This window comes from Corallococcus sp. AS-1-6, from assembly GCF_020037015.1.
Classification (GTDB): Bacteria; Myxococcota; Myxococcia; order Myxococcales; family Myxococcaceae; genus Corallococcus.
This window is the reverse complement of record NZ_JAIQDE010000030.1, coordinates 1-113,299: the sequence shown is the minus strand read 5'-3', so window position 1 is coordinate 113,299 and position 113,299 is coordinate 1. Positions and strand designations below refer to the sequence as shown.

The following is a 113,299-nucleotide window of genomic DNA, read 5'->3' as shown; positions in this document are numbered from 1 at the left end:
GACGCGCTCGCGCACCTCTTCGCGAAGCGCTACCGCCGCGACAAGAACCGCGGCTATGGCGGGACCGCGCACGACATCCTGTGGAAGCTGGGGCTCGGACTGCCCTGGCGGGAGGTGTCCTCGGAGGTCTTCGAGGGCCAGGGCTCCATGGGCAACGGCGCGGCCATGCGCGTGGCGCCCCTGGGGGCGTACTTCGCGGGGGACCTGCCCCGGGTGGTGGCGGAAGCGCGCGCGTCGGCGGAGGTGACGCACATGCACCCGGAGGGACAGGCGGGCGCCATCGCCATCGCGGTCGCCGCCGCGTGGGCCTGCCAGTGGCAACAGACGCGCGGCCCCACGCTGGAGCTCTTCGACACGGTGCTGGACTGCACGCCCGCCGGTGCCACGCGCCAGGGGCTGGAGAAGGCGCGGGCGTGGCCGAGCGACACCAGCCCCTCCGCGGCGGCGCGCACGCTGGGCAGCGGGCAGAAGGTCCTCGCCGAGGACACCGTGCCCTTCGCCGTGTGGTGCGCGGCAAGGCACCTCGACTCGTTCGAAGAAGCCCTCTGGTGCACCGTGGCCGGCTTCGGAGACCGGGACACCACCTGCGCCATGGTGGGAGGAATCGTCGCGCTGAGCGCGGGGCGCGCGTCCATTCCCGCGCCGTGGCTCTCCGCCCGGGAGCCGCTTCGCCGCCGGGCGTGACGAGCGCCCAGCGACTAGAGTCCGGGCCGTGAGCGCCTTCCCCACCGCCCTCCCCCACGTCGAAGCCATCCCCTTGCGCGGAGGGCCCGTGCTGCGCTGGGGCGTGCTCGCTCCGGGGCGGATCGCCGGGGGCTTCGTCTGGGCCCTGCACCGGCACACCGACCAGCGCGTCCACGCGGTGGCGTCGCGTGACCCCGAGCGCGCCCGGAGCTTCGCCGCGCGGTATGGCGTCCCGCGCGTCCATGAGTCCTACGAGCAGCTCGTCGCCGACCCCGACGTCGACATCGTCTACGTCGCGTCTCCCCACAGCGAACACAGGCGGCAGGCCCTGCTCGCCATCTCCGCCGGCAAGCACGTCCTCGTGGAGAAGCCGCTCGCGCTGGACGCCGCCGAGGCCCTCGACATCGCCCGGGCCGCTCGCGCCGCGGGCGTCTTCGCCATGGAGGCCCTGTGGTCGCGCTTCCTCCCGCAGACCCTGCTCCTGGAGCGGCTGCTGCACGACGGCGTGCTCGGCGACGTCCGGCTCGTCATGGCGGACTTCGGGGGCTGCTTCGACTTCGACCCTGAAGGCCGCGTCTTCAACCCCGCGCTCGGCGGTGGCGCGCTGCTGGACATCGGCATCTATCCCATCTGGCTCGCGCACCTCGTGCTCGGCCCGCCGCCGCACGTGCACGCCACGGGCACCCTCACCCAGACAGGCGTGGACGGACAGGCGGCCCTCGTCCTCACCTACCCCACGGGCGCCCAGGCCCTGCTGCACACCACCCTCTTCGCGGAGACACCCCAGGAGGCCGTCATCGCGGGGACGCACGCGCGCCTCCAGGTCGACTCGCGGTTCTTCACCCCCAGCGGCTTCACGCTGAAGGCCGCCAGGTCGGACCAGCGGCTGCGCTGGACCGACCCGTCCGGCATCCACGGCAGCGAAGGACTCGCCTGGCAGGCGGCCGCGGTCGCACAGCACATCGCGGAAGGACGCACCGAGTCGCCCCTGCATCCGCTCAAATGCAGCATCGCCTTGCTCGAAACCATCGACGCGGCGCGAAACCAACTGGGCGTGGCCAGGACCCACGCGACCGCGCCTCGTGACGGGCTGCGGCAGAAATAACAGCAAAGGCTACAAAACCAGGATTCCTGTAGCCTGAACCGTCACAGGCCTGAAAGGCAATCATTGCCATCCCACGGCGCCCATGGGCGTGCGCCATGGTCTGGCCATTGCAGACATCGGCCTCCCGCTGTCCACCCCGAGGAGGCACGGATGTCGATGATGCGAGCAGGAGTGTTCATGGGCCGGCTGCTGACGGCCGCGATGGTGGGAGTCTTCGTGGGCTGCGAGGGAGAGCTCTCGAAGGAGGAGGCCAGGGCCGCCTCCGCGTCGCAGGAGGTCACGGCGGCCACGCGGAACTGTGTGGAGCGCTTCGAGGGCATCACCCACTGTGGCACGGGCAACGCGGAGCTGAAGGCCACCGACAAGGGGCTGGTGGCCACCGGCCTGACCCGCCTGGAACAGGACGGCGTCGTCGGGGTGATGGGCCGCGCCGAGAGCTGGCGTCAGCGGTCCATCGTGGACTTCGGCGCGAGCGACGAGGGCGTGCGGTTCTACGGCCGCAACGAGGACCAGGTCATCAGCACGCTGTCGCTGGCCCCGGACCCGAGCAACCCCGACGGCGGCATGCGGCTGCTCCCCACGTTCACCGGGAGCCCGGGCGGCTCCGCCTACGCCATCAACGTCCGCAACCAGGGCGAGATGGTGGCCATGATGCTCCCGCACCGCTGGTGGGAGTGGTCCTCCGTGCAGATCTGGGCGTACATGGACCGCATGCGCCACCCGGACCTGTACTTCGGCGTGGAGGGGTTCGGCGTGACCACCGGCGCGGGCCGCGTGGGGGCCTGCATCTGGCGCGTGCGCTTCCAGGAGGGCGCGTTCCAGGTGACCCTGGAGGATGGCCGCCAGGTGACGGGCGACGAAATCGAGTTCGTGGAGCAGCTCGATGACGGCGCCTATCCCTACAGCGCCTTCACGCACATCGGGATGACGGGCGCGGTGGACACGTTCACCATCGTCGACGAGAGCGTGGTCCAGAGCAGCAGGTGAGTTCCCCGGGCCCGCGCCCGGCATGGGCGCGGGCCCGCTGTTATGGTCCACGGCCTGGCGCCGGGACCTCCCCATCTCCCCCGGCGCACGCTCGGAGGATGTCATGGGATTCCTGCGGCCCCACGCTGACCGCATCTACGCGCTGCTCCGCATCGCCGCGGGGCTGATGTTCATGCAGCACGGCATGCAGAAGCTCTTCGGCATGTTCGGCGGGGTGCCCGCCGGGGCGCCGCCGTTCGTCGTCTACGGGGCGGGCCTCATCGAGTTCGCGGGCGGCCTGCTGGTGGCGCTCGGGCTGTTCGCGGGCCCGGCGGCGTTCATCTGCAGCGGCACGATGGCGTTCGCCTTCTTCATGGGGCACGTGGTCCCCAACGGGGGCAACCTCATCCCCATCCAGAACCAGGGCGAGCTCGCGGCGCTCTACTGCTTCGTCTTCTTCTACATCGCCGCGCACGGCTCCGGCATCTGGAGCGTCGACGCCGCGCGCCGGGGCACACCCCGCGTGTGAGCGCCAGGCCGTGCCCTGGAGCCCCCGGTGTGCTAATCCGCGCGGGATAGCAGGGTGACGTCCCCACCCCCCAGCCCGGAAGACATCCATGGCAGGCAGCAGCCTGATTGCGCTCATCGACGACATCGCCACCATCCTGGATGACGTCTCCATCCTGACGAAGGTGGCGGCGAAGAAGACGGCGGGGGTGCTGGGAGACGACCTGGCGCTCAACGCGCAGCAGGTGACGGGCGTGAACGCGGACCGCGAGCTGCCCGTGGTGTGGGCGGTGGCGAAGGGCTCGCTGGTCAACAAGGCCATCCTGGTGCCGGCCGCGCTGGCCATCAGCGCGCTGGCGCCCTGGCTGGTGACCCCGCTCCTGATGGTGGGCGGCGCCTTCCTCTGCTTCGAGGGCTTCGAGAAGCTGGCGCACAAGTTCCTGCACGGCAAGGAAGAGGACGAGGCGCACCACGCCGAGCTGCGCAAGACGCTGGAGGACCCGAGCGTGGACCGGGTCGCCCTGGAGAAGGACAAGATCAAGGGCGCGGTGCGCACGGACTTCATCCTCTCCGCGGAGATCATCGCCATCACGCTGGGCACCGTGGCGACGGCGGACTTCGCCACCCGCGTCACGGTGATGGTGGGCATCGCGCTCATCATGACGGTGGGCGTGTACGGGCTGGTGGCGGGCATCGTGAAGCTGGACGACGCGGGCCTGTACCTCAGCCGCAAGGGCGGCGGCTTCGCGCAGGGCCTGGGCCGGGGCATCCTCCGCGCGGCGCCGTGGCTGATGAAGTTCCTCTCCGTGGCGGGCACGGCGGCCATGTTCCTGGTGGGCGGCGGCATCCTGGTGCACGGCGTCTCCGGCCTGCACCACGCGGAGGAGTCCATCACCGCGTGGGCCGGGCGCGTCCCGGGCGTGGGCAGCGTCCTGGGCGGCCTCACCCCCATGCTGCTCAACGCCGCGGTGGGGCTGGGCGCGGGCGCCGTGCTGGTGCTGCTCTTCACCCTGGGCCAGAAGCTGTTCAAGGGCCGCGGCGCCAAGAAGTAGCGTCAGGCGGCGGGCCCGTTCGCCGCGGGCACCTTCTGACGGGGGCTCAACACCCAGCGGTGCATCCCAAGAGAGTCCCCTTGAGGTCTTCACGGAATTCCTTGAACTAGCAGGAATTCCAAAGGAGCGCCTCAATGCACCTGCGTCCCCCACCCGCCTTCGTCCGCCGTACGGGACTGGCTCTCTGCTTCACCGTGGCCGTCGCCTGTGGAGAAAAGCCGGAGAGCGGCCCCGACCTCCAGACCCAGACCGCGGCGGTGATCGCCGGTTCGCGAATCATTGGCGTGCAGTCCGGCCGCTGCCTCGACGTGGCGCGGAACAGCCAGACGCCGGGGCAGGAGCTCCACATCTACGACTGCAACGGCCAGGACAACCAGCGGTTCCTCTTCACGCCGGAAGGCGAGCTTCGCGCGTTCGGCGGCTCCTGGTGCGTCCAGCCGGAGACCGCCAGCTCCGGGGCCCGGGCCGTCATCGCCGCCTGCAACGGGACGGCGAACCAGCGGTGGGTCCGCGACGCCAGCGGCGCGGTCATCCACACGGCGACCTCGCTGTGCCTCGACGTGTCCGGTCAGGCCACCGCCAACAGCTCGAAGGTCATCGTCTGGACCTGCAACGCGCAGACGAACCAGCGGTGGTCGTTCCCGGCCGACACCCAGGCGCCCACCGTGCCCACGGGGCTCGCGCTGTCCCACGTGACGTGCAACTCGGCCACGCTGTCCTGGTCGCCGTCCACGGACAACGAGGGCGTCGCGTTCTACGACGTCTACCATGACGGCCAGTGGATGAAGTCCGTCTCCGGCGCCACGGTGTCCACCGGGCTGACCCTGGTCCCCGGCGTGACCTGGGGCCTGTATGTGAATGCGCGGGACGCGGTGGGCAATGTCTCCCAGGGCAGCGCCACGCTCTCCATCACCGTGCCGCAGTGCCAGGCGGACACCCAGGCGCCCAGCATTCCCACGGGCGTTACCGCCACCGCGTCCGGCACCAGCGTGACGGTGAACTGGACCGCGTCCACCGACAACGTGGGCGTGAGCGCGTACGACGTGTTCCGGGGCGGCGTGAAGATTGGCACGGTGGCCGGCGCTCCGCCCGCGACGACCTTCGTGGACAGCGGCCTGTCCGCGAACACGGCCTACACCTACGCCGTGCTCGCGCGCGACGCCCAGGGCAACGCGTCCGCCCAGAGCGCGTCCGTGACGGTCACCACCGGCCAGGCCTGCGCGAACGCCGTCTGCTCCGTCACCCAGGTCGCCACCGACACGGACATCCCGTGGGGCCTGGTGAGCCTGCCGGACGGGGCGGTGCTCTACGGGCGCCGCGACGCGCAGGACATCATTCGCCTGGACCCGGCGACGGGCCAGAAGACGTCCGTGGGCACCGTCCCCAACGTGCAGAGCACCGACGGCGAGGGCGGCCTGATGGGGCTGGCGCTCTCCCCCACCTTCGCCACCGACCGCTGGCTGTACGTGATGCACACCTCCCCCACCGACAACCGCATCGTGCGGCTGCGGTATGAGAACGGCGCGCTCAACACCGCGTCGCTCCAGGTGCTGCTCCAGGGCATTGGCCGCAACAAGTTCCACAACGGCGGGCGCCTGCGCTTCGGCCCGGACGGGAAGCTCTACGCGTCCACGGGGGATGCCCAGAACGGCGCCTACGCGCAGGACCTCAACAACCTGGCCGGCAAGGTGCTGCGCCTCAACGCCGACGGCACCGTCCCGTCCGACAACCCCTTCGGCAACTACGTGTGGAGCTACGGCCACCGCAACCCGCAGGGGCTGGCCTTCGACTCGCAGGGCCGCCTGTGGGAGCAGGAGTTCGGCAACTCCGTGATGGACGAGACCAACCTCATCCAGAAGGGCGGCAACTACGGCTGGCCCAACTGCGAGGGCACGGTGTCCCAGGGCGGCTCGGGCTGCGCGACGCCCGGCTACATCGCGCCGAAGCAGACCTACGCCACGGCGGACGGCTCGTGCTCCGGCATCGCGGTGGTGCGCGACGTGCTCTACGTGGCCTGCGCCCGCGGCACGCGCCTCTACCGCGAGGTCATCAGCGGCTCCAACCTGACCAACGTGCAGCAGTTCTTCGTCGGCACCTACGGCCGGCTGCGCACCGTGGAGCCGACCCTGGACGGCAACCTCTGGCTGACCACCACCAACCAGGGTGACAAGGACAGCATCCCCAACAACAGCAACGAGCGCATCTTCCGCGTCGTGCTGGGGCAGTAGCCAGGCGAAGCCCCCGTCGTCGGCGGCGGCCCCGAGCGCTCCCGGGGCCGCCGTTGGAACAGGTCCAGGCGGGTCCCCATGAGTCCGAGATTCAAGAATGAAACAATTCACTGAATCGACACGAGGTTGAATCCAGTTTCGAGCCCCCCGCGTAAGGCACTGGGAACACCGCTTCAGCGAACCCACCGGGGAGACCATGCCGCTCATCCGAAATCCGAACCGAATCATCGCCGCGCTCGCCACCGCGCTCATGCTCACGGCCTGCGGAGATGATGACGACGATGTCCCGCCCACGCCCCGGCCGGACGCAGGCGCGGACGCGGGCACCGGCACGGATGCCGGCACGGACATGGATGCCGGCGCCGACGCGGGCACGGAGATGGACGCCGGGACGGATGGCGGCTCCAACCCGGTCATGGTGGGTGACGTCGTCGCCCTGACGGCCTCGAACAAGCTCGTGTCCTTCAATCGGGCGACCCCTGGCACGCTGATGAGCTCCGTGGACGTGACGGGCCTGAACGCGGGCGAGTCGCTCCTGGGCATCGATTACCGCCCGGCGGACTCGCGGCTCCATGGCCTCACCAGCGCGGGGCGCATCGTCACCCTGGCGCCGGACACCGGCGTCGCCACCGTGAAGGCCACGCTGGCGGCCATGGCGGGAGACGACAACCCGTTCACCGCGCTGACGGGCACCGACTTCGCCGTGGACTTCAACCCGGTGGCGGACCGCCTGCGCGTGGTGAGCGACACGGGACAGAACCTGCGCATCAACGTGGACACCGGCGCCACCATCACGGACGGAGACATCAACGGCGGCACGGGCGCGCAGGTGACGGGCGCGGCCTACACCAACTCCTTCCCGGAGACGGTCAGCACCCGCCTCTTCGTGCTGGATACGGCGACGGACACCGTCTACCTCCAGGACCCGCCGAACAACGGCACGCTCACCGCCCCCGTGCCCCTGGGCGTGGACGCCTCCGGGGTGAATGGCTACGACATCGACGCCTGCACCAACGTGGGCTACGCCGCGCTGACGGTGGGCGGCACGCAGCGTCTGTTCCGCATCTCCCCGGAGAAGGCGGCGGGGGCGGCCACGGAGCTCGCGGTCATTGGAACGACGGAGCCCCTCAAGGGACTGGCCCTGAAGCAGGACACGGCCCCCGCGCTCTACGGCCTCACCACGGACGGCCGGCTCGTACGGGCCGCGCTCTCCGCGCCCAATACCCTGACGGCGACGGTGGCCCTGACGGGCGTGCCCGCGGGCGAGACGCTGCTCGGCATCGACGCGCGCCCGGCGGACCGGAAGCTGTATGCCCTTTCCTCCGCCGGGAAGCTCTACACGGTGGAGCCCCAGACGGGTGCGGTCACCGCGAAGGCCACGCTGGCGGCGGATCCCGCTGACACGACGGCGCCTTTCACCGGCCTGGTGGGGACGCAGTTCGTCATCGACTTCAACCCGGTGGCGGACCGCCTGCGCGTGGTGAGCGACACGGGGCAGAACCTGCGCATCAACGTGGACACCGGCGCCACCACCACGGACGGAGACATCAACCGCGCGCCGGCCGCGACCGTCTTCGGCGCCGCGTACACGAACAGCGTGGCGGGGGCCACCGCGACGACGCTGTATGACCTGGAGCGCAACAGCCACGTGCTGGCCCGGCAAGACCCGCCGAACAACGGCACGCTGGTCAACGTGGGCGCCCTGGGGGTGACGTTCGTCGGCGCGGCGGGCTTCGACATCGCGGGGGGTGACAATGGCTTGCCGCTGGTGGCGGGACGCACGGCGGCCAGCGGTCCCCATGTCCTGTACCAGGTGAACCTGCTGACCGGCGCGGCCACGTTCTTCCCGCGCACCGCGACCACCGCGGACATGGCCTCCGTGGGTGGCGCCTCCGGCCCCGAGCTGAGGGACATCGCCCTCGTCTATTGAAGACGCGGGGCCTGGCATCGCGAGGAGGCTCCATTCTCCCCGCGATGCCCTTCTTCCCGCGCGTCCCGGACACCGCCGCGCCGTGACGCAGGGTTCACCGCGTCACGGCGCTCAGTACCGCTCGGGGATGAAGTTCCGTCCCTTGAGCGAAGCGGCGTCGTCGTACTCGCCATGCCTGGAGCGGGGAGGCAGCTTCACCTTGGCGCGCTTCACCTTCTCGTAGGGAAGCTGCTCCAGCAGGAAGCGGATGCAGTTGAGCCGCGCCTTCTTCTTGTTGTCGGACCGCAGGATGTGCCAGGGCGCGAAGGGCGTGTCCGTCGCGGCCAGCATCTGGTCCCTCGCCCTGGAGTAGTCGTACCAGCGCTTCCAGGACTTGATGTCCATGGGGCTCAGCTTCCACTGCCGCAAGGGGTCGTCGATGCGCGCCGCGAACCGCCGCGCCTGCTCCTCCTTGCCAACCTCCAGCCAGATCTTCAGCAGGAGGATTCCGCTGTCGACCATGTACTGCTCGAAGACGGGGCAGCCCAGCAGGAAGCGCTCGTGCTCCTCGGGAGTGCAGAAGCCCATCACGGGCTCGACGCCGGCCCGGTTGTACCAACTGCGGTCGAAGATCACGATCTCTCCCCCCGCGGGGAAGTGCGGCACGTACCGCTGCAGGTACATCTGGGACTTCTCCCGGCTCGACGGCGCCGGCAGCGCCACCACGCGAAACACCCGGGGGCTCACCCGCTCGGTGATGGCGCGAATCGTCCCGCCCTTCCCCGCGGCGTCCCGGCCCTCGAACACCACGATGACGCGCATCTGCGTGTGCTTGACCCAGTCCTGAAGCTGGCAGAGCTGGGCCTGGAGCTTGCGGAGCTCCTTCGTATACGCCTTGCGCTTCAGGGGCTCTGCGTGGGTGTCCTGTGCCATGGCCATAGGGTTGTGCGGCCCCCGGGTGCACGCAATGCGTGCCATTGGGCAGCGTGTCCACCCGACAGCCACGCCGTCCCCGGGTTCGTGTCTGTCTTGAGCCAGCGGACACCGGGGGTTGCCCCGTGGGGCAGAGCCGGGCACCTCGTACTTCCGCGCGCCGGCGCTCGTGCGGATCCTCGCCGCCCATCGAGATGTCGCGGATGCGGGGGACGGCCAACGCCATGCATGGGATGAAGCCGGGGTTCGCGTCCTTCGTCGGCGCCGTGCCGCTGCTCGGCGTCCTCGCCGCGCTCTCCGGATGCGCGGTCGGTCCCGACTTCAAGAGGCCGGAGGCCGCGGTCGCCAGGGAGTGGCGCACCCAGGGCGACCCACGCCTGTCGACGCAGGACGCGGTCGACACCCAATGGTGGAAGTCCTTTGGCGACCCCTCGCTCGACCGGCTCGTCGAGCTCGCCGCCCGGCAGAACCTGTCGCTCCAGATTGCAGGCCTGCGCATCGTCGAGGCGCGCGCCCAGTTGGCCATCCTCACCGGCCGGCAGTATCCGCAGGTCCAGGCCTTCAGCGGCAGCGCCTCCGCCGTGGGCCGCAGTGAGAACTCCGCCGCGGCCAACCCCTTCGACGTGGAGGGCCTGGGCTCCATCGACCGCCACTTCCTGGAGTACCAACTGGGCTTCGACGCGCTGTGGGAGTTGGACTTCTGGGGCAAGTACCGGCGGGGCGTGGAGTCGGGCACCGCGGGCCTGCTCGCGTCCGTGGCGGACTACCAGTCCTCGCTCGTGTCGCTCACCGCGGAGGTCGCGCGAACCTACGTCCTGGTCCGCACGTACGAGGTGCTCATCGAGCAGGCGCAGGAGAACGCGCGGATCCAGGAGGAGGGCTTCCGGATCGCCGAGGCGCGCTTCAGCAACGGCGCCACCTCGGAGCTGGACATGACGCAGGCCTCCACCCTGCTGGAGAGCACCCGGGCCACCATCCCCCAACTGCAGGCAGGGCTGGAGCAGGCCCGCAACGCGCTGAGCACGCTCCTGGGCCAGCCCACGGGCGAGGTGGAGGCGCTGCTGGCGGGCCCCAAGCGGATCCCGGTGGCGCCCGCGACGGTGGCCATTGGCATGCCGGCGGAGATCCTGCGGCGGCGCCCGGATGTCCGCGGCGCGGAGCTGTACGCCGCCGCGCAGTGCGCGCGGATTGGCATCGCGGAGGCGGAGCTCTACCCGAGCTTCTCCCTCTTCGGGACCATCGGGCTGCAGGCGAGCACCAGCGCCGCGGCCTCCAGCAACCTCTTCTCCCTGGGCAGCCTCTTCTATTCCGTGGGTCCCCGCATCGTCTTTCCCTTCCTCAACTACGGCCGCCTGAAGAACGGGGTGCGTGTCGAGGACGCGCGGTTCCAGCAACTGCTGGTCAACTACCGCAACACGGTGCTCAAGGCGGCCCAGGAGGTGGCGGACGCCCTGACGGGGTTCATCCACGCCCAGCAGGCCATGACCTTCCAGCAGGCCGCGGTGAAGTCCGCGCAGCGGTCGGTGGAGCTCGCGGTGGTGCAGTACCGCGAGGGCGCCGTGGACTACCAGCGCGTGCTGGACGCGCAGCGGTCGCTCCTGGAGCAGCAGAACAACCTGGTCCAGACGAGCTCCTCCATCGCCACGAACCTGGTCGCCCTCTACAAGGCGCTGGGCGGAGGCTGGGAGGTCCGCCGCGACCAGCCCATCGTGCCCGAGCCGATGCAGGCCGAGATGGAGCAGCGGACCCACTGGGGCGACATGCTGTCCAAGCCGCGGACGCAAGAAACCAAGGCGGGCTCGCAGCCCGTCAAGCCATAGAGGGTCCGCCATGCCCTGGAAGCCGAAAGGGAAATCCAAGTGGGTCATCGGGCTGGTCGCCCTCGCGCTGCTCGCGTTCATCGGCTTCCGGTACTGGAAGGGGAAGAAGGCCGCGCTGCCGGAGGGAATCGTCTCGGGCAACGGCCGCATCGAGGCGAAGCTGGCGGATGTCGCCGCGAAGGAGCCCCTGCGGGTGAAGGAGGTCCTCGTCAACGAAGGCGACCTCGTCAAGCCCGGGCAGGTGCTGGTGCGGCTGGACACCACCACGCTGGAGTCCAGCCTGGCGGAGGCCAACGCGAACGTCGCGGCCACGCAGGAGAAGCTGGCGGTGGCCGAGGCGGGCATCGTCAGGCAGAAGAGTGAAATCGAGCTCGCCACCATCGAGGCGGAGCGCGCCCGGAGGCTGGTGGCGAAAGGCGCCGGCTCGCAGCGGGACCTGGACGTCCGGACGAGCCAGTTGGAGACCACCCGCGCCAGCCTGGCGGAGGCGGAGGCCACGCTGAAGACCTCGCGCGAGGAGATCGCGGTCGCGAAGGCCAACGCCGCGACGATTCAAACGCGCATCGCCGACGCGACGCTCCGGTCCCCGGTGACGGGCCGGGTCCTCTACCGCCTCGCCGAGCCCGGCGAGGTGCTGTCACCCGGCGGGCCGGCGCTCACGCTCGTGAACCTGGAGGACGTCTACATGGAGATCTTCCTGCCCGCGAGCGAGGCCGCCCGCGTGAGGATTGGCTCCGAGGCGCGCCTCACCGTCGACTTCGAGCCCGACCGCTCCATCCCCGGCTACGTGTCCTTCGTGTCGCCGGAGGCGCAGTTCACGCCCAAGCAGGTGGAGACGAAGAGCGAGCGGGAGAAGCTGGTGTTCCGCCTGAAGCTCCAGGTCCCCCGGGAGCTGGCCAGCCGCTACGTCGAGCGCATCAAGACCGGCATCCGCGGCGTCGGCTACGTGAAGGTGGACCCCTCCGCGAAGTGGCCCTCCCGGCTGCGCGACGTCGTCACGGCGGAATCCGAACCCCACTAGCCCACAGACCCGGGAGGGCCGCGCCATGGTCTCATCCACGTCTCCAGGGCCGCCGGCCCACCTCTCCAGCCGGCTCGTGGTCTCCATCCAGGGCGTGACCCACCGCTACGGCAAGGCCGTCGCGCTCGACGGCCTGTCGCTCGACGTCCCCAGCGGCATCCGGGTGGGCATCGTGGGGCCGGACGGCGTGGGCAAGTCCACGCTGATGGCCCTGGTCGCGGGCGCCAAGAAGATGCAGCAGGGGCGCGTCCTGGTGCTGGACGGGGACATCGCGGACGCGAGGCACCGGCGCCAGGTGGGCCCGCGCATCGCTTACATGCCCCAGGGCCTGGGCAAGAACCTCTACCTGGAGCTCAGCGTCTACGACAACGTGGACTTCATGGCCCGGCTCTTCGGGCTGTCCCCCGAGGAGCGCAAGGTGCGCGTCCCGGAGCTGCTCGCGGCCACCGGCCTGGGGAGGTTCGCGGAGCGCCCCGCCGGCAAGCTCTCCGGCGGCATGAAGCAGAAGGTGGGGCTGTGCGGCGCGCTGGTGCACGACCCGGACCTGCTCATCCTCGACGAGCCCACCACCGGCGTGGATCCGCTCTCCCGGCGGCAGTTCTGGACCCTCATCGACGAGATCCGCGCCGGGCGCCCCGGCATGAGCGTCATCATCTCCACGGCCTACATGGACGAGGCGCAGCAGTGGGACTGGATCGTCGCCATGGACGCGGGGCGCGTGCTGGCCACGGGGTCCCCCGCGGAGCTGATGGAGCGCACGGGCACCCAGGACCTGGAGAAGTGCTTCATCGCGCTCCTGCCCGAGGAGAAGCGCCGGGGCCACAAGGAGATCATCATCCCGCCCCGCGCGCAGGGCAACGCGGAGCTGGCCATCGAGGCGCACGGGCTGACCCGCCGCTTCGGGACCTTCACCGCCGTGGACCACGTCACCCTGTCCATCGAGCGGGGGGAGATCTTCGGCTTCCTGGGCTCCAACGGCTGCGGCAAGTCCACGACCATGAAGATGCTGACCGGCCTGCTGCCTCCCACGGAGGGCACGGCGAAGCTCTTCGGCAGCTCCGTGGACGCGGGCAGCATGGAGGTGCGCAAGAACCTGGGCTACATGACGCAGGCGTTCTCGCTCTACGGCGAGCTGAGCGTGCAGCAGAACCTGGTGCTGCACGCCCGGCTCTACCACCTGCCCCCGGACAAGGCGAAGGCGCGCATCGAGGAGCTGGTCGAGCGGTTCGGGCTGGGCGCGCACCTGGAGGCGCTGGCCGGGGACCTGCCCATGGGCCTGCGCCAGCGGCTCTCCCTGGCCGTCGCCGTGCTGCACGGGCCGCAGATCCTCATCCTGGACGAGCCCACGTCAGGAGTCGACCCGGTGGCCCGGGACAGCTTCTGGGAGCTGTTGATCGACCTGTCGCGCAAGCAGGGCGTCACCATCTTCGTGACGACGCACTTCATGAACGAGGGCATGCGCTGCGACCGCATCTCCCTCATGAACGCGGGCAAGGTGCTGGCGGCGGACAGCCCCCAGAAGCTCATCGAGGCGCGGCACGCGGACAGCCTGGAGACCGCCTTCATCGGCTACATGGAGGACGCCATCGCCGAGAAGGCGCGCGCCGAGGGCAAGGACACGCCCGCCGCCCCCGCGCCCGGAGCCGCGACGCCCCAGGCCCAGGCCGGGCCCCGGACGGACCGGGCCGGCCTCCGGCTGGGGCTGGGCCGGCTGCTCGCGTATGCCTCCAACGAGACCAGCCAAATCCTCCGCGACAAGGTCCGGCTGGCGTTCGCCTTCATCGGCTCGGCGGTGCTGATGCTCGTCTTCGGCTTCGGCATCACGACCGACGTCGAGAACATCCGCTATGCCGCGCTGGACCTGGACCAGTCCCCGGAGAGCCGCGCGTACCTGGAGCAGTTCAGCGCGGCGAAGCCCTACTTCGCCCCGACTCCGCCCGCCACGTCCTCGGACGAGGCGCTCCGCCGGCTCCAGTCAGACGACGTCTCGGTGGTGCTGGAGATTCCGCCGCGCTTCGGCCTGGACCTCCGCCGGGGTTCCGGCCCCGAGGTGCTGGCGCAGGTGGACGGCGCCATGACCTTCCGTGGCGACACCGTCGCGCAATACGTCCAGGGGGTCCACAGCCGGATGCTCCAGGATCCCGCGAGCGGCTTCCACTCCGCCAGCGCGCGGAAGTCCACGGCCAACATCGAGGAGCGCTACGTCTACAACCCCACCTTCGAAAGCATCTACTCCATCGTGCCGAGCGTCCCCGCGCTGCTGCTGCTGCTCATCCCGGCCATCCTCATGACGGTGAGCATCGTGCGGGAGAAGGAGCTGGGGTCCATCATCAACTTCTACGTCACGCCCACGGGGCGGCTGGAGTACCTGCTCGGGAAGCAGTTGCCCTACGTCGCCATCGGCATGGCCAACTTCTTCATCCTGACCGCGCTGTCGCTGGTCGTCTTCAGCGTCCCCATCAAGGGCAGCTTCCTGACGCTGGTGGTCTGCGCGCTGTTCTACGTCACGGCGACGACAGGCATTGGGATGGTGACGTCCACCTTCACCGGCAGCCAGGTGGCGGCCGTCTTCGTCACGGCCATCCTGACCATCGTGCCGACCATCCAGTTCTCCGGCCTGTTGCAGCCGGTGTCCACGCTCCAGGGAGGAGCCAGGCTCGTCGGCTCCATCTGGCCGGCCACCTACTACATGCACGCCAGCCTGGGCGCCTTCACCAAGGGGCTGGGCGCGGGCCTCATCCTGAGGGACGTCGCCTTCCTGGCCGTGTGCGTCCCCCTCCTCCTGGCCGTCAGCGTCCTCGGCCTGAGAAAGCAGGAGAAATAGCGGTGAACTCACTGCTGAACATCCTGTGGCTCGGGCTCAAGGAGATCCGCAGCCTGCTCAGCGACGCGGTGCTGGTCGTGTTCGTCGTGTATGCGTTCACCCTGGCCATCTACGTCCAGGCCACGGGGACCTCCAGCGAGGTGAACAACGCCTCCATCGCCTTCGTGGACGAGGACGGGTCCGCGTTGTCCAAGGAGCTGCTCAACGCGTTCTATCCGCCCCGCTTCAAGTCGCCGGAGGTCATCACCGCGGATGACATCCAGCCGGACATGGACCGGGGCCGGTTCATGTTCGTCGTGGTGATTCCGCCCCGCTTCGAGCACGACCTGCGCGCGGGGCGCAACCCGGACGTCCAGGTGAACATCGACGCGACCGCCATGCAGCAGGCGGGCATCGGCACCGGCTACATCAAGAACATCCTCAACGACCGCATCTCCTCCTTCCTCAAGCGCACGGAGGAGACGGGGCCGAAGCCCGTCAACCTGGTCATCCGCAAGCTCTTCAACCCCAACGGGGTGTCGTCCTGGTTCAAGAGCGTGGTGGCCATCATCAATCAAATCACCCTGCTGACGGTCGTCCTCACCGGCGCGGCCGTCATCCGGGAGCGCGAGCACGGGACGCTGGAGCACCTGCTCGTGATGCCGCTGACCTCGTTCGAGATCGCCATGGCGAAGGTCTGGGCCAACGGCCTGGTCATCCTCGTCGCGACCGGGGCTTCGCTGTTCTTCGTCGTGAACCTGGTGCTGGAGGTGCCGTTCGCCGGCTCGGTGGCGCTGTGGTTCGTGGGCGTGGTGCTCTACCTGTTCTTCGCCACGGCGCTCGGCATCTTCCTGGGGACCATCTCCCGCTCGATGGCGCAGTTCGCGCTGCTCATCATCCTGGTGGTCCTGGTGCTGATGCTGCTCTCAGGCGGGAGCACGCCCGTGGAGAGCCAGCCGAAGTGGCTTCAGGCCCTCACGTACCTGCTGCCGGCCCGGCACTTCGTCAGCTTCTCGCAGGTCATCATCTACCGCGGCGGAGGGCTGTGGGCCGTCTGGCGGCAGTTCCTGATGGTGAGCGCGGTGGGCCTGGGGTTCTTCGTCTACAGCCTGGCGCTCTTCCGCAAGTCCATCGCGGTGAGCAAATAAGGTCCGCGGAGGCGCTATCCTCCGGGCGATGAGACTGCTCCCCCGGCTCCACCTCTTCGAGTTCCTCGACCAGTCGTGGCTGCCCGCGCCGCTGCGCCGCGGCGAGGTCGACTACCTGCACGTCGTGCTCGACAAGACGCGCCCCTACGACAGCGTGGTCCCCCAGTTGGCGGAGCTGCTGCGCATGTCCGGCACGAACCGCGTCATCGACCTGTGCTCGGGAACGGGAGGCCCCTGGCGCACCCTGCTGCCGGCGCTGCGCCGCGTGCACGGCGAGGCGGAGGTGGTGCTCACCGACCTCCACCCCACCCCGGCGCTGGAGCTGCCCGAGGGCGCGCGGTACCACGACGCGCCGGTCGACGTGATGCGCGTTCCGGAGGAGCTCACGGGGCTGCGCACCCTCTTCGAGGGACTGCACCACTTCCGCCCGAAGCAGGCGAAGGCCCTCCTCGCGGACGCCGCCACGCGCGGCGTGCCCATCGCCGCCTTCGAGCTCACGCAGCGCTCGCTGCTGTACGTCCTCTTCCAACTCCTGCTCATCATCCCCCTGGTCTGGGGCTTCACCCCGCTCATCCGCCCGCGCTCCGGGTGGCGGCTGGTCTTCACCTACCTCATTCCCATCATCCCCCTGCTCATCCTCTGGGATGGCGTGGTGTCGTCGCTGCGGACCTACACGCCGGAGGACCTGGAGGAGCTGACCGAGGGGCTCGACACCCACGGCTACCGCTGGCACAGCGGCGTCCACCGCGCCAACGGAATGACCATCACCTATCTCCTCGGACTGCCTCGCCGGCAGCCCTGAGGACGAACGGGCGCTCCCGCCCCCGTCCCACGACACTCTCACCCCCCTCGGGGTGCCTCTTGGAGGACACCTCCTCGCGTCCCACCCTCCGAGCGTCGTGGACCGGGAGGTGTGGACATGCATGCAAGGAATGGGTGTGCCCTGCTGTGGTTGGGACTGGCAGGGGTGTTGGGCTGTGGGGGATTGCCGGAGGCGGTGGAGGACGGCGCCCGCGAGGTGACGGCCCAGGCGTGCCCTCCAGGGGTGGCGGCCCGGGTGGCGACCATCATGCCCCTGGGCTCCGCGGGCTTCATGGGGGAGCTCACCCACGTCCAGGGGACGCTCTACTTCGTCACCTCCGCTTTCGACACCGGTTCGCTCCTGTGGCGCAGCGACGGCACGGAGGCGGGGACCTTCCCGCTGAAGACGTTTCCGGGGCCGCCCGGCGTCTATCAGCCCCAGAACCTGGTCGCGGTGGGCAACCGGCTCTTCTTCCAGGCCCGCACCGACGCCACCGGCATGGAGCTGTGGAGCAGCGACGGGACGACGGGGGGGACCCGGCTGGTCAAGGACATCACCCCCGGCGCGGAAGGCTCCGTGATGACCAACGCCACGGAGCTCAACGGGCGCCTGGTGTTCTTCCGCTGGGTGCCGGTGCCGGGAGACGGGGCCCGGCCGGAGCTGTGGCGGTCCGACGGGACGGCGGCCGGCACGCTGCGGGTGAGGGACTTCGGCGGGCTCACGGGGCTGGGCAACGACACGTTGAAGGTCGGCAACGCGCTGCTCTTCTTCTTCTCCGAGGACACGGGCACCACGATGTGGCGCACCGACGGCACGCACGCCGGGACCACCTCCGTCAAACGGCTGGACGCGGGGAACGCCTACCTGTCGGGGGTGAGCCGCCCGGGTGAGCAGCCGTTGTTCATCCTGGAGGACGGTCCCGACTCCGAGGTGTGGAAGACGAACGGCACCGCCGCGGGCACCGTCCGCCTGGACGCCTTCGGCAGGCGGGTGCACCTGCTCGGGACGCTGGGCCCGTATGTCTACGTGACGTCCGTGGACAACCCGGTGACGAAGCGGCTGCGCATCGACCGGCTCTCCCTGGCTGGCGATGGCAAGACGGGAATCACCACCCTGCCCAACCCCTACGGCTCCGACGAGTACGCGTACCCCGCGGTGCGGTCGGCCGTGGTCTCCGGCGGCGCCATCTACTTCTTCATGAGCATTGGCAGCGACGCGCCCGTGTCCAGGGACATCTCGCTGTGGGTGACGAACGGGACGGCCGCGGGGACCCGCCAGCTCTTCGACAACCCCAGTGTGGAGTACGGGTACCGCTACCCGCTGTTCGCCACCGGCACGGGGCAGGTCCTGTTCGGCGGCGCGCCGGATCCGCTCGGGCCCGTCTTCCCCTACTTCACCCGGGGCTCCGTGGCGACGCAGGGCCGGCTGGCGGACATCCAGTTTCCGGGCGCGTTCACCCGCGTGGGCAGCCGCGTCTTCTTCACCGCCCTCACCGACGCCGACGTAGGCCAACTGTGGTCCGTGCCGGCCTCCTTCAGTTGCCCGCCAGGGCTCACCGAGGCGCGGGAGTAGGCAGGGCCGGCGCCGGGGTGGGGAGCCGCCCCGGCGTCGAGCGGTGGGTCCGGTGAGACCGTGAAACACAAATCCACGCGTCTTTCCTGACACTTCCAGGCCCCCACCCTCCCCTGGCTTGCCGGCTCCTCCGTCCCTTCCTAGGATTCAGGGCTCCGCTGATCTCCCCCTCATCCCCTGGAGTCCCCACCATGCGGTACACCCGCAAGAACATCTCCGAGCTGCTTGGCACCGTGCAGGGCAACCCCGACGTGATGGGCTTCTGGACGTCCACCATCGGCGGCTACACGTACAACATCACCCCGTCCGCGGGCGGCAACATCCTCCAGGACATCTACAACCCGAATCACCGGATCTGCGAGGACGGCGGCCAGGTGACGTTCGAGGACGCGGCGCAGATCGGCTGCTACTAGCGCCCCGCTTCGCGGTCTTCCCACGCCACCCCTGGAGCACTCCCATGCGTTACACGCGCAAGAACGTCAGTGACCTGCTGAACGCGGTGCAGGGCAGCCCGGATGTCCAGGGCTTCGGCACCTCCACCTTCGCCGGGGCCACCTGGACGATGGTGCCCTCCTTCGGCGGCGGCGCCGTCTGGCAGAACTCCTGGACGTACCAGTGGACCTGCGAGGACGGCGGCACCGTCACCGCCGAGGACCGCTCCACGTTCGGCTGCTAGCGGCCCGCGTCTCCCCCGCCTCCCCCCGTCTCGCGGTCCCCTCATGAACACGCGCCTCACCCTGATCCTCAACACCCACATGCCGCAGGTGTTGGGCGAGGGGCCCCTCTTCGATGAGCCGGAGAACTGGCTCTTCGAAGCGCTGACGGAGACGTACATCCCGCTGTTCCGGATGCTGGAGCGCTGGGACTCCCAGCGCTTCGCCGGCACGCTGGTGATGTCCTTCACCCCGTGCCTCTTCGAGCAGCTCGTCGCCAGCGAGGAGCGCTACACCGGCTATCTCCAGTTGCTGAAGCGCATCGCCACGCGCGAGCTGGAGCGCACGTCGCGGCTGGAGCTCTACAACCGCTACGAGAAGTACCCCCAGGCCCTGTCGGACGAGGCGCTCGCGCGGGTGCACCGCACCGCGGGCATGTACCTGCGGCGCGTGGAGGACAGCCTCGCGTTCCTCCAGCAGCACAGCCTGCGGGACGTGTTCGCCGCGCTGGGGCGCCATCGGCCGTCCAACGTGCAGCTCTGGACCTCCACGCCGCAGCACAACTTCCTGCCCTTCTTCCAGCCCGCCGTCGCGGACCGGCTGGTGGCGCGGGGCGTGGAGTCCTTCCAGGACGTCTTCGGCGGCGAGCCGGACGGCCTCTGGTTGCCCGAGTGCGCCTTCCAGCCGGGGCTGGAGCGCGTGCTCACGCGCCATGGCATCCGCCGCACCGCGCTCAGCCTGACGGGCATTGGCGCGTCCCAGCCCCAGGACCCCAGCGGCGTGTTCCGCCACGAGGGCCTGGAGGTGCTGGTCCACGACTACCGCATCGGGCTGCACCTGTGGAAGTCGCCCGAGTCCACGTTCCCCGCGCACCCGGTGTACCGCGAGTTCTTCCGGGACGTGGGCTTCGACCTGCGGCCCGAGTACTTCGAGGAGCTGGGCGTGCCCGTGCCCGCGAACAAGCGGGGGCACGTGTGGACGGGCCTGAAGTACCAGGCGGTGACGGGCCAGAAGGTCGACCTGGGCCAGAAGGCGCTCTACGACGTGGAGGCCGCCCGCGCCCAGGTGAAGCAGCACGTGCGCGAGTTCTGGGAGCTGCTGGACTCGCGCCGCGCGCTCGTGCAGGACGGGCGGACGTTCGTGCTCGCGTTCGACACGGAGCTGTTCGGCCACTGGTGGCACGAGGGCATCGAGTGGCTGGAGGGCGTCATGCAGCCCGCCGCGCCCGTCGAAGTCCAGGCCGCCCCGCCGCCGCCCGAGCCGCCGTCGCTGCCCCGGCTCTACTATTCGACGTGGGGGCGCGACTTCTACAGCGAGCACTGGCTGACGCCGGGCAACGCGTGGATGTACGCGCTCATCAAGCTGGTGGAGGCGCAGCTCCCGGAGCCGGTGGACGCGGAGACGCGCGAGACGTGGCGCCGCTTCGAGGTCTTCAGCGGCAGCGACCTGCTGTTCATGATTCCGGATCCGACGCAGCGGGACCGGGCGCGCTCCCTGTTCCTCGCGCGTTACGAGCAGGTCGTGTCGCGGCTGAAGGACTTCTCGCCGGAGCTGCTCACGTCCTTCCCGGTGGACCCCTTCAAGTGCGTGCTCATCCACGTGAGCAAGTCTGGCGGGCAGGAGCAGCCGCCGTTCCTCCTGCGCCGGCTGTCGCTGGAGGGCGTGAACACCGGGGCGCGCCGGGAGCTGACGCTCGACGCGGAGTTGCTGGAGGTCGCGGGACTGCGCGTCGCGTTCCAGTACTTCCTCCTGCACCCGCAGGGCCGCTACGCGCTGCGCGTGGAGGGGGGAGAGGCCGAGCACGTCTTCCAGATGCCGGACTACGGCGTGCCGCTGCTCATCGCGCCGGACACCCGCACCTATCCCAAGTACGACCCGGAGGTGCTCTACCAGAAGCTGGGTGAAATCTGGGAGGGCGACCAGCGGCTGCCCCTCAAGCTGAACCCCACGCTGCGCAGCCGCCACCTGTACACGCGCGCGCAGGTGATGGAGGTGCTCGCGGGCAAGCGGACCGCCGTCTTCAAGTACAACAAGGAAGGCTACGCGCTCCTGCGCTTCCGCGACCGGAGCCCGGCCCCGGCGTGCGTCGTCTTCGACGACACGGTGACGCTCAGCGACGCGGGCGAGTACATCCAGGCCGGGGAGCTGTCCGTGCCCGTGGTGAACGACCCGGCGGCCATCGCGCGCCATGACTTCGACGCGGTCGTCTTCACCTGCTCGCTCAACTTCGAGACGGAGGTGCCGCACGTCCGCGCGCTGCTGGAGGTGGCCACGCGCAGGCGGCTGCCGGTGGTGTCGCTGTACGACGACATCCTCTATTACGACCTCTTCGACGGGCTGGAGCCGGACCCGCGGCTCTTCTTCCGCGTGGCGGTGCCGGAGCAGGACGCGCTCGCGAAGCCGGCCCTGGCGGACTACGGGCCGCGCAACCTGCTGGGCGTCTTCGGCACGGACACGGTGCAGGGCAAGTTCACCACGCAGGTCTACCTGCGCGAGGCGCTGGCGAAGCACGTGCGCGTGCGCCACCACGCCACGGAGCCCACGGGCATCCTGCTGGGCTCGGACACGGGCTACTCGCGCGTGCTGCGCGTGGAGGGCCCGCAGCGGCTGGCGTTCGAGCGGCGGCTCATGGCGGACCTGGCGAAGGACTGCGACCTGGTCATCACCGGCGGGCAGAACGGCCTGCTCTACGTGCCGCAGGGCCAGGACCGCCGGGCCAACGCCTCCACGCACATCTACGAGACGTTCCTGCCGCGCCTGGTGGTGCTGACCGTGGCGGTGGACACGAAGCCCGAGGACGTCATCGCGACGCGCGAGTACGTGGAGTCGCTGGCCCGCGAGCACCAGGTGCCCTGCACGGTGGTGGGGCTGGCGATGATGGGCGGGCGCAAGCTCCTGGGCAGCCGCTGGACGGAGACGTGGTTCCTGGGCGTCCGGGACGAGGTCCTGGAGGAGGCGCGGCGGAAGATGGAGCAGCACACCGGCCTGCGCGTCCACGCCATCCCGGAGGAAGTGGACGCGCTGGCGCGGAGCGTGCTCACGCACCTGTGATGGAAGCGGGCGGCGCGATGCGGACAGAAGGGGCCCCCGGGCTGCGGCAGTCGGCGCGGTATCTCGCCGCGATGCTGCGGCTCCTGCGTCCCGCGTGGGGCTCGCTCGCGAGGAGCGCGCTGCTGGGCCCGGTCATCACCGGGCTCCTGCTCATCCCGCCCTTCCTCACGCGGCTGTTGTTCGACCACGTGTCGTCCCCGCGGGACCTGGGGCTGTTGCACGTGCTGGTGCTGAGCATCCTCGCCGCGTCGGTGGCGGCGGCGCTCGCGGAGTCGCTGTTCGGCTACTACTCCTCGTACCTCACGGTGAAGCTGGAGGGCTCCGCCGCGCTCTACCTCTTCAACCACCTGCAGCACCTGCCGGACCGCTTCTTCTCCCGGCGGCAGGTGGGGGAGCTCACCAGCCGCTTCGACGACGCGAAGGCGGGCATGGCGCTGGTGCTGGGGTTGATCCGGCTGGTCTTCTCCCAGCTCACCTTCCTGGTCGTCATCCCCTTCACCCTGGCTTCGCTCCATTGGCAACTGGCGCTGGCGGCCGTGGCCACGCTGCCCATCGTGGTGGCGGTGCCGCTCGTCATCGGCCGCGCCATGGGGCTCGCGTGGCAGGAGGTGATGGGCGTGCACGGCGCCCTCCAGGCGCTCCAGGTGGAGACGCTGCGGCAGAGCCGCACGACGAAGGTGCTGGCGCTGGAGCCGTTCGTGTACCAGCGCGCGGCGGGGCTCATGCGCTCCGTGCTGCGGGCGCACCTCAAGGCCCACGGGGTGGAGGGGCTGCTGCGGCTGTTCGAGCGCACGGTGGAGGCCGCGCAGACGGCGCTCTTCACCTGGCTGGGCTGGCGGCTCATCCTCCAGGGCAAGCTGACGCTGGGCGGCTTCGTGGCCTTCGTGGCGTATGCCGCGTACCTGCGCGGGCCGGTCATCGAGACCATCGCCTTCGTCACCGGCCTGCAGCAGCGCGGGGTCCACCTGCGCCGCTTCTTCGAGTACCTGCACGAGACGCCGGAGCAGGACCCGGCCCGCTCGCTGACCCTGCCGGCTCCGCCGGCGCGGCGGCTCTCCGGCGGCGTGGAGCTGGAGGACGTGTCCTTCGGCTACCTGCCCGGGCAGGACGTGCTGCGCGAGGTGAGCGCGCGCATCCGCCCCGGCGCGGTGGTGACCATCGTCGGCTCCAGCGGCTCCGGGAAGACGACGCTCGCGCGGATGCTGACGCGGCTGGAGGAGCCGGGCCGGGGGCGCGTGCTGTTCGACGGACAGGACGCGCGGACGCTGGAGCTGTCCGACCTGCGCCGGCAGCTCGCGGTGGTGTGGCAGGACGTGGAGCTGTACCACGGCACCGTGCGCGACAACCTCACCCTGGGGCTCACCGGCGTGAGCGAGGAGGACCTGCGGCAGGCCGTGCGGCTGTGCGCGCTGGAGCCCGTCCTGGCCGCGCTGCCGCAGGGCTTCGACACGCCGGTGGCCGAGGCGGGCGCGAGCCTCTCCGGCGGCCAGCGGCAGCGGCTGGCGCTGGCCCGGGCGGTGCTGCGCGACGCGCCGGTGTTGTTGTTGGACGAGGCCACCTCGCAGCTCGACGTGGAGACGGAGTCCGCCATCGTGCGGGCGCTGCTCACGCGGGCCCGGGAGCGCGGCCAGACGGTGCTGTTCATCACGCACCGGCTGGCCAACGCGCCCCTGGCCGACGAGGTGTGGATGCTCGCGGGAGGGCGGTTGGTGGGCCAGGGGCCGCACGCGGAGCTGCTCGCGCGCTGCGCGCCGTATCAGCGGCTGTTCCGCGCGGGCCTGGGCGAGGCGGACGCCGCCTGACGCGGCGGAAGGAAGGATCCCGGTCATGGCGAACGAGCCCCCACGCCCACTGCCCTCGCGGCTGCCGCTCCTGGAGGACCCGGACCACGCGGGCCTCTTCGTCGTGCGGCGCATCGGCACGCTCACGCTCCTGCTCGTCCTGGCGCTGGGCGCGGGGATGGCGCTCGCGGGTTCGCTCGTGCGCCTGACCGTGTCCGTCCCGGACGCCGTCCCGCCCCGCACGGAGTCCGTGTCGCTGGGCACCTATGTGTTCCGGCAGTTGAAGCACTGGAGCCCTTCGCGGCCGGGAGGCAGCTCGCCGTGAAGAAGGTCGGCATCATCGACAGCGGCGTGGAGGTGGCCTTCCTGCGCGAGCACGCGATGCACCTCGCGGGAGCGGCGTCCTTCTCGCTCGACCTGGACGCGCAGGTGCTGGAGGCGCGCGCCTACGAACGGGAGGAGCTGGAGGCGTGGCGGGACGGCGCGGGCACGCTGGACCTGGAGGACACGCACGGGCACGGCACGGCCGTCCTGAGCATCCTCCACGACCGGGTCCGCCCCTGGCCGGACGTGGAGGTCTACGTCGCCCGCGTCCTCGACCGGAACATCCGAGGACACTCGCTGTGCCTGGTGGAGGCGATGGGGTGGATGCTCGATGAGGTGGGCGTGGACGTGCTCAACCTGAGCCTGGGTACGGTCCACCGCGCGCTGGAGGCGTCCATGCGGGAGGTCACCGACCGCGCGGCGGCGCGGGGCGCCATCATCGCCTCCTCCGCGGGCGGGATGCCCACCCTGCCCGCGCAGTTGGAGTCGGTGGTGTCCGTGGGCGACCCCGCCCTCATGGAGCGCGTGGGCGCGGACGTGAAGGTGGACCACGTCGTGAAGGAGCGGGAGGTGAGGCTCTACATGGGAGGCCGCTGGATGCAGGTGCCCATGACGACCAGCTTCGCCTGCGCGGTGGCGGTGGCCGAGGTGCTGCGCGACGGGCCTCCGCCGGGATGGCGGCGCAAGCAGGGCTGAGCGCCTCACGGCGTGGGCTGCGTCACCTCCAGGGCGACGTCGCCCAGGTCCAGCTCATCGCCTTCCTTCAGCTTCAGCGGCCGGCGCAGCCGTCCCTGGGACGGGCCGCCCTGGATGACGAGGACGCGCTCCCCCGCGCGCACGCCACCGAGGAAGAAGCGGCCCTCCGCATTGGGGATGTGCTCCGGGGAGGACGGCTCGCCTTCGATGAAGATGAACGCATCGGGGACGGGCGCCTTCGTGGCCGCGCTCACCACGCGGCCCCGCACGGAGGCAGGCGCCGTCACGGGGAGCTCCACCTCGAGCACCGCGCCCGTGCCGGGAGACACCAGGGCCTCGCCGACGGAGCCGTCCACCGTGCGTGCCATCAGCTTCACGGGCTCGGGCGGAGCGTCGCGCAGCTCGAAGCGGTCGCCGGAGAACTCAAGGGGCCCCGTGCCCCTGGGGAGGAAGCCCTTCTGGAGCTGGAGGGTCAGGGTGAAGCCCCGGACGGGTTCACCCTTGCGCACCACGCGGCCGCGAAGGAAGGCCGAGGGCCGCAGCCGCACGACCACGTCCCGGTCGGCCGTGACGGACACGGGCTCGCTCGAACGTCCGCCGTTGCGCGCGCTCAGCAGCACGCGACGCGCGGCGGAGCCTCCGCCTCGGGAGAGAGGGATGGCGAACCGGCCCTCGTCATCCGTGGGCGTCATGGACAGGGGGATGCCCGGCTCCTCCGGCGACGCGAGGGTGATGACGGCACGGGGCGAGGGCGAGCCATCCGGCTCCAGGACGACGCCCCGGTATTCGTTCGCGTCGCGCTTGTCCTCCCAGGTGAACTCGACCTGGGTCGTCCTTCCCGCGTCCACCCGCACCTTCTGCTGTGAGCCCGGGTCGAAGCGGCCGCGCGCCGTGAGCAGGAGCGTGTAGTCGCCCGAAGGGAGCACCATCCGGAAGGCACCTCGCGCGTCCACGACGACCTGGCCCAGGCCTGGAGTCACGCCCTGCCGCATGTCCTCCGCCAGGGCCGTCACCTCCATCATCGCGTCCGGAAGCGCCCCCCGGGCCGCGCGCACCTGGCCCTCCAGGGTGCCCGTGCCGTCCAACGTGAAGTCCGCCTGGACGGTGCGGTTCGCCTCCACGAAGACACTCTGGCGGACGCCCGTCGTCGCCCCCTCATGGCGCGCGGAGAGGGACAGGGGGCCCGTGGCGAGCCCCTCGATGCGGTAGCGGCCCTCCGTGTCGGTGCGGGCGTCGATGGCACTCGCCTCCATCTCATCGCGCGCGATGCTGACGCCCGAGACCCGGGCCGCGGCCACCGGCGCGCCGTTCCGGTCACGCACCTGGCCCTCCACCGTGCCGGTGCGCGCGAGCTTGAACTCCACGGGGAAGCTCTCGCCCTGGTTGACCGTCAGGCCCCAGCGGGTGGCGGGCGAGAAGCCCGGGGCCGTGACCTTCGCGTCGTAGCTGCCGGGAGCGAGCCCTCGCACGACGAAGTGTCCTTCGCCGTCCGACAGGGCGACGCCGGGGTCCGCGTCCCCACCGGAGAGGCCGACCTCGACGCGCGCTCCGGCCACGGGCGCGCCCTCGGACTTCTCCAGGACACGGCCCTCCAGCACCGCGCCCGGCCCCAGTTGGATGCGCACGTCGCGCACGGTGCTGCCCGCGACACAGAGGACCGGCAGGTCGAGCGCGCCGGTCTCCTCGCCGCGCCGCGCGGACAGCAGGTGGGAGCCGGGCTCCACCTCCACGGAGAAGCCGCCCTGCGCGCCGGTCGTCACGCTCTGGGAGGGCTTGCCCTCCACCCGCACCTCCGCGTTCGCGGCGGGCAGGCCCTTCGAGTCCACGACGTAGCCCTCGATGACGCTCGCCAGCCGGAACGCCAGCGTCAGCGGGCCTTCCGCGGGGATGCGCAAGCGGCTCAGCACCACGCGCGCGTAGCCGGGGGGCCGCGCCTCCAGCAGGTACGTGCCCGGGGCGAGGCCATCGACGCGGAAGTTCCCGCGCTCGTCGCTCATGGCGTAGACGCGCTCGTCCTCAGGAGCGTCCGCGCGCTGCCAGACCTCCAGCTCGCGAGCGTGCGCCGTGAGGACGACCTCCACGAGTGGCAGCGGCTCATTCGTTCCACGCACCACCGTGCGGCCCGTGAGCGATTGCGCGGGCTCCAGGGAGATGCGCAGCGCCGTGCGTGGCTCACCGAGAGGGCGGACCGCCTCGCGCAGCAGGGGTGCACGGTCCGGAGCACGCACGGCCACGAGATAGCGGCCAGGACCGGCGGCGATGCGGACGTGCCCTGTCGGATCCGTGAGGCCAGAGCCCGTCAGCGTCCAAGTGGACGCCCGAGCCCCCTGCGAATAGAGCCGCACGGTGGTTCCGGCCGAAGGCGTGCTCCCGGCGAGGACCTCCACGTCCAGGACGCCATCCGCTTCGTTCGGGGACTGCGACGTCGGGAGCCCTTCCACGGGTTCGGAGCGCTCCCGTGTGGGCGCGAGGTTCGAGGGGCGATTCCGCGAGGGCGTGGCCGCACCGTTCTCCGCGGGGGTGGCAGGTGCTCCGGAGCGCAGCGCCCAGAACAGCACGAGGCCGCACGCGACCAGGACCGCCACCCCACCGATGAGCCACCCGCGCATGACCGCCGTCCTCGCCTCCCTGGGGACACCGGCCACCAGTATCCCCCGAAGCCGCGTGCGCGTCCCGCGCACACGACCTCAAGCGCCAGGACGAAGCAGCCGGGAGCGGCCCCCGGACTGTGGCGCTGGAAATGGGGCCACGGCGTGACCCACGATGACGCCATGCTCCTGAAGCACCTCTACAGAATCAGCCTGGAAGAGCCGCCGTATTGGTGCTTCTTCATTGGCGTCGGCCGGGAGACGGACAACATGCTCGAAGGGCTTCGCACTGTCTGGAGAGGACCTGAGGCCACGGCCTTCTTCACCTGATTGAGAAGCGAGCCACGGGCCAGTCAGATCCACCGTGGCAACGGCGTGCCAGTCCGCACCGACATCCGTCTCCCGCTCCACATGGAGGCTGCCCGGGCAGCGCGTTGAACGCGTCCGGACTGACGCTCCATTCGACGTGTTTCCGCGCACCAGGTGACAGGTGCCGCACAGGGCTTGCCAGGTCGTTGGGCCCGCCCGTGGCCGCGTGACAGACTTCCTCCATGGCTGACACGCTGCCCACGGACACAGCCGCTCCTCCCAGCGGCCTGGACCGCCGCAAGTTCCTCACGTGGCTGGTGGCCTCTCCCACGTTGATGGTCGCGGCCCGGCTCGCGCTCGACGTCCCCTCCGCCGAAGCGTCGGAGCCTTCGACGGCCCCGGAAGAGACACCACTCAACCTCTACGTCGCCATCCGGACCGACGGGCGCGTCGTCGCCACCCTGCCCCGCACGGAGATGGGCCAGGGCATCACCACCGCCATCGCCATGCTCGTCGCCGAGGAGCTCGATATCGGCCTCGATGCCGTGGACGTGCACACCGCCGACGCGGATCCGCGCTGGCTCATCCAGCTCACCGGCCTGTCCTCGACGATGCGCTACCTGGCCGGTCCGCTCCGCGCCGCCGCCGCGGAGGCCCGGGCACGGCTGGTCACCGCCGCCGCGCACCGCTGGCGGGTGCTGGCCCTCACGCTCTCCACCGCGCAAGGCGAGGTGCGCGCTCCCGATGGCCGCAGGCTCGGCTACGGCGAGCTGGCGGAGGACGCCGCGCGCGTACTGCTGCCAGAGGTCTCTCCGCTGCCGAAGCCCCCGAGCCAGTACACCGTGGTCGGGCAGCCCACGGGGCGCGTCGACGCACGGGACATCGTCACCGGCGCGGCGCGCTTCACCCTGGACCTGGACCTCCCGGGCGCCGTGCCCACGGTGGTGGCACGGCCACCCACGCTGCTCGGCAAGGTCCAGTCCTTCAACGCCTCCACGGCCCGGGCGATGCCTGGCGTGGTGGGCGTGGTGCAAATCCCTTCAGGCATCGCGGTGTCGGCGCGGACGTTCTCGCAGGCCTTCGCCGCTCGTGACGCCTTGCAGGTCACCTGGACCCCGGGCCCGGCCAGCCACCTCTCCGACGCCGGCATCCGGACCCGGCTGCGGGACGCCATCGGCCCCCGGCCGCTGCCTCCGCTGCTCACGACCCGGGTCGTGGAAGGCCGCTTCGACTTCCCCTACCTCGCGCACGCGCCCATGGAGACGCAGAGCTGCGTGGCGCGCGTGACGGCGGACACCGCGGAGGTCTGGTCCGGCGTGCAGGATCCGAAGTTCGCGCGGAGCCAGGTCGCCGCGGCGCTCGGGTGGGCGCTCACCCCGCAGCGGGTCACCGTGCATCCCATCCGCGCTGGCGGTGGCTTCGGCCGGCGCTTCTTCACCGAAGCCGCCGTGGAGGCCGCGCTCATCTCCCGGTCGCTCGGGCAGCCGGTGAAGTTGATGTGGAGCCGCAACGACGAGATGCGCCACGGGCACTACCGGCCCGCGAGCCACCACCGCATCCTCGCCTCGCTGGGCCCGGGCGGCTCCATCCTCGGCTGGCAGCACCGCGCCGCCATCCCCACCGTGGAGTTCCCCCACGGCTTCGGAGACCTGCTCACCTCCCTGCTGGGGCAGGTCCTGCCAAACGTCACCAGCGCGGTGTTCTTCGCGCTGACCCAGCACGTCCCCTACCAGTTCGGCTGGGTGGCGCAGGAGCTGGCCGAGGTGCCGCTCCCGATCCCCACCGCGTCCTTCCGCTCCGTCTTCACCAGCCAGGTGGGCGTGGCGAACGAAATCTTCGTCGACCAACTGGCCCGCGAGCTCCAGCGAGACCCCGTGGAGCTGCGGCGCTCCCGCCTCACGTCCCGCAGGCTCAAGGCCGTGCTGGAGCGGGTGGTGCTCGAAGGCGCCTGGGGCCGCGCGCTGCCTCCCGGCGTCGCGCAGGGCGTCGCCGTGCTGGAGGAGTGGGACAGCGCCATCGCCCACCTCGTGGAGGTGGACGTCACGTCCGGGACGCCGCGCGTGCTGCGCGTGGTCATCGCCGCGGACGTGGGCCTGCCCATCAACCCCAAGGGCATCGAGGCCCAGCTCCAGGGCGCCGCGATGGACGCCATGTCCACCACGCTGAGCGCCGGGCTCCACATCGACGCGGGCGCCGTGCGCGAGGGCAGCTTCGCGGACTACCGGTGGCTGCGGATGAAGCACGCCCCCGCCTCCATCCAGGTGCACCTGGTGCGCTCCGACGACCGCGTGGGCGGCGTGGGAGAGCTGGGCTACCCCAGCGCGGCGGCGGCCCTCGCCAACGCCATCGCCCGCGCGACGGGCGCCATGCCCACGCGCTTTCCCATCCTCGACGAGGGAGCCTGACCATGCCGGCCCATTCCTTCCTCCTCAACGGCCAGCCGGTGTCGGTGGACTCGCCCGCGGACCTGCCCCTCTTGTGGGTGCTCCGCGACGTGCTGGGCGTCACCGGGCCCAAGTACGGCTGCGGCGTGGGCGTCTGCGGCGCGTGCACCAGCCACCTGGACGGTGAAGCCTTCCGTCCCTGCCTCCACCCCGTGGGCGACGTGGCGGGCCGCGAGGTGAAGACCATCGAGGGACTGGCGGACGCGTCCGGCCTGCACCCCGTGCAGGAGGCGTGGATCGCCGAGGACGTGGCCCAGTGCGGCTTCTGCCAGCCGGGGCAGATCATGGCCGCGGTCGCGCTGCTGCGAAGCAACCCCCAGCCGACCGACGCGGACATCGACGCGGCCATGAGCGACAACGTCTGCCGCTGCGGCACCTACGTGCGCATCCGCGCCGCCATCCACCGCGCCGCCCTGCTGCTGCGGAACGGAGCCGGCCCAAGACCATGACAGACAGAGAGCCCCCCCGGCCGCGCTTCCTCCAGGTCCTCCTCCTGCTGTGCGCGGCGCTCGCGTCAGGCCCCGCCTGCGTGGGCATGAAGCCCGTGCCCCTTCCGCCGGAGGCCGCGGCCTCGCCGTGGAAGTACGCCCGCGTGGGGGACCGCGTGGAGTACACCTTCAGCGGCACCCTGTTCGACCCCTACATCCCGTTCGACATGAAGGCCTTCTTCGAGGGGAAGATCCGCGAGGAGCCCCCGGGCCGGACGAACACGGTCGAGGGCCGGATGGCGGTGGAGGTCGTGGCCGTGAGGCCACCGTGGGCCTGGCTCGCCATCACCTTCACGGATGACCGGGGCCGCCCCCACCCGCATCGCGCGCTCACGAAGGCCCACGTGCTGCCCATGCGCATGGAGGCGTCCCAGCCGCGCCCGCCCATCCAACTCCGGGGCGATGACGTCACCGAGGAGCGGTTCTCCGCCGCGGGACGCACTTGGGATGCATGGCGCTCCGTGCACGACACCCGCGTCAGCGATGGCTCACGGGACGTGCTCGTCTACGCGTCAGTGCCCGGGCCGCTGTACCTCACCCAGGGGCTGCTCGAAGCCAGCAGCGCCCCCGCGGGGATGGGCGTCACCGTCTCCACCCAGCTCAAGCTCCACTCCTTCCGCCAGGGCACCCTCGAGCCGGGCGACGTGCCCACCCTGGAACATCCCCTGGGCCCGGGCACCTGGTACGACATGGTGACGGAGGCGGACAGCGAGTCCCCGAAGCTGCACCGCGCCTGCATGAGCGCGGAGGCGGGCCAGGTGCTGACGACGACGTGGACGGGCGCCCCGGGCGCGGCGCCTCCCTGCGGCGACTTCCAGGGCGCGGTCAGCTCCTCGCTGGGGATGGGCCTGTTCGGCTTCATCACCCAGGCCGCGACGGTGTTCCCCTGGTGGCCGCCCGTCCTGGGAGAGCTCAAGCCCGTCCGGCAGGAGACGGTCACCCGGGGCTCGCACACGGTCCCCACCACCGTCTGTACGCAGCAATGGGCCCGGCAGGACGCCCTCGGCGGCGCCACGGCCCAGGAGGTCCGGTACGCGGTGGACCCCTGGGGCAGGGAGCTTGATGGCCTCTCCAGCTTGATCCGCTTCGCGCCGCTGTACGACGGCACCTTTCACGTCCCGGCCCAGGGTCCGCGCAAGCGGGAGTACTCCACCGCCCTGGAGGACTGGGGCGTCTGGTGGGAGCAGCGCCCCCAACGCTGAAGCAGGCCTGGCGGCTCGACTCCCATGCGGGCAGGCGGGCATGCTGCACGCCGCTGAGTCCCCTTCTCGTGGACTGTTATGGCGGAAGTCGGGCCGGTCCCACACCGAAAGGACAGGAACATGGCGCAGCACGGACAGCGTGTCGGTCTCTTCATGGCGCTCACGATGGCGGCGGCCCTGCTGGGCGCTCCCGCGCACGCGGCGGACACGGCGAAGAAGCCGAAGCCCTCCCCTTCCGCGAAGGCGGATGGCGGGGTCGAAGGAAAGGACGCGGGCACCGCCGCCACGCCGGAGAAGGACGCCAGCGCGTCCCAGGGCGCGGGCCGCTGCACGGGCAAGGCGAACTTCTGCGGCGTCTTCTCCCAGATGTACTGCAGCAGCCAGCCTGGATGTGCCTACATGTTCGGGTCCAATATGTGCGGCGGCGTGGCCATCGCGTGCGAGAAGGCCACCAACGAAGCCTTCTGCAAGAAGATCAAGGGCTGCTCCTGGAAGTAGCTCGCACCCACGGGGAGGGGACGCCATGCCGAAGCGCGAACTCGACGAAGGCATCGACACCGCGACCCTTCCCCGCGTCTCCATCCTGTTCATCCCCTTCGACGCGGCGAAGAAGTTCTACAAGGCCAACACGGCCAAGGGCGTGAAGGGGCTGAGCGCGACGTTGGATGACACGGGGATGCGGGTGGACGGGGCGAACCTCGCGAACCCGTTGGTCCCCAGCATGGCCTCCAGCGCGTTCCTCCAGGGGCCGGACATCGCCGCGAAGCTCGCGGACATCGTGCGGCAGGAGTGCGACCTCATCCGCAACATGCACGTCCGCGATGAGGACTACGACGACAACCTCCAGTCCTGGCTGGAGAGCAACGGCCCCCAGGCGGCGGACTCGTCCCAGTGGAGCGACCGGCGCAAGAAGCGCATCGAGCGGAACCTGCGCGGCTACAAGCACTACCCCGTCTTCATCTTCCTGTCGGAGAACCCCACGGGCTCGCCCTTCCCGGACCGCATCGACGTCCCCGGCCTGGGCATGTCCTACGTCCGCAAGCACCTGATTGACGACGCGACGGTGAAGGGCATCAAGCACGTCAACGAGATCGCCCTCTACCTGCGCGAGGACATCAATGGGCAGTTGGACAACGTGAAGGAGGACGGCTTCTACCTGGAGGCCAGCACGCTCACGCGCAAGACGGCGTCCATCCAGACGAAGCTGAAGGCCAAGGACGAGTACATCCTCAAGGTGACGCTCGGGAACCGGTATGGCCATTCGGTGACGGTGGCCGGGGTGCACCTGCGCGCGTCGCTGACGGGCTCCAATCCGCACGAGCGGCAGGTGGAGCGCAATGCCTTGCAGACCTTCTGCAAGTCCGAGGGCATCCAGGTGATGGTGGGGGACTTCAACATGGACCTCCAGGAGACGGCCCAGGGGAGCCGGGGCGTCTTCTTCGACGGTCAGCCGGGGACGCAGCCCACGTACATGCTGGCCCACAAGAGCACGGAGGCCATCCCGCTCTTCCAGCAGCAGTACTCGAACTCCGCCGGCAACGCCCACTACATGGGCTACTACCAAGCGGACACGGAGGACCTGGAGCTGGTGGGTCCCGGCATGTACGGCCTGATGGGCGCCAGCGGCTCCCGGCACCTGAGGTCCGAGGGCAAGTACTACTCGGACCACCCGTCCATCTACCTGGAGGTGAAGTCCACGCGCCTGACCGACGAGGCGCGCGACAAGATCTTCCGGCGGAAGATCCTCCGCATCGTGCGGCCCAAGCAGTAGGGCCCCGCTCGCGTCAGTAGACGTAAGGCGAGCGGCGCGCCCACTCCGTCTTGCCGTAGTGCTTGTGGAGGTACGCGAAGGCCTTCTTCGCCTCCGGGGTGTTCTGGCCACAGCCCCGCTTGCTGGAGCGGACCGCGCGGAACAGCGCGATGGGTGAGCGCGGGTCCTGCGGGTGCGCCTTCGCCCAGTCCAGCGCCACGCGGGAGAAGAAGGCCACGGAGGAGCCCGCCTCGTTGAGGGCCTTCCACTCGCTGGCGGCGTCCGCCCGCTCCTCCGGGCTCGCGAACGGGAGCGGTGTCTTCAGCGGGTCCTCCAGGTTCTTCGTCCCCGGCACGCACCAGCCGTTGCGGTACCAGCTCAGGTCCTCGGTGAGGTCCAGCTTCGGGGAGACGTTGGCCAGACGGTCCCTGGCGGGCTCCACCCTCGCGGACACGACCGGCAGCCCCATGATCAGCAGCCGCGCGTCGAACAGACGCTCCTCCGCCGTGGGCCGCCCCACGATGGCCAGCAGCTCCGCGCGCGCCTTGGGCTCCGTCTCCGCGAGCGTGGTCGCCTGGGCCGTGAGCATGGCGTCATCCCCCACCACCGCGGCGCGGGCGAACACGGCCCACGACAGTTGCCGGCGCAGCTCGGGGGGCAACGACGGAAGCGCGGCCCACTCGCGCAGCCGGCGCGTGGGGACATGGGACTCCAGGAAGGAGGCCCGCGCGCCGCTGAGTCCCATCGGTGCACTGCCGTCTGGCTGGGGAGCGATGACGAACTCCTCCACCAGGAACTGGGCCGCGTTGCGCAGGGCCTCGTCCCAACTGTTCGCCAGGTGCAGTCGTTCCTCACGCAGGGCGTTGTCCACGGAGAGCTGCTCGCGCACCAGCTCCGGGGGAATGGCGTCCAGCCGCGCCCGGGCCTCCGCCAACTGTCCCCGCGCCCGCAGCAACTGTACGGAGCGCCACGCGAGCGTCATGCCCGCGGGAGACTCCACCGGCACCTTCTCCGCGTCCGCGAGCAGCGCGGGCACCTCCGGCGCGTCCGCCCGGGCCGACAGCAGCGCGAGCACGAGCCAGGGCGGGTGCGCGCTCTTCTTCCAGCGGGCCACGGCGGTCGCGTAGGTCTTCGCGGGCCACGCCCCCTCCGGAGCACCGGGCTCCTCGGGGGCGGTCATGAGCCGGAGCCACTCGACGAGCTCCGCCGCGCGAGGCTTCAGCCCCGGGCAGGTGACGGCGTTGCCCTCCACCTCGGACCCCGGCGAGATTCCAGCCAGCTCCGCCTCCAACCCGGAGCCCGTGCCCTTCTCCAGCACCCGTGAGAACAGCTCGCACCGCCAGGTGTCCGCCGACAGGCGCAAACGCACGAGGGTCAGCAGGCGCCGCGCGGGCCCGTGCACCTCACGCAGCTTCGGATCCGCGAGCACCTTCTGGATGGCCGCCTCCGCCCGGGTGAAGCGCGCGAGCGAGGCCTCATCCAACGTGCGCTCCTCGTAGAAGTCGTCCGGTTGGAGGAACAGCGCCTCGCGCACGCGGGTGCGCGCCACGAGGTACGCGGCGAGCGTCCGGTAGGGAGCGTCCGCCGTGCTGGCAATCGACTGGAAGGCCTCCGCGGCCTCGTCGAACCTCCCGCAGTACAGGTGCATGGACGCGGCCTGATAGTCGCGCTCGGCCTGCCTGCGCGCCTTCTCACGCGGCGTCAGCGACTCCTCGATGCCCGGCGCCGGGGCGGCCAGGGTGCAGCCCTTGCTGAAGACGGTGTCCTGGTTCCCGACCCACTCCAGCAGCAGGGCCGGGCGCTGCTTCCATTCCTTCGCGAGCGCGCGGGCCGTGACCGCGGCATGAAGGAAGGCATCGCCGTGGATGTAGGCGTCATTGGAGGCGTACACCAACGAGTTGGCGTCCACCTGCGGCAGGTCCTTGAAGGGCGCGACCTCCTGCCGGACGGCGGCCCATTGGTCGCGGGCCCAGCTCGGGTCGGGCCCGTAGCGGGACTCCGCGTCCGTCCACCCCGCCACCAGGTGCTTCTGCTCCTCCGCCGTCGTGGGGATGCCCATCATCGAGCGAAAGGCGAAGGCGAGGTACGGCGGGTCGAAGGTGCGGCGGAGGATGCCCAGACGTCCGGCGGCGTAGTGGCTGAAGGGCCGGTCGGGATTGTCGACGACGTAGAAGCGGGGCTCGGGCCCGAAGTCGGGTCCACACGCGTCGGCGATGACGGGAGGCAGCAGCACCGCGAGGCCCACGAGCCCCAGGACTGTTCTTGCGTTCTTCATGGTCGGGTCTCCGCCACGGCGCGAGCGAACGCATCGGGCGTCCACGGCCGGGGGTTGAAGAGATAGAGGGTCGAAACGCCAGGGGGCACGGGCTGCCACTCGTCCATGGCCAGGCCCATGCTGCCCGCGCACGGGCGGGGCAGGCCGCGCGCGAACCGGGCACGCCAGACCGGCGCGTCCGGGCCCATGCGGAAGAGCTGCGGCACCACTTCATCCACGGGCGCCCGCGCAATCCAACTGCCAGGCGCGCACCATGACGCAAGCCCCGTGATGGACAGCGGCATCCCCGGAGGCAGGCGCGAGCGCAGCCGCTGGAGCAGGTCGACGTACGCCTCGTACTCCGATGCGCGGGCATCGAAGTCCAGTTGCAGCGCCGTCACGTCGGGGCGGCGGCGCACGAGCGACTCCAGACTCCCGGCCAGCGACTCCAGGCGCTCCGGACCGAAGCGCGCGAGCGAGGCGCCCGGAAGCATCTGCAACCGCACGGTGGCCTTCAGCGCGGTGCCCGGCGGAACCCGGAGCGGCTGCCGGCGAGGCAGCAGGTGCGAGTCCTCGTCGGTGAGGTCGAGCGTCGCGAGCAGGAAGGCGACGTCCACCGCGCGGCCCTCCAGGAAGCGCAGGTCCTCCGGCCGCTCCCAGGCCCAGAGGACCAGCCGGGGCGGCGGCGAAGCCGGCGTGGACACCGCCAGCGGCAGGCACAACACCGTGAGGACGGCGGTGGCCAGGAAGCCGCGCCGTGGGGCTGGTGCCGCATGCGGGAGGGAGCGTTCGGAGGACATCGCGGCCAGGAAGCCACGGCCGGGCACCCTGCCCGGCCGGCATGGCGACACTTAGCAACCCGTGCGCCACCCGCGCACCGGCGCTTCGACACCCCACCTCACTTCCCGGCCTTGACCCCCAGCATCCGCAGCGCCAGCTCCGCGTGCAGGTCCGACAGCGCGTCCACGTCGAGCGCGGGCGTGGGTTCGAACCAGTAGGGCAGCCGCAACCCCATGGCGGAGATGGCTGCGGCGACGACGCCCGCGTGCGGCACGGAGAACACGCCCTGCGCGCGCCCCCGCTCGATGACCGCCATCAGCAACGCCGAAGACTGCTCCCGCAGCGCCAGGGACGGCGCCGCCAGCTCCGGCGGCAGCGCATGGATTTCGTCGTTCACCACCACGGCCAACTGCGGATGGGTCGCGTGCAGCCGCGTGTGCGCCCGGACCAGGGCCCGGAGCTGCTCCACCGGCTTCGCCCCCGCGCCGAGCAGCGCCGTGCGCAAACCCTCGTGGTGCGCCTCGTGCCCCAGCCGCACCAGCTCCGCGAGCACGTGCTCCTTGGAGGGGAAGTGCGAGTAGAGCGCGCTGGGCCGCAGCTCCAGCTCCTGGGCCAGGTCCCGGATGGACGCGTCATGGAAGCCCCGGCTCGCGAAGAGCTGGAGCGCCGTCTCCAGGATGCGGCGACGCGTGCCGTCAGCCGACGCCGAGTCCGGAAGCACCGCCTTGCGCGCGCGAAGACGGGACGGGGAGGAAGACGCCATGGGGCCACCTTGAAAAACGAACGGTCGTTCAGCTACGGTTCCACCGACCCTGTGAGCGTAGTCCAATCCCCGCGCTGAACGGTCGTTCACCTGACGATGCCCACGTTCTCCCTTCCCGACGGCGTCACCCTGCACTTCCAGGAGTCCGGCGAGGGAGCGCCCATCCTGCTGCTCCACGGCCTGGGCTCGTCCGGCAGCGACTGGGACGCGGTGGTGCCCCGGCTGTCGGCGGATCACCGCGTGCTGGTGCCGGACGCGCGGGGTCACGGGCGGAGCGACAAGCCGGCGGGCGCGTATGGCGTGGCCCTCTTCGCGTGCGACATCGCCGCGCTGTGTGACGGGCTGGGGCTGTCGCAGGTGCACGTCATCGGCCTGTCCATGGGCGGGATGATGGGCTTCCAGTTGGCGGTGGACCGGCCGGACCTGGTGCGCAGCCTGACCGTGGTCAACAGCGGGCCGGACATGGTGGCGCGCACGCTCCGCCGGAGGCTGGAGTTCGCCGCGCGGCTGCTGGTGCTGCGCCTGCTGGGTCCCCGGGGGCTGGCGAAGCGCGTGGCCCCGAAGCTGTTCCCCAAGCCGGAGCAGGAGGCCCTGCGCCAACGGGCCATCGAGTCCCTGGGCGCCAACGCCCCGGACGTGTACCTGCGCGCGACGCGGGGGCTCATCGGCTGGAGCGTCCAGGAGCGGCTGAAGGACATCACCTGCCCCGTGCTCGTGCTGCACTCCGAGCGGGACTACACGCCGCTGTCCACGAAGCAGGCCTACGCGGGCCAGCTCGCGGACGCATGGCTCCAGGTGCTGACGGATTCCGGGCATGCCGCGCCCGTGGATCAACCCGGACAGGTCGCCGGCGCGGTGGAGAGGTTCCTCCGGGAGGTCGAGTCACCCGGGCGCATGTCGCGTCCTGGCTGAAGCAGGAGGCAGGCACATGTCGGTGACTCGGAAGGTCCAGGCCATGGCTCGCGTGGCGGTGGCGGTGTGCGCGCTGTTCGCGGTGCTGGGCGCCACGCCGGCCCGCGCGGGCGAGTGGGTCCACGGCGTCTATTCCAACCCCTGGGGCACCCGGAGCTTCCAGCTCTGGGTCCCCACCGGCTACCAGCCCGGTGAGCCGCTCCCGCTCGTGGTGGGGCTGCATGGCTGTCTCCAGAACCCGGACCAGTTCGCGGGCCTGACGCGGCTGAACGCGAAGGCGGACGCGGAGCGGTTCCTGGTGCTCTATCCCAACCAGGCCCTGTATGCGAATGGCACCCAGTGCTGGAACTTCATGTTCTCCTCCAACCAGGAGCGAGGCATTGGCGAGCCGTCGCTCATCGTCGGCATGGTCGATTGGGTGAAGGGCCACTACGCGGTGGACTCGCGCCGCGTCTACCTGGGTGGCGTCTCCGCGGGCGCGGTGATGACCAGCGTCCTGATGGCCTGCTACTCGGAGGTGTTCGCCGCGGGCATGGTGGGCGCGGGCGCCATGTACAAGGCGGCCACCACCGCCTCCGGCAGCCTCTACGCCATGACGTTCGGCAGCATCTATTCGCCGGATGACCGGGGCCATGACGCCTGGGCGTGCTCGGGCAAGCCGCGCCGGAAGGTGCCGGTGCTCGTCGTCCACGGCACCGCGGATGACGTCGTCAATCCCATCAACGGACAGCAGGCCGCGCGCCAGTTCCTCCAGACGAATGACTACGGCGATGACGGCTCCGACAACAACAGCGTGTCCAACACCCCGGCGAGCACGACGTCCGGTGTTTCAACCGGAGGCCGCAAGTACACCGTGAGGGATTACGTCTCCAACGGCGTGCTCCTGGTGCGGCACATTGAAATCCAGGGCATGGGTCACGCATGGCCCGGCGGTGACGGCGCCTTCCCGTTCGCGGACCCAGCGGGTCCCGACGGAACCACCATCCTGTGGGACTTCTTCAAACAGCACTCCCGCTGAAGGGCGCGGCCCGTCCGGCGACTCCCGGACTACCCGGGAAGACGTGGACAGCCCATCCGCCGCCATGTTGAGCTTGGGTCAAAGGCATCCATCGCCCGCACGCCCGAGACGCCGGCCCCATGTCCTTCTTCGAAGTGCTCTCACCGGTTCCACGGAAGATGGACATGGGAGGCGACCTCCCGCTGCGCTTCCACACGCGCCCGCTGGTCGGCCAGGTCGTGTGGCCCCTGCTCACGCTGGTGCTGTTCGTCGTGATTCCGCTCGCCTACGCGCTGGACCAGGGCCTGTCCCTGGCCCGGCTGCGCGAGGAGTGGATGCTGCCCCTGGTGGTGGTGCTGGGCGGCTTCGTGTCCGTGACGTTCATCCTGCGCTGTGTCCGCACCCGGCTGGAGGTGGTGGTGACGGCCAGCGAGGTCATCCTGCGCGGCGCCGGGGCCCTGAGCGCCTTCACCTGGAACGAGCCCCTGGACCACTACGTGGGCCTGGACTGCGAGCGGCGCCACCACCCGGACTGGATTGGCGCACAGGACGAGTACGGCATCGCGCTGACGCACCGGAAGGACCCCGAGCGCAACGTCGTCGTGCACTGGGGCCGCGACGCCCGCCGCTTCGAGGACCGGCTCGCGCGCTACGCCCACCTCCTCCGGCTCCCCGTCCGCCGGGAGCAGCGCGCCCCCCTCGCGCAGGCGCGCGCCGCCCGCCGATAGCCGCTTCACACCCGCCCGACGACGCGTCGGAAATATCCGACGCCTCTTGACGCGTCGGATATTTCCGACGTATCAATCCGGGCCATGTCCGAACCGGATGTCTTTTCGGCGCTCTCCAATCCGGTGCGCCGGGAAATCCTGTTGCAGTTGCGCAAGGGGCCGCGCGCGGTGAATGACCTGGCGAGCGGCTTCAACCTGGGGCGGCCCGCCGTCTCCGAACACCTCCAGGTCCTGCGCAAGGCGCGGCTCGTCCGCGAGGAGCCGCGCGGCCGGGAGCGCTACTACCACCTGGATCCGCGTCCCCTGTCGGAGGTGGACGACTGGCTCAAGGCCTTCACGCACTACTGGAAGCAGCGGCTCGCCGCGCTCGAGGACGTGCTCGACGAGGAGTCACGCAAATGAAGCCCCCCGCCGTCATCCAACTGGACCATGTGTATGCCCATCCGCCCTCCGCCGTGTGGAAGGCCCTGACGACGCCGGAGCTCCACGCGAAGTGGTGGGCCGCGGGCGACGTGCGCCCCATCGTGGGCCACCGCTTCACGCTCGACATGGGCGCCTGGGGGCAGCAGCCCTGTGAGGTCGTCGCGGTGGAGCCGGAGCGGCTCCTTCAGTACCGCTTCGCCACGGGCACGCTCGACACCACCCTCACCTGGCGGCTCGTGCCGGAGGGGACGGGGACGCGGCTCACCCTCATCCACGAAGGCTTCAACCTGGACTCGCCCATGGGCCGCCGGGCCTTCGAGGGGATGAAGCCAGGCTGGCCGGGGCTGCTCGCACGTCTGGGAACCGCACTCGGCGTCTGAGTGCCCGCCCCCTGAGACGAGCCGTGGACGCACGGGGTGAACGCGGATACAAGGCCGCCGAATGGAGGCCGTATCCGTGAAGAAGCCCACCCTCGTGACTGAAATCTCGAAGGAGTTCACCTTCGAGGCCGCGCACCGCCTGCCCAACGTTCCGGAAGGGCACAAGTGCTCGCGGGTGCACGGCCACAGCTACCGCATCGAAATCACCCTCCGAGGCCCCGTGCACCCTCAGTTCGGGTGGATCGTGGACTTCGCGGAGCTGAACGCCGCCTGGCAGCCGCTGCACGCCCAGTTGGACCACCGGCTGCTCAACGACGTCCCGGGCCTGGAGAACCCCACGAGCGAGCTGCTGGCCGCGTGGCTCTTCGAGCGCGTGAACGTGCCCGGCACCACCGTCGCGCGCATCCGCGTGGCGGAGACGTGCACGTCCTCGTGCACCGTCTACGCGCAGGAAGGCTGAAGGCCGCTTCAGCGCTCGATCTGCCCCAGGTTGGCGTGGATGACCGCGCCATTCAGGACCGGGGTGGTGGCGCAGGTGTAGAGCACGCCGGCGATCTCCTCCGGCGTGATGAGCCGCCCGAAGGTCGTCATCCCCGCCACGCTGGCCCGGACGGCGGGGTCCGCGCCCATGTGCTCGCGGAGCATCTCCGTGTCCGTGAAGCCCGGGCAGACGCAGGCGGTGTGGACCCGGGTCCCCGCCAGGTCCTGGCAGGTGGCCCGCATCATCCCGATGAGCGCGTGCTTGGTCGTCACGTAGGACGCCACGCCCTTCACGGCCTTCTCCCCCAGCGTGGACGACACGTAGAGCAGGGACGAGCCGTCCGTGAGCAGCGGCCGCGCCAGGCGGTTGAGCACCAGCGGGGCCACGACGTTGACCTCCAGCACGCGGCGCAGGTGGTCCGCGTCCATGGTCAGCGCGTCGTCCTGCTCGTAGAGCGCGGCGTTGTGCACCACGCACAGGCGGCCCGGCCCCCGCGCCGCGCCGTCGCGCAGCGCCTGCTCCACCGCGGGCTCCCAGCCCGGCACGGCCAGGTCCACCGGCACGTTGACCACGTCCGGCACGGTGCATGGGCTCCGCGACACGTTGATGACGCGCCAGCCCTCCTCGCGGAACCGCGCCGCCGCCGCCCGGCCAATGCCCCGGCTGGCGCCGGTGATGAGGACCTGATCAGACATCGCGTTTCCACTCCCAGGAGGCCCACTGGCCCGGGCCGGAGGCGCACTTCACCACCAGCCCCGTGATGTGGTCGCGCGCCATGGCGCTGCCGTCGCCCACCAGCTCCTCGCCGAAGACGCGCGCCAGCTCCTCCAGCGACACGTTGGCCACCGGCAGCACCGTGACGTCGCGGGCAAGGAAGCGCAGCTCCTCGCCGTTGAAGTGCGCCACGTGGTTGCCCTTTTCGTCCCGCTCCAGCCGCAGGTGCTGGGAGTGGGCCGGCAGGAAGAACGTCTCGTTCCAGGCCTTGCAGCGCTGGATGATGGCCTGCTTGAGCGGACCGTAGTCCGAAAGCAGGCCGTCGTCGGACACCTCCCCCGTCAGCGCGACGTAGACGGAGAAGTTGTGCCCATGCAGGTTCTCGCGGTGCGTGGCGGAGAAGATGGTGAAGTGCCCCGCGGAGAACTTCATCTCTTCCTTGTGCAGCTCGAGGGTCGTGGTGCGCGGCGCCATGGGATGGCCCAGGGCATACCACCCAGGGCCAAGGCGGGACTAGAAGAGGAAGTCCGTGGTGAGGAAATCCGACTCTCTGCGGGTCAGGATGGATTGGACGAGCGCGGTGTTGTCCGGCGTCGTCTTGGTCGCCACCAGCGTGCGGATGGAGAACACCCGCAGCGCGTCCGCCACGGACAGCGTCCCCTCCGCGGAGTCCTTGCGGCCGTTGAACGGGAACGTGTCCGGCCCGCGCTGGCACTGGCAGTTGAGGTTGATGCGGCCCACCTGGTTGGAGAACGCGTCGATGAACCGCCCGATGCGCGCGGAGTCCTTGCCGAACAGGCTGAGCTGCTGACCGAACGGCGACTCCACCACCAGCCGCACGGCCTCCGCGTCGTCGTCGAAGACCATCACCGGCACCACCGGGCCGAACTGCTCCTCCGTGGCCAGCCGCATGTCCCGCGTCACCGGGTACACCACCGTGGGTGAATAGAACGACCGGGACGCCTGCCCGCCCGTCGCGTTCACCACGCGAGCGCCCTTCCCCACCGCGTCGTCCACCAGCCCCTGGAGGTACGTCCCCTTGCCCGGCTCCGGCAGCGGCGTGACGGCGACGCCCGGGTCCCAGGGCATGCCGGGCTTGAGCTTGTCCACGGCGGCGGTGAACTTCGCGAGGAACGCGTCCACGATGTTCCGGTGCACCACCAGCAGCTTGAGCGCCGTGCACCGCTGGCCGTTGAAGGACAGCGTGCCGGTGATGCACTCCTTCACGGCGTTATCCAGGTCCGCGTCCTCCAGGATGATGGCCGGGTTCTTCGCGTCCAGGCCCAGCACGGACTTGAGGCGGTGCGGGCGCGGGTGCATGCGCTTCAATTCACTGGCGCCCTTGTTGGTGCCGATGAAGGCGAACAGGTCCACCTGCCCGCTCTCCATCAGCGCGCCCACGGTCTCCCGGCCCCGGCCGTAGATGATGTTGATGACGCCGGGCGGGAAGCAGTCCCGGAACGCCTCCAGCAGCGGGCGCACCAGCAGCACGCCGAACTTCGCCGGCTTGAACACCACGGTGTTGCCCATCAGCAGCGCGGGGAAGAGCGTGCTGAACGTCTCGTTGAGGGGGTAGTTGTACGGCCCCATGCACAGGGCCACGCCCATGGGCGCGCGGCGGATCTGCGCCATGATGCCCTGGTCCTGGACGAAGCGGGACGAGGTGCGGTCCAGCTCCTTCAGCGCGCGGATGGTCTCCACGATGAGGTCCACCGTGCGGTCGAACTCCTTCTCCGAGTCCGGCTGCGTCTTGCCAATCTCCCACATGAGCAGGTTCACCACGGCGGTGCGCTGGGCGCGCATGGCGGTGAGGAAGCGCTCCACGTGCTCGATGCGCTCGGCGACCTTGAGGGAGGGCCAGACGCCCCGGCCGGAGTCGTAGGCCTTCACCGCCGCCGCCAGCGCGTCCAGGGACTCGCGCGAGGTGAGCAGCGGGGTCGCGCCAATCACCTTCTGCTTCAGCCCCTCCGGGGTCCGGACGAACACGGGGCTCGCCACGGGGTTGAGCTCGCCGGCCCAGGTGCGCAGCTCGCCGCCTACCAAGTACTCGCGCTGCTCCAGGTACGCGGGCAGCCGCACGCCGGGGGGAATCTGCTCTTCGGTGGGAAAGAGGGTGTCCAGTGCCGTCATGGACGGCCTTTCTAATCAGACACCCCGCCCCCGGCACGATTTCCCGTCATGATGAAACCATGATGAGGAGACGAGCCCCCCATGCGGTTCGATGCGGGGCGCATCTGGATGATGGCTCCACCCTGATGCGCGAGAGGTGGTCCATGCTGAAGTCCCTCCTGAGAAGCACCCTGCCGCTGTTCCTGATGATGTCCGCCGCGCCCGTGGGAGCCCAGTCCCAGCCGGGCACCGCCGCCAAGAGCGTCATCATCGGCACGGTGATTGACGTCGAGACCCGGAAGCCCGTGGGGGACGTGGTCGTCACGGCGACCTCGCCGAGCCTGCAGGGCGAACAGGTGGTCGTCACGGACGCCCAGGGAAACTACCGCATCCCCCAGCTCCCCGCGGGGACGTACACCCTGCGGTTCGAGAACGAGGGGTTCAAGCCTTACGCCCGCCCTGAAATCCAGCTACTGCCCAACCGCACCATCCGCGTGAACGTGGAGCTGCTGGCCGAGCACTTCTCGAGGTCGGTGAACGTCATCGGCGCGCCGCCCACCATCGACGTGGGCTCGACGAACCAGGGCGTCAACGTCGACCCGGAGTTCATCAAGCGCATCGCGGTGGCGCGCCCGGTGGGCAAGGGCGGCGCGAAGCGCGGGTTCGAGTCCCTGGTGGAGCCTCCTGCGGGTCCCCGGTCCGAGGGCGGCTACGTGGTGGACAACCCGTCGCCCGACGGCGACCCGAACAGCACCAACGACCGCGTGCGCGCCCCGTCCTGGGCCCTGCCGTACATGCACGTCATCGTCCCGGACGGCACGCCGCAGACGGTGTACCGCGCGCCCCAGCCCGCGCCGGAGCGCACCGTGGCCCCGCCGGGCCAGCGCTTCTTCGACATGTACTTCAAGGGCTACGGCGTGAACCCCACCGTGGACACCGAGGAGGAGCGCTTCTCCACCTTCTCCGTGGACACGGACACGGCGTCGTACACGCTGACGCGCGCCTACCTGGAGCGCGGCGCGCTGCCGGACGAGCAGGCCGTGCGCGTGGAGGAGTTCATCAACACGTTCGACTACGGCTACGCCAACGCCCCGGACGCCCCGTTCAGCGTGAACGTGGAGGGCTTCCCCTCCCCCGCGCGCAAGGGCTACCAGGTGGTGCACATCGGCGTGAAGGCGCGCGACGTGAGCAGCGTGGAGCGCAAGCCGAGCCACCTCGTCTTCGTCATCGACGTGTCCGGCTCCATGGCCATGGAGAACCGGCTGGGCCTGGTGAAGCGCTCGCTGCGCCTGCTGGTGGACGCGCTGGATGAGCGGGATTGGGTGTCCATCGTCGTCTACGGCAGCACCGCCCATCAGGTGCTCGCCCCCACCAACGCCACGCAGAGGGCCACCATCCTGGGCGCCATCGACAGCGTCCAGTCGGAGGGGTCCACCAACGCGCAGGCGGGCATGGAGCTGGGCTACGCGCTCGCCGCGAGCCACCTGGTGAAGGGCGGCATCAACCGCGTCATCCTCTGCTCGGACGGCGTGGCGAACAACGGCATCACGGAGGCGGACGGCATCTGGGAGCGCGTGAAGGAGCAGGCGGCGGCGGGCATCACCCTGTCCACCGTGGGCTTCGGCATGGGCAACTACAACGACGTGCTGATGGAGCGGCTGGCCCAGGTGGGTGAAGGCAACTACTCCTACGTGGACAGGCTGGAGGAGGCCCGCCGCATCTTCGTGCAGAACCTCACCGGCACGCTCCAGGTGGTGGCCAAGGACGTGAAGCTCCAGGTGGAGTTCGACCGCAAGACGGTGTCCCGCTACCGCCTCATCGGCTACGAGAACCGGCTGCTCACCAAACAGCAGTTCAACGACGACCGCGTGGACGCGGGGGAAGTGGGCGCGGGCCACGCCGTCACCGCCCTCTATGAAGTGAAGCTGCGCGACCCGGCCCAGACGAACTTCGGCACGCTGCGCATCCGCTACAAGGCCCCGGAGGGCGGCAGCTCGAAGCTCATCGAGAAGGCCATGCCCGTGACGCTCCTGCGTCCCGCCTATGAGAAGGCCGCGTCCCCCACCCGCCTGTCCTATGTCGCCGCCGCGTTCGCGGAGAAGCTGCGCGGCTCCTACTGGGCGCGCCCGCTCACCTACGACGCGCTGGTGTCGCTGTGGGAGGAGCTGGGCACGCCGCTGAAGGCCCGCGCGGACGTGGTGGAGCTGGGTGAGCTCATCCGGCTGGCGAAGAAGCTGGACCGCCGTGAGGACCGCTTCGAATCCTTCGCGCCGGTGCGCACCATGGACGCCGACCGCGTCCCCACCATCAAGTAGGGACCGTCCCCGATGCCGCGCAGGCTGCTGCCCACCCTCTTCGCCCTCGTGCTCGGCCTCGCCGGGCTCGGGGTCGGCCTGGGCTATCTCCACCGCATCTTCGCCGCCGAGCGCGAGGATGCACGGGCCTCGCTCCGCGTCCGGCGCGAGGCCCTGGAGCAGTACGCCCGCGCGTCGTTGAGCCAGGCGCTGCGCGAAGGCCTGGAGGGTGCGCGCGGCACGCTGGCGGCGGCGAAGGAGGATCCTTTGGTGGCCACGCCGGGGCTGTACCTGCGGGAACAGGGGGAGCAGGTCCTGCCCCGGCTGGCGCGGTTCGACACGGCCGGGGACGCGCCCGCGAAGGAGCGCTACGCCAGGCTGCGCGCGGGCACGGAGGTCGCGGACGAGGACGAGGGGCCGTGGAAGGAGCGGCTGGAGCGGATGGCGCTGGTGGAGCAGTCGCTGAAGGCGAAGGACCGGGGCGCCACGCAACTGTCGCTGATGGCGCTGCTCCAGCACCGGGCCCGCTTCGTGCTCGCGTCCACGCGGGACCTGCCCTCGATGCTGGTGGTGCTGGAGGACGTGGCGGCGAGAGGCGACGTGGTGCCGGACCTGATGCGGGCCCTGGTGCGCGACGGGCTCCTGGACGGCCAGGGTGGAGGGCGGCTGGAGGGACTGCAGCGGCTGCTGTTGCTCAAGCGCTCGCGCTTCACGCCGGAGGACTTCGACTTCCTGCGCGAGAAGGTGGTGGCGCTCTCCACGCGCGTGGGCGTGCCGGTGGCGGACTTCGAGGCGCGGGCGCGCGAGCTGACCTCGACGCCGCTGCCCCTTCCAGAAGCCGTGCGGGAGCCGGTGCTCATCCGGTCCGGCTGGTATCTGGAGCCGCTGTCGGGGAGCGACGTGCGCGGGCTGGCGCTGGACCTGTCAGGGCTCCTGACGGGGCTCACCCGCGAGATGCGGGAGCGCGGCCTGCTGAAGGCGGACGGACACGTGACGCTGCCGGGGGATGCGCCGGTGCTGACGCTGACGTCGCTGCCGGTGGCGGTGGAGTCATCCGAGTGGGCCCAGGGCGAAGAGGCGCTGGAGCGCCGCTACCGGCTCAAGACGCTGATGCTGGCCCTGTGCGCGGCGCTGGCGCTCGTCATCGCGGCGCTGGCCTTCGTGGCGCAGCAGCGCAAGTACCGCTTCCTGGAATTGAAGAGTGACTTCGTGGCCACGGTGTCGCACGAACTACGCACGCCGCTGGCGTCCATCCGGCTGCTCGCGGAGACGCTGGAGTGGCGGGTGGCGGAGGGCGCGGACGCGAAGGACTACCCCGCGCGCATCATCCGCGAGGCGGACGGGCTGGGCTTCCTGGTGGAGAACCTGCTGTCCTTCAACCGCATCGACAAGGGGCGCTGGGTGCCGAAGCTCGCGCCGGTGCGGCTGGACGAGCTGGTCTCCAACCTGCGCCGCGACCTGGAGTCCGGCGCGCCGGTGCCGGTGGAGCTGACGGCGGACGTGGACGCGCGCGAGCTGAACGCGGACGCGCAGCTCTTGCGGCTGCTCCTGGCGAACCTGGCGCGCAACGCATGCGCGTACAACACCCGCAGCCCCGTGCGGCTGCACGTCCAGACGCTGTCCGGCGGGCGCGTGCACTTCACGGACAACGGCACCGGCATCCCGCAGGCCGAGTGGGAGCGCGTCTTCGGCGAGTTCTACCGGCTGTCCGGCCGCGACGGCCGCGAGGTGCCCGGCAGCGGGCTGGGGCTCGCGCTGTGCCGGAAGATTGCCCGGCTGCACGGAGGCACGCTGCGCGTGGCGGCCTCCAGCCCCGAAGGCACCACCTTCGAACTGACCCTTCCCGAGTACCGGCCCGAGGCCCGGAGCAACGCATGACCACCGCCGCCCCCACCGTCCTCGTCGTGGAGGACGACCCGAACCTGCGGCTCGCGCTGCGCGACAACCTGGAGCACCAGGGCGGCTACGCCGTGGAGGAGGCCGCCACGGTGAAGGAGGCGCGCGAGCAACTCTCCCGCCGCGACTTCCAGCTCATCCTCCTGGACGTGATGTTGCCGGACGGTGACGGCTACTCGCTCTGCCGTGCGCTGCGAGAGGAAGGCCTGGAGATGCCGGTGCTGATGCTCACCGCGCGCACGTTGGAGGAGGACGTGGTGCGCGGCTTCGAGTCCGGCGCGCAGGACTACCTGGGCAAGCCCTACCGGCTGCGCGAGCTGCTCGCGCGCGTGGGCGCCCACCTGCGGCGCGGCGGTGGCGTGGCCCCGGCGAAGGTCCTGCGCTTCGCGGGCTACAGCGTGGACCTGGACCGGCGGCGCGTGGAGACACCCGAGGGCGCGGAGGTGGAGCTGACGCGCAAGGAGTTCGACCTGCTGGCCTTCTTCCTGAAGGAGCGCGAGCGGGCGCTCAAACGCGACGAAATCCTGGACGCCGTGTGGGGCACGGACGTGGTGGTGGATCCGCACACCGTGGACAACTTCGTCTCCAGCCTGAAGCGCAAGCTCAAGTGGACCAGCGCGTCCCGCTTCTCCATCCAGACCGTGCGCGGCGTGGGCTACCGCATGGAGGTCGAGCGCGGTTCCTGACGCGAGGAATAACCGGATTGACTGGATATCTCGTCTGATGGCATGAAGCCAGGCAGACTTTGTTCTTTCGGAAAACAAAGTCTACCTGGGATGGACACGTGCACCTCCCAGGAGTTCCTCCACCTGCTGGCGGTACCCATGGGAGACGTCATGAGCCACAAGGGAATCATCCGCGGTCTGTCGTTGCTGGGAGTCGTGGGCGCGCTGGCGGGCTGCTCGGGGCCGGAGACCGGAGACACCGCGCAAGAAACCGTGGGTCAGGTGGAGAGCGCCGCCGTGGTGTCGACCATCACGGAGGGCGACTACGTCATCCGCTCGGTGCGCACGAACAAGTGCATCGACGTGGCGTCGTCCAGCACGGCGGACGGCGCGAAGGTGCAGCAGTGGGACTGCAACGGCACCAACGCGCAGAAGTTCCACATCTCGCCCACGTCGGGCGGGTTCTTCAAGATCATCAACGTCAACAGCGGCAAGGCCCTGGACATCCAGGGGGTCAGCACCGCGGAGAACGCGGTCCTCCACCAGTGGACCTACGTCGACGGCGCCAACCAGCAGTTCCAGTTCATCAACCGGGGCGGCACGCAGTTCAGCTTCCACCCGCGCCACACCGGCATGGCCATGGACCTGTCGTGGGGCTCCTTCGACAACGGCACCCTCATCGTCCAATACCCGTACTACGCGGACCGCGACAACCAGCGCTGGACGTTCGACAAGGTCTCCGGTGGCGGGAGCGGCGGCACGGGCTTCGGGGGCATCCTCACCCGCGAGACGTTCAACACCATGTTCCCCAGCCGCAACGGCTTCTACACGTACGACGCGCTCATCGCCGCCGCGAACACCTTCCCGAGCGTGGCGACGACGGGTGACACCGACACGCGCAAGCGCGAGGTGGCCGCCTTCCTGGCCAACGTGTCGCACGAGACGGGCGGGCTCGTGTACATCGAGGAGATCAACAAGGGCGACTACTGCGACACGTCGTGGGGACCTCCGGGCTGCTTCTGCGCCGCGGGCAAGCGGTACTACGGCCGCGGCCCCATGCAGTTGTCGTGGAATGGCAACTACTGCGCCGCGGGCAACGCGCTGGGCCTGCCGCTCCAGGCGAACCCGGACCTGCTGGCCCAGGACGCCAACGCCGCGTGGCGCACGGGCTTCTGGTTCTGGACCACGCAGAACGGCGCGGGCTCCATGACGGCCCACAACGCCATCGTCAACGGCGCGGGCTTCGGTGAGACCATCCGCACCATCAACGGGTCGGTGGAGTGCTACGGCCGCAACCCCGGCCAGGTGCAGAGCCGCATCGACAAGTACCTCCAGTTCTGCTCCATGCTCGGCGTGAGCCCCGGCAGCAACCTGGGCTGCTGACGCCTCAGGGCAACTGCCCCAGCAGCTCGAAGAGGGCCTCGCGCGTCAGCCCCGCCGCGTCGCGAGCCGCCGTCTCCAGCATCCCCCGGGCCCGGCCCAACCGGGCCGGGTCCGCTTCCTCCAGCGCGGCCACCGCGGCCTCCTGGAGCTCGCGGGACGCGGCCGGGCCCAACTGGCCCTTCAGCAGGAAGAGGGCCTCCGCCGCCGGAGCACCGGAGCGCACCAGCGCCACGGCGGAGCGGGCCGCGACGTGCGGGCTCTCGTCGCGGAGGTGCTCGCGCAGGGCCGAGACGGCCTCCGGCGACAGCGGGCCGCGCACCCCCAGCAGCGCCGCCGCCTCCTGCCGGATGGGTGCCTCCGGCGCGGTCAACGCACGCAGCAGCGCGGGCTCCAGGTCCGGCAGCGCGGGCGCGGGCCGCGCCTCTCCGTTCAGCTCCTCCAGCAGGCCCCGCAGCGACACCAGCGCCAGGTAGAGGCGCGCTCCGTCCGACTTGCGCACCTGCTCCAGCAGCCGGGGCGCGGTGAGGTCCGGCGCCAGCGGGGCGAGCGCGGCCAGGGACTCCAGCGCGGAGAGGGCCACGGGCTCCTCGTCCTCCAGGAGCGCCAGCAACTGGCGCAGCTCCGACGCCGCGGCGGTCCCCAGCCGCCCCACCACGCGCGCCATGGCGCCGCGCACCGACGCCTCCGGGCGCTGGAACAGCCCGTCCAGCGCGGCGAGCTGGAAGGGGTCCACCCGGCACACCCCGGCGAGCACGCTCGCCGCGTTCTCCAGGGCCGGGGCGTCCGCCTCCAGCCGCGGCAGCACCGCCAGCACGCTCTGGACGGCGAGCCCGGTGAGGCCCGCCTGCGGAGGCCACCAGCTCCGCTGCAACAGGAACAGCAGGGGCTCCGCGACGGTCGTCCCCGGTCGCCCCAGCTCCTCCAGGAGCGCCCGCGCGGTCCGCTCCCGCGACTCCGGCGGCCCGGACACCAGCAACTCCTCCAGCGCCGACTGCGCCTCCTCGCGTGCTCCCGCGTCACGCGACGAGAGCCGCCCCAACCATTCCTCCACCGTGCGGACACGGCCCCTACCGCGCTCCGAAGACATGGCCCCACGCTAGCGCAACACCCCGGGAGCCCGGGGCCTCAACACAAGGCTCAGACCTGCGCCATCTGGATGAGGTTGCCGCAAGTGTCCTCGAAGACAGCGGCGGTGACGGGGCCCATGACCGTGGGCTTGCTGCGGAACACCACGCCCAGTTTCACCATGCGTTCATATTCCGCTTCACAGTTGTCGACGCCGAACGACGTCAACGGGATGCCCGCGTCGAACAGCGCCTTCTGGAACACGCGCGCGGGCGCGAAGCCCATGGGCTCCAGCAGCAGCTGCGTGCCCTCCGGCGCGTCCGGCGCGACGACGGTCAGCCACCGGTCCTTGGGGCCCAGCGGGACGTCCACCTTCAGCACGAAGCCCAGGACCTCCGTGTAGAACTTCAGGGCCTTGGACTGGTCATCCACCATCACGCTCGTCACGCTGATCCGCATCGCATTCCTTCCAGGTGGTTCATCATTTCACTTCACCGGTGCCGCACGCCGTGCCGGAAGCAGTCCACCGTGTGGTCATCCACGATGCCCGTGGCCTGCATCCACGCGTAGACGATGACCGGCCCCACGAACTTGAAGCCCCGCTGCTTGAAGGCCTTGGAGTACGCCTCCGACAGCTCCGTCTTCGCCGGCACGTCGCCCCGGCCCTTCCATGCGTTGCGGAGGGGCTTCCCGCCCGCCATGCCCCAGACGAACGAGGAGAAGTCCTCGCCCGCCTCCTGCATCTTCAAGTAGGCGCGCGCGTTGCCGATGGTGGCTTCAATCTTCGCGCGCGCCCGGACGATGCCCTCATCCGCCATCAGGCGCGTGACGTCCTTCTCCGTGAAGCGCGCCACCACCTTCGGGTCGAAGCCCTTGAACGCCTTCCGGAAGGCCTCGCGCTTGCGAAGGATGACGATCCACGCGAGCCCCGCCTGGAAGCCCTCCAGCATCAGCATCTCCCAGAGCGCGCGGCTGTCGCGCACGGGCACACCCCACTCCTCGTCGTGGTAGGTCTGGTACAGCGGATCCGTCCCCACCCACACGCAACGCTGTTGCATCCGCGCTCCTCTCTGGTTCGCGGCGGAGGGGTATCACGGAGCCTGAACAGGCGGCCAGTCCCGTCCCCTGTCTTTTCAGCGCGGGCGCGTCAGCAGCGCGAACAGCCCGTCGCTCCACCACCGGCCGCGCAGCCCCGGCAGGAACCGCTGCCAGTACACGCTGCTGCGGGGAATCCGCCCGGGCAGTGGATAGTCGAAGTCAATGGACTGGAACCCCGCCTCCACGGCCATGCGCCGCGCGTCCAGCTCCGTGATGGGCGTGATGTGTCCGGAGTCCCGGTAGTCCTGCTCGCAGAACGCGGGGAAGTAGCCCCGGACCAGGAAGGACAGGCGCGCCGTCAGGCTGTCGTTGTTGGGCGTGGTGAAGAAGAGGTGGCCTCCGGGCTTGAGCACGCGGAAGGCCTCCTTCACGAAGTGGCGCGGGTTGGCCAGGTGCTCCAGCACTTCAATGGCGAACACCCAGTCCACCGACGCGTCGCCCCACGGCAGCGCGTCCCGGGACACGTCCCGGAGCTGGAACTCCACGCCCGGCAGGCGGCTTGCGCCCGCGTCGTGGATGTCCGTGCTCAGGATGCGCTCGACGGCCGGGTTCCGCTGCAGCCGGCGGATCCACCCGCCACTGCCCGACCCCACGTCGAGCACCACGCCGAAGGCCCGCTGCCCCGCCACGCTCCAGGCCGCGTCCCGCAGCGGCTCCGGGGACAGCCCGTCCTGACGCTGCGCGTAGGCGGCGGCATCATGGCCCAGCGGTCCCGTGTTTCCCTTCACACCTGGATCCATGCGCGGGGAGTCTAGCCTCCGGAGCGTGCGGATGCGCTGGTGAAGGAACGTCTGTCATCCGCGCGAAACGCTATCATCCGCGCGCCAGGTGCTACCGGGAGGCACGCATGGGACAGGAAGTGGACGTCATCGTCGTGGGCGGAGGGCTCGCGGGACTCGTCGCCGCGACCGAGCTCGCGGATGCGGGCAAGCGCGTCGCCGTGGTGGACCAGGAGGGCCCCCAGAACCTGGGCGGCCAGGCGTTCTGGTCGTTCGGCGGCCTGTTCCTCGTGGACTCGCCCGAGCAGCGGCGCATGGGCATCAAGGACTCCCACGCGCTCGCGCTGGAGGACTGGATGGGCACCGCGGCATTCGACCGCGAGGAGGACCACTGGCCGCGCAAGTGGGCGGAGGCCTTCGTCGACTTCGCCGCGGGCGAGATGCGCCCCTGGTTGGTCCAACAGGGCATGAGCTGGTTCCCCGTGGTGGGCTGGGCGGAGCGCGGCGGCTACGGCGCCGTGGGCCACGGCAACTCCGTCCCCCGCTTTCACGTCACCTGGGGCACCGGCCCCGGCGTGCTGGAGCCCTTCGTCCGCCGCGCCAGGGCCGCGGAGGCCAAGGGCACCCTCACCTTCCACTTCCGCCACCGCGTGGACGAGCTGCTCACCCAGAACGGCGCCGTGGTGGGCGTGCGCGGCATGACGCTGGAGCCCACGGACGTCCCGCGCGGCGCCAGCAGCTCGCGCGTGACGACAGGTGACTTCGAGCTGCGCGCGAGCGCGGTCATCGTCACGTCCGGCGGCATCGGCGGCAACCACGAGCTGGTTCGCAAGGCGTGGCCCCAGCGCATGGGCCCCGCGCCGAAGTTCATGATTCAAGGCGTGCCCGACCACGTGGACGGCCGGATGATCGCCATCACGGAGGCCGCGGGCGGACGCCTCATCAACCGCGACCGCATGTGGCACTACACGGAGGGCCTGCGGAACTGGAACCCCATCTGGCCCCGGCACGGCATCCGCATCCTGCCGGGCCCCAGCTCGCTGTGGCTGGACGCCACCGGCAAGCGCCTGCCGCCGCCGCTGTTCCCCGGCTTCGACACGCTGGGCACGCTGGAGCACATCCTCAAGACGGGCCACGAGCACACCTGGTTCATCCTCAACCAGTGGATCATCAAGAAGGAGTTCGCGCTCTCCGGCTCGGAGCAGAACCCGGACCTCACGGGCAAGGACTGGCTGGGCGTGCTCAACCGCGCCGTGGGCAAGAAGGCCATGGGCCCGGTGGAGGCCTTCAAGGAGAAGGGCGAGGACTTCGTCATCTCCAACAACCTGCGCGACCTGGTCGCCGGGATGAACGCGAAGACGGAAACCCCGCTGCTGGACTTCGCCACGGTGGAGCGCGAGGTGAAGGCCCGCGACCTGCAGATGGACAACCCCTTCAGCAAGGACCTGCAGCTCGCGGCCATCCGGCAGGCGCGCAACTACCGGGGTGACAAGCTGGTGCGCACCGCGAAGCCGCACCGCATCCTGGACCCCAAGGCGGGGCCGCTCATCGGCGTGAAGCTGAACATCCTCACGCGCAAGACGCTGGGCGGCTTCGAGACGGACCTCCAGGGCCGCGTCTTCAACGCCAGGGGGCAGACCATCCCAGGGCTCTATGCGGCAGGCGAGGTGGCCGGCTTCGGAGGCGGTGGCGTCCACGGCTACCGCGCCCTGGAAGGCACGTTCCTGGGCGGCTGCATCTTCTCCGGCCGCGCCGCGGGCCGGGCCGCGGCGGGGAGTGTGTAGGCCTCAGGCGGCGGCCTGGAAGGGCCACGGCGTGGAGCGCATCCCGGCCGCCCAGTTGTCGTGCCGGCCGTCCCAGTACCCGAAGGTGAGCAGCGACGGGTCCACGTCATCCAGCGTGTTGACGTAGATGGAGACGAACTTCCCGCCCAGCTCCGGGACGTCGCCGTCGCCGAAGCACACGACGCCGCAGTTCGAGCAGAAGCTGCGGGTGTTGGGGCTGCCGTCGCGCCCGTACTTCTTGAGGGCGTCCTGGCCCTTCAGGAGCCGGAAGGCGTCCGGCTTCATCCCCGCGCCGCCGCCGTAGCCGTACTTCATGCAGATGGTGCAGTTGCAGCGGCTCACGCTCGCCAGGTCCACGGTGGCCTCGTAACGCACGGCGCCACACAGGCAGCCGCCCGCGTAGGTGTGCAGGCCGCGCAGGGCAGGGGTCTTCTGAAGGTCGTTCGGGTTCATGGCGGTATCTCCGGTGCCGCGTTGTGGGAACGCACTCAATGTCGCCCCGGCCCGTGACAGCCTTATGTCAGGTTTGTCGCCGCCTCCTGTTGAACCCGGCGGGGCGTGGCCCAGAGTGCCCCTGTCCACCGTTCCCGGAGGCCGCATGCCCGCGTGGAAGTCCCTGGCCCGTGTCCTTGCCCCGACGTTGCTCCTGCCCCTGCTGGGGGCCGCCCCGCCCGAGAAGGCGGCCACGCCGGCGGCCCGGCCGTCGAAGCAGTACACGGTGGAGCAGTTCCTGGGGTCCACGGAGGTGATGGCCCCGGTCTTCACCTCGGATGGCAGGCAACTGCTCTTCTCGTCGAACGCGTCCGGCATCTTCAACGTCCACAGCGTGCCGGTGGGCGGGGGCAAGCCCACCGCGCTGACGCGCTCGAAGACGGACAGCCTCCGCGTGGTGGGGGCCTTCCCGCGTGACGGCCGCTTCCTCTTCGAGCGCGACAAGGGCGGCGATGAGCAGACCCACGTCTACGTGCGCACGCCGGACGGCAAGGAGAAGGACCTCACGCCCATGAAGAAGGGCGTGGCCCACTTCCTGGGCTTCAGCCACGACGACAGCGCGTTCTACATCACCACCAACGAGCGCGACCCGGGCGCCATGGACGTGTACCGCCATGACGCGAAGACGTACGCGCGCACGCTGCTGGCCCGGAACGACAAAGGGTTCGGCGTCGCGGCCGTGGCCCCGGACGAGAGCTGGGTGGCCCTGGAGGAGGCGGTCACCACGTCGGACGGCAACGTGTGGCGCTACGACGTCGCGACGAAGACGCTGAAGAACCTCACGCCCCACACGGGCTCGGCCAGCTACCGGGTGGGGGACATCCACCCCGTCACCGGCGAGCTGTACGTCATCACGGACGACGGCTCGGAGTTCGCCCGCGTGGTGCGCCCGGCGAAGGAGGCCGGCAAGTGGGAGGACGTGGAGAGGGCGGACTGGGACATCGTCGACACCTCCTTCTCGCGCGCGGGGGCGTTCCGCGTCTCCGTCATCAACGTGGACGCCGGCTTCGAGGTGCGCCTGCACGACGTGAAGGCCGGCACCCAGGTCCCGCTGACGCAGCTCCCCGCCGGGATGATCTCCGAAGCCGTCTTCTCCCGTGACGAGAAGCAGTTGGCGGTCCTGCTGGAGACGGACCGCTCCTCCGCGAACCTCTACGTCCAGGACCTGGCCACGAAGAAGACCACGCGCGTGACGGACACGATGAGCCGCGAATTGGACCCGGAGGACCTGGTGGACGCGCGGGTGGTGCGCTTCAAGTCCTTCGACGGGATGGAGATCCCCAACCTGCTCTTCAAGCCGCACCAGGCCACGGCCCAGAACAAGGCGCCCGCCATCGTCTACGTGCATGGCGGCCCGGGCGGAGAGACGACCCGGGGCTACAACAACTACATCCAGTACCTGGTGAACCACGGCTACGTGGTGCTGGGCATCAACAACCGGGGCAGCGGCGGCTACGGCAAGTCGTTCCGGAGGGCGGACGACCAGAAGCACGGCAAGGATCCGCTGCGAGACTGCGTGGAGGCGCGCAAGTACCTGGCGAGCCTGCCGTACGTGGATGGCTCGCGCGTGGGCATCCTCGGCGCCAGCTACGGTGGCTACATGGTGCTGGCGGCGCTCGCCTTCCACCCGGACGCCTTCGACGTGGGCGTGGACGTCTTCGGCGTGTCCAACTGGCTGCGCACGCTCAAGAGCATGCCGCCCGAGTGGGGCGCCTTCCGTCAGGCCATGATCCAGGAGATAGGTGACCCGGAGAAGCAGGAGGCGATGCTCAGGGAGATCTCCCCCCTCTTCCACACGGAGCGCATCCAGAAGCCGCTGTTCGTCGTGCAGGGCGCCAACGACCCGCGCGTCCTCCAGGCGGAGTCGGACGACATCGTGGCGGCGGTGAAGAAGCACGGCGTGCCCGTGGAGTACCTGCTGCTCCCCGACGAGGGCCACGGCTTCAGGAAGAAGAAGAACGAGGCGGAGGTGGACCGGCGCATCCTGGCGTTCCTCGACCGCTACCTGAAGCCCGCGACGGCTTCGGCCCCCAAGCCCTGAGCGGAGCCCGTGCGCTGGCGGCGCACGGAAGGCCCTGCGTCGCCCGGCTGCCTGTCAGGACTGCATTTTCGCCGCCGTCGCTGGGAGCGAAAGGAGCGGTCCCGATGCGCCAGGCGACGAAGCAGGCCCCGATGAACCTCAAGCACCTGAATCCTTCCGGTCACGGCATCGACGCGGCCTCGCGTCCCAGCCCGGTGACCGCTCCTTCCACGTGCCGCTGGCGGGACTTCGCGTCCTTTCGCCTCGCCTCGCCCGGCTCCTGAAGGCGTCACGCCCCGTCCCTGACGCGGCATGCCCCTGGAGGCCGGGCCCCCGACACAGGGGACCCGGCCTTCTTCACGTCCGGGCTCCCGCTCACCTTCCGCTTCCCATCTCCACCCATAGGCCGCGCACCGGGTGCAGTCCGAACTCCAAATCCGGACGAGCAGGGTTCGACTCCCTGGCGGCCTGTCCCGCCCGAAAGGCCCCCGTGTCATGGAAACGCTGGTGCTGAGCCAGTCCTACGAACCTGTCGCACGCATCCCGTGGCAACGCGCCGTCATGCTGCTCGTCCAGGGCAAGGTGGAGGTCGTCGAGGAGTACGAGGACCGCGTCATCCGCTCGGTGACGGTGGAGCTGCGCATGCCGTCCGTCATCCGCTTCGTGCGCGCCCTGTGGAAGGGCCCGCGCGGCGTGCGCTTCAGCCGGGAGAACGTCTACCAGCGCGACCAGTGCCGCTGCCAGTACTGCGGCCGCAAGGTGACCCGCCCGGAGGCCACGTACGACCACGTGCTGCCGCGCGCGCAGGGCGGCCGCACGAGCTGGGACAACATCGTCATCGCCTGCGTGCCCTGCAACCAGAAGAAGGGCAACCGCACCCCGGCGCAGGCGCGCATGACGCTGCGCACCGTGCCCGCGAAGCCGAAGCGGCTGCCGGACGCGCTGGTCGTGTCGTTCCTCATGGAGAAGGGCCTGCCCCTGTCCTGGCGCAAGTTCCTGAGGGACGTGGCCTACTGGCACACGGAGCTGGAAGCGTAGGGTCCCCGGCCCACGGAATGGGCCGGGACTTCGCTTCCGCGCCGCACCGGTTAGAGTGCCGCACGTCGAGGGGGCGTTCCGGACCACACCATGGCGACGAGGAAGAACGAAGACCAGGAGCGGCTCATCGACCGCGACCTCACCGCGATGGCGCGCGAGGGCAAGCTGCCGGCCGCCCACGGCGTGGACACCGCCGTGACGGAGGTGCTGGGGCTGCTGGCGCGCGGAGGCAAGCACCCGCTGCTGGCGGGCGAACCCGGCGTGGGCAAGAGCGCGCTCGTGCAGGAGGTGGCCCGCCGCATCGCCGAGGGGCGCGTGGACGGCGACCTGGCCCAGGCGCGGCTCGTGGAGGTGTCCGTCGCGAACATCCTGGCGCGCAGCACCCAGCGCCAGGCCGCCGAGTCCTTCGAGGAGCTGCTCACCCACCTGGGCCGCCACCCCTGCCCCATCGTCTACATCCGCGACCTGCCGGTGGCCCTCGGCGGCCCCCTGGCCCCCGTGGCCGTGCGCGCGCTGCGCACCGGCGGGCTGCGCTTCATCTTCGAGACCGAGCCCAAGCGCGTGCAGGAGCTGCTGCGCGCCGACGAGGCCCTGGCGGAGCGGCTGCACCTGCTGCCTTTGAACGAGCCGTCGCTGGAGAAGGCGCGCTGGATCGTCGGCCGCGTGGCGGAGGAGCTGGAGCGCGAGCTGCGGCTGCCCATCGACCCGGCCGCGTGCGACCTGGCGCTGCGGCTGTCCGCGAAGTTCCTCCTGGCGCAGCACATGCCGCGCAAGGCGATCGAGCTGCTCAAGGAGACGGCGGCGGAGGCCGCGGGCGTGGCGCGCGACCACGTGGGCCCGGAGGACGTGCTCACCCGCTTCTGCGCCGCCACGCGCCTGCCCCGCTTCGTCGTGGACGACGCGATGCCGCTGGACCTGGAGGAGACGGAGCGCTTCTTCGGGGAGCGGCTGCTCGGCCAGACGGACGCAGTGGCCGCGGTGCTGCGCTCGGTGGCGCTGCTCAAGGCGGGGCTCAACGACCCGCGCCGTCCGCTGGGCGTGTTCCTCTTCGCCGGCCCCACGGGCGTGGGCAAGACCCAACTGGCGAAGCTGCTGGCGGAGTATCTCTTCGGCTCCGCCGACAGACTGGTGCGCCTGAACATGGCGGACTACCCCAACGACGGCGACGAGAGCGTCCCCTTCGGCGCATCGTGGGCGCCCGCGCTGGAGACGCGGCGCGGTGAGCTGTCCGCGCTGCTCGACGGCAAGGTGTTCACCGTGCTGCTGCTGGACGAGTTCGAGAAGGCCGCGCGCAGCGTGCACGACCGCTTCCTCCAGCTCTTCGACGAGGGCACCTTCGTCAACGGCGCGGGCGAGGCGGTGTCGTGCAACAACACGCTCATCGTGGCCACGTCCAACGTGGGCTCGGAGGTGTACCGCGAGGCGGGCCTGGGCTTCGCCGCGCACAAGCGCGCCGAGGAGCAGGTGTCGGAGGTGGACCGCCGCATCGCGGAGGCCTTCCGCCCGGAGTTCCTCAACCGCTTCGACGCCATCTGCCACTTCCGCCCGCTGTCGCGCGTGGACATCCGCAAGATTGCCCAGCGCGAGGTGGGCCGCGTGCTGGAGCGCGAGGGCATCCGCGCCCGCGCCCTGGACGTGGAGGTGACACCGGAGGTCGTGGACCGGCTGGTGGAGCGCGGCTACTCGCCGCAGTTCGGCGCGCGCTACCTGCAGCGTGAAATCGAGAAGACGCTCACCGCGGCGCTCGCGGTGGAGATCGCCCGCAGGCCCCTGCCGCCCGGCACGCCCGTGCGCGTGGAGGCCCGTCCCGGAGGCCGCGTGGTCGCGGTCGCGGAGCCCGTGCCGCCGCCCCGCGAGGTGACGGCGCAGTTGCTCCTGCCCACGCCGAAGGCCGCGGCGGTGAAGCGCCGGTTGGACCGCAAGTCGCTGCTGATCGAAATGGACCGGCTGGTGGGCCGCGCCCGCGCGCTCGCCGAGTCCACGGGACGGCCGGAGCTGGAGACGCGCCGGGCCGCGCTGCTCGCGGAGACGCAGGCGCCCAACCTCTGGGACGACCCGCGGCGCGCGGCGGAGGTCCTCCGCGCCTTCCGCACGGTGGAGGCGCAGTTGGGAGAGCTGGACCGCCTGGAGGCCGCGTGCCACTTCGGGCGCCGGCTGGTGCGCGAGGCGAAGAACGAGATGCAGTTGGGCTCCGCGGCGAAGCAGGTGGAGGAGGTCGCGCGCGAGGTCCAGATGGCGGAAGCGCTGCGGGCCGCCGGGGCCACGCCGCTGGACAACGAGGCGCTGGTGGACATCTGCGCCAGCGACACGTCGGAGCAGCAGGCCATGTGGGTGCAGGAGCTGGCCACCATGTACCTGGGCTGGGCGCAGCGCCGGGGCTACGAGGCCACCGCCGTCGCGGAGGCGGACGCCCCCGCGCGCGTGGTGGTGCGCATCGCCGGACCGGGCGCGTATGGGTTCCTCGCGGGCGAGGCGGGGCTGCACCGCCGCCTGGAGGACGAGAAGCGCCAGCGCGCGTACGTGCGCGTGCACCGGGGCGGACCGCTGGAGGAGGTGGAGCGGGAGCTGCTGGTGCTGGAGGGCCGGCCGGTGAAGAGCCGCGAGGGCGAGTACCTCCAGCGCGTGCGCAACGAGGTCACCGCGAAGGACGAGGCCACGGGCCGCGTGCTCACGCTCATTGGCGCGGGAGAGCTGGACGAGCTCAAGGGCATCGCCGCGCGAGTCGTCGCCGGACAGGGCGCCAGCACCGACGAGGCCCGCCGCTACTTCCTGGGCCGAGGAGCGCGGGTGGAGGATCCACGCACGGGCGCGGGGACGCCCCGCGTGAAGGACGTGATGCGCGGTGAGCTGGACGTGTTCATCGCCGCGTGGATCTCCCGCCCGCCCCCGGAGGGCTCCACGCCGCTGCCCTGAGCGGCCGGGGCCTCCGCCCCGACGAGGACCGCCGCCCGGACCGCCCGTGCCGCGCACTGGAGCGGCCGGAGCCGCGCATGCACGCTCAGGGCAGGTCGCCCCGGGCCACGCCCAGGCGCATGGCCTCCGCGAGCACGTCCAGGCCCTGCGCGGTGTTGATGCGGGAGTGGGACGTGGCGCCGCTGACCACCTGCACGGCTCCCCCCAGCACGAAGGGCAGGGGCCGGCGGCCCAGCCGCAGGAGCCGCTCGTCGTAGAACGCGGCCGGGGCGCGCTCACGCACCAGGCGCGCCAGGGCCACCATGTTCGCGGTGCGCGACGGCTGCATCGCGGGGCCCAGGCACGAGAAGTCGAACCCGATTTCGGGAAGCACGGCGCCCCGGCCGTCGCGGTCGAAGACGAAGACGACCTGCGACGTCTCCTCCTGCGAGCCGCGCACGCTCTTCTCCGCCGTCTTCGTCATCTTCAGGCCGCCCGTGATGAGGGCCGTGCCCAGCGCCACCTGCGTCTTCTTCTCCGTGTGCTCGCTCTGCGTGCGCAGGGACGACGCGCCCCGGAGGATGACCGTCACGTCCTCCCAGGCCATGGTGAGCGGCGCGCCCGCGCGAGGCGTGAACGTCGCCTGCGCCGTGCCGAACGTGACGGTGCGTGCCGTGACGCGCTCCGCGACCTCCGACTCGTCGATGGCGAGCGCCGCGAGCCCCGCGTCCCGGAGGGCCTTCACCAGGGCATCCGCCGCATCGGGAGCCAGGCGTGCAATCAGGGCGGGGGGCTCGGGGGCCAGCCGCATGCGGGCCTCCGCCGGGGCCATGCCCGCGGCGGCGGCGAGCACCTGGGCGGCTTCTGGAACCTCACCCGCGGGACGAACGAGCGCGACGATCTTCATGGCGTTTCCCACCCCTGGCGCTGAGCGCCGCCATCCTCGCGCGAAAGCGGGGTGGCGCGCATCCGAACCCCGGCGCGGCGGGGACATTCCCCCAGGCGGTGGACAAACGCTCAGTCGAGCAGGTGCGGGTTGCGCAGCAGCAGCACTCCGGCCTGCACGGTGGCGGTGTAGCCGTTGAGCTTGCCGGTGCGCACCAGCTCGCTCACGTCGCGCACGCCGGTCTCCGCGAGGACGCGGTCCACCACGCCCTCCCCCTGGTTGTAGGCCGCGAGCGCCAGCCGCCAGTCGCCGTAGCGTTCATACAGCGCCTGGAAGAGCGCCGCGGCGGCCTCCGTCTCCCGCGCCACGTCCAGCCGCTCGTCCCGCCCCGCCTCCACCTTCAGGCCGTAGCGACGCGCCGTCTCCGGGATGAACATCCACACGCCCGCGCCCCTCGGCCCCGGCGCCATCGACGGCTCGCGGGACGTCTCCGGCAGGTTGCTCACCGCGGACTCCACCATCGCCACCGCGAGCAGCCCCTCCGGCAGGGAGCGCGAGCGCAGCGTGCCCGTCATCGCCTCCCGGTGCGCCTGGAGGTTCGCCAGCGCCTTGCGCATGAAGTCGCGGCCCTTGGGCGTGGTGACGAACGTGTTGAGCTGTTCGACCACGGCGGCGTCCACCACCACCGGCAGGTCCCCCGCCTTCCGCCCCGCCTCCGCCAGCGCGCGGGCCTCCGTCAGCGACACCGCGCGCCCCCGCGCCGCGCCCTGAGCCCACAACGCCAGCGGCGCGAGCACCAACGCCAGCGACAACGACAGACCCAGGGTGCGCACGGAGCTACGGGGACGAGGCTGGAACAGCATGTGGATCCTCCTGACAGTGGGGTGGGACATGCCGGTGACACCGGCGGGAAGAGAGAGGGCCGCCGGGACACGCAGCGACGCCTGCAACAGGCACCGCGCATACGCCTCCGCGGACACGTGCCTCACGGCGACGAGCGCCTCGTCACAGGCGAACTCCTGACGCTCCGCCAACCACCGCGAGAACGCCCGGGTGAACGGATTCCAGAAGAAGGCGCTGTCGAACCCCAGCCGCGCATAGGCAAACACCGTGTCCCGCTGCCGGTGGTGTTGCAGCTCGTGCCGCACCGTGAGCCGGAGCGCCTCCGCGTCCTCCAGCACCTCGGCGGGAACCACCACCCACGCGCCGCCACCGGGGAACCACACGGAGAACGCACCGTCCCCCAGCACCACGCGCACCCGGCCCACGCGGCGAAGCACGGGCAGCGTCGCGAGCTTCCACCGCAAGCGCGCGTACCGCCGCAGCTCCCACGCCAGGAACGCCAGCGCCCCCACGCCCACCAGCCCCACTCCGACCATCGCCCCCGGAAGGCCCAGGCCCGAGGACCGCGGCCGCGGCGCGGCGCCGAGCACGGGACGCGCTTCGACAGGCGTCAGCGGCGCGGCGAAGCCCGCCAGGGAACGCTCGAACTTGAAGAGCGGCGCCGACGGCATCCACTCCCGCGCCGCGAGCGCCACGAACGGCAGGAGCACCGCCAGCCCCAGCGTCACCCGGCCCACGCGCAGCGTCTGCCGCGCGTCCAGCCTCCGCTCCATCCCCCATGCCAGCGCCGCGCGCACGAGCCCGAAGCCCACCGCCACCAGCACCGCCGCCGTGAGATACGCGGCCAGCACCTCCCGAGCGACGACGCTCATCCCCGGCCTCCCTTGCGGCCCAGCAGCTTGCGGATCTGCTCCACCTCCTCCGGGGACAGCGGCACCGCCTCCACCAGCCGGGCCACCAGCGATGACGGCGTCCCGTCGAACACCGTCGCCACCAGGTGGCGCACGCTCTGGGCCTCGTAGGCCTCGCGGGACAGCCGCGCCGAGTACAGGTGCCCCCGCCCCTCCTTGCGGCTCCGCACCACGCCCTTCTGCTCCAGGATGCGCAGCACCGTGGACACCGACGTGTAGGCCAGCTTGCGCTCCGGCGGCAGCGCCGCGAGCACGTCCGCCACGCTCACCTCCCCCAGCCTCCACACGAGCTGCATCAGCTCCAGCTCCACGGGCGTGAGCGGCTTGGACTCCTCGGTGGATGACGGCGGCTTCATCACGGGCAGGGCCTCCCCGGCTACGAACTAAATCCTTAGTTCCAATACAACTAAGCCTTTAGTTTGAATCCGTCAAGCAGGCGGGCGCTGGCTCGCGGTGGCAGGGGGTGTGCGGATTCCCACGCACGGGAGGGGCCGGGCCCTTAGACTTCCGGGCACATGCTCCACGTCATCCCTCTGGGCGGCCTTGGCGAAATCGGCCTGAACGCCATGGTCCTCGCCTGTCGTGGGGAGATGCTGCTCATCGACGCCGGCCTGATGTTCCCTTCGTCGGGAATGCCCGGCGTGGACATCATCGTCCCGGACTTCACGCACCTGCAGCGCAACGCGGCCCAGTTGAAGGGCGTGCTCCTCACGCACGGGCACGAGGACCACATCGGCGCGCTCCCCTATCTGCTGGGCGACGTGCCCGTCCCCATCTACGGCACGCGCTTCACGCTCGCGCTCGCGCGTCAGCGCCTGGAGGAGCTGGGCGTGAAGGCGGACCTGCGCGAAATCGAGCCGCGCACGCCCTTCCCCGTGGGCAGCGTCTTCAACGTGGAGGCCACGCGCGTGACGCACACCGTGCCGGACGCGGTGGGCTTCATCGTGCGCTCTCCCGAAGGCACCGTCATCCACACCGGCGACTTCAAGCTGGACCCGGACCCCATCGACGGGCTCAAGACGGACCTGGAGCGCTGGGGCGAGGCGGGCGACGAAGGCGTGCTGTGCCTGCTGTCGGACTCCACCAACTCCGAGCACGTGGACGAGACCGGCAGCGAGCGCGTGGTGCAGACCACCTTCGAGCGCCTCTTCCACGAGACGAAGGGCCGCGTCGTCGTGGCCCAGTTCTCCTCCAACCTCCACCGCATCCGGCACCTGCTGGCCCTGTGCGAGCGCACCGGCCGGCTCGTCGCGCTCCAGGGCCGCAGCATGGTGCGCAACGTGGAGCTGGCGCGGGAGATGGGCTACCTGGACGTGCCCGACTCGCTCTTCGTGCACCTGGACAACGTGCCCAAGCTCGCGCCCCACCGCGTGGCCGTCATCACCACCGGCGCGCAGGGCGAGCCGCGCGCGGGCCTCACCCAGTTGGCGAACGGCGACGGGCCCGTGCGCCTGGAGCCCGGCGACACCGTCATCGTCAGCGCCCGGCCCATCCCCGGCAACGAGCGCTCCGTGGGCGCGCTGCTCGACCAGCTCCACTGGCGCGGCGCCCGCATCGTCTACGCGCAGGTGGAGCCCGGCGTGCACGTCTCCGGACACGCCAGCCGCCCCCAGCAGCGCCGCGTCCTGGAGTTGATCCGCCCCCGGAACTTCATCCCCGTGCATGGGGAAGTCCGGCACCTGCACCGACACCTGACCACCGCGCGCGAGGCCGGCATGGCGGCGGAGGGCCTGCTGCTGGCCCACGACGGGGACGTGGTGACGTTCGAGGAGGGGCGGGGCCGCTTCACTGGCAGCGTGCCTTCAGGGCGCCTCATGATGGAGCGCTCCGGGGACGGGGTGGTGACGCCGGAGACGCTGGTGGAGCGCAACCGGCTGGCGGAGACGGGGGTGGTGGCCGCGGCGGTGGTGCTCCGGCGCGACACCCAGGCCCTGGTGGCGGGGCCCCAGCTCTCCGGCCAGGGCCTCGGCCCGGACGAGCAGGGCGTGCTGGCCCGGGTGGCCCAGGAGGCGCGGGCCTACTTCGAGGAGCTCAACCCCCTGCTCCGGGGGGACGACGCCCTGGTGCGGGAGGAGCTCACGAAGGCGGTGAAGCGGGCCTTCAAGCAGCACACCTCCCGGCGCACCCTGGTGGTCCCCTTGGTCGTCCGGGTGTAGGTATGTTAAGGGCGCGAAAAGGTCCCCCCCATGCCCTCCTTCGACGTCATCTCCAAAATCGACCTGGCTGAGCTCGACAACGCGGTCAATCAGACCCGGAAGGAGCTCAGCACCCGCTACGACTTCCAGGGCGTGAAGGCCGAAATCGAAATCGCCCCGGACCACTCCGCGCTCACGGTGAAGACCAACAGCGAGGAGAAGCTCCAGGCCGCCAAGGAGGTCCTCCTCGGCAAGCTGGCCAAGCGCGGCATCAGCCTGCGGGTGCTGGAGTTCGGCGACATCGAGAAGACGGGCATGAGCAACGTGAAGCAGCCCATCAAGCTCCAGCAGGGCATCCCGGTGGAGAAGTCCAAGGAGCTGATCAAGCTGCTCAAGGAGTCCAAGCTGAAGGTGCAGGGCTCCATCCAGGCGGATCAGCTCCGCGTCACGGGCAAGAACCGCGACGACCTGCAGGAGGCCATCGCGCTGTTCCGCAAGGAGCAGGACAAGCTCAAGCTGGACATGCAGTTCACCAACTTCCGCGACTAGAGGGGCCTCTTCGCCATGTCCGCCATCCGTCTGGCCTCCCTCGGCCTGCTGCTCGCCACCTCCGCCTTCGCCCAGGACGCGGCGCCCCGTCCCAGCAAGCCGGTGCCCGTGCTCAAGAAGGCCCCCCGGCCGGAGAAGGGGCTCAAGGACTTCGGCTCGCCGCTGGTCCTCAAGCCGCTGTCCACCGAGGGCGCCACCGCCAACTTCTCCGCCCGGGTGGGCTGGCGCAAGGACACGCTCTTCGTGGGCGTGGAGGCCACGGACAACCAACTGCTCGCGGGTGACGTCATCACCCTCACGCTCTACTTCCCGGACTCCGGGCCCACCTCCACGGGCTACACCTACCGCTTCGCCTTCGACGGGCAGCGCACCTCCGGGGCGGACAGCGGCACGCCGAAGTTCGCTCAAGGGCTGGTGAACGCCGCCGTGCACCGCCAGGGCGACACGCTGTCGGTCGTGGCGATGATTCCCGTGCGCGCCCTGCCCCGCTTCCCTGCCGTGGATCCGCTCGTCATGGACCTCTGCATCACCTACGAGGACCAGGACCAGGTGGGCGCCAAGGCGGTGCCGGTGTCCAACTGCAAGGGCGGCACGATGCCGGAGGGCGAGTCGCTGCGCCTGCCGGACGAGGCGCGCAAGAACCTCAAGCTCAAGCCCCCGGAGAACGTCACCGCCCTGGAGGCGGCCCCCACCGGCTGGCTGGGCTGGGGCGTGCTCAGCTACCCCAACTGGGCCCAGGGCGACGCGCCCCTCACGCCCGGCTCGCTGCGCGAGCTGGTGGCCCCCAACGCGGTGGACGCGTCCAAGATGGGCGTGAACCTGCCGGAAGCATTGAGCCTGCCGGACGGGCGGCCGGTCGTTACCGTGCTCACCGGGAAGAACCCCTATGCCGTCGAGGGTCAATGCGACTCCGATGACGAGCTCCGGATGGGGCTCTACGTGGTGTCGGGGAAGACAGCCCAGCGGGTGCTCGACTGGCCGGCCGCCACCTGTGCGCTGGGTCGCGCCACCTCGGTGGAGCTGGAAGAAGACGGGGCGCTGAACATCGGTTACTCGAACGGCGCCATCATCAACTTCGTTTGGAGTGCGGACCACTTCGAGCGGACGCAACTGGGAAAGCGGTAGACGCGCGTGGAAGAGACCAAGAGCCTGTACATGATGACCCTCGGCTGCCCGAAGAACCGGGTGGACTCCGAGGTGATGCTGGGCACGCTGCGCACGCGTGGCTATTCGCTCGTGCAGGAGGCCTCGCAGGCCGAGGTCATCGTGGTCAACACGTGCGCCTTCATCGGCCCCGCGAAGCAGGAGTCGGTGGACTCCATCCTGGAGATGGCGGAGCTGAAGAAGTCGGGCGCGTGCAAGACGCTCGTCGTCACCGGCTGCCTGTCCCAGCGCTACGGCCAGGAGCTGTCGCAGGAGATGCCGGAGGTGGACCACTTCCTGGGCACCAGCGCGTACGCCCAGATTGGTGACCTGCTGGCGGCCGAGGCCACGCCGCGCCAGGTGATTCCGGATCCGGAGTACATCCACAACGCGGAGACGCCGCGCGTCAACTCGATGCCGAAGTACACGGCGTACCTGAAGATTTCGGAAGGCTGCGACAACGCCTGCGCGTTCTGCATCATCCCCAAGCTGCGCGGTGCCCAGCGCTCGCGCCCGGTGGCGGACATCGTGGCGGAGGCGCAGAAGCTGGCGGACAGCGGCGTGCAGGAGCTGAACCTCGTCGCGCAGGACCTGACGGCGTACGGGCATGACCTGCCCGGCAAGCCGAAGCTCCACGAGCTGCTCAAGGAGCTGGTGAAGGTGGACGTGAAGTGGATCCGCCTGCACTACGCCTACCCGCGCGTGTTCCCGGACGAGCTCATCGACGTCATCGCCACCGAGCCGAAGATCGCCAAGTACCTGGACATGCCGGTGCAGCACGCCAGCGACAAGCTGCTGTTGTCCATGAAGCGCGGCCGCAACTCGGAGTTCCTCAAGAAGCTGCTGGGCAAGCTGCGCGAGCGCGTGCCGAACCTGGTGATGCGCACCTCGCTCATCGTCGGCCTGCCGGGTGAAACGGAGGAGGACTTCGAGCTCCTGAAGGAGTTCGTGAAGGAGCAGCGCTTCCAGCGCCTGGGCGTGTTCCAGTACTCGGACGAGGAGAACACCGCCGCGTTCGACCTGCCGAACAAGGTCCCGGCGAAGACCATCGAGCGCCGCTGGCGCGAGGTGATGGCCATCCAGAAGCGCATCAACCGCGAGCAGAACAAGAAGCTCGTGGGCCAGAAGCTCACCGTGCTGGTGGAGGGCCCCAGCGAGGAGTCCGAGCACCTGCTGGTGGGCCGCCACGAGGGCCAGGCGCCGGAAATCGACGGGCAGGTCTACATCAACGACGGCCTGGCGTACCCGGGCGAGTTCGTCACCGTGGAGGTGACGGAGGCGCACGACTACGACCTCATCGCCCGCGTGGTGGAGCGTCCGGACCCGAAGCAGCGCGCGCACACCCCGCGCGAGGCCCCGCCCGCGCCCGTGCCGCTGAAGGCGCTGGTGCGTCCGCCGGAGCCGCGGCCGGAGTAGTCCACCCCCGCGAAGGCCGTGTCCCGGGCCCGCCCCGTCCTCCCACCCGGAGGCGGTCGCGGGCCCGAGCCGTTCGTGGGTGCCGCTGCGCCGGTGACCGGTCAGCACACGCCATGTCGATGCCGCGGGCGGTCGCCGCTGCCCGAGCCGTTCGTGGGTGCTACTTCGGATCCTCGGGCTCCAGCTCGCGCTCCTCGACGGGCGGCGGCTGCGGGCCCGAGCCCTTCGCCGGCACCGCCACGCCCTCGCCCAGCGGCGTGGGCTGGCACTCGCACACGGTGCGCCGCGACGCGGACTCGGTGACGAAGGCGCACGTCGTGGGGCACTCGGGCTGGCGCCCCTCCTCCACCAGCGACACGGCGTAGCTCTTCGCGCCCTGGAGCGCGGCGTGGCACGCGGGCAGCGTCTTCGCCAGCGAGGCCCACGGCAGCCGGTGCTGCGTGTTGGCGCCGCGCGTGGTGGTGGAGAAGCTCAGGCCCACCTGACAGCCCGTCTCCAGGCGCTGACCGTCCGCGCCCCTGGGCTCCACGTAGAGGCGCACGCCCTCCGGCACGTCCCGGAACACCTCTCCGGAGAGGGCCACCGCGCCGTCGGGCTCCGCGCGCACGAAGAGGCCGTAGCAGGCCTCCTCGCTGAACGCGCCACCCTCGCCCGCGCACTGCTGCCGGCCTCCGCCCTCGGGCGTGCGCACGTGGGGCCTGCGCAGCACCAGCGCCCCACCCTGCGCGTCCACGGTGGCCGTGAAGCGGCCCCACACGTCCGGCCCCAGCCGGCCCAGGCTGCTCTGCGACGGCCAGCGCCCCGCGGCCTCCATCACCAGCGGCTTCACGCCCAGGCCGTCGGCCACCTCCACCGCGTCCACCACGAAGGTGCGCGGCGGCAGGCCCGCGGCCGTCTCCAGCGGCTGAAGCCCCAACCCCAGCGCGGGGTCCACCGCCAGGCGGGAGAAGGGCTCACGCGTGCCCAGCACGAAGGGGCCGGTGATGCTCGCCCCCCCCTGCGTCACCTGCACGGCCAGGAGCGGCCAGTCGCCCAGCGGCTCGCGGCTCAGCTCCACGACGTGTGACTCGCGCACCGAGTCCGTCGCGCGCAGCTCCGCGTCGTAGGCCTCCCGGGGACGTGAGGCGGTGAAGGTCACCTCGCGGCGCAGCGGATCCACCGTGAGGGCATACGGGAACAGCACGTCCTGCCCCAGCGTCACCGAGCAACTCGTCTCACCGGAGAGCAGCAGCGTGCGCAGCGGCGGCGACACCGGGCCCACCGTCACCGGCGGGGCCGGCACCTCCGGCCAGGAGCGATGACCGCCGGAGGACTCCGGCACGCGCGCGGTCCCCGCGGCCACGGGCGGCGCGCCGTCGAAGCATTGGGAGGACACGAGCGACAGCGGCCGCGTGACGTCCAGCACCACCGGCACGGCCCGGTTCCCCAACCGCCCCGCCACCGTCAGCCGCAGCGCGGGCGACGACAGGAGGGGCAGCGTCTGCCCCGCGAGGCTCGTGGGACGTGAAGGGCCCGCGGGCGCGGCGGAGTGACACCCCGCGCCCAGCAGCACGCATCCCGCCAGCAGCACGCCGCGCATGGAGGGCGGCCGTCCTACTGCGCCTTCTTGGTGAAGTCGTCCACGCGGGTGCCCTCGGGCGGGTTCAGCTTGAAGCTGTCCGCGGAGATGCCCACGTTCGTCTTCAGGTCCAGGAAGGCGATGGTGTTCTCACTGCCGTCCGGATCCACCACCGTGCTCTTGAGCACCTGCGCCGTCGAGGGGTCCACCTCCAGGCGCACCTGGCGGAAGCGCGGCTCGCTCTTCAGCGGATCCAGCACCAGCAGCGTGCCCTTGCAGTCCTTGCAGTCGCCCTTGGTGATGGCGAACTCGTCCGCCAGCTTCCCCTGGCCGAAGAGGAACGTCACCGACGCGGAGAGCTGGCTGGTGTCCATGGCCGCCACCGACAGCGTCTGCGCCTCCGGGTCGTGCATGTAGACCTTGTTGCCCGCGAGCACGAAGGTCCGCTTGGACGGGTTCTCGTACTCCCAGCGCATCAGCCCCGGCTTCTTGTAGGTCACCGTGCCCGTGGACGTCTGCGTGCGGCGGAAGGCCTTGTACTTGTAGTCCTGCTTGAAGCCCGCCTTGAAGTCGCCCGTCTTCTCGTAGAAGGCCTGCATCCGGTCCACGAGCGTCTTCACCTCGGGCGTCATCGGCTTGGGCGCGGGCTTCGTGGCGGCCACGCTCGCGTCGCCAGACTTCGCGGCGGGGGGCATGGCGGCCGTGCCGGCATCCGAGGGAGCGGAGGGCTTCGGCGCGGCGGCGGGGGCCTTGGCGGCGGCCGCGGGCTTCGGCGCGGGCGCGGGGGTGGGGGCCTGCGTGAGCAGCGCGAAGAGCAGGGATTCCAGCAACATGGCGTGCGCCTCCGGAGCGGGCCCCCAAAGGCGCCCGCAGGGTCCATCTACCGCATCCGGACGGGCCCCGGGGGGCCGGCATTCACCGCTGTGTGGCTTTGACCAGACGCTTCCGCTGCTTCACGCCCAGCAGGTAGAAGCGCTCCCGCAGCGCCTGGGCCTCCTCGGGGGACAGGTCCCCGGAGCCCCCTGCCAGGTGCTCGTCCCGCCAGGCGATCGCCCGGGTGATGCTGGCGGACGCCGCCGCGGAGATGTTCAGGCTCTGGCTGAAGCCCTTCATGGGCACCCAGAAGGTGCCGTCCACGCCGGTGAGCACGTCGTCGCTCACGCCGTAGCGCTCGTTGCCGAACACCATGGCGAACTTCGTGTCGAAGCGCAGGCTGTAGAGGTTGGTGGCCCCCTCGCGCAGCGCCGACGCGTAGAGGCTGAAGCCCCGCCCCTTCAGGTGCTCGCGGCACTCCGCGAACGTCTTGTAGAGGTGCACGTCCAACCACTTGTCGCAGCCCTGGGCCACCCGCGAGTTGGGGATGAAGGGCGCTTCCGGGTTGATGACGACGTGCACCTCCTGCACGCCCATGGACTCGCAGGTGCGCAGCACCGCGGCCATGTTGAAGTTGTCCTCCAGCCGGTCGAGCACCACCACGAAGTTGCGCGTGCGCTGGCTGACGACGCGGTCGATCTTCTCCTTCCGCACGTCGAGCAGGAACTGCTCCGGCTCGACGACGTCGCGCTCGAACTTCTCGTAGCGGGGGCCTCCACCAGCCATCGGCTCAGCGCCTCCCGCCGGACTTCTTCGCCGGGGGCTTCCGGGCGGTCTTCTTCGCGGCGGCCTTCTTCACCGGAGCCTTGCGCGAGGCCTTCTTCGCGGCGGCCTTCTTCACCGGGGCCTTGCGTGAAGCCTTCTTCGCGGCGGCCTTCTTCGCCGGAGCCTTGCGCGCCGCCTGCTTCGCGGCCTTCTTGGCCGGAGCCTTCTTCGCGGGAGCCTTCTTGGCCGGAGCCTTCTTCGCGGGAGCCTTCTTCGCGGGAGCCTTCTTCGCGGGAGCCTTCTTGGCCGGCGCCTTGGAGGCGGACTTCTTCGTCGGCATCTCGACGTGGAGCTTGTCGGTATTGCCGGTGAAGAGCACCTCCGCCACCGCGTCCATCAGGGGCTGCATGCCCTCGCCCGTGGCGCAGGACACCGGGTACACGCGGATGCCCCGGCGGCGCAGCGCCTCCATGAAGGGCCCCAGGCGCTCGCGGCCCTCCGTCAGGTCCTGCTTGTTGGCGGCCACCACCTGCGGCTTGCTGGCCAGCTCCGCGCTGTACTTCTTCAGCTCCGTGTTGAGGATGTTGAAGTCGTCCAGCGGCTTGCGGCCCTCGCCCTCGGCGCCCATGTCGATGAGGTGCACCAGCACCTTGCAGCGCTCCACGTGGCGCAGGAACTGGTGGCCCAGGCCCACGCCCTCGCTGGCGCCCTCGATGATGCCGGGGATGTCCGCCATCACGAAGGACAGGTTGTCCTTGTACTGGACCATGCCCAGGTTCGGCACCAGCGTGGTGAACGGGTAGTCCGCCACCTTCGGCCGCGCCCGGCTCACCCGCGAGATGAACGTGCTCTTGCCCGCGTTGGGGAAGCCCAGCAGGCCCACGTCCGCCAGGAGCTTCAGCTCCAGCCGCAGGGTGATCTCCTCACCCTTTCCGCCGTCCTGCGCGAAGCGCGGCGTCTGGCGCGTGGAGGTGGCGAAGTTCATGTTGCCCAGGCCGCCCCGGCCGCCCTTGGCCGCCACGAACCGCTGGCCCGGGTCGCTCAGGTCCACCAGCAGCTCGCCCGTCTGCTCGTCGCGGATCAGCGTGCCCACCGGCACCTGGAGGACCAGGTCCTCGGCGCCATGGCCGTTGCAGTCGCTGCCCATGCCGTGCTCGCCGCTCTTGGCCCGGTGGTGCTGCTGGTAGCGGTAGTCCAGGAGCGTAGTCAACTGCGGGTTCGCCACGAACACCACGGAGCCGCCATTGCCGCCGTCCCCTCCGTTGGGGCCGCCGCGCTCGATGAACTTCTCCCGCCGGAAGGCCACGGCGCCGTTCCCGCCGTCTCCCGCCTTCACGTAGATGCGTACTTCGTCGACGAACTTCATGGGGCCAACGCCCTCCTGGAAAAACACAAAGCGGGCCGTCCTCGCATCCGCCCGTCCCCAACGGGAACGGAAGGACCGGGAACGACCCGCTCGGTAAGCCGTGCCCCGGGTCGCCCCAGGGCCACTGACTAGGCGCTCGCCTGCTCGGCGGCGGCCGGGTACACGGACACCTTCTTCTTGTCGCGGCCGAGGCGCTCGTACTTCACCACGCCGTCCACGGTCGAGAAGAGGGTGAAGTCGCGACCGAGCTTCACGTTCGTGCCCGGGTGGATGACCGTGCCGACCTGACGGACGAGGATGCTGCCCGCCGTGATGGTCTCACCGCCGTACACCTTCACGCCACGGTACTGCGGGTTGGAATCACGCCCGTTGCGCGAAGAACCCTGACCTTTTTTATGGGCCATGACACCTGCTCCTTGAAGTTCGTGTGGGGAATGCCCGGAAAGACGACTAGCCGGAGATCGAGGTGACCTTCACCTCGGTGTACGGCTGGCGGTGGCCACGGCGACGGGTCCAGCCTTCCTTCTCCTTCCGGAAGTGCAGGACGCGGCGGTGCTTGTCCTGCGCCAGCACCTTGCCCACGACCTTCGCGCCCGCCACCGTCGGCTGGCCCACCTTCGGGCTCTCGGAGCCGCCCAGCAGGAGGACCTCGGTGAACGAGACCTCGGCGCCGATATCACCGGCGATCTTCTCGATCCGGACAACGTCGCCCTCGGCGACGCGGTACTGCTTTCCGCCCGTGCGAATGACTGCGTACATCGTCGAACCCCTGTCAGCTTCGGGTTGCTTCAACCCATGGAATCCAACGCGCATTTCGGACGGAGGACCGGCCGGCGCGCTAAAAGACGGCGGGACTTACGAGAATCCCGGGGGGGAGTCAAGGCAGTTGGCGGATCAGCCCGCCCCCAGCCCCCTATTTGCTTTTGAATAGAATTCCCGGAATAAAGTCCACTGGACCGCAACGCGGCGCTCGCTAGGATGCGCGCCGCTTGCCTTCCACCTGTACCTCATCCCTGAGGGGGAGAACCATCATGAAGAAGATCCTGTTCGGTCTGGCGGCCATGGCCTCGCTCACGCTCACCGCTTGCGGCGGCAACATCTGCGACGACACCGCGGACGCGCTCAACGACATGGTGAAGAAGGCCGAGGAGTGTGGCCTGCCGACCACCGGCGTCCAGAAGCCGACGGACTCGGACATCGAGTCCTGTAAGGAGTCCCTCGACTCCTGCAGCGACTCCGACAAGGACAAGCTGAGCGCCTACGTGGACTGCCTGAGCGACGTCAAGGGCTGCTCCGACAAGACCGAGGCCGAGCAGCAGGCGTTCGCGTCCCGCATCCTCGCGTGCAGCAGCAAGGCCGAGGGCGTGAGCGCCGCCTGCGCGGCGGGCGAGTAGTCATCGTCCCCGGCTGAAGCACCGAAGCCGGATCAGGGCCCGGTTCCCTCCCCAGGGAATCGGGCTCTTTCATTTCGTGCCCCGGACGGCAGGCGCGCGCCCAGCGCCCGGTCCACCACCCGGCGGCGCTGGTGGTACTCCCACTCCAGGGGGTCCAGCTCCAGGCCCCGCTCGTAGGACTCCAGGGCCCGCTGGAGCTGGCCGTCGCGCTCCAGCGCGTTGCCGGTGAGGAAGTGCACCCGCGCGGTGCCCACCGCCCGGGGCTGCTCCGCCAGGTACTCACGGCGCAGGGCGTCCGTCTGGGCGGCCGTGAGGCCCGCCTCCAGGCAGCGCGCCACGCCCCGGGCATTGCCCAGCCGGGCGTCGTAGCGGGCCCGGCGCAGCGGCATGCCCAGGGTGTCGCCCGCGTCCCTCACGCGGATCAGCATGGACTCCAGGCGCGAGCGCTGCCCGCGCGACAGGGGCCGCTGCCGCAGCGCGGACAGGGCACCCCACAGCTCGCGCGCCCGCTCCCGCGCGGACTCCAGCTCCGCGTCCGGTGAGAGCCCCAGCACCGTGTAGTGCGTGCCCTCCCCCGCCAGTTGTCCGCGCCACATCGCCAGGACGCGCTCGGCCTCGACGTCTTCCGGGAGCTCCCGGGGCGCGGGGGGCGGAGAGGCCGTGGCGCTCGCCAAGTGCTGCTCGATGCGGGCCTTCAGCGCGGTGGACGGCGCGACGAACTGCACGCCGAAGCCCGGGCGCATGCTCCAGGCCTGGGCCTGCTCGGGCGAGACGTGGCGCACCACCTCACACGTGACGGACAGCGGCCCCGTGGACAGCGGCAGCACCGCCTGGACCTGGGCGAACATCGGGGGCAGCTCCCCCGTCGCGTGCAGGAACACGCCGCCGCGCGACAGGTCCGACCCCGTGAAGGGCCGGGGCTGCGCGCCCGGCTGCAGAACCACCTGCACCGGCACCGGGAGCGTCTTCCCCCCGGAGGCGCCCGGCGAGGCCAGCGCCGGGGTCCGCCGGGGCCCGGTGACGGGGGTCCCCGATGAGGCCGCTCCCTGCACGGGACGGGGACCGCCCAGGGCCGCGCGCGGCGACGGGGGGCGCGTGGCGAGCGCCTGCTCCAGCGCGGCCCGCAGGGCGAGCGCGTGGGGGAAGCGCTCCTCCGGCGTCTTCGCCAGCGCGCGCAGCACCACCATCTCCAGCGCGGGCGGCACCGAGGGGCAGATGGAGCGGGGGGCCGGAGGCGTGCGCGTCTGGTGCGCCACGAGCTGGGCGGTGAGCCCCTCGTCGGGAAAGGGCAGCCGCCCGGTGAGCAACTGGTAGGCGATGACGCCCACCGCGTACAGGTCCGCGCGGCCGTCCAGGCGCCGGCTCAGGGACTGCTCCGGGGCCATGTACTCCGGCGTGCCCACGATGATGCCCGCCACCGTCTCCGGCATGCTCGCGTCCACCAGCTTCGCGATGCCGAAGTCGAGCACCTTCACGAACGGCATCCCCCGCCCGCGCTTCACCAGGAAGATGTTGTCCGGCTTCAGGTCGCGGTGGACGATGCCCCGCGCGTGCGCCGCATGCAGCGCGTCACACACCTGCATCAGCATGGGCACCACCGCCCCGGCGGACATGGGCGTCCCCACCCAGGCCGACAGGGGCGCCCCCTCCAGGAACTCCATGATGAGGTACGGCCGGGGCGCCGAGGCGTTGAGGTCGAAGATGCTGACGATGTTCTCGTGCCCGATGAGGTTCACCGCCCGGGCCTCGGCGTGGAAGCGCTGCACCAGCTCCGGGTAGCGCGTCAGGTGTTCGTGCAGCACCTTCACCGCCACGCGGCTCCCAATGGAGACGTGCTCGGCCAGGTAGACGGAGCCCATCCCGCCCCGCCCCACGCGGCGCACCAGCCGGAAGCTGCCCATCTGGGTGCCCACCAGCGGGTCCACCTCGTCCGCCACGGCCTTGCCCGGGCCGCCCCCCGCGTCCCGGACGAGCGTGTCGCACGACGTCCCCTCGCCATGTCCCCGCCCGCACGCTGAGCACGTGCGCTCGTTCCTCGCGACTTCGGCCATACCGCGCCCCCCTGGCCTATTCCCTGCCCAATCTGCACATCCCGGAAGCCCGGCATCCACTGCCGCCAAGGGTGGGTGTCGCAAAGTGAGGAGGCGTCCCGGCCCCGGGGCCGGGGTGACGGTTGGGCGGAGGACTGCGGCGTGTCAGGAAGGTGTCACGCGGATAGGATGCGCGCATGTCCCGCTCGGCCCGACGCATCCCCACCGTGAACCTGTCCCACTACCGCTCCGGCACTCCCGAGGAGCGGGCCCGCTTCGTCCAGGTGTTTGGCGACGCACTCAAGGAGTTCGGCTTCGTGACCGTGGAAGGCCACGGCGTCGAGGACGCGCTCATCCGCCGCACGTACGCGGACGTGGAGCGCTTCTTCCAACTGCCGGAGTCCACCAAGACGCGCTATGCGGTGCCGGAGCGTCCGGGGCAGCGGGGCTTCATGGCGTTTGGCCAGGAGCACGCGAAGAACCGCAAGGTGGGGGACCTGAAGGAGTTCTGGCACGTGGGCCGCGAGCTGCCCGAGGGCCACCCGTACCGCGACGACTACGGCCCCAACGTCTGGCCGGAGGAGGTGCCCACCTTCCGTGAGCACACGCTGACGCTCTACCGCGAGCTGGACGACGCGGCGACGGTGATGCTCCAGGCGTTGGCGGACTACCTGGGCATCGCGCGCAACACGTTCAGCGACATGACGGTGGACGGCAACTCCGTGCTGCGGCTCATCCACTACCCGCCGCTGAAGGACCGCTTCATCCCGGGCGCGGTGCGCGCGGCGGAGCACGAGGACATCAACTTCATCACGCTCCTGTGCGAGGGCACGGCCGGCGGCCTGGAGCTGCTCACGCGCGACGGCGAGTGGATCCCCGTGGACACGCTGCGCGGGCAGATCGTCGTGGACTCCGGCGACATGCTCAGCCGGGTGATGAACGGCGTCATCCCGTCCACGACGCACCGGGTGGTGAACCCGCCCAGCCCGGAGCAGGACACGGTGCGCTACTCGATGCCCTTCTTCGTGCACCCGTTCTCCGACTGCATCCTGAAGCCGCTGCCGCAGACGGAGACGCCGGACAACCCCGCGCGCCACCCGCCCATCACCGCGGACGCGTTCCTCAAGCAGCGCCTGCGCGAGCTGGGCTTCCTCAAGTAGCCCCCGCGAGGCAGCGCCGTTCGCCCATGTGCACGCGGAAGTGGCGAGTCCCTTCCGCGCCGTGGAGCCAGGGTCCCAGGCGCGGGTGTCCCCGGGAGGACAGGCTGTAGCTCCGCCGCCAGGATGCTCGCGCGCGGCATGGGAGCCGGTGCCATCCTCGCGGCACCGTGGCCACCTCGCTCGACCTGTTCGCCATCCAGCCGCGCGTCACGCTGGAGGACTATGCCTCGCAGGAGACGTTCGCCTCGCACCACCGGGCGCTCGCGGCCCGGGTGGACGCGCTGCGCCCCCGGGACGCGGAGGGCCGGCCGTTGAACCCCGCGCTCGCCGTCTGGCCGGAGATGGTGGGCGCGGCGCTGGGACTGCTGGGGCACCTGCCGCGCGTGCGCCGCCGCAAGACGACGAACGGCGCGATGACGCGCGTGGCGCTCGCGGAGTGGCTGGGCATGTTCCGCACGTGGAGCGCCTTCCATCCGCCGACGCTGGAGGAGTGCCTCTACGCCACGGTGGCGCCCCGCGTGCACCGCGCCATGTACGAGACCTTCTCCGGCATCGCGCGTGACTTCGGCCTGTGGGTGGTGGCCGGCAGCGCGCTCCTGCCCACGAACCGCCTGGGCCCGGACACCCCCGAGTACGAGCCCGCGGGCGCGCGCACCTTCAACACCAGCTACACGTTCTCACCGGACGGGCACTGCGTGGCCGTCACGCGCAAGGTGAACCTGGTGCCCACGCAGGAGGACGTGCTGCACCTGAGCCCGGGCCGCCCGGAGGACCTGCCCGTGCTGGACACGCCGTTCGGGAAGCTGGGCACGCTCGTCTGCTACGACGGCTTCCGCGAACCGCACACCTCCGGCGAACCCTACTTCGTGCCCTGCGCGCAGTACCTGGACGCGCTGGGCGTGGAGGTGCTCGCGCAGCCCTCCGCCAACGCCTGGAGCTGGGACGCGCCCTGGGCCTTCAACGCGCCCGGCGAGACGCAGTCGCGCCGCGAGCAGTGGTTCAACGAGGGCCTCTTCACGCAACTGCGCACCCTCAAGCGCGTGCGCTACGCGGTGAACCCGCAGCTCACCGGCGGCTTCTTCGACAACACCTTCGAAGCGCCCTCGCTCATCCTGGAGCGCCGGGGGCCGGACGACGTGCACGTGCTCGCCCAGTCAGCGGATCCGCGCGGCGAGGACGTGCTCCACGTCACGGTGTCTCGCTAGTCCCCCAGCTTCTTCTTGAGCAGCTCGTTGACGAGGCCGGGGTTGCCCTTGCCCTTCATGGCCTTCATCACCTGGCCCACGAAGAAGCCGTACACGCTCTTCTTGCCGGCCTTGTACTTCTCCACCTCGCCCGCGTTCTTCGCGAGGATGTCGTCCACCACCGCCTCCACGGCGCCCACGTCGCTGACCTGCGCGAGCCCCTTCTCCGCGATGATGTCCGCGGGCGCGCGGCCCGTGCGGAACATCTCTCCGAGCACGTCCTTCGCCGCGTTCGCGGACACCGTGCCCTTCTCCACCGTGGCGAGCAGCTCGCCCAACTGCGCCGGGGTGAAGCGCAGCGCGGAGAGGGGCGTCCCCTCCTCCTTGAGCAGGCGGCTCAGCTCGCCCAGGAACCAGTTGGAGAGCTTCTTCGCGTCGGAGACGTGCTTCGCGCAGGCCTCGAAGAAGTCCGCCAGCGGGCGCTCGGCGGTGAGGATGCGCGCGTCGTAGGCCGGCAGGCCGTACTCGCCCATGAAGCGCGTGCGCTTCGCGCGCGGCAGCTCCGGCAGCGACTGCCGCTGCGAGTCCCTCAGCGCGTCCGACACGAGCAGCGGCGGCAGGTCCGGCTCCGGGAAGTAGCGGTAGTCGTGCGCGTCCTCCTTGGAGCGCATGGACCGGGTGACGCCCTTGTTCACGTCCCAGAGGCGCGTCTCCTGGTCCACCTTGCCGCCGGACTCGATGACGTCCACCTGCCGCGCGGCCTCGTACTCGATGGCCTGCTTGAGGAAGCGGAACGAGTTGAGGTTCTTCAGCTCACACCGCTGCCCGTACGTGGTGGAGCCCTTGGGCATCACCGACACGTTGGCGTCGCAGCGGAAGCTGCCCTCCTCCAGGTTGCCGTCGTTGACGCCCAGGTACACCAGCACGTCGCGCAGCGCCTTGAGGTACTCCACCGCCTCGTCCGCGTCGCGCAGGTCCGGCTCGCTGACGATCTCCATCAGCGGAACACCCGCGCGGTTCAGGTCCACCAGGCTCTGCCCCGCGGACGCGGACGCGTCGTGCACGCTCTTGCCCGCGTCCTCCTCCAGGTGGATGCGGCGCACGCGCACCGTCTTCTCACCCGACGGCGTGTCGATGACCAGCTCGCCCCACTCGCAGATGGGCTGATCATACTGGGTGATTTGGTAGCCCTTGGGCAGGTCCGGGTAGAAGTAGTTCTTCCGGCTCCACACGCTCGTGGGCTTCACCGTGCACCCGAGCGCCAGGCCCGTGCGCACCGCGTACTCCACCACGCGCTGGTTGAGCACCGGCAGCACGCCGGGCATGCCCAGGCACACCGGGCAGGTGTGGTGGTTGGGCTCGGCGCCGAACGCGGTGGAGCAGCCGCAGAAGATCTTGGACTGCGTGAGCAACTGCGCGTGGACCTCGAGTCCGATGACCGTCTGGAAGTCGCTCAGGGGCATGGCGGTGTCACCCTCGTGTCGCGCCCGCTAGACGGGGGCGGCGCGGCGGAAGAAGTCGTGCTCGCGCTCGAAGGCGCGGGCGATGCGGAGCAGGCGGGCCTCGTCGAAGGGGCGCCCCAGGAGCTGCATGCCGATGGGCAGCCCGCCTTGCGTGAAGCCGCACGGCACGGACAGGCCGGGCAGGCCCGCCAGGTTGCACGGCAGCGTGTAGACGTCCATCAGGTACATGGACAGCGGGTCGTCCACCTTCGCGCCCAGCTTGAACGCCGGCACCGGCGACGTGGGCGACACGATGGCGTCCACCTGCTGGAACACCTTCGTGAAGTCCTCGCGGATGAGCGTGCGGACCTTCTGCGCGCGCAGGTAGTACGCGTCGTAGTAGCCGGCGGACAGCGCGTAGGTGCCCAGCATGATGCGGCGCTTCACCTCCGCGCCGAAGCCCTCGCCCCGCGTCCGCGTGTACAGCTCCTTGAGCCCGCGCGCGTCCTTCGCCCGCTGCCCGTAGCGGATGCCGTCGTAGCGGGCCAGGTTGCTGGACGCCTCAGACGAGGCCAGCAGGTAGTACGTCGCCAGCGCGTACTTCGTGTGCGGCAGGGACACGTCCACCAGCGTCGCGCCCAGCTTCTCCAGCTCCTCCAGCGACGCGCGCAGCGTGCCCGCCACCTCCGGGTCCATGCCCTCCGCGAAGTACTCGCGCGGCACGCCCAGCTTGAGGCCGCGCACGCCGTCCTCCAGCCCCGTGAGGCAGTCCGGCGTCTCCACGTCCGCGGAGGTGGAGTCGAGCGGATCATGCCGCGCGATGAGCTGGAGGAGCGCCGCGGTGTCCCCCACCGTGCGCGCCATGGGGCCCGGCTGGTCCAACGACGAGGCGAAGGCGATGACGCCGTAGCGCGACACCCGGCCATACGTGGGCTTGAGCCCCACGGTGTTGGTGAGCGCCGCGGGCTGGCGGATGGAGCCGCCCGTGTCGGTGCCCAGCGCGCCGAACACCTCGCGCGCCGCCACCGCCGCCGCCGAGCCCCCGGACGAGCCGCCCGGCGTGCGCGTCAGGTCCCACGGGTTGTGGGTGGGGAAGTACGCGCTCGACTCGTTGGACGAGCCCATGGCGAACTCGTCCATGTTCAGCTTGCCCAAGAGCGGCAGGCCCGCCTCCTTCAGCAGGCGCACCACGGTGGCGTCGTAGGGCGGGACGAAGCCCTCCAGCACGCGCGAGGCGCAGGTGGTCTCCACGCCCTGCGTGAGGAAGATGTCCTTGAGCCCCACGGGCACGCCGTCCAGCGCGCTCAGCGGGCTGCCCGCCGTACGGCGCGCGTCACTGGCCTCGGCGGCCTTCAGCGCCCCGGCCTCGTCCACGCGCAGGAAGGCGCGCACCTTCGGGTCCACCCGGGCGATGCGCTCGAGGCTCGCGCGCGTGGCCTCCACGGAGGACACCTCGCGCGAAGCCAGCTTCGCCGCCAGCTCCAGCATCGACAGGTCGGTCAGCGACGACATGGCGGGCTACTCCAAAATCTTCGGGACCGCGAAGGCGCTGCCCACCTTCGCCGGCGCGTTGGCGAGCCCTGCTTCCGGGGGCAGTGACGGACGCAGCACGTCCTCGCGCAACAGCGAGGACGCGAGCGTCGCGTGGGAGGTGGGCTCCACCTGGCTCACGTCGAGCGCTTCCAGCTCCGCCACCGCGTCCAGGACCGCGGACAACTGGGTGGCGTAGCGCTCCTCCTCCTGCGGCGTCAGCGACAGCCGCGCCAGGGTGGCCACGTGCCGGACCTGCTCGAGCGTGAGGGCCATGGGGAAGCCTCCTCCGGGCTTGAGGTGCTACGGGGAAGGCGGCGAGCGCTTGAAGAGGTTGAGGATGGAGCCCATCACCCGCTGGCTGCCCTCGTGGCCGTGCTGCTTGATGAGCTGCTCCAGCTCGCCCGCGTCCAGCCAGACGCCGTGGCAGTTGAAGCAGCTATCCAGCTCCACGTTGCCCTGCTTCAGCGTCTGCAGGTCCATGCCGCACTTGGGGCACTTCATGTGGTGGAGCTGCTTGAGCGACTCGCGCTGCTGGGCGGCCATCTCCCGGGACTGCTGGAGGGCCAGCTTGCGCTTGGCTTCAATCTCCTCGCGCGCGAAGTAGTCGTCTTCGTTGTGGGAGGGCTTGTCGGGGCTCAGGTCGGACATGGTCTTGGGTTCTCCTTGGCGGCAGGCACCATACCCTCTCGCCGCGGGGACGCGCCCGAAATGTAGGCCCTGCTTCCGCCTCCTCGGAGCCCCCTTGGACGCCTGCCGGAAAATTGACCCCGCCCCCTCCCTCCCTATTCTCGCCGGGCGGATTGCTACAGCTCGCTACGCGGCTGGAATCGGGCAGAGGGAACAGGGGTCCATGACAGCGGCAAAGAAGGGTGGCCGGGCGGAGAAGGCGGTGCTCTCCCGGCAGGAGATCGCGACGCGCCGCAAGGCGCTCGCGAACAAGAAGATGAAGGCCCCGGGCGCGGCGAGCCCCGCGAAGCGGGCGCTCATCGGCGTCTTCATCCTGGCCGCCTCGTTGCTGGCCTTGCTGGCGGTCGCCACGTTCGACGCGCACGACCGCGTGGGGCCCGGCTTCCACAACGCGGTGGGCCCCATGGGCCACCTCATCGCGGAGGCCCTGCGCGGCGCGCTGGGCGTGTGCGCCTACCTCATCCCCGCGGGCGGCATCTACACCGCCGTGGTGCTCTTCGTGGGCAACCGCGACCGGCGCCGCCTGCCGCAGATCATCTCCCTGGCGCTGCTCACCTGCAGCGTGTCCGTGCTCGCGCAGCTCATGTTCGCCAAGGACAAGGGCTGGGCCCACCCGCCCGGCGGCGCGCTGGGCGCGGGCCTGGGCGGCCTGATGGAGGGGATGTTCTCCACCGTCGGCACCATCATCCTCGTCACCGCCATCAGCGCGGCGGCGCTCATCGTGGGCACCCAGTACACGTTCTTCAAGCTGTGCTCGCTGGTGTGGGCCGGCCTCACCGTCCTGGGCCGCCGCGTCTCCGAGGCCGCGCACGTCTTCTGGGAGCAGCAGAAGGTCAACTACGCGGCCCGCCAGGAGCGGCTCGCGCAGGAGAAGGAAGAGGAGGCCGCGTTCCTCGCGGAGCTGGAGGCCGAGGAGGAGGAGCTGTCCGAAGCGGAGCGCCTGGCCGCCGAGGCCGAGGCCGCCGAGGCCGAAGCCCTGGCCGAGGAGGCCGTGCGCCTGGCCCGCCAGAACGAGAAGGAGCAGCTCGCCAACGCGAAGAAGGCGCTCAAGGAGCAGAAGGACCGCGAGAAGCTGGAGAAGAAGCTCGCCCGCGAGGAGCCGGCCGAGGACGAGGGCGACGACGCCTCCGACGAGCAGCCCTCGCTGCCGCCCGAGCGCGTCGAGCGCCGCTCCCCGGGCGCCGACCCCGCCTGGGCCGCGTCCTTCCTCGCGCCCCAGCCGCAACTGCCCGCCAACGCGGACGCGGGCGAGCCGCCCCGCCGCGCGCGCAAGACGCCGCAGATCGTCACCCCGCCCGCCGCTCCGTCCACGCCCCCGGTGCCCGCCGCGTCGCTCACGCCTCCGGCCGCCGAGCCCGCCGCGAAGCCCGTGGCCGCGGAGAAGCCCGCCGCCGCGCCGGGCAACGCCCTCATCCCCGCGCCCCCCGCCGCGCTGGCGCGCATGCCGCTCATCGTGGAGCCCAAGGCGCCGCCCAAGCCCACCGCCATGAAGCGGCCCCAGGACCAGTTCGAGTTCGTGGGTGACCGCAAGAGCTTCTCCCTGCCGCCGCTGGACGTGCTGGAGGCGGACAAGAAGGAGCGCTCCGCGCTGGACAAGGACGCGTTCCTCGTCACGGCGGAGAAGCTGCGCGCGAAGCTGGCGGACTTCGGCATCGTGGGCGAGGTGGTGGAGATCCGCCCCGGCCCCGTCGTCACCATGTACGAGTTCCTGCCCGGGCCCGGCATCAAGGTCAGCAAGATCGCCGCGCTCCAGGACGACCTGGCCATGGCCATGGAGGCCATGCGCGTGCGCATCGTGGCCCCCATCCCCGGCAAGGGCGTGGTGGGCATCGAGGTGCCGAACCGCGACCGCGAGACGGTGTTCCTCAAGGAGATCGCCGAGCAGGACACGTTCCAGAAGAGCGGCAGCAAGCTCACCATGTGCGTAGGCAAGGACATCGAAGGCATGCCGTACGTCTTCGACCTGGTGAAGGCCCCCCACCTGCTCATCGCGGGCACCACCGGCTCCGGCAAGTCCGTGGCGGTGAACTCGATGATCATGAGCATCCTCCTCAAGGCCACGCCCGAGGAGGTCCGCTTCATCATGGTGGACCCGAAGATGCTGGAGCTCTCCGTCTACGAGGGCATCCCGCACCTGCTGCTCCCCGTCGTCACCGACCCGAAGAAGGCCGCGCTCGCGCTGCGCTGGGCGGTGGAGGAGATGGAGCGCCGCTACCAGATGCTGTCCGAGGCGGGCGTGCGCAACATCGCCGGCTTCAACAAGCTGGTGGAGACGCAGGCCTCCGAGGAGAAGCCCGCCGCCGCCGCGCCCGCCGCGAAGAAGAAGAAGCCCAAGAAGGTGCTCGTCGTGGAGGGCAGCGCCGAGGCCGTGGCCCCTGCTTCCGCCAGCGATGGGCTGGGCGTGGCCATGCCGCGCGAGGACGACGAGGACCTGCGTGAGTCCATCGTCTCCGAGCCCACTGTCTCCCCTGCCCTGGAGGCCGACGGCGAGGAGGACGCGGAGTTCGAGGAGGACGGCGAGGAGTCCACGCCGGTGGAGGCCGCCTCCACGGAGAAGAAGGAGCTCAAGAAGCTGCCCTACATCGTGGTCATCATCGACGAGCTCGCGGACCTGATGATGGTCGCCAGCCGCGAGGTGGAGACCTACGTGGCGCGCCTCGCGCAGATGGCGCGCGCGGCCGGCATCCACCTGATGGTCGCCACCCAGCGTCCGTCCACGGACGTCGTCACGGGCATCATCAAGGCCAACTTCCCCACGCGCATCAGCTTCATGCTGCGCTCCAAGCCGGACTCGATGACCATCCTGGGCACGGTGGGCGCGGAGGCCCTGCTGGGCATGGGCGACATGCTCATCATGCCGCCCACGAGCGCCCACCTGCAGCGCGTGCACGGCGCCTACGTCTCCGAGCACGAAATCAAGAAGGCGGTGGACCACCTCAAGGCCCAGGGCAAGCCCGTCTTCGACGAGTCCATCCTCAAGCCGCGCGACGAGGAGGGCGAGGGCGGCGGTGGCGAGGAGGACGAGCTGTCCGACGAACTCTACGACCAGGCGCTCGCGGCGGTCAGCGAGATGCGCTCCGTCTCCATCTCCATGCTCCAGCGCAAGATGCGCATCGGCTACAACCGCGCGGCGCGCATGATCGAGCGCATGGAGCGCGACGGCGTGGTGGGCCCCGCGGACGGCGCCAAGCCCCGCGAGGTGCTGCTGCGCGGCCTGGGCGAGATGCCCGGCGCCGGGGCGATGTAGGCCCCCACCCCTTCACGCCCCGGGGAACGGACCTCCGTCCCCCGGGGTTTCTCCCCGGTCATGATCGTCGCCATCTCCCGCTTCCGCGCATCCCCCGAAGAGGCCGACGGCTGGGTGCACCGGCTCCAGGAGCGCTCGCGGCGCGTGGACGGCTACCCGGGCTTCCTGGGCCTGGAGGTGCTGCGCTCGTTCGAGCGCTCGCCTGAAATCCTGCTCGTCACCCGCTGGAAGGACCGGGACGCCCTGAAGGCCTACTTCCAGTCGGAGGACTTCCAGCGGGCGAAGGGGGCCAGCGCGTCCCAGGAGGACGCCACCTTCACGATGTACGAGGTCGTGGCCACCTGAGCAGTTCCCAATCGCCCCCGGGTCGTCTAAGGGCGGTGCACCATGGCTGAACGTCTTGCCCTATTCGCCACCGCCGCGCGCGGCACCGAGGACCTGCTCGCCGAGGAGTTGAAGGAACTCGGCGCGAAGCGCATCCGCCAGGACCGGGGCGGCGTGCGCTTCATGGCCGCGCTCGACGAGGCCCTCAACGTCTGCCTCTGGTCCCGCATCGCCATGCGCGTGCTCTACCCGCTGAGCGAGTTCGACGCGAAGGGGGCCCAGGGGCTCTACGACGCGGTGGCCAGCGTGCCGTGGGAGGAGCACCTCACCACGAACGTGACGTTCGCCGTGGACGCGAACCTCAAGGACACCGAGCACGCGCACTCCGGCTTCGTGGCGCTGAAGGTGAAGGACGCCATCGTGGACCGCCTGCGCGACAAGCTGGGCTCGCGGCCGGACGTGGACACGCGCAACCCGGACGTGTCCGTGGTGGCGCACCTGGTGAAGGAGAAGCTGTCCCTCTCCCTGGACCTGTGCGGCGAGCCCCTGCACCGGCGCGGCTACCGCGTGCGCCCCACCCCCGCGCCCCTGAAGGAGAACCTGGCCGCGGCCCTGCTGCGCGCGGCGGGCTACACCGGCACGGAGGCGCTGGTGGACCCCATGTGCGGCTCGGGCACCCTCGTCATCGAAGGCGGCCTCATCGCGCGCAAGCGGGCCCCGGGCATCAACCGGAGCTTCGCGGTGGAGCGCTGGCCGCACCTGGGCGCGCGCGCGAAGGAGCTGCTCGCGGACCTGCGCGCGGACGCGCGGCGCAACGAGCGCAAGGTGGAGGTCCCCATCCTCGGCTTCGACAAGAGCGACGAGGCCCTGGAGGCCGCGGACCGCAACGTGAAGGCGGCGCGGCTGGGCGAGGAGATAACGCTCGCGGAGGGCGACGCGACGAAGCTCCCGCCCCTGCCCGAGGGCGGCGGGCTCGTCCTCACCAACCCACCCTACGGAGACCGGCTGGGCTCCGGCGGCCAGAAGGGCATGAAGACCTTCTACTTCAAGCTGGGCGACAGCTTGCGCGCGCTGCCGGGCTGGCGCGTCTGGGTGCTGTCCGGCAACCCCGCCTTCGAGAGCGCCTTCCACGCGCGCCCCATGGCCCGGCGCGACGTGTGGAACGGCCCCATCCCCTGCACGCTGCTGGGCTACCGCGCCCCGCCGCTGCCCCCCGGCTCAAAGCCGGTGCTCGGTGCGCCGGGCGAGCCGCTGGAGGTTGCTCCGGTGCGTCCAGAGCATCAGGACGAATAGCCCGGCGGTGAGCAGCACGTACTCGCGGGCGGGCGCGGTGAAGAACGCGGTGGCGATGGCGACCACCGCCGCGGACAGCGACCCCACGGAGCTCACGCGCCAGCGGGCCACCACCAGCCCGTAGATGATGGCCCCCGCGAGCGCCGCCTTGGGCACCAGCACCACCAGCACGCCCAGCGCGCTGGCCACGCCCTTGCCGCCCTGGAGCTTGAGCCACACCGGGTACACGTGCCCCAGCACCGCGGCCAGGCCCACCAGCGCGTGCGCGCGCGCATCCCCGGGCATGAAGTGCACGGCCAGCGCCACGGGCAGCACGGCCTTGAGCGCGTCCAGCAGCAGCACCACCGCGCCCAGCTTCTTGCCGGCGACGCGCGTGACGTTGGTGGCGCCGATGTTGCCGCTGCCGCTGGCGCGCACGTCCACCCCGCGCAGCCACCGCGTCAGCAGCACGCCGAAGGGGACGGAGCCGCAGAGGTAGCCCAGCAGGAGGAAGGCGGAGAGCACGGAAGAGGACAGGGGCCCCGCCCTTCAGGACAGCAGGTGCGGGAAACGGGTGTGCACCACGACGTAGGCGTAATTGACCAGCAACACCAGCGGGAACGCGATGCGCACCCACCGCCACTCGCGCTCCTCCAGCTCCACCTCCGGGATGGGCATCGCGAAGAGGAAGTGCAGCACCGTCGCCACCGCGGCCAGCGCGAACAGGAGCGCGCACACGGTGCCCAGGGGGTTGGCCTCCCACGCCCCGGGGATGTTGAAGTGCGCGACGCGGTCCGCCACGCGGGTGAGCCCACAGCCCAGGCAGGGCCAGCCCGTGTGCTCGCGAAGCACACAGCCCCAGAACGGGATGATGCGGGCCACGGGGACGTAGCGCCCCACGAGCAGCCCACCCAGCCCGACGAGCCCGAGCCATTCGAATGTGCCCAACCGGCGGTTGGGAGCGGGGATGGTGACCTTCATGCGCACCTCGCGCCGAGTGTGCGGGACAAGTCGCGAGGATGGAAGGGGCGCCTTGCCCGGCCCTGGAAACCTGGGCTAAGCGGACGGGCATGCACATGCTCCGCACTGCCCTCGTGATGCTGGTCGCCGCCCCCCTCGTGGCCCTCGCGGCGGACAAGACGCCCAAGCCCGCCGCCAAGGCCGAGGCCGCGTCGAGCGACTGCCACCACCCCGCCGACGCGAAGGCGCCCGAGGCCGCCAAGGCCGCGAACCCTGGCGACTGGACGCTCACCCGCGGCGAGCCCCTCAAGGGCGAGAAGACGGTGAAGCTGTCGGAGCTGCTCGCGAAGCCCCAGGCCCACGACGGCAAGGTCGTGCGCGTGGAGGGCCAGGTGCGCAAGGCGTGTGAGAAGAAGGGCTGCTGGATGGAGCTGGCCCAGGACGCCAAGAGCCCCGGCGTGCGCGTGACGTTCAAGGACTACGGCTTCTTCGTCCCGCTGGACTCGGCGGGCTCGCAGGCGCGCGTGGAGGGCGTGGTGAAGGTCGCGGAGCTGAGCGACGCCCACGCGAAGCACTACGAGGCGGAAGGCGCCATCGTCCCCCGCGGCACCGACGGCAAGCCCCGCGAGGTGCAGCTCGTGGCCTCCGGCGTCGAGCTGCGCCGCTAGCCGCGATGGGAGGCCGCAGTTTCAGCATGCGGGGCGTGCAGGGCGCGGCCGACCGGGCCGTGCAGCACGCCCGCGCGTGGCTCCTGGAGACGGAGCCCGGGTCGCGCGTGCACGACGTGCAGTTGGACCCGCGCTTCCAGCATCGGGGCGTGGACCTGCTCTGGGAGCTGCCCTCCGGAGAGGTGCGCGGCATTGAAGTGAAGGGCGACCGCCAGGCCACCCGCCGCCGCTACTTCTTCGAGCTCATCTCCAACCTGGAGAAGGACACGCCGGGCTGCTTCCTCTACAGCGGCGCGGACCTGATGCTGTACGTGTTCCTCACGCAGGGGGAGCTGCACGCCCTGCCCCTGCCCCGGGTGCGCGAGTGGTTCCTCCCCCGCGCGAAGGAGTACGCCCTCAAGCACGCCTTCACCCAGACGGGCGCCATCCGCTACACCACCGTGGGCGCCGTGGTGCCCGTGCGCGACGTGGCGGAGGGCGTGCCCGGCGTCGTCACCGTGAAGCTCAAGCGCGCGGCGCCGGAGAAGCCCGGCGTGAAGCCCGTCACCCCGGACGCGGAAGGCGCGACGCCCGCCGCGGCCAGCGCCCCCCAGGCGCCCGAGGCCCCGGAAGCCCGGAGCCCCCGGCGCACGGGGACCTGAAGCCGGCCGGCTAGCGGCGGCGCTGCGGCTGCGCGTGCTGGTGACGGTGCGCCCGGTGCCCCGGGTGCATCTTGTCGTGCAGGGCCTCCAGCCGCTCCTGCGTGCCCATCAGCTCCAGGAGCGCGGACCGGTCGTTCTGCTGCTTGAAGACGTGCTCCAGGCGGGGCACCAGGTCCAGCGCCAGGTGGATGTCGTTGGCCTTCTCCGCCTCCGCCAGCAGGCCGCGGCCCTCGACGTTCGCGTCAATCCAGGCCTGCAGGTGGATGAGGCCGTCCACCGCCAGCAGGCGCGAGATGGGCGCGCGCGCCGTGTCGTGGATGAGGTTCTTGAGGTCCTGGATGGCGGGCTCGCGCTCGCCCTTCGCGGCGCGCACCACCGCCTGGGAGATGCCGCGCCGGTCGGGCAGCAGGAACTCCTCCACCTCCGCGAACGTCGTGGCGTCGTCCAGGTGCCCCTGCGCGGCCAGCGACTCCGCCAGGCTGTCGAACAGCTCCGCGTCCTTCTCCGAGAAGGGCGCCAGCGCCTCCTGGAGGAAGGGCTGGGGCAGCGCGCCCTTGTCATCCACCGCCAGCTTGGAGCGCAGGCTCTTCACGTGCTCGAAGGCGGAGGCCACCGGGGCCTCCTTCGCGCCGTTGAGCTTGTGCACCAGCACCTGCATCAGCGTCGCCAGGGCGGTGGTGAACTCCTGCGGGGACACGCGGTCCGGCATCCACCGGCGCCACAGCTCCACGGCCGCGGCCACGACGTAGTCCTTGAAGGGGCCGGTGCCCTTCCACTTCGCCGCCCACTGCTGGGCGATGCCGAGCGGATAGGCGGACTCCGCCAGCTTGCGGTAGTCCTCTTCGCCCACGGGGACGCCGTAGTGCCCCAGCGTGCCCAGCAGGGCCTCCGTCGAGTAGTCCTTGAGGCCCGTCTTCTGCCACGACTTTTCCACGCGCTGCGTGCTCACCAGATGCTCTCCGAGGCCATGCGAGTGCCGGCCATCGGCCCCGCCTTGCCGTCTTCTAGCGAAAGCGGAGCCCGGCGAATACGGCCTTTGCGGGCCCCGTCAGGCGGCGGACGGCTGGGGCGGCGGGCGGCCCGGCACGATGGGCCACACCGTGGGCTGGCGCCGCCCGTCCTCCACCCGGCGGGCCATGTACGGCTCGCACCCGCGCTCCTGGAAGGCCCGCTTCCACGCGGCGAAGCTGCCCCCCGCGCGCCAGGCGTCCATCGCCGCGAGCCCCGCCTCCGGACCGCACTGGGCCAGCATGTACTCCACCCAGGCCCAGCGCGCGGACGTCGGCCGCACCTCCGCCCGCCCGCGCAGCCCCTTGCGCAGGCGCTCCAGCTTGTTCTCCACCTCGCGAAGCCCCGCGAAGGGCGCCCCGTCCAGCGGCGTGTTGCGCTTGGCCACGAAGGGCGCGACCCCCAGCGCCACCGGCAGGATGCGCGACAGCTCCGTGGTGAAGCGGATCAGCTCGTCGATGTCCGCGTCCTCCTCATGGGGCAGGCCCACCACGTTGTAGACCTTGAGCTGCTTCATGCCCGCCGTGCGCGCGAACCGGGCCGCGCGGACAATCTGTTCCTCGGAGTGCTTGCGGTCCACCAGGTCCCGCATCTTCTGGGACGCCCCGTCCGCGGCCACCGTGAGGTTCGTCGCCCCGCCCCGCCGGAGCTGATCCACCAGCTCCTGCGTGAGCCGGTCCGCGCGCAGCGAGGACACGCCCACCTCGCGCCCCGAGTCCACGATGGTGCGCAGGAGCTCCACGATGCGCGGGTGGTCCGTCACCGCCGCGCCCACCAGCCCCACGCGCTTCGCGTGCTCGGGGATGAGCGACAGGATGCGCTCCGGGGGCACCGTGCGCATGCCGCCATTCGTGGTGCGGCGCATGACGCAGTAGTGGCAGCCGCGGGAGCAGCCCCGCTCCGGCTCGATGAGGAACATCGACCGGAGCTCCGTGTGGGGCGTGATGATCTGCGTGCGCGCCGGCAGCCGGGCGTCCGTCGCCTTCGCCACGTGGTAGCGCGCCCCACCCCGCCCGGGCACCCGGAAGCCGGGGACCTTCGCCAGGTAATCGAGCAGCGCCTCGCGCTCCATGGAGGCCGCGGCCTCCAGCAGCACGTGGATCAAATCCTCCGCCTCCCCCTGGACGAGCACGTCCACGAAGGGCTCCAGCGGGTCCGGGTTGGAGAACGTCAGCGGACCGCCCGCCACCACCAGCGGATGTCTGGCATCCCGTTCCGCCGAAAGAACTGGCAAACCAGACAAATCCAACATCGTGAACAAGCCTGAAAGCTCCAATTCATAGGCGACTGAAAAGGCAAGCATTTCAAAGCCAGACACGGATGCCTGGGATTCCCAGGTAAACAATGGCGTCCGTGTTCTCTTGTATGTCTCGACATCATCGGGAAGGAAGACGCGCTCGGCGGTCGCGCCCGGGTGCGAATGCACCTCCCGGTAGATGGCCTGGTAGCCCAGCGAGCTCATGCCCACGTGGTAGGGGCTCGGGTAGCAGAGCGCGACCCGGTAGGGCGCCTCCTTGCGGAGCGTCCCGGCTTCGTCCGCCAGCAGTGAGCAGACATGCTCGATGAGTTCGTAACGGCCCTCCATGGTCCTCCCGACGTGGATTCCAGACACCTAACAACAGCGCGGCCCCGGACCGCCACTCCCGCGTGGGGGAGGGGCTGCCGGGGCCGCGTTGGCCTTCAAGGTCGGTCAGTGCCGACTACTTGAACGACGGGATCGCCTTGGCAGGCGTGCAGTACTCAGTCTCGGCGTCGCAGACCAGATCGAAGTCCGGGTTCATGCCCGAGCCCGCACCGCACGTCGAGGGGAAGTTCTCCTCGACGGTCGGGTCCAGCGACGGGTCGCAGCCAGTCGCCGGCCACACCGCACGCATCACGTAGTGCGCGGTGCACCCGTTGACCGTGTAGGTCAGCTCGCCGGTCATCTGCGTGCCAGGAGCGCTCGGGCTCGAGTACACGCGCACCTTGCCGAACTGGTACGAGATGGACTGCGGCGCCGACGCGAAGTCACCCTGCGTCGCCTCGACACCCGCCACCGAGAAGCCGTCCGCGGTGCAGAACTGATCCGCGTCCTTGCCGGTGGTCAGGCTGCCCGTCGCCTGGAGCTTGTCGAACCCGGCAGCCGTGCTGTCCGTGTCGAACTTGCCCAGGGCGGCCAGGCTCAGCGGCCGGAGGACCAGGATGGCCGTGTTGGCCACCGGGTCCGCGAACTTCCAGACACCCAGCTCATCACCCACCAGCGGCTCGAAGTCCTCGCAGGTGCCCTGCGGAGCGTCCACCGCATCGAACTTCGCCCACCAGGTAGCGAACGAGGCGTCCTGAACGATGCACCCGGGATCCGGCTGCTCGGAGTCGCAAGCGGCGAGGCCGCCCGCGAGCCCAAGCATCACCACGGTCGAAAGAATGCTCTTGCGCATGTTGCTGATCTTCCTCATGTGGTCAGGTGGTTAGAACGTGTACCGGACACCGAAGCGGATCTGCCGCGGGGCCTGGTAACGGTCCGGGTTCTTGAAGTTCTTGTTCACGTCTTCCTGGGTCAGGAACTCGCCCGGAGCGCCCGCGATCGGAACACCCGTGGGGAGATCCGCCTGCGTACCGGCGGTCTTCGTGGCCGGGTTGTAGATCGGCAGGACCTCGGTGAACGTGTAGGACTCGTCGACGCTGTCCACGCCCTGGAAGTTGAAGAGGTTGAACACGTCCAGGGTGAAGGACACCACGCTGTCCTTGCTCACGCGGTAGTTCACGCCCACGTTGGAGTCAACGCTGTTGATCCACGGGGTGCGACCGCCGCTGCCGCGCGGCAGGATGAACGTCTCATCCTGGCCGTAGCCCGGGTACGCGCCGAGGTAGCTGATGGGCGTACCGGAGTTGCCGCGGTAGGACAGACCGATGCTCGCCGACAGCGCGTTGGAGATGTTGAACTCCTTGGCGCCGAACACCTTGATGGCGTGCGTACGGTCGAAGGGCAGCAGACCCGTGCGGTTGTTCAGGAGGGCCACCAGGTCGAAGTCCGCGAGGATGTTCGGGTCGAGCTGGTTGTTCTCCGGACGGAACAGACCGGGGTAGTTGCCGTACAGGCGGGACCACGTGTAGCTCGCCTGCGCCAGCCAGCCGTCCGTGAACGTGCGGTTCAGGTAGACGGTGACCGCGTCGTAGTCACGCACCGGCGTCGGGAACTCCTTGGCGAAGCCGCTGCCAGGGTTGCCGAGGAAGTACGTGTTGCCGTCATCGCGGCTCATGTCCTCGATGACCTTGTTCATGTCGCGGTGCGTGTACGTCGCGCCCAGGCGGGTGTTCGCCAGGAGCTCGTACTCGCCGCCGACCACGATTTCGTCGGAGGACTGGGGCTCGATGTCCGGATCGACCGGCTCGTTCTGCACCAGACCGCCGCTGTAGAGCTGGTTCGCGTTGGAGGTGCTCTCCGCGCGCGGCACGATGAACTGGTCGGACGCGCAGTTGCCGCGCTGACCCTCGAGCGTGGACGGATCGCAACCGCCCGCGGCACCCGGCTCCGAGAAGAAGCGACGCGCGCTGAAGCGGCGCTCACCCGGGAAGGCGCGGTCCATCATGTTGAGCGGAACCTGCTCGTAGTACCGGGCGAAGTTCACGAACAGCTTCGCGCGGCCGTTGGCGAACGGATCCACCACGGCGCCGATGCGGGGCGACCACTGGTTGCCGAGCTTCAGGGCCAGGTTGCCGTCGCCGCCGTACATCGACTGCACGTCGTACCGGACGCCCAGGTTCAGGGTGACGCGGTTGGCGATGGACCAGCTGTCCTGGAGGAAGCCACCGATGGTGGTGCCGCTCGTCGAGGACTGCTGCAGGGTCTCGAACACCGGGGTGTCCGGGGCCGTCTGGTAGCCGTAGCGGCGGTTGTCCGACCAGATCTTGATGGTCGAGCCGTTGTACGACGTGCGCGACTCCTGCAGGAACACGCTGCCGGAGTAGGCCTTCTTCTGGTCGTAGGACAGGAACTCGGTGTCCACGCCCGCCTTGAAGACGTGCGTCCCCAGGGCGTTCAGAAGGTAGGTGGCCTTCGCGTTGATCTGGTAGCGGTCCAGGGTGGCCTCGGACATGAAGCCAGGGCCGCCGACGTAGTAGTTCGTCACGGGGCAGCGGACAGCCCGCTCCGCATCCGTCACGCCGCAGTACTGGTCGGCGTTCGGGACGTTCTCGAACATCGTCAGGGGACGCGTGGTCGAGTACCGCGCGAGCGCGTAGCCGGCCAGGCCGTCCGTCGAGCCGATGGCGCTACCGTCCGCCGGAGGCGTGGAGGCAGTCTGGTGGAACCAACCGAGGTTGGCGTCGACCAGGATCTTCTTCTCCATGAACGCGCCCGCGTACTTGAGGGCGAGTGCCGTGGTGTTGGCGCGGTTCTCGGTGTTGCCGATGTCCTCGGGACGCGTGTTCTGCGCGGCCGGCAGACCACCCGAGCGGGGGCTGATCTGCAGCTTGCCCAGACCACCCGACACGGTCGGGGTGCCGTTCAGGGCGAACGACACGTTGTGGTCCTGGTTGATGAGGTACGTCAGCTTGCCCATGAACTGGATCGTGCGGGAGTCGGCGAAGTACTTCCGCTCGGAGCCCGGGATCTGCTGGACGACGCTGAAGCCGTTCGCATCCGTCGCCACATCGCCGTCGTCATTCAGCGTGAAGGCGTTGAGCGCGCGGGTGTGCTCGTAGCGCTGGAACGACGGCGCGAAGCCGGCGAAGAACCAGAGCTTGTCCTTGAGGATGGGACCACCGAGGGTGGCGCCGAAGTCGCCCAGGTTGCTCAGGGCGTTCAGGCCGGTGATCGTGGTGCCGTCCTCGATGACCAGCTTGCGGTTGCCTTCCAGGGCGCCCGGCGTCCAGTTGGCGAACACGGAGCCGTGGAACTCGTTGGAACCGGACCGGGTCACCGCGTTGATCACACCGCCCGTGGAGCGACCGAACTCCGGCATGTAACCGCCGGTGATGATGTTCACGTCCTGCACGAACTCGATGCTGAGCGGGCTGGCGTTCACGCCGAAGGCCGGGTCGTTCGTGGACAGACCGTCCACCACGTAGCCGTTCTCGGGCGAGGTCGTGCCGTTGATGGACACGCCGTACTGGTCGGACTGGGCGCCCGGGGCGAGCTCGGCCAGGGACTCGAACGAGCGCGTCGCGCCGCCCTTGCCGACCGGACGGGCCACCGCGATGCGCTTGATGAACTCCTGATCAACGTTGACGCCCTGGTTCGTCGAACCGACGTCGATCGTCGGCGGCGTACCAATGACGTCCACCGTCTGCGTGAAGGAGTCCGGCAGGAGCTCCACGTTCACGCGGATGGTGCGGTTGAGGAGCAACTGGATTTCGGGGCGGGCGTAAGGCTTGAACGTCTCCTTCTCGAACCGCAACGTATACGTGCCCGGCGGGAGCTGGGGAATACGGTAGTTACCCTGTGCGTCGGTAACCACGGTCTGCTCGCCCTGCAGGTTGGGCGAGGTGGCGGTCACAACGACATCGGCTGCCGGCTTCTTGTCCTCAGTATTGATGACAGTGCCGATGATGACGCTGGACTGCGCGAAAGCCGCGGATCCGTACAACAGACCCGCAGCAAGGACGACTCCGGTTTCCCGAAGTACTTGTTTCACTTGCATACCAAACCCCTCCAAGGTGGGCTGCAACCGAAAATGACTCGGGAAAATAGCCGAGGTCAAGCAGTTGTCAATAGACCGTTGCTTTTTGGTGACCAGTGGGGCATTGGCGCGATCACGCAGCGGCGCCAGACACGGTTGCTTGAACCCGGAACCCTTTTCTGTATGGTGGCCGCCCTTCAATCCGGGCATGGCGGGGACGGGTAGTCCACTGGTGAAGAGGAGTTACTTGCATGTTCGATTCAGTCCTTGACCGCGGGCAAGGACCCAGGTCGCGGTTCGGCGTGGGTGCTGGCGTGTCCACGCTGCTCCACGTTGGCCTGCTGGGTCTTGTGGCCTATCTCTCCACGCGTCCGCCTCCCGTGGAGGAGAAGGAGGTCGAGGTCACGCTGAAGGCCACGATGGCGCCTCCGCCTCCTCCGCCTCCTCCGCCTCCCCCGGCGTCGAAGCCGAAGACGGAGAAGAAGGTCACGCCCAAGAAGCCCAAGGACGTGATCGTGCAGCCGAAGGAGATCCCGCAGCAGAAGCCGCAGGAGACCGAGACCGCGCCGGAGCCCGAGGAAGAGGAGGCGAGCGAGTCCGAGGTCGAGGGTGGCGTGGAAGGTGGCGTCGCGGGCGGTGTGGTGGGTGGCGTGGTGGGCGGCGTGATCGGTGGCGTGGTGGGCGGTCAACTGGGTGGAACGGGCACGGACGTGCTGGCGTTCGGCCAGGGCATGACGCGTCCGGAGAAGATCGCGGGTCCGGAGGTTTCCTATACGCGTGAGGCCATTGAAGCGCGCGTGCAGGGCCTGATGATCGTGAAGTGCGTCATCACGACCGAGGGAAAGGTCGAGCGCTGCCGCACGATCAAGCCGCTCCCTCACATGGAGCAGGCCGTGATGGACGTGCTCACTGCCTCACGTTACAAGCCGGTCACGTTCCAGGGCAGGCCGGTCGAAGTGCAGTACACGTTCAACTTCAACCTGAAGCTGCCGCGCTGATCCAAAGCAGGCAGTCCCGCTTGAGCAGTCCGCCGAACATCACCTCGCGCTCGTGAGGAGGAGCGCTCCACAGCCATGCAATTTACCCTGCTTGATATCTGGCACCACACGGGCCTCTTCGCCCGCATGATCATCTTCACCCTCGCCATCATGTCGGTGGCGTCGCTGGTCGTCATGGCGGAGCGGATCATCGTCTTCCGCAAGACCCGCTCGGACAGCCGCAACTTCGCCGCCAAGATGGGCGCCATCCTCGCGAAGGGCGACCTGACGACCGCGGCGAACACCAACCTGGGCAAGGACGTGGGCCACCTGGGCCGCGTCATCAACTCCGGCCTGACGGCGTACCGCATCACCCCCGGGAACAAGGACCTGGCGGTGGAGTCCGTGGCCCGCGCGCTGGAGCGCCAGGCGCAGCGCGAGGTGCAGAGCCTCAAGCGCGGCCTGGGCCTGCTGGCCACGGTCGGTTCGACGGCGCCGTTCGTCGGTCTGCTGGGCACCACGATGGGTATCGTGAACGCCTTCCAGCTCATGGCGGCCGCGGGCTCCGGCGGTCTGGCGACGATCTCCGCTGGTATCTCCGAGGCGCTCATCACCACGGCGTTCGGTCTGCTCGTGGCGATCCCCGCCGTGATGGCCTACAACTTCCTGCAGGGCTGGGTGGATGCCCGCTCCGTGGACATCTCCGAGTCCTCCAACGAGTTCCTGGACGTGGTGGCCCGGCACGTGGGCGGCGGTTCGTCGCACGCCTAGTCGCAGCCCCACCCTGGGACGTCCCCACCCATGTGGGCGGTCCGGCTGAGAAGCCGCGCTGCCCCGGGGTGGGCGTTCCTTCCCGGATACAGGTGCACGCATGGGAATGTCAGCAGGCCCCAAAGGGGGCATCAAGAGCGAGATCAACGTCACGCCACTCGTGGACGTGGTGCTGGTGCTCCTCATCATCTTCATGGTCGTGACGCCCATGCTCCAGCGCGGCAAGTCCGTGGAGCTGCCCAAGGCCACGGAGATCGAGAAGGAAGGCAAGACGGACGCCGATCCGCTGATCCTCTCCATCACCCCGGACAAGAAGATGTTCGTGGAGAACGATGAGGTCGACGAGAAGGGGCTCCAGGAGAAGATCGCCGCGGAGCTGGTGAAGGATCCCGGCAAGAAGATCCTCCTGAAGGGCGACAACGCCCTGAACGTGGGTGACGTGCGCAAGGTGCTGGACACGGCCCGCAAGGCGAAGGCGAAGCAGATCGCCCTGGGTGTGGAGGAGAAGAAGTAATGTCCCGAGGACACAAGCAGCGTCAGTGGGTCAAGCCCGCGTCCGCGCCGAACTCGGAGATCAACGTCACGCCCCTGGTGGACGTGGTGCTGGTGCTCCTCATCATCTTCATGGTGGTGACGCCCCTCCTGGAGAAGGACATCCTCGTCCGCGTCCCGGAGACGGAGGTTGAGGAGAACCAGCCGCCGCCGGAGCCCGATGATCAGCAGATCGTCGTGCAGGTGGACAAGAGCGGCGCCTACTCCATCAACACGGAGCAGATCCCCGCTTCGGACTACATCGCCCGCCTCAAGCGGATGTTGAACGCCAAGAAGCCGGACGAGAAGGTCGTCTTCTTCATGGCGGATGACGCGGCGAACTACGGCAAGCTCGTGGTGGCGCTGGATGGCGCCCGTGCCGCGGGAGCGAAGATCCTGGGCATGGCCACCGAGCTTCCCCAGAACGCGGTCATCCAGGGCACGCAGGCCACGCCGGACGGTGCGCCGCCCGCGCCCCCTGCCCCGCCGACGCCCTGATCCGCGCCTTCCGTCAGGGCTGACGCGCGGACACGCCGTCACCGATTCCATCCGAAGCCCGCTGGCGTTCCGACGCCAGCGGGCTTCTTCTTTTCAGGCCCCCATGTCCCCGCTCGGGACCCGACGTCTGCCGCGCGGGATGGCCGCGGCGGGCCGCCTGAGAGCGAGGCGCGCCGGTACGGGCATTGCTCTCCCCTCCTCTCGTACGGGTTGGAAGGGGGAGCGGATGCTGGCGAGGGTGCGGTCGGGGGCATTGATGGGCATCGACGCGGTGGTGGTGGAGTGCGAGGTCGACATGGCGCTCGGGCTGCCCTACTTCAACGTCGTGGGGCTGCCTGAGGGCGCGGCCCGGGAGTCGAAGGTCCGGGTGGTCTCCGCGCTGAAGAACGCGGGCTTCGACCTTCCGCAGAAGCGGATCACGGTCAACCTGGCGCCCGCGGAGATCCGCAAGGAAGGGGCGGCCTTCGAGCTGCCCATCGCGTTGGGCGTCCTGGCCGCGGCGCGGTTGATGGAGGAGGAACCGCTGGAGCGGTATCTCTTTGGCGGGGAGCTGTCGCTGGATGGCTCCATCAAGGCCATCAAGGGCGTGCTTCCGCTGGCCGTGGCGGCCCGGAATGGCGGCTTCCAGGGAGTCATGGTGCCGGCGGCCAACGCGGCGGAGGCGGCGCTGGTGGAGGGCCTCCAGGTGCTGTCCGTGGCCCACCTGAAAGAGGCCGTGGGCCACCTCACCGGCAAGGCCCCGCTGACGCCGCTGATGCGCACGGGGACCTCGGTGAGCGGTCCTCGCGCGGTGTCCGCGGACATGGCCGACGTCAGGGGACAGCCGGAATTGAAGCTGGCGTTGGAGCTCGCCGCGGCGGGGGGCCACAACATCCTGATGGCCGGACCTCCGGGCTCGGGCAAGACGATGCTGGCGCGACGGCTGCCAGGCATCCTGCCCGAGATGACGTTCGACGAGGCGCTGGAGGTCACGAAGGTCTACTCCATCCAGGGGCTGCTGGGAGACGAGCAGGCGCTGATCCGCGAGCGTCCGTTTCGCGCGCCCCATCACACGCTGTCCGATGCGGGGCTCGTGGGAGGAGGTCCCATGGCCCGTCCAGGGGAGCTGTCCCTGGCCCACCACGGCGTGCTGTTCCTCGACGAGTTGCCGGAGTTCCGGAAGAACGTGCTGGAGGTGCTGCGCCAGCCCCTGGAGGAAGGCGCCATCCATCTGGCGCGGGCCACCCAGCACATCACCTATCCCTGCCGGGTCATGCTGGTGGCGGCGATGAATCCCTGCCCGTGCGGCTACTTCAACGTCCCCGGCCGCACGTGCACCTGCCTCGAGCACCGCATCTTCGGCTACCACTCGCGCATCAGCGGGCCGCTGCTGGACCGCATCGACATCACCGTGCAGACGCGGCCGGTGGAGTACCACCACCTCGCGGAGAAGAGCCAGGAGCTGCCAAGCCACTACTACCGCCAGCGCGTGGAGGCCGCGCGCGAACGGCAGCGCGTCCGGTTCCAAGACACGCCAGGGGTGCACTGCAATGCCCAGATGCCTTCGCACCTGCTGCGCCGCTACTGCGTGCTGTCACCCTCCGCGGAGAAGCAACTGGAGCGCGCGGTCACTCATTTTGGCCTGTCCGCGCGGGCTCATGACCGCATCCTCAAGCTCGCGCTGACGCGCGCGGACCTGGAGGGACACGGGCGTATCGAGACCGTGGACATGCAACTGGCCATCGATTGCCGGATGATGGACCGCCGGGGCTGGCTCCACACCAATACCCGGGGCGCGCTGAATGCCTCACCCCGCCCCGCCGCGGTCTGGAACCAGGCCTCCGAGGACGACGGGAGCCGCGGGTTCCCCGCCGGCAACAACTGACGTTCCACTGGCGGGCAGGGACTGCACGCCCCGCTCCTCCAGACGGGGAGCAGGGCCGGTGATGATGCGCGCGGACCTGCCGAAGGTCAGGTACGCGTACGCCCAGTTGAGCAGCACGGCCAGCTTGCTTCGGAAGCCGATGAGGAAGGTGATGTGGATGAAGAGCCAGGCCAACCACGCGACGAAGCCGGACTGCTTCACCCGGCGGAAGGCCACGCCCACCGCATGGCCCCTGCCGATGACGGCGTAGGTTCCCCGGTCCCAATAGCGGAAGGGCTGCATGGGCTGACCCGCGAGCTGGCGGCGGAGGTTGAGCACCGCGTGCTTTCCCTCCTGCATCGCCGCGGGCGCCACTCCCGGGACCGCGCTTCCGTCCTCCTGCTTCACGAGCGCCAGGTCCCCCACGACGAAGATGTCGGGATGCCCGGGCACGGTGAGTTCGGGCGTCACCGGGACGCGCCCTGCCCTGTCCAGCGTCACGCCGAGCGAGCGGGCCACAGGCGAGGCCTCCACTCCCGCGGCCCAGAGCACCGTGCGGGCCGCCAGATGTTCGGGGCCCATGTCCACGCCCGCGGCGTCGATGTTCGTGACCCGGGTGCCCGTACGGACCTCCACGCCGAGCCCCTCCAGCACCCGGCGGGCCTCCGCCGAGAGGTTCTCGGGGTAGGTGGGCAGCACGCGGTCCATGCCCTCGATGAGGATGACGCGCGCATCCCGTGGGTCGATGTTCTGGAAGTCGCCCGACAAGGAATTGCGGCTGATCTCCGCCAGCGCCCCCGCCAGCTCCACGCCCGTGGGCCCCGCGCCGATGATGGCGAAGGTGAGCAGCGCGCGGCGGCGCTCGGGGTCCGGTTCGCGCTCGGCCTGCTCGAAGGCGAGCAGCACGCGGCGGCGGATCTCCAACGCGTCCTCGACGGTCTTCAATCCCATCGAGTGTCGCGACCAGGCGTCATTGCCGAAGTACGAGTGCGTCGCCCCGGTGGCGACGATGAGGAAGTCGTACGCCAGCTCGCCATCCGCCAGGAGGACGTGCTTGCGCGTGGTGTCCACGCCAGTGACTTCCGCGAGCAGCACCTGGACGTGATTGCGTCCGAGCATCCCCCGCAGTGGCGCGGCGATGTCGCTGGGGCTCAGCGTCGCCGTGGCCACCTGGTACAGCAGGGGCTGGAAGAGGTGGTGGTTGTGACGGTCCACCATCGTGACGCGAACCCCTGCCTTTCGCAGGTACCGGGCCGCGTAGAGGCCGCCGAAGCCGCCTCCCAGGATGACCACATGGGGAAGGTTCTCACGGGTCGTATTCACGTGAGGGATGTCACCGCGACGCGCCAGGGATTCAACGCAAAGCCTTCCATCCCATCAAGCCGGCCTGTCACGTCCCGTCGTGCCTGCTTATGCGGAGACGCGCTCACCTTTGCGCCTTCTCAGCGCGTGGGAGACAGCCACGCCGCTCCGCCAATCCGGACGGCTCCGGCGAACCTGGACGCCCTTGCAGGCCCTTCCGCCTGGAGGCCCGCGCGGCATGGGCGTTGCTCTGCCCACCGCCGAGGCATCCAGCCCGCAGGGCGGCGAGGGAGGCAGACGAGATGAGCAGGCTGACGGAGAAGTTGAAGGCAGTGGCGGCGGCGGTGGCGTCCATCGAGAAGCAGTTCGGCCGAGGCGCGGTGATGACGCTCGGCGCGGACGCACCGGAGCAGAAGGTGGCGGTCATTCCCACGGGTTCGGTGGGGTTGGACCGGGCGCTGGGCGTGGGGGGGTATCCGCGAGGGCGCGTGGTGGAGCTGTTCGGCAACGAGTCCTCTGGCAAGACGACCCTCACCCTGCACGCCATCGCGCAGGTGCAGGCGGTGGGAGGCGTCGCGGCCTTCATCGACGCGGAGCACGCGCTGGACCTGTCCTACGCGCGCAAGCTGGGCGTGCGCACGGAGGAACTGCTCGTGGCGCAGCCGGACACCGGAGAGCAGGCGCTCGAAATCACCGAGCAGCTCGTGCGCTCGGGAGCGGTGGACCTCATCGTGGTGGATTCGGTGGCGGCGCTGGTCCCCCGCGCGGAAATCGAAGGAGAGATGGGCGACGCGCACATGGGCGTCCAGGCGCGTCTGATGAGCCAGGCGCTGCGCAAGCTCACGGGCGCGGTGAGCCGCTCCGGCACCTGCATCATCTTCATCAACCAGATCCGCATGAAGATTGGCGTGATGTTCGGCAACCCGGAGACGACGACGGGTGGCAACGCGCTGAAGTTCTACGCGTCGGTGCGGATGGAGATCCGCCGCACGGGCAACCTCAAGGAAGGCGACGCGGTGGTGGGCTCGAGGGCCCGCGTGAAGGTGGTGAAGAACAAGCTGGCGCCCCCGTTCCAGGAGGCGGAGTTCGACGTGCTCTACGGCACGGGCATCCACCGCGCCGCCGAGGTGCTGGACCTGGCCGTGAGCGCGGGCGTGGTGGAGAAGTCGGGCAGCCACTTCAGCCTGCGGGGTGAGCGCATCGGCCAGGGCCGCGAGCGGGCGTGCGAGTGGCTGCGGGGGCACCCCGACGTCCTGGAGTCCCTCGCTCGAGACCTGGTGGGCGCCGCCGCGCCCTCCGTGCCGTCCGCGGACGCCGCGGCGGCCTAGGTCGCGGCTTGGAACGCATCCAGCGAGAGGGGGACCTCCCAGTGGCGTTGGCCCGCGCGCAGCACCAGGTGCCCTCCGGGGCGCTCTTCCAGCAGCTCACCGAACTGGTACTGCGCATCCCGGGAGAACCGGGCCTTCGCCCTGCCCTGCTTCACGCGGCAGGTGAGGACTCCGTCCGGCGTGAGCTGGAGCGACCCCAGGTCCAGGGCTTCGGCTGTCCGGTCGCTCAGGCGCAGGGACACACGCTCGTCCGGAGTGACGTCCACGGTGCGGACCTCGTAGGCCGCGTCCTCCACCTGGACGTAGCACCAGTCCGGGGCGATGCGGAGCTGGTAGCGCCCGTCGTCATCCAGGACCAGCGAGGCGTTGAAGAGTTCGATGATCTTCGGGTGCTCGATGGGCTCGTCGTCGTGCCACCAGCGCAGCGCCGCATCCAGACGGATGCCGCTGTCCTCACGGGTGTGCCAACGCTTGCCTGGAGGGGGCTGGCCGGTAGGAGGTTGCATGTCACCCTTGATGTGCGGTTCGGGTCCGGCGGATTCAAGCCGCCGGAGCCTGGAGGCCTACCAGTTCCGCACGAACTCCGTGTAGCCACGGAAGGCCACGGCCCCCCAGAAGTTCACCAGCACGCCAAGCGCCAGCACGGCCACCACCGCGCGGTTGCGCAGCGACCATCCACCAATGGCGAAGAGCAGCAGCAGGTAGGGCGTGTAGTCCAGGCTGAACCGGAAGCCGAACTGCATGTAACCGGTGTTCTGGTAGAAGAGCCCCGGCAGCGCGCATACCGCCACGGTCAGCCACAGGGGCCAGTGCAGCCGGGGACGCGTGCGGGGGACCAGCAGGAACACCAGCAGGGGCAGCGTGAGCAGCAGCGTCAGCCCGTGCGGGTCGTACGACAGCTTCAGCGGAGACAGCGATACCTGGGGCAGCTTGAGGAACGCGGCCTGGAGGTTGCGCGACAGGTACTCGATGTTGAAGAGCCCGAAGCGGTCGATGTCCACGTTCACCCGGTTGTTGAAGAGGTACGAGTGGCCGAACTCGCCGGGCTTGCCGAAGCGGTAGACGTTGTACGCGGCCGCGAGCACCGCGAGGGGCGCGGCCCCCGCGCCAAAGAGTGCCAGCTTGCGGAGGGCGGGCTTCCACGCGGTGGGAAGGGCCTTCAGTTGGGCCAGCCGGTCCGGTCCGGGACAGAGCGCCTCCAGGACGAAGAAGAGGCCCGCGAACACCAGCGGCGTGCGGGTGAGCACGGCCATGGAGAAGAAGAGGCCCGCGAGCACGGGGCGCCGCGCCTTCACGGCGTTGCGCACGTACAGACACGTGAGCGCCACGCCCATCACCTGCGCGCCGAACCAGACCTCGCCCCGGATGGCGCAGTAGAAGAACAGCGTGCCGAAGGCGAGCACCAGCGACAGCACCACGTTGTCATTGCGGTTGCGCTCGGTCTCCCCCTCCTGCGCGAGGAAGCGCAGCAGCGAATAGAAGAGCGCCACCGCGAGCGCGCCCACGAAGACGCCGAAGGACGTGTCGTTGAACTGGTAGCCGTGCAGCGCGACGAAGGGGAGCATCGCGACCGCGGGGAAGGACGGGAAGCTGACGAACCAGCGGTCATCGCGCAGCGGGCGTCCCTCGCACCGCACCTTGTGTCCGTCCACCAGCCGCACGCAGGCCCAGTCCTCCAGGTTGGGCAACACCCGCGGATCCACGTCGAGCCGCCCCTCCAGCCAGGACTGCGCCTGGTAGATGAAGTGCGGCGCGGCGCTCTGCCGGAGGAAGCGCTGCGAGCTGAAGCTGGACAGCACCGCGAACGCGACGAGGAACAGCACCACCTCCACCCGGTAGGCCGACAGCCACAGGCGCACCGCGCTTCGCACCGGATGTGCTCCTGCTCCGGCCGGCGACGTGGGGGGGCTGGTGGGCTCCGTCTCCGCCGTGGGGCTGGCGAGCTGCGCGGAGGACTCGGGCGTGGCCGGGGGCACCGTGGACGGCGCTTCCAGGGCGGACGGACGGGGACGCTTTGATTTGGAGCGACTCATGGCGACACGGGGGCGGCGAGCAGGTGCAACCTCAACATTTCCAGCACGTGGGACGCGGCGAACAGGCGGACCCGGTCCCGGTCACCCGCGAGCGAGATCCGCTCGAAGCGGGGCTCCATTCCGGGGCCGGCCAGCCCGCAGTACACGGTGCCCACGGGGTCCTCGGGGGTGCCTCCTCCAGGGCCCGCGTAGCCCGTGACGGACAGGCCGAACGTGGCGCCGCAGGCGGCGCGGACTCCCTCCGCCATGGCGAGCGCCGTCTGGGACGACACAGCGCTGTGCTTCTCCAGGATGTCCGGAGGCACGCCCACCCAGGCGGACTTCATCTTCTCCGAGTAGACGACCGCCCCTCCGATGAAGACCCGGCTGGAACCCGGGACCGCCGTGAGTTCCTGCGCGACGAGGCCTCCCGTGCAGCTCTCCGCCACCGCCAGCGTGTGGCCGCCGCGCGCCAGCAGGTCGAGGAGGACGGGGGCGTATTCGCTGCCATCCGCGCCGTAGACGTGCGTGCCCAGCACCTGCCGGCATGCGGCCTCCGCGGCCGCGAGCGCGGCGTCGGCCTCCGCCTGCGTGGGGGCCTCCGCCATCAGCTTCAGGTGGTTCTCCGGTGCGTGCGTCCGGAAGCCGAACACCACCCTCGGGTGGCTGGGGGCCAGGGGCATCACCCGCTCGTTCAGCACGGACTCGGGCAGGCGCACGGTTCTCAGCAGGCGGAAGGCCCGGAACGTGCGACCGGGCTCGGCGGCGAGCCAGGTCCGCACGCGCGGCAACACCTCTCCGTCCACCAGGGCGCGGTATTCGCGCGGGACCCCGGGGAGGAAGAACAGGTGGGCTCGGCCCAATCGCTGGATGACCAGCGGTGCGGAACCCTGGGGATTGCGCACGGGCTCGGTGCCCGAGGGGATGCGCGCCATGCGCAGGGCGCCTGGATTCAGGGGCATGCCTCGCGCGGCGTAGCGCTCCTTCAGCCAGCCGAGCACCCTCGCGTCCTCTTCCATGGACACGCCCGCGGCGGCGGCGGCGCACTCCAGCGTGAAGTCATCCGCCGTGGGGCCCAGGCCTCCCGAGACGATGACCACGTCCGCGCGCGCGGAGGCCTCCAGCAGCGCGCCCGTGATGTCCGGGCGCACGTCACCCACCACCGTCACCCGTGCGACCTTCACACCCAGGTCGAAGAGGCGGGCTTCCAGATAGGTGCTGTTGGTGTCCGTGATGAGGCCGGTGACGAGCTCGTCACCAGTGCACAGCAGCTCGACGCGCATGGGCCGGGCATCCTAGCGGCCGGCACGGTCCGCGTCCCGGCTCCCGCGCTCGGCTGCTCAGAGGAACGCGGGACCGTCGTCCGTGGCGTTGGGCTCGGAGTCCTCGTCGTCGTCCTCGTCCAGCCCGGCCGCCACCGCCACCGCGGCGACGGCGCCGACCTTGCGCGACGCGAGGCGGCTGCGCACGGAGACCGCGGACTCCACCAGCCCCATGACCAGGTACGCGGCGAAGTACGTCACCAGCACCCAGGCCGGGTGGAAGCGCTGGGCGATGAACGCGCCCGTGAGCGCCATGGCCATGAAGACGAGCGCCGTCTTGCGGCTGGGACGCGCGTCCTTGAAGGTGCGGTAGCGCACCGTGGACACCATCAGCAGCGACAGGGCGCCCACCGCTACCGCCACCGGCACGCGCGCGCCGTCACCGAGCGCCTCGCCCTGGGTGGCCACGTGGTGGGAGATGATGAGCGAGACGAGCACGCCGGCCGCCAGCGGGATGGGGAGCCCCACGAAGAAGCCGCCGCCACCGCCGTGCGGGTTGCGCATGGCGAGCACGTTGAAGCGCGCCAGCCGCATGGCGCCGCAGGCCATGAACGCGAAGGAGATGAACAGGCCCCAGAAGCCCATGGGGGCCAACGCCCACTTGTAGACGAGGAGCGCCGGCGCCGCGCCAAAGGACATGACGTCCGCGAGGCTGTCGAGTTGCATGCCAAAGTCGCTCTGCGTCTTCGTCAGGCGGGCCACCCGTCCGTCGAACCCGTCGAAGAACATGGCGAAGAGGATGGCCAGGGCCGCCTGGTACATCTGCACCGGTTCAGCCTCACCCGAACACAGGGTGATGGCGTAGAAGCCACAGAAGATGGAGGTGACGGTGAAGAGGTTCGGGAGCACGAACATCAGTTTCCGCAGCTTCATCGTTCCCTCGACTTCCCCAGGTGGTCGGCTGCCCATGTGGCAGAAACGGCGAGGGAACGGACCTTAGCAGGGTTTTATTCGCGCCGGAGTCAGTCCCCGGTCCTATGGGAGGAGAAATGCCGTACGGGCAGTGGGCCCTGTGGGGATTGGCCGCGGCGGCCGTCCTGCTGCTGGTGAACGTGGGGTGGGTCCTGCTCGTGAGGCGCTGGTACCGCCTCAAGGGCCCTCTCCCGGAGATGCTGCGCGTGAAGTGCGCGGATGGGTGGGAGCTGACCGTGCACGCCCGGCGGGCACCGGTGCGCCGCTTCGCGGAGCCCGTCCTGCTGTGCCACGGGCTGGCGGCCAACCGCTTCACCTTCGACTTCGAGCCGCCCTACTCCGTGGCCCACTACCTCACCGAGGCCGGCTTCGACTGCTTCAGCGTGGAGTGGCGCGGCACCGGGCACTCGCAACGTCCGCCCAGGGGCCGGCGGCCCACGGACTTCACCGTGGACGACCACATCCATCACGACGGACCGGCCCTGCTGGAGCTGGCGCTGAAGGAGACCGGCGCGAAGCAGGCCTTCTGGCTGGGCCATTCGCTGGGGGGCCTGGTGGGGTACGGCGTGGCGCAGGGGCCCGAGGGCGGGAAGCTGGCGGGTCTGCTCGAGCTGGGCGCGCCGGTGTACCTCAAGTCGGAGCCGTTCCTGCGGACGCTCATCTCGCTGGGCGTGCGCGCGGCGTGGCCCGGGAGCATCCGGCAGGCGTGGGTGAGCGCCAGCATGGCGCCCTTCCTGGGCTACCTCGCGCTGCCCCTGTCGGACATCGTCGTGAACCCCCGGCATGTCCCGCCGCGCGTCCTGCGGCAGTTGTCCGTCAACATGATGGCGGCGATGAGCCGCAAGGTGCTGCTCCAGTTCCAGGATTGGATCTCCCACGACGCGTTCCGTTCCTACGACCGCAAGACGGACTGGCGCGCGGGCATCGCGAAGCTCCAGTTGCCCGTGCTGGTGATGGGCGGCAGCGCGGACCGACTGGCCACCGCGGCCAACGTGGAGGCGCAGTACGCGCTGCTCACGTCACCGGATCGCACACTGCATGTCTTTGGCCGGGACCGCGGGGACAAGATGGACTACGGCCACGGCGACCTCATCTTCGGCACCGGCGCGCCCCTGGAGGTCTACCCCGTCATTCGCGAGTGGCTCGAGCAGCGCGCCACGCCGCTGCCGCCCACGCCCGCGCCCGCTCAGGGCTGAGGCGAGCGGGCGTCGAGCTGGACGCAGGGGGAGCGCAGGCCTCGCGTGGTGCTCGCGTCGACGTGGCGGAGGCGGACGCGCGTCTGGCCCTCGCAGTCGGTGGAGATCAGCTCGCCCCTCGCGTCCTTCACGGTGAGTCCCTCCACCTGCAACTGGCCCTCTTCGATGGCCACCAGGATGGACCCCGGCGTGTCGCGCACATCGACGTTCCGGGACTCCAGGGTGGCCTTCGAATCCACCGCCAGCGCGGCGAGCCCGCAGCCCGAGAGACGGGCGTCGCGGAGCACGGCGTGGGCCCGCTGCGTCGCCAGCACGCAGGTGCCCTTCGCGCCCTCGACGGTCACGGTGTCGACGTCCGCGTCCACCTGGCGCAGGTGGAGCCCGTCCCCCGCGATGCCATCCGCGGTGCTCACGCCCTGGATGACCCCGTCCCGCAGGCGCACGCGTCCCTGCAGCGCCACCACGCCGTACTCCCGTGAACCCTCCAGGCGGAAGCGCCGCACCTCCAGGTCCGAGGCGGTGAGCTGGAGCGCCCCGTAATTGCCCGCGTCCTTCACGGTCACGTCCTCCAGCAGGCCGGTCGTCGCGGTGAGCCCCATCCCCGCGCGCGTGGCGTGCTCCGAGCGGAAGCCCCGCACCGACAGCCGGGCCTGGTTGGCCGTCACGCCGTACTCGTGTCCCTGGACCCGGACGTCCACCAGCGTCAGCGCTCCCTCCACCGTGGAGAACGCCGCGCCCGTGCCCCCCGAGGCCCTCGCCCGCTCGACCTCCGCCGCGCCGCCCTCCTGGCTCAGCGCCATCCGGGGGCCCTGGAAGTCCACCCCCTCCAGGCGCACCGTGGCCCCTCCCCGGGCCCGCACCGCGCGGTCGTAGGCTCCCTCGAAGGCGCTGTCCCGGAGGATCAGCGAGGGCGCGGAGGCCCCCGCGGTTCCGGCCTCCACGAGCACGCCCACCACGGCCGGCGCCTGGATGGCCGCCCCCGCCTCGAAGCGCAGCCCCCTGCCCTCCAGCGAACCCGCGTCCAGCCGGATGGCGCCCCGGGTCTGGCTCCGGAAAGTCACGGCGTGGACACTCATGGGGCCCCGGGCTTCCAGGCCCCAGCCTCCCCCCTCGACCACCAGGGCCTCCAGCGCGGTGTCCCCTGTCGCCTCCACCACGGAGGAACCGGGGTCCGTCGCCGCCAGGATCGTGGCGGGGCCCCTCCCCACGAGCCGGGTGCCCTCCGGCAGCCGGAAGGGGCCTTCGTAACGGCCGGAGGCCAGGTGCACGCGCTTCGGGCCGGGGCGGGCCAGGGCCTCGGTGAGTGAGCGCAGGGGGCGCTCCCGGGTGCCGTCGCCGCCCGAGGCCGCCCTGTCCACCCAGAGCTCACCCGCCGCCTGGGGCCGTGGGGCCGGCCGCGAGCAGGCGCACAGCAGGACGAGGAGCCATGGAAGCAGTCGGGTGGGCACGCGGGCAGGCACTCTAGCCCCCTGATGGCGCCCTGCTGGAGCTGGATCAGCGGCGACTGCTAAGTGATCGATTTTCCAATGCCTTTCACCCAAAACCGATCATCAGGCGATCACTTCCCGTGATGTGAAAAGCAGGAGTGTGAGGATGTATCAAAAGATGCGATCCTCCCTCTCTCTACAGGGTGTATTTTCAGAGGCCAGTTTTCATCCGGAGGCCGAATTTCCGGCCTGGGAGCAGGTGGCGCATTGACAGTCGAAACCTCGATTTGTTACCTCCGCCATCCGCTCGTTCAACGCCAGACAACGCAAGAGGGAGGGGTGTCATGACCAAGGCAGAGCTCGTGGAGGTGGTGGCTGCGCAGTCGAGGCTCACGAAGAAGCAGGCTGCCCAGATCCTCGACAGCGTCTTCACCAACATCGGCAAGGCGGTGAAGAAGGACACGCGCTTCAGCTACCCCGGGTTCGGCACGTGGTCGCTGCGCTCGCGCAAGGCGCGGAAGATCCGCAACCCGCAGACCAACGAGATGATGAAGCTCAAGGCGTCGAAGACGGTCGGTTTCCGTCCTGCCAAGGAGCTGAAGAACTCGCTGTAGTCGCAGGGCCGTCGTGAAGGCCCGTCCCCCTCAGGGGCGCGAACCCGCGGCCGGGTGGCGCCCCTGGGACGTGAGGACGGGGGACTCCGCGGGCATGCGGGCCACGGGACGCTCGTTGTCGGAGGCGTCCGGGCCCGACTCGGGGGCGACGAGCGCCTCCAGCGGATCCAACGAAGCGCCGTCGTGCCAGAGCTCGAAGTGGACGTGGACGCCGGTCGCCAGGCCCGTGTCCCCCGCGAGCCCCACCACGTCGCCCCTCGCCAGCACCTCGCCGGTGGTCACCAGGACCTCGGACAGGTGGCTGTAGCGCGTCACCCACTGGCCGTCGTGCTGGACCTCCACCATCTTGCCGTGGTCGCCGTTCCAGCCGGCGCGCAGGACGACACCCCGGTCCGCGACGCCCACGGGCTGTCCCCGGCGCGCCGCCAGGTCCACGCCCGAGTGGCGGCGCAGTTGGCCGGTGATGGGGTGCCAGCGGTCTCCGTAGAGGCTGGTGATGGTGACCGGCTCCACGGGCCAGGCGAGGCGCGGCGGGCCGGAGGGCTCCGGCGGCTGCTCCCAGCGGCGCAGCGTGGACGCGCGCACGATGAGGCGGCCCACGCGCACCACCACGGCCTCCGCGAGCGGGCCCGGCATGTCGCCGTACAGGCGCGCGTCCTGCTCCAGCTCCGCCTCCATCACGCCCCGGGCGCGCGTCAGGTCGCGGGTGTCGGTGTGCTCCACCGGCCGGGCCAGGAAGGCGTCCAGGGCCGCGTTCATCGCCTCCCAGTTGCGCACCTGCTCGGCGGGCATGGCGCTGCCGCGCTGGACCTTCTCGCGGTAGGCCTGGGCCTGCTGCGTGAACGCGGTGAGGGCGGACTCCAGCTCCGGGGAGCGTTCCGGCGCCAGGGGCCCCCGGGCGCGCTCCGGTTCGCGGGGGAGGAAGGGCGTGCTGGTGCTGGCGAAGCCGCTGTCGCCCGAGGTCGCGTACAGCTCCTCAAAGCTCATCTTCCCCGGCCGCGGCGTCGCGCAGGCGGAGAGGGCCAGCAGGGCAAGGACGGCGGGTCGGCGCACGGCGGGGCGAGATTACCACGCGCCGGGCCGTCCACCTGTTCCGGGCCGTGGATCATCCCCTGACGCACGGGGGCGTGCGGTCCGCACCTGACGCAGTGGAGGGGGCCCGCCCCCGGGTCCCGGAGGACCGTCGCTCCGCCGACACGGGCCGTCCGCGGTGGCCCGTCAGAACCTGTCCGACAGGAGGTCTGCGCGGAATAGCGAGGCCAGTTGGCCGGCTGCCAAGCGACAAGGGGGACAGGAGCTTCGAGCACA

General features: G+C 70.4%; 100 protein-coding genes (1 of these 100 cut by a window edge). 60 read left to right on the top strand and 40 right to left on the bottom strand.

The features are described 5' to 3' along the window. The 7 genes from K8612_RS32200 to K8612_RS32170 all read left to right on the top strand — a co-directional run. On the top strand, window positions 1-684 hold the 3' portion of the coding sequence (locus K8612_RS32200; RefSeq protein ID WP_223765043.1) for an ADP-ribosylglycohydrolase family protein. It extends 234 nt beyond the left edge of the window; only the last 684 of its 918 coding nucleotides appear in the window; the start codon falls outside the window, past its left edge; the stop codon is at window positions 682-684. 28 nt (window positions 685-712) lie between these two features. After that, window positions 713-1,789 (top strand): Gfo/Idh/MocA family protein, encoded by a 1,077-nt coding sequence (locus K8612_RS32195; protein WP_223765042.1) that lies wholly within the window; start codon window positions 713-715, stop codon window positions 1,787-1,789. Between the two features lie 156 nt (window positions 1,790-1,945). After that, the gene (locus tag K8612_RS32190; RefSeq protein WP_223765041.1) at window positions 1,946-2,776 is read left to right on the top strand and encodes a hypothetical protein; all 831 of its coding nucleotides are present in this window, start codon (window positions 1,946-1,948) and stop codon (window positions 2,774-2,776) included. A 103-nt stretch (window positions 2,777-2,879) separates the two neighbouring features. Beyond that, window positions 2,880-3,284: a DoxX family protein gene (locus K8612_RS32185; RefSeq protein ID WP_223741103.1), complete on the top strand. Its 405-nt coding sequence runs from the start codon at window positions 2,880-2,882 to the stop codon at window positions 3,282-3,284. A gap of 88 nt (window positions 3,285-3,372) precedes the next feature. Beyond that, window positions 3,373-4,314 (top strand): DUF808 domain-containing protein, encoded by a 942-nt coding sequence (locus tag K8612_RS32180; RefSeq protein WP_223765040.1) that lies wholly within the window; start codon window positions 3,373-3,375, stop codon window positions 4,312-4,314. 134 nt (window positions 4,315-4,448) lie between these two features. Continuing rightward, window positions 4,449-6,542: a PQQ-dependent sugar dehydrogenase gene (locus tag K8612_RS32175; RefSeq protein WP_223765039.1), complete on the top strand. Its 2,094-nt coding sequence runs from the start codon at window positions 4,449-4,451 to the stop codon at window positions 6,540-6,542. Between the two features lie 196 nt (window positions 6,543-6,738). Continuing rightward, window positions 6,739-8,472: a DUF4394 domain-containing protein gene (locus tag K8612_RS32170; protein WP_223765038.1), complete on the top strand. Its 1,734-nt coding sequence runs from the start codon at window positions 6,739-6,741 to the stop codon at window positions 8,470-8,472. Between the two features lie 111 nt (window positions 8,473-8,583). Here the strand turns inward: K8612_RS32170 and ppk2 are convergent, their stop codons facing one another. Beyond that, the gene (ppk2, locus tag K8612_RS32165) at window positions 8,584-9,384 is read right to left on the bottom strand and encodes a polyphosphate kinase 2 (protein ID WP_223741107.1); all 801 of its coding nucleotides are present in this window, start codon (window positions 9,382-9,384) and stop codon (window positions 8,584-8,586) included. A 224-nt stretch (window positions 9,385-9,608) separates the two neighbouring features. On the opposite strand from ppk2, the gene K8612_RS32160 reads away from it, so the two are divergent. From K8612_RS32160 to K8612_RS32105, 12 genes are all read left to right on the top strand, one after another. After that, window positions 9,609-11,204 carry an efflux transporter outer membrane subunit gene (locus K8612_RS32160; protein ID WP_223765037.1) on the top strand — a complete coding sequence of 532 codons (1,596 nt, stop codon included), beginning with the start codon at window positions 9,609-9,611 and terminating at the stop codon, window positions 11,202-11,204. Window positions 11,205-11,214: 10 nt separating this feature from the next. Next, window positions 11,215-12,225, top strand: a complete 1,011-nt coding sequence (locus tag K8612_RS32155) for an HlyD family secretion protein (RefSeq protein WP_223765036.1) — start codon at window positions 11,215-11,217, stop codon at window positions 12,223-12,225. A gap of 25 nt (window positions 12,226-12,250) precedes the next feature. Beyond that, on the top strand, window positions 12,251-15,049 hold the full coding sequence (gene rbbA / locus K8612_RS32150; protein ID WP_223765035.1) for a ribosome-associated ATPase/putative transporter RbbA: 2,799 nt from the start codon (window positions 12,251-12,253) through the stop codon (window positions 15,047-15,049). A 2-nt stretch (window positions 15,050-15,051) separates the two neighbouring features. After that, complete coding sequence (locus K8612_RS32145) at window positions 15,052-16,176, top strand: ABC transporter permease (protein ID WP_223765034.1); 1,125 nt, start codon at window positions 15,052-15,054, stop codon at window positions 16,174-16,176. 28 nt (window positions 16,177-16,204) lie between these two features. Beyond that, window positions 16,205-16,978: a hypothetical protein gene (locus K8612_RS32140; RefSeq protein WP_223741112.1), complete on the top strand. Its 774-nt coding sequence runs from the start codon at window positions 16,205-16,207 to the stop codon at window positions 16,976-16,978. A gap of 117 nt (window positions 16,979-17,095) precedes the next feature. After that, the gene (locus K8612_RS32135) at window positions 17,096-18,550 is read left to right on the top strand and encodes a hypothetical protein (protein ID WP_223765033.1); all 1,455 of its coding nucleotides are present in this window, start codon (window positions 17,096-17,098) and stop codon (window positions 18,548-18,550) included. Between the two features lie 191 nt (window positions 18,551-18,741). Continuing rightward, window positions 18,742-18,963: a hypothetical protein gene (locus tag K8612_RS32130; RefSeq protein WP_223741114.1), complete on the top strand. Its 222-nt coding sequence runs from the start codon at window positions 18,742-18,744 to the stop codon at window positions 18,961-18,963. A 44-nt stretch (window positions 18,964-19,007) separates the two neighbouring features. Beyond that, window positions 19,008-19,226 carry a hypothetical protein gene (locus tag K8612_RS32125; protein ID WP_223741115.1) on the top strand — a complete coding sequence of 73 codons (219 nt, stop codon included), beginning with the start codon at window positions 19,008-19,010 and terminating at the stop codon, window positions 19,224-19,226. Between the two features lie 43 nt (window positions 19,227-19,269). Next, complete coding sequence (locus K8612_RS32120) at window positions 19,270-22,254, top strand: DUF1611 domain-containing protein (RefSeq protein WP_223765032.1); 2,985 nt, start codon at window positions 19,270-19,272, stop codon at window positions 22,252-22,254. Window positions 22,255-22,271: 17 nt separating this feature from the next. Then, window positions 22,272-24,056 carry an ABC transporter ATP-binding protein gene (locus tag K8612_RS32115; protein ID WP_223765031.1) on the top strand — a complete coding sequence of 595 codons (1,785 nt, stop codon included), beginning with the start codon at window positions 22,272-22,274 and terminating at the stop codon, window positions 24,054-24,056. 25 nt (window positions 24,057-24,081) lie between these two features. After that, the gene (locus K8612_RS32110) at window positions 24,082-24,360 is read left to right on the top strand and encodes a hypothetical protein (protein WP_223765030.1); all 279 of its coding nucleotides are present in this window, start codon (window positions 24,082-24,084) and stop codon (window positions 24,358-24,360) included. Next, window positions 24,357-25,055, top strand: a complete 699-nt coding sequence (locus K8612_RS32105) for a S8 family serine peptidase (RefSeq protein ID WP_223741119.1) — start codon at window positions 24,357-24,359, stop codon at window positions 25,053-25,055. The genes K8612_RS32110 and K8612_RS32105 overlap by 4 nt, the downstream gene beginning before the upstream one ends. A 5-nt stretch (window positions 25,056-25,060) precedes the next feature. On the opposite strand, the gene K8612_RS39400 is transcribed toward K8612_RS32105, so the two are convergent. Further along, entirely contained in the window at window positions 25,061-27,664 is a 2,604-nt protein-coding gene (locus K8612_RS39400; RefSeq protein WP_306799765.1) for a carboxypeptidase-like regulatory domain-containing protein, read from the bottom strand. A 144-nt stretch (window positions 27,665-27,808) separates the two neighbouring features. On the opposite strand from K8612_RS39400, the gene K8612_RS32090 reads away from it, so the two are divergent. From K8612_RS32090 to K8612_RS32065, 6 genes are all read left to right on the top strand, one after another. Next, window positions 27,809-27,973, top strand: coding sequence for a hypothetical protein (locus K8612_RS32090; protein WP_223741120.1), 165 nt, complete (start codon window positions 27,809-27,811; stop codon window positions 27,971-27,973). 221 nt (window positions 27,974-28,194) lie between these two features. Then, window positions 28,195-30,357 carry a molybdopterin cofactor-binding domain-containing protein gene (locus tag K8612_RS32085; RefSeq protein WP_223765029.1) on the top strand — a complete coding sequence of 721 codons (2,163 nt, stop codon included), beginning with the start codon at window positions 28,195-28,197 and terminating at the stop codon, window positions 30,355-30,357. A gap of 2 nt (window positions 30,358-30,359) precedes the next feature. Continuing rightward, on the top strand, window positions 30,360-30,845 hold the full coding sequence (locus K8612_RS32080; protein ID WP_223765028.1) for a (2Fe-2S)-binding protein: 486 nt from the start codon (window positions 30,360-30,362) through the stop codon (window positions 30,843-30,845). After that, complete coding sequence (locus K8612_RS32075) at window positions 30,842-32,086, top strand: DUF6068 family protein (protein WP_223765027.1); 1,245 nt, start codon at window positions 30,842-30,844, stop codon at window positions 32,084-32,086. The genes K8612_RS32080 and K8612_RS32075 overlap by 4 nt, the downstream gene beginning before the upstream one ends. A 120-nt stretch (window positions 32,087-32,206) precedes the next feature. Next, window positions 32,207-32,584: a hypothetical protein gene (locus K8612_RS32070; protein ID WP_223741124.1), complete on the top strand. Its 378-nt coding sequence runs from the start codon at window positions 32,207-32,209 to the stop codon at window positions 32,582-32,584. Between the two features lie 25 nt (window positions 32,585-32,609). After that, the gene (locus K8612_RS32065; protein WP_223765026.1) at window positions 32,610-33,857 is read left to right on the top strand and encodes a hypothetical protein; all 1,248 of its coding nucleotides are present in this window, start codon (window positions 32,610-32,612) and stop codon (window positions 33,855-33,857) included. Window positions 33,858-33,870: 13 nt separating this feature from the next. Here the strand turns inward: K8612_RS32065 and K8612_RS32060 are convergent, their stop codons facing one another. The 3 genes from K8612_RS32060 to K8612_RS32050 all read right to left on the bottom strand — a co-directional run bounded on the left by K8612_RS32060 (window position 33,871) and on the right by K8612_RS32050 (window position 37,633). Then, window positions 33,871-36,111 (bottom strand): hypothetical protein, encoded by a 2,241-nt coding sequence (locus K8612_RS32060; RefSeq protein WP_223765025.1) that lies wholly within the window; start codon window positions 36,109-36,111, stop codon window positions 33,871-33,873. Next, window positions 36,108-36,890, bottom strand: a complete 783-nt coding sequence (locus K8612_RS32055; protein ID WP_223765024.1) for a DUF3142 domain-containing protein — start codon at window positions 36,888-36,890, stop codon at window positions 36,108-36,110. Before K8612_RS32055 ends, K8612_RS32060 begins: the two co-directional genes overlap by 4 nt. A 98-nt stretch (window positions 36,891-36,988) precedes the next feature. Then, on the bottom strand, window positions 36,989-37,633 hold the full coding sequence (locus K8612_RS32050) for a TetR/AcrR family transcriptional regulator (protein ID WP_223765023.1): 645 nt from the start codon (window positions 37,631-37,633) through the stop codon (window positions 36,989-36,991). A gap of 96 nt (window positions 37,634-37,729) precedes the next feature. Here K8612_RS32050 and K8612_RS32045 point away from each other — a divergent pair, with 96 nt between their 5' ends. From K8612_RS32045 to queD, 6 genes are all read left to right on the top strand, one after another. Next, window positions 37,730-38,545 (top strand): alpha/beta fold hydrolase, encoded by an 816-nt coding sequence (locus K8612_RS32045; protein ID WP_223765022.1) that lies wholly within the window; start codon window positions 37,730-37,732, stop codon window positions 38,543-38,545. Between the two features lie 16 nt (window positions 38,546-38,561). After that, window positions 38,562-39,563, top strand: coding sequence for a PHB depolymerase family esterase (locus K8612_RS32040; RefSeq protein ID WP_223765021.1), 1,002 nt, complete (start codon window positions 38,562-38,564; stop codon window positions 39,561-39,563). 164 nt (window positions 39,564-39,727) lie between these two features. Beyond that, a complete protein-coding gene (locus K8612_RS32035) occupies window positions 39,728-40,270 on the top strand; it encodes a hypothetical protein (protein WP_223765020.1) in 543 nt (180 codons plus the stop codon). 84 nt (window positions 40,271-40,354) lie between these two features. Next, entirely contained in the window at window positions 40,355-40,672 is a 318-nt protein-coding gene (locus K8612_RS32030) for a helix-turn-helix transcriptional regulator (protein WP_120566657.1), read from the top strand. Then, window positions 40,669-41,073, top strand: a complete 405-nt coding sequence (locus tag K8612_RS32025; RefSeq protein WP_223741132.1) for an SRPBCC domain-containing protein — start codon at window positions 40,669-40,671, stop codon at window positions 41,071-41,073. Before K8612_RS32030 ends, K8612_RS32025 begins: the two co-directional genes overlap by 4 nt. Window positions 41,074-41,134: 61 nt before the next feature. Then, a complete protein-coding gene (gene queD / locus K8612_RS32020; RefSeq protein ID WP_223741133.1) occupies window positions 41,135-41,533 on the top strand; it encodes a 6-carboxytetrahydropterin synthase QueD in 399 nt (132 codons plus the stop codon). Between the two features lie 8 nt (window positions 41,534-41,541). Here queD and K8612_RS32015 read toward each other — a convergent pair whose 3' ends face one another. From K8612_RS32015 to K8612_RS32005, 3 genes are read right to left on the bottom strand one after another with little or no spacing between them, the layout of a single operon-like run. Next, entirely contained in the window at window positions 41,542-42,249 is a 708-nt protein-coding gene (locus tag K8612_RS32015; RefSeq protein ID WP_223765019.1) for an SDR family NAD(P)-dependent oxidoreductase, read from the bottom strand. Further along, window positions 42,242-42,742, bottom strand: a complete 501-nt coding sequence (locus K8612_RS32010; protein WP_206799065.1) for a 6-carboxytetrahydropterin synthase — start codon at window positions 42,740-42,742, stop codon at window positions 42,242-42,244. Before K8612_RS32010 ends, K8612_RS32015 begins: the two co-directional genes overlap by 8 nt. 39 nt (window positions 42,743-42,781) lie before the next feature. Beyond that, on the bottom strand, window positions 42,782-44,398 hold the full coding sequence (locus tag K8612_RS32005) for an NADP-dependent glyceraldehyde-3-phosphate dehydrogenase (protein WP_223765018.1): 1,617 nt from the start codon (window positions 44,396-44,398) through the stop codon (window positions 42,782-42,784). Between the two features lie 185 nt (window positions 44,399-44,583). Here K8612_RS32005 and K8612_RS32000 point away from each other — a divergent pair, with 185 nt between their 5' ends. From K8612_RS32000 to K8612_RS31985, 4 genes are all read left to right on the top strand, one after another. Further along, window positions 44,584-46,692 carry a von Willebrand factor type A domain-containing protein gene (locus K8612_RS32000; RefSeq protein WP_223765053.1) on the top strand — a complete coding sequence of 703 codons (2,109 nt, stop codon included), beginning with the start codon at window positions 44,584-44,586 and terminating at the stop codon, window positions 46,690-46,692. Between the two features lie 12 nt (window positions 46,693-46,704). Beyond that, on the top strand, window positions 46,705-48,549 hold the full coding sequence (locus tag K8612_RS31995; RefSeq protein WP_223765017.1) for a HAMP domain-containing sensor histidine kinase: 1,845 nt from the start codon (window positions 46,705-46,707) through the stop codon (window positions 48,547-48,549). Then, window positions 48,546-49,253, top strand: coding sequence for a response regulator transcription factor (locus tag K8612_RS31990; RefSeq protein ID WP_223765016.1), 708 nt, complete (start codon window positions 48,546-48,548; stop codon window positions 49,251-49,253). The genes K8612_RS31995 and K8612_RS31990 overlap by 4 nt, the downstream gene beginning before the upstream one ends. 150 nt (window positions 49,254-49,403) lie before the next feature. Next, the gene (locus K8612_RS31985) at window positions 49,404-50,615 is read left to right on the top strand and encodes a glycoside hydrolase family 19 protein (RefSeq protein ID WP_223765015.1); all 1,212 of its coding nucleotides are present in this window, start codon (window positions 49,404-49,406) and stop codon (window positions 50,613-50,615) included. Between the two features lie 4 nt (window positions 50,616-50,619). On the opposite strand, the gene K8612_RS31980 is transcribed toward K8612_RS31985, so the two are convergent. The 4 genes from K8612_RS31980 to K8612_RS31965 form a co-directional block, all read right to left on the bottom strand. Next, entirely contained in the window at window positions 50,620-51,702 is a 1,083-nt protein-coding gene (locus K8612_RS31980; protein ID WP_223765014.1) for a HEAT repeat domain-containing protein, read from the bottom strand. A gap of 50 nt (window positions 51,703-51,752) precedes the next feature. Beyond that, entirely contained in the window at window positions 51,753-52,139 is a 387-nt protein-coding gene (locus K8612_RS31975) for a VOC family protein (protein ID WP_223765013.1), read from the bottom strand. Window positions 52,140-52,171: 32 nt separating this feature from the next. Beyond that, window positions 52,172-52,738, bottom strand: a complete 567-nt coding sequence (locus K8612_RS31970; protein WP_223741141.1) for a DNA-3-methyladenine glycosylase I — start codon at window positions 52,736-52,738, stop codon at window positions 52,172-52,174. Window positions 52,739-52,813: 75 nt separating this feature from the next. Further along, window positions 52,814-53,506 carry a class I SAM-dependent methyltransferase gene (locus K8612_RS31965; RefSeq protein ID WP_223741142.1) on the bottom strand — a complete coding sequence of 231 codons (693 nt, stop codon included), beginning with the start codon at window positions 53,504-53,506 and terminating at the stop codon, window positions 52,814-52,816. A gap of 119 nt (window positions 53,507-53,625) precedes the next feature. Here K8612_RS31965 and K8612_RS31960 point away from each other — a divergent pair, with 119 nt between their 5' ends. Then, window positions 53,626-55,281 carry an FAD-binding dehydrogenase gene (locus K8612_RS31960; protein WP_223765012.1) on the top strand — a complete coding sequence of 552 codons (1,656 nt, stop codon included), beginning with the start codon at window positions 53,626-53,628 and terminating at the stop codon, window positions 55,279-55,281. 3 nt (window positions 55,282-55,284) lie between these two features. Here K8612_RS31960 and K8612_RS31955 read toward each other — a convergent pair whose 3' ends face one another. After that, window positions 55,285-55,734 carry a GFA family protein gene (locus K8612_RS31955; RefSeq protein WP_223741144.1) on the bottom strand — a complete coding sequence of 150 codons (450 nt, stop codon included), beginning with the start codon at window positions 55,732-55,734 and terminating at the stop codon, window positions 55,285-55,287. Between the two features lie 145 nt (window positions 55,735-55,879). Here K8612_RS31955 and K8612_RS31950 point away from each other — a divergent pair, with 145 nt between their 5' ends. The 4 genes from K8612_RS31950 (at window position 55,880) to K8612_RS31935 (ending at window position 61,744) form a co-directional block, all read left to right on the top strand. Then, the gene (locus tag K8612_RS31950; protein WP_223765011.1) at window positions 55,880-57,814 is read left to right on the top strand and encodes a S9 family peptidase; all 1,935 of its coding nucleotides are present in this window, start codon (window positions 55,880-55,882) and stop codon (window positions 57,812-57,814) included. A gap of 104 nt (window positions 57,815-57,918) precedes the next feature. Beyond that, entirely contained in the window at window positions 57,919-58,077 is a 159-nt protein-coding gene (locus K8612_RS31945) for a hypothetical protein (protein ID WP_158617724.1), read from the top strand. 211 nt (window positions 58,078-58,288) lie between these two features. Beyond that, window positions 58,289-58,831 (top strand): HNH endonuclease, encoded by a 543-nt coding sequence (locus K8612_RS31940; protein ID WP_014394236.1) that lies wholly within the window; start codon window positions 58,289-58,291, stop codon window positions 58,829-58,831. 90 nt (window positions 58,832-58,921) lie between these two features. Beyond that, a complete protein-coding gene (locus K8612_RS31935) occupies window positions 58,922-61,744 on the top strand; it encodes an AAA family ATPase (protein WP_223765010.1) in 2,823 nt (940 codons plus the stop codon). 85 nt (window positions 61,745-61,829) lie between these two features. Here the strand turns inward: K8612_RS31935 and K8612_RS31930 are convergent, their stop codons facing one another. The 3 genes from K8612_RS31930 to K8612_RS31920 all read right to left on the bottom strand — a co-directional run bounded on the left by K8612_RS31930 (window position 61,830) and on the right by K8612_RS31920 (window position 64,719). Further along, on the bottom strand, window positions 61,830-62,630 hold the full coding sequence (locus K8612_RS31930) for a hypothetical protein (protein ID WP_223741148.1): 801 nt from the start codon (window positions 62,628-62,630) through the stop codon (window positions 61,830-61,832). A 110-nt stretch (window positions 62,631-62,740) separates the two neighbouring features. Further along, the gene (locus K8612_RS31925; RefSeq protein ID WP_223765009.1) at window positions 62,741-64,324 is read right to left on the bottom strand and encodes a M56 and MltD domain-containing protein; all 1,584 of its coding nucleotides are present in this window, start codon (window positions 64,322-64,324) and stop codon (window positions 62,741-62,743) included. Next, complete coding sequence (locus K8612_RS31920) at window positions 64,321-64,719, bottom strand: BlaI/MecI/CopY family transcriptional regulator (protein WP_223765008.1); 399 nt, start codon at window positions 64,717-64,719, stop codon at window positions 64,321-64,323. The genes K8612_RS31925 and K8612_RS31920 overlap by 4 nt, the downstream gene beginning before the upstream one ends. A 159-nt stretch (window positions 64,720-64,878) precedes the next feature. On the opposite strand from K8612_RS31920, the gene K8612_RS31915 reads away from it, so the two are divergent. The 4 genes from K8612_RS31915 to rimO are packed head-to-tail and all read left to right on the top strand — an operon-like array spanning window position 64,879 to window position 69,606. Further along, window positions 64,879-66,519, top strand: a complete 1,641-nt coding sequence (locus tag K8612_RS31915) for a ribonuclease J (protein ID WP_223741151.1) — start codon at window positions 64,879-64,881, stop codon at window positions 66,517-66,519. 30 nt (window positions 66,520-66,549) lie between these two features. Then, entirely contained in the window at window positions 66,550-67,047 is a 498-nt protein-coding gene (locus K8612_RS31910; RefSeq protein ID WP_223741152.1) for a YajQ family cyclic di-GMP-binding protein, read from the top strand. Between the two features lie 15 nt (window positions 67,048-67,062). Continuing rightward, entirely contained in the window at window positions 67,063-68,172 is a 1,110-nt protein-coding gene (locus K8612_RS31905; protein ID WP_223765007.1) for a CBM9 family sugar-binding protein, read from the top strand. A 33-nt stretch (window positions 68,173-68,205) separates the two neighbouring features. Continuing rightward, the gene (rimO, locus tag K8612_RS31900) at window positions 68,206-69,606 is read left to right on the top strand and encodes a 30S ribosomal protein S12 methylthiotransferase RimO (RefSeq protein ID WP_255651873.1); all 1,401 of its coding nucleotides are present in this window, start codon (window positions 68,206-68,208) and stop codon (window positions 69,604-69,606) included. Window positions 69,607-69,766: 160 nt separating this feature from the next. Here the strand turns inward: rimO and K8612_RS31895 are convergent, their stop codons facing one another. The 6 genes from K8612_RS31895 to rplU all read right to left on the bottom strand — a co-directional run bounded on the left by K8612_RS31895 (window position 69,767) and on the right by rplU (window position 74,867). After that, window positions 69,767-71,185, bottom strand: a complete 1,419-nt coding sequence (locus K8612_RS31895; protein ID WP_223765006.1) for a hypothetical protein — start codon at window positions 71,183-71,185, stop codon at window positions 69,767-69,769. 14 nt (window positions 71,186-71,199) lie between these two features. Further along, window positions 71,200-71,997, bottom strand: coding sequence for an outer membrane lipoprotein carrier protein LolA (locus K8612_RS31890; protein WP_223765005.1), 798 nt, complete (start codon window positions 71,995-71,997; stop codon window positions 71,200-71,202). An 82-nt stretch (window positions 71,998-72,079) separates the two neighbouring features. Continuing rightward, window positions 72,080-72,763, bottom strand: a complete 684-nt coding sequence (locus K8612_RS31885) for an RNA methyltransferase (protein ID WP_223765004.1) — start codon at window positions 72,761-72,763, stop codon at window positions 72,080-72,082. A 4-nt stretch (window positions 72,764-72,767) separates the two neighbouring features. Then, a complete protein-coding gene (gene obgE, locus K8612_RS31880; RefSeq protein WP_223765003.1) occupies window positions 72,768-74,108 on the bottom strand; it encodes a GTPase ObgE in 1,341 nt (446 codons plus the stop codon). Between the two features lie 128 nt (window positions 74,109-74,236). Then, window positions 74,237-74,512 carry a 50S ribosomal protein L27 gene (gene rpmA, locus K8612_RS31875; protein WP_014394223.1) on the bottom strand — a complete coding sequence of 92 codons (276 nt, stop codon included), beginning with the start codon at window positions 74,510-74,512 and terminating at the stop codon, window positions 74,237-74,239. Between the two features lie 46 nt (window positions 74,513-74,558). Beyond that, entirely contained in the window at window positions 74,559-74,867 is a 309-nt protein-coding gene (gene rplU / locus K8612_RS31870) for a 50S ribosomal protein L21 (RefSeq protein WP_014394222.1), read from the bottom strand. A 272-nt stretch (window positions 74,868-75,139) separates the two neighbouring features. Between rplU and K8612_RS31865 the strand changes: the two genes are divergently transcribed. Further along, window positions 75,140-75,502, top strand: coding sequence for a hypothetical protein (locus tag K8612_RS31865; protein ID WP_223765002.1), 363 nt, complete (start codon window positions 75,140-75,142; stop codon window positions 75,500-75,502). A 32-nt stretch (window positions 75,503-75,534) separates the two neighbouring features. On the opposite strand, the gene K8612_RS31860 is transcribed toward K8612_RS31865, so the two are convergent. Further along, entirely contained in the window at window positions 75,535-77,553 is a 2,019-nt protein-coding gene (locus tag K8612_RS31860; protein ID WP_223765001.1) for a protein kinase, read from the bottom strand. 176 nt (window positions 77,554-77,729) lie between these two features. Here K8612_RS31860 and K8612_RS31855 point away from each other — a divergent pair, with 176 nt between their 5' ends. Both K8612_RS31855 and K8612_RS31850 read left to right on the top strand, forming a co-directional pair. Next, window positions 77,730-78,692 (top strand): isopenicillin N synthase family oxygenase, encoded by a 963-nt coding sequence (locus K8612_RS31855; protein WP_223741160.1) that lies wholly within the window; start codon window positions 77,730-77,732, stop codon window positions 78,690-78,692. 167 nt (window positions 78,693-78,859) lie between these two features. Then, entirely contained in the window at window positions 78,860-79,897 is a 1,038-nt protein-coding gene (locus K8612_RS31850) for a carbon-nitrogen hydrolase family protein (protein WP_223765000.1), read from the top strand. On the opposite strand, the gene gatB is transcribed toward K8612_RS31850, so the two are convergent. Genes gatB through K8612_RS31830 form a run of 4 tightly spaced genes read right to left on the bottom strand, consistent with a single transcriptional unit; the run spans window position 79,894 to window position 83,499 of the window. Continuing rightward, window positions 79,894-81,339 carry an Asp-tRNA(Asn)/Glu-tRNA(Gln) amidotransferase subunit GatB gene (gene gatB, locus K8612_RS31845; RefSeq protein ID WP_223764999.1) on the bottom strand — a complete coding sequence of 482 codons (1,446 nt, stop codon included), beginning with the start codon at window positions 81,337-81,339 and terminating at the stop codon, window positions 79,894-79,896. The two genes, K8612_RS31850 and gatB, sit on opposite strands and share 4 nt — an antisense overlap. A 27-nt stretch (window positions 81,340-81,366) precedes the next feature. Beyond that, entirely contained in the window at window positions 81,367-82,830 is a 1,464-nt protein-coding gene (gene gatA / locus K8612_RS31840; protein ID WP_223741163.1) for an Asp-tRNA(Asn)/Glu-tRNA(Gln) amidotransferase subunit GatA, read from the bottom strand. 6 nt (window positions 82,831-82,836) lie between these two features. Next, window positions 82,837-83,124 carry an Asp-tRNA(Asn)/Glu-tRNA(Gln) amidotransferase subunit GatC gene (gatC, locus tag K8612_RS31835; RefSeq protein WP_014394213.1) on the bottom strand — a complete coding sequence of 96 codons (288 nt, stop codon included), beginning with the start codon at window positions 83,122-83,124 and terminating at the stop codon, window positions 82,837-82,839. Window positions 83,125-83,151: 27 nt separating this feature from the next. After that, window positions 83,152-83,499, bottom strand: a complete 348-nt coding sequence (locus tag K8612_RS31830; RefSeq protein WP_223764998.1) for a zf-TFIIB domain-containing protein — start codon at window positions 83,497-83,499, stop codon at window positions 83,152-83,154. Window positions 83,500-83,701: 202 nt separating this feature from the next. Between K8612_RS31830 and K8612_RS31825 the strand changes: the two genes are divergently transcribed. The 3 genes from K8612_RS31825 to K8612_RS31815 are packed head-to-tail and all read left to right on the top strand — an operon-like array spanning window position 83,702 to window position 88,402. Further along, window positions 83,702-86,785 carry a DNA translocase FtsK 4TM domain-containing protein gene (locus K8612_RS31825; protein ID WP_223764997.1) on the top strand — a complete coding sequence of 1,028 codons (3,084 nt, stop codon included), beginning with the start codon at window positions 83,702-83,704 and terminating at the stop codon, window positions 86,783-86,785. Window positions 86,786-86,845: 60 nt separating this feature from the next. Beyond that, the gene (locus K8612_RS31820) at window positions 86,846-87,130 is read left to right on the top strand and encodes an antibiotic biosynthesis monooxygenase family protein (RefSeq protein ID WP_223764996.1); all 285 of its coding nucleotides are present in this window, start codon (window positions 86,846-86,848) and stop codon (window positions 87,128-87,130) included. 42 nt (window positions 87,131-87,172) lie between these two features. Beyond that, on the top strand, window positions 87,173-88,402 hold the full coding sequence (locus tag K8612_RS31815) for a class I SAM-dependent RNA methyltransferase (protein ID WP_223764995.1): 1,230 nt from the start codon (window positions 87,173-87,175) through the stop codon (window positions 88,400-88,402). Here K8612_RS31815 and plsY read toward each other — a convergent pair. Next, the gene (gene plsY / locus K8612_RS31810; protein ID WP_223741167.1) at window positions 88,328-88,906 is read right to left on the bottom strand and encodes a glycerol-3-phosphate 1-O-acyltransferase PlsY; all 579 of its coding nucleotides are present in this window, start codon (window positions 88,904-88,906) and stop codon (window positions 88,328-88,330) included. The genes K8612_RS31815 and plsY overlap by 75 nt on opposite strands. A 24-nt stretch (window positions 88,907-88,930) precedes the next feature. Then, window positions 88,931-89,362: a DUF2752 domain-containing protein gene (locus K8612_RS31805; protein WP_121713298.1), complete on the bottom strand. Its 432-nt coding sequence runs from the start codon at window positions 89,360-89,362 to the stop codon at window positions 88,931-88,933. 89 nt (window positions 89,363-89,451) lie between these two features. On the opposite strand from K8612_RS31805, the gene K8612_RS31800 reads away from it, so the two are divergent. Both K8612_RS31800 and K8612_RS31795 read left to right on the top strand, forming a co-directional pair. Continuing rightward, window positions 89,452-90,009 carry a DUF4920 domain-containing protein gene (locus K8612_RS31800; RefSeq protein ID WP_223741168.1) on the top strand — a complete coding sequence of 186 codons (558 nt, stop codon included), beginning with the start codon at window positions 89,452-89,454 and terminating at the stop codon, window positions 90,007-90,009. A 26-nt stretch (window positions 90,010-90,035) separates the two neighbouring features. Continuing rightward, window positions 90,036-90,650, top strand: coding sequence for a hypothetical protein (locus K8612_RS31795; RefSeq protein ID WP_223741169.1), 615 nt, complete (start codon window positions 90,036-90,038; stop codon window positions 90,648-90,650). Between the two features lie 10 nt (window positions 90,651-90,660). Here the strand turns inward: K8612_RS31795 and K8612_RS31790 are convergent, their stop codons facing one another. From K8612_RS31790 to K8612_RS31775, 4 genes are all read right to left on the bottom strand, one after another. Further along, the gene (locus tag K8612_RS31790; RefSeq protein ID WP_223741170.1) at window positions 90,661-91,599 is read right to left on the bottom strand and encodes a hypothetical protein; all 939 of its coding nucleotides are present in this window, start codon (window positions 91,597-91,599) and stop codon (window positions 90,661-90,663) included. Window positions 91,600-91,698: 99 nt separating this feature from the next. After that, entirely contained in the window at window positions 91,699-93,243 is a 1,545-nt protein-coding gene (locus K8612_RS31785) for a radical SAM protein (protein WP_223741171.1), read from the bottom strand. Between the two features lie 115 nt (window positions 93,244-93,358). Continuing rightward, entirely contained in the window at window positions 93,359-94,075 is a 717-nt protein-coding gene (locus tag K8612_RS31780) for a hypothetical protein (RefSeq protein ID WP_223764994.1), read from the bottom strand. Window positions 94,076-94,105: 30 nt separating this feature from the next. Continuing rightward, complete coding sequence (locus tag K8612_RS31775; RefSeq protein ID WP_223741173.1) at window positions 94,106-97,279, bottom strand: TonB-dependent receptor; 3,174 nt, start codon at window positions 97,277-97,279, stop codon at window positions 94,106-94,108. 230 nt (window positions 97,280-97,509) lie between these two features. Between K8612_RS31775 and K8612_RS31770 the strand changes: the two genes are divergently transcribed. The 5 genes from K8612_RS31770 (at window position 97,510) to K8612_RS31750 (ending at window position 101,899) form a co-directional block, all read left to right on the top strand. Continuing rightward, the gene (locus K8612_RS31770) at window positions 97,510-98,256 is read left to right on the top strand and encodes an energy transducer TonB (RefSeq protein WP_223741174.1); all 747 of its coding nucleotides are present in this window, start codon (window positions 97,510-97,512) and stop codon (window positions 98,254-98,256) included. Window positions 98,257-98,331: 75 nt separating this feature from the next. Next, window positions 98,332-99,006 (top strand): MotA/TolQ/ExbB proton channel family protein, encoded by a 675-nt coding sequence (locus K8612_RS31765; RefSeq protein ID WP_223741175.1) that lies wholly within the window; start codon window positions 98,332-98,334, stop codon window positions 99,004-99,006. Window positions 99,007-99,106: 100 nt separating this feature from the next. Then, complete coding sequence (locus K8612_RS31760) at window positions 99,107-99,520, top strand: biopolymer transporter ExbD (protein WP_014394198.1); 414 nt, start codon at window positions 99,107-99,109, stop codon at window positions 99,518-99,520. Continuing rightward, on the top strand, window positions 99,520-100,035 hold the full coding sequence (locus K8612_RS31755) for a biopolymer transporter ExbD (protein ID WP_223741176.1): 516 nt from the start codon (window positions 99,520-99,522) through the stop codon (window positions 100,033-100,035). Before K8612_RS31760 ends, K8612_RS31755 begins: the two co-directional genes overlap by 1 nt. Before the next feature lie 226 nt (window positions 100,036-100,261). Then, entirely contained in the window at window positions 100,262-101,899 is a 1,638-nt protein-coding gene (locus tag K8612_RS31750; RefSeq protein WP_223741177.1) for a YifB family Mg chelatase-like AAA ATPase, read from the top strand. Here the strand turns inward: K8612_RS31750 and K8612_RS31745 are convergent. Beyond that, window positions 101,822-103,201 carry an NAD(P)/FAD-dependent oxidoreductase gene (locus tag K8612_RS31745; RefSeq protein WP_223764993.1) on the bottom strand — a complete coding sequence of 460 codons (1,380 nt, stop codon included), beginning with the start codon at window positions 103,199-103,201 and terminating at the stop codon, window positions 101,822-101,824. The two genes, K8612_RS31750 and K8612_RS31745, sit on opposite strands and share 78 nt — an antisense overlap. Window positions 103,202-103,482: 281 nt before the next feature. Here K8612_RS31745 and recA point away from each other — a divergent pair, with 281 nt between their 5' ends. Then, window positions 103,483-104,508 (top strand): recombinase RecA, encoded by a 1,026-nt coding sequence (gene recA / locus K8612_RS31740; protein WP_223764992.1) that lies wholly within the window; start codon window positions 103,483-103,485, stop codon window positions 104,506-104,508. On the opposite strand, the gene K8612_RS31735 is transcribed toward recA, so the two are convergent. The 4 genes from K8612_RS31735 to pssA are packed head-to-tail and all read right to left on the bottom strand — an operon-like array spanning window position 104,505 to window position 108,715. Further along, on the bottom strand, window positions 104,505-105,014 hold the full coding sequence (locus tag K8612_RS31735) for a DUF1285 domain-containing protein (protein ID WP_223741180.1): 510 nt from the start codon (window positions 105,012-105,014) through the stop codon (window positions 104,505-104,507). The two genes, recA and K8612_RS31735, sit on opposite strands and share 4 nt — an antisense overlap. A 57-nt stretch (window positions 105,015-105,071) precedes the next feature. Next, on the bottom strand, window positions 105,072-106,541 hold the full coding sequence (locus K8612_RS31730) for a hypothetical protein (RefSeq protein WP_223741181.1): 1,470 nt from the start codon (window positions 106,539-106,541) through the stop codon (window positions 105,072-105,074). Further along, window positions 106,538-107,803, bottom strand: coding sequence for a CinA family nicotinamide mononucleotide deamidase-related protein (locus K8612_RS31725; protein WP_223764991.1), 1,266 nt, complete (start codon window positions 107,801-107,803; stop codon window positions 106,538-106,540). The genes K8612_RS31730 and K8612_RS31725 overlap by 4 nt, the downstream gene beginning before the upstream one ends. 57 nt (window positions 107,804-107,860) lie before the next feature. Continuing rightward, entirely contained in the window at window positions 107,861-108,715 is an 855-nt protein-coding gene (gene pssA, locus K8612_RS31720) for a CDP-diacylglycerol--serine O-phosphatidyltransferase (protein ID WP_223741183.1), read from the bottom strand. A 116-nt stretch (window positions 108,716-108,831) separates the two neighbouring features. Between pssA and K8612_RS31715 the strand changes: the two genes are divergently transcribed. Then, window positions 108,832-109,950, top strand: coding sequence for an alpha/beta fold hydrolase (locus tag K8612_RS31715; protein WP_223741184.1), 1,119 nt, complete (start codon window positions 108,832-108,834; stop codon window positions 109,948-109,950). Here the strand turns inward: K8612_RS31715 and K8612_RS31710 are convergent. After that, window positions 109,941-111,398, bottom strand: a complete 1,458-nt coding sequence (locus tag K8612_RS31710; protein ID WP_223764990.1) for a DUF1565 domain-containing protein — start codon at window positions 111,396-111,398, stop codon at window positions 109,941-109,943. The two genes, K8612_RS31715 and K8612_RS31710, sit on opposite strands and share 10 nt — an antisense overlap. Window positions 111,399-111,721: 323 nt before the next feature. Here K8612_RS31710 and K8612_RS31705 point away from each other — a divergent pair, with 323 nt between their 5' ends. Further along, entirely contained in the window at window positions 111,722-111,991 is a 270-nt protein-coding gene (locus K8612_RS31705; RefSeq protein ID WP_120550461.1) for an HU family DNA-binding protein, read from the top strand. A 30-nt stretch (window positions 111,992-112,021) separates the two neighbouring features. Here K8612_RS31705 and K8612_RS31700 read toward each other — a convergent pair whose 3' ends face one another. Further along, window positions 112,022-113,044 carry a M23 family metallopeptidase gene (locus tag K8612_RS31700; protein WP_223764989.1) on the bottom strand — a complete coding sequence of 341 codons (1,023 nt, stop codon included), beginning with the start codon at window positions 113,042-113,044 and terminating at the stop codon, window positions 112,022-112,024. Window positions 113,045-113,299: the final 255 nt, after the last annotated feature.

Coding starts and splice junctions, on each gene's coding strand:
- K8612_RS32190 (WP_223765041.1), top strand. CDS start 1,946: ATGATGCGAGCAGGAGTGTTCATGGGCCGGCTGCTGACGGCCGCGATG.
- K8612_RS32185 (WP_223741103.1), top strand. CDS start 2,880: ATGGGATTCCTGCGGCCCCACGCTGACCGCATCTACGCGCTGCTCCGC.
- K8612_RS32180 (WP_223765040.1), top strand. CDS start 3,373: ATGGCAGGCAGCAGCCTGATTGCGCTCATCGACGACATCGCCACCATC.
- K8612_RS32175 (WP_223765039.1), top strand. CDS start 4,449: ATGCACCTGCGTCCCCCACCCGCCTTCGTCCGCCGTACGGGACTGGCT.
- K8612_RS32170 (WP_223765038.1), top strand. CDS start 6,739: ATGCCGCTCATCCGAAATCCGAACCGAATCATCGCCGCGCTCGCCACC.
- ppk2 (WP_223741107.1), bottom strand. CDS start 9,384: ATGGCACAGGACACCCACGCAGAGCCCCTGAAGCGCAAGGCGTATACG.
- K8612_RS32160 (WP_223765037.1), top strand. CDS start 9,609: ATGCATGGGATGAAGCCGGGGTTCGCGTCCTTCGTCGGCGCCGTGCCG.
- K8612_RS32155 (WP_223765036.1), top strand. CDS start 11,215: ATGCCCTGGAAGCCGAAAGGGAAATCCAAGTGGGTCATCGGGCTGGTC.
- rbbA (WP_223765035.1), top strand. CDS start 12,251: ATGGTCTCATCCACGTCTCCAGGGCCGCCGGCCCACCTCTCCAGCCGG.
- K8612_RS32140 (WP_223741112.1), top strand. CDS start 16,205: ATGAGACTGCTCCCCCGGCTCCACCTCTTCGAGTTCCTCGACCAGTCG.
- K8612_RS32135 (WP_223765033.1), top strand. CDS start 17,096: ATGCATGCAAGGAATGGGTGTGCCCTGCTGTGGTTGGGACTGGCAGGG.
- K8612_RS32130 (WP_223741114.1), top strand. CDS start 18,742: ATGCGGTACACCCGCAAGAACATCTCCGAGCTGCTTGGCACCGTGCAG.
- K8612_RS32125 (WP_223741115.1), top strand. CDS start 19,008: ATGCGTTACACGCGCAAGAACGTCAGTGACCTGCTGAACGCGGTGCAG.
- K8612_RS32120 (WP_223765032.1), top strand. CDS start 19,270: ATGAACACGCGCCTCACCCTGATCCTCAACACCCACATGCCGCAGGTG.
- K8612_RS32115 (WP_223765031.1), top strand. CDS start 22,272: ATGCGGACAGAAGGGGCCCCCGGGCTGCGGCAGTCGGCGCGGTATCTC.
- K8612_RS32110 (WP_223765030.1), top strand. CDS start 24,082: ATGGCGAACGAGCCCCCACGCCCACTGCCCTCGCGGCTGCCGCTCCTG.
- K8612_RS39400 (WP_306799765.1), bottom strand. CDS start 27,664: ATGCGCGGGTGGCTCATCGGTGGGGTGGCGGTCCTGGTCGCGTGCGGC.
- K8612_RS32085 (WP_223765029.1), top strand. CDS start 28,195: ATGGCTGACACGCTGCCCACGGACACAGCCGCTCCTCCCAGCGGCCTG.
- K8612_RS32080 (WP_223765028.1), top strand. CDS start 30,360: ATGCCGGCCCATTCCTTCCTCCTCAACGGCCAGCCGGTGTCGGTGGAC.
- K8612_RS32075 (WP_223765027.1), top strand. CDS start 30,842: ATGACAGACAGAGAGCCCCCCCGGCCGCGCTTCCTCCAGGTCCTCCTC.
- K8612_RS32070 (WP_223741124.1), top strand. CDS start 32,207: ATGGCGCAGCACGGACAGCGTGTCGGTCTCTTCATGGCGCTCACGATG.
- K8612_RS32065 (WP_223765026.1), top strand. CDS start 32,610: ATGCCGAAGCGCGAACTCGACGAAGGCATCGACACCGCGACCCTTCCC.
- K8612_RS32060 (WP_223765025.1), bottom strand. CDS start 36,111: ATGAAGAACGCAAGAACAGTCCTGGGGCTCGTGGGCCTCGCGGTGCTG.
- K8612_RS32055 (WP_223765024.1), bottom strand. CDS start 36,890: ATGTCCTCCGAACGCTCCCTCCCGCATGCGGCACCAGCCCCACGGCGC.
- K8612_RS32050 (WP_223765023.1), bottom strand. CDS start 37,633: ATGGCGTCTTCCTCCCCGTCCCGTCTTCGCGCGCGCAAGGCGGTGCTT.
- K8612_RS32045 (WP_223765022.1), top strand. CDS start 37,730: ATGCCCACGTTCTCCCTTCCCGACGGCGTCACCCTGCACTTCCAGGAG.
- K8612_RS32040 (WP_223765021.1), top strand. CDS start 38,562: ATGTCGGTGACTCGGAAGGTCCAGGCCATGGCTCGCGTGGCGGTGGCG.
- K8612_RS32035 (WP_223765020.1), top strand. CDS start 39,728: ATGGGAGGCGACCTCCCGCTGCGCTTCCACACGCGCCCGCTGGTCGGC.
- K8612_RS32030 (WP_120566657.1), top strand. CDS start 40,355: ATGTCCGAACCGGATGTCTTTTCGGCGCTCTCCAATCCGGTGCGCCGG.
- K8612_RS32025 (WP_223741132.1), top strand. CDS start 40,669: ATGAAGCCCCCCGCCGTCATCCAACTGGACCATGTGTATGCCCATCCG.
- queD (WP_223741133.1), top strand. CDS start 41,135: ATGGAGGCCGTATCCGTGAAGAAGCCCACCCTCGTGACTGAAATCTCG.
- K8612_RS32015 (WP_223765019.1), bottom strand. CDS start 42,249: ATGTCTGATCAGGTCCTCATCACCGGCGCCAGCCGGGGCATTGGCCGG.
- K8612_RS32010 (WP_206799065.1), bottom strand. CDS start 42,742: ATGGCGCCGCGCACCACGACCCTCGAGCTGCACAAGGAAGAGATGAAG.
- K8612_RS32005 (WP_223765018.1), bottom strand. CDS start 44,398: ATGACGGCACTGGACACCCTCTTTCCCACCGAAGAGCAGATTCCCCCC.
- K8612_RS32000 (WP_223765053.1), top strand. CDS start 44,584: ATGATGTCCGCCGCGCCCGTGGGAGCCCAGTCCCAGCCGGGCACCGCC.
- K8612_RS31995 (WP_223765017.1), top strand. CDS start 46,705: ATGCCGCGCAGGCTGCTGCCCACCCTCTTCGCCCTCGTGCTCGGCCTC.
- K8612_RS31990 (WP_223765016.1), top strand. CDS start 48,546: ATGACCACCGCCGCCCCCACCGTCCTCGTCGTGGAGGACGACCCGAAC.
- K8612_RS31985 (WP_223765015.1), top strand. CDS start 49,404: ATGAGCCACAAGGGAATCATCCGCGGTCTGTCGTTGCTGGGAGTCGTG.
- K8612_RS31980 (WP_223765014.1), bottom strand. CDS start 51,702: ATGTCTTCGGAGCGCGGTAGGGGCCGTGTCCGCACGGTGGAGGAATGG.
- K8612_RS31975 (WP_223765013.1), bottom strand. CDS start 52,139: ATGCGGATCAGCGTGACGAGCGTGATGGTGGATGACCAGTCCAAGGCC.
- K8612_RS31970 (WP_223741141.1), bottom strand. CDS start 52,738: ATGCAACAGCGTTGCGTGTGGGTGGGGACGGATCCGCTGTACCAGACC.
- K8612_RS31960 (WP_223765012.1), top strand. CDS start 53,626: ATGGGACAGGAAGTGGACGTCATCGTCGTGGGCGGAGGGCTCGCGGGA.
- K8612_RS31955 (WP_223741144.1), bottom strand. CDS start 55,734: ATGAACCCGAACGACCTTCAGAAGACCCCTGCCCTGCGCGGCCTGCAC.
- K8612_RS31950 (WP_223765011.1), top strand. CDS start 55,880: ATGCCCGCGTGGAAGTCCCTGGCCCGTGTCCTTGCCCCGACGTTGCTC.
- K8612_RS31945 (WP_158617724.1), top strand. CDS start 57,919: ATGCGCCAGGCGACGAAGCAGGCCCCGATGAACCTCAAGCACCTGAAT.
- K8612_RS31940 (WP_014394236.1), top strand. CDS start 58,289: ATGGAAACGCTGGTGCTGAGCCAGTCCTACGAACCTGTCGCACGCATC.
- K8612_RS31935 (WP_223765010.1), top strand. CDS start 58,922: ATGGCGACGAGGAAGAACGAAGACCAGGAGCGGCTCATCGACCGCGAC.
- K8612_RS31930 (WP_223741148.1), bottom strand. CDS start 62,630: ATGAAGATCGTCGCGCTCGTTCGTCCCGCGGGTGAGGTTCCAGAAGCC.
- K8612_RS31925 (WP_223765009.1), bottom strand. CDS start 64,324: ATGAGCGTCGTCGCTCGGGAGGTGCTGGCCGCGTATCTCACGGCGGCG.
- K8612_RS31920 (WP_223765008.1), bottom strand. CDS start 64,719: ATGAAGCCGCCGTCATCCACCGAGGAGTCCAAGCCGCTCACGCCCGTG.
- K8612_RS31915 (WP_223741151.1), top strand. CDS start 64,879: ATGCTCCACGTCATCCCTCTGGGCGGCCTTGGCGAAATCGGCCTGAAC.
- K8612_RS31910 (WP_223741152.1), top strand. CDS start 66,550: ATGCCCTCCTTCGACGTCATCTCCAAAATCGACCTGGCTGAGCTCGAC.
- K8612_RS31905 (WP_223765007.1), top strand. CDS start 67,063: ATGTCCGCCATCCGTCTGGCCTCCCTCGGCCTGCTGCTCGCCACCTCC.
- rimO (WP_255651873.1), top strand. CDS start 68,206: ATGACCCTCGGCTGCCCGAAGAACCGGGTGGACTCCGAGGTGATGCTG.
- K8612_RS31895 (WP_223765006.1), bottom strand. CDS start 71,185: ATGCGCGGCGTGCTGCTGGCGGGATGCGTGCTGCTGGGCGCGGGGTGT.
- K8612_RS31890 (WP_223765005.1), bottom strand. CDS start 71,997: ATGTTGCTGGAATCCCTGCTCTTCGCGCTGCTCACGCAGGCCCCCACC.
- K8612_RS31885 (WP_223765004.1), bottom strand. CDS start 72,763: ATGGCTGGTGGAGGCCCCCGCTACGAGAAGTTCGAGCGCGACGTCGTC.
- obgE (WP_223765003.1), bottom strand. CDS start 74,108: ATGAAGTTCGTCGACGAAGTACGCATCTACGTGAAGGCGGGAGACGGC.
- rpmA (WP_014394223.1), bottom strand. CDS start 74,512: ATGGCCCATAAAAAAGGTCAGGGTTCTTCGCGCAACGGGCGTGATTCC.
- rplU (WP_014394222.1), bottom strand. CDS start 74,867: ATGTACGCAGTCATTCGCACGGGCGGAAAGCAGTACCGCGTCGCCGAG.
- K8612_RS31865 (WP_223765002.1), top strand. CDS start 75,140: ATGAAGAAGATCCTGTTCGGTCTGGCGGCCATGGCCTCGCTCACGCTC.
- K8612_RS31860 (WP_223765001.1), bottom strand. CDS start 77,553: ATGGCCGAAGTCGCGAGGAACGAGCGCACGTGCTCAGCGTGCGGGCGG.
- K8612_RS31855 (WP_223741160.1), top strand. CDS start 77,730: ATGTCCCGCTCGGCCCGACGCATCCCCACCGTGAACCTGTCCCACTAC.
- gatB (WP_223764999.1), bottom strand. CDS start 81,339: ATGCCCCTGAGCGACTTCCAGACGGTCATCGGACTCGAGGTCCACGCG.
- gatA (WP_223741163.1), bottom strand. CDS start 82,830: ATGTCGTCGCTGACCGACCTGTCGATGCTGGAGCTGGCGGCGAAGCTG.
- gatC (WP_014394213.1), bottom strand. CDS start 83,124: ATGGCCCTCACGCTCGAGCAGGTCCGGCACGTGGCCACCCTGGCGCGG.
- K8612_RS31830 (WP_223764998.1), bottom strand. CDS start 83,499: ATGTCCGACCTGAGCCCCGACAAGCCCTCCCACAACGAAGACGACTAC.
- K8612_RS31825 (WP_223764997.1), top strand. CDS start 83,702: ATGACAGCGGCAAAGAAGGGTGGCCGGGCGGAGAAGGCGGTGCTCTCC.
- K8612_RS31820 (WP_223764996.1), top strand. CDS start 86,846: ATGATCGTCGCCATCTCCCGCTTCCGCGCATCCCCCGAAGAGGCCGAC.
- K8612_RS31815 (WP_223764995.1), top strand. CDS start 87,173: ATGGCTGAACGTCTTGCCCTATTCGCCACCGCCGCGCGCGGCACCGAG.
- K8612_RS31805 (WP_121713298.1), bottom strand. CDS start 89,362: ATGAAGGTCACCATCCCCGCTCCCAACCGCCGGTTGGGCACATTCGAA.
- K8612_RS31800 (WP_223741168.1), top strand. CDS start 89,452: ATGCACATGCTCCGCACTGCCCTCGTGATGCTGGTCGCCGCCCCCCTC.
- K8612_RS31795 (WP_223741169.1), top strand. CDS start 90,036: ATGCGGGGCGTGCAGGGCGCGGCCGACCGGGCCGTGCAGCACGCCCGC.
- K8612_RS31785 (WP_223741171.1), bottom strand. CDS start 93,243: ATGGAGGGCCGTTACGAACTCATCGAGCATGTCTGCTCACTGCTGGCG.
- K8612_RS31780 (WP_223764994.1), bottom strand. CDS start 94,075: ATGCGCAAGAGCATTCTTTCGACCGTGGTGATGCTTGGGCTCGCGGGC.
- K8612_RS31775 (WP_223741173.1), bottom strand. CDS start 97,279: ATGCAAGTGAAACAAGTACTTCGGGAAACCGGAGTCGTCCTTGCTGCG.
- K8612_RS31770 (WP_223741174.1), top strand. CDS start 97,510: ATGTTCGATTCAGTCCTTGACCGCGGGCAAGGACCCAGGTCGCGGTTC.
- K8612_RS31765 (WP_223741175.1), top strand. CDS start 98,332: ATGCAATTTACCCTGCTTGATATCTGGCACCACACGGGCCTCTTCGCC.
- K8612_RS31760 (WP_014394198.1), top strand. CDS start 99,107: ATGGGAATGTCAGCAGGCCCCAAAGGGGGCATCAAGAGCGAGATCAAC.
- K8612_RS31755 (WP_223741176.1), top strand. CDS start 99,520: ATGTCCCGAGGACACAAGCAGCGTCAGTGGGTCAAGCCCGCGTCCGCG.
- K8612_RS31750 (WP_223741177.1), top strand. CDS start 100,262: ATGCTGGCGAGGGTGCGGTCGGGGGCATTGATGGGCATCGACGCGGTG.
- recA (WP_223764992.1), top strand. CDS start 103,483: ATGAGCAGGCTGACGGAGAAGTTGAAGGCAGTGGCGGCGGCGGTGGCG.
- K8612_RS31735 (WP_223741180.1), bottom strand. CDS start 105,014: ATGCAACCTCCTACCGGCCAGCCCCCTCCAGGCAAGCGTTGGCACACC.
- K8612_RS31730 (WP_223741181.1), bottom strand. CDS start 106,541: ATGAGTCGCTCCAAATCAAAGCGTCCCCGTCCGTCCGCCCTGGAAGCG.
- K8612_RS31725 (WP_223764991.1), bottom strand. CDS start 107,803: ATGCGCGTCGAGCTGCTGTGCACTGGTGACGAGCTCGTCACCGGCCTC.
- pssA (WP_223741183.1), bottom strand. CDS start 108,715: ATGAAGCTGCGGAAACTGATGTTCGTGCTCCCGAACCTCTTCACCGTC.
- K8612_RS31715 (WP_223741184.1), top strand. CDS start 108,832: ATGCCGTACGGGCAGTGGGCCCTGTGGGGATTGGCCGCGGCGGCCGTC.
- K8612_RS31705 (WP_120550461.1), top strand. CDS start 111,722: ATGACCAAGGCAGAGCTCGTGGAGGTGGTGGCTGCGCAGTCGAGGCTC.